Annotated in this window: 87 protein-coding genes; 45 read left to right on the forward strand and 42 right to left on the reverse strand. The window is 43.1% G+C overall.

What is annotated here, in order from left to right; translation table 11 throughout:
- From F551_RS16825 to F551_RS0115375, 3 genes are all read right to left on the reverse strand, one after another.
- The coding region (locus F551_RS16825; protein ID WP_026296878.1) for an NAD(P)-binding domain-containing protein at positions 1–350 on the reverse strand (350 nt) is incomplete at its 3' end.
- Positions 351–373: 23 nt separating this feature from the next.
- The gene (locus F551_RS0115370) at positions 374–1,498 is read right to left on the reverse strand and encodes a DegT/DnrJ/EryC1/StrS family aminotransferase (RefSeq protein ID WP_018998413.1); all 1,125 of its coding nucleotides are present in this window, start codon (positions 1,496–1,498) and stop codon (positions 374–376) included.
- Between the two features lie 12 nt (positions 1,499–1,510).
- Positions 1,511–2,452 (reverse strand): Gfo/Idh/MocA family protein, encoded by a 942-nt coding sequence (locus tag F551_RS0115375; RefSeq protein ID WP_018998414.1) that lies wholly within the window; start codon positions 2,450–2,452, stop codon positions 1,511–1,513.
- A gap of 272 nt (positions 2,453–2,724) precedes the next feature.
- On the opposite strand from F551_RS0115375, the gene F551_RS0115380 reads away from it, so the two are divergent.
- Positions 2,725–3,930, forward strand: coding sequence for a glycosyltransferase (locus tag F551_RS0115380; RefSeq protein ID WP_018998415.1), 1,206 nt, complete (start codon positions 2,725–2,727; stop codon positions 3,928–3,930).
- 1 nt (position 3,931) lies between these two features.
- Here the strand turns inward: F551_RS0115380 and F551_RS16830 are convergent, their stop codons facing one another.
- Positions 3,932–4,945 carry a glycosyltransferase family 2 protein gene (locus F551_RS16830; RefSeq protein ID WP_018998416.1) on the reverse strand — a complete coding sequence of 338 codons (1,014 nt, stop codon included), beginning with the start codon at positions 4,943–4,945 and terminating at the stop codon, positions 3,932–3,934.
- A 70-nt stretch (positions 4,946–5,015) separates the two neighbouring features.
- Positions 5,016–5,981, reverse strand: a complete 966-nt coding sequence (htpX, locus tag F551_RS0115390) for a zinc metalloprotease HtpX (protein ID WP_018998417.1) — start codon at positions 5,979–5,981, stop codon at positions 5,016–5,018.
- A 148-nt stretch (positions 5,982–6,129) separates the two neighbouring features.
- Here htpX and F551_RS17225 point away from each other — a divergent pair, with 148 nt between their 5' ends.
- Positions 6,130–8,061 (forward strand): acyltransferase family protein, encoded by a 1,932-nt coding sequence (locus tag F551_RS17225; protein ID WP_018998418.1) that lies wholly within the window; start codon positions 6,130–6,132, stop codon positions 8,059–8,061.
- Here the strand turns inward: F551_RS17225 and F551_RS0115400 are convergent.
- The 5 genes from F551_RS0115400 to F551_RS0115420 form a co-directional block, all read right to left on the reverse strand.
- Positions 8,037–8,666, reverse strand: a complete 630-nt coding sequence (locus F551_RS0115400; protein ID WP_018998419.1) for a haloacid dehalogenase-like hydrolase — start codon at positions 8,664–8,666, stop codon at positions 8,037–8,039. The two genes, F551_RS17225 and F551_RS0115400, sit on opposite strands and share 25 nt — an antisense overlap.
- A gap of 5 nt (positions 8,667–8,671) precedes the next feature.
- Positions 8,672–9,940: a replication initiator protein A gene (locus tag F551_RS0115405; protein ID WP_018998420.1), complete on the reverse strand. Its 1,269-nt coding sequence runs from the start codon at positions 9,938–9,940 to the stop codon at positions 8,672–8,674.
- Positions 9,941–11,015: 1,075 nt separating this feature from the next.
- Positions 11,016–12,020, reverse strand: a complete 1,005-nt coding sequence (locus F551_RS0115410; protein ID WP_018998421.1) for a 2-hydroxyacid dehydrogenase — start codon at positions 12,018–12,020, stop codon at positions 11,016–11,018.
- 382 nt (positions 12,021–12,402) lie between these two features.
- Complete coding sequence (locus F551_RS0115415) at positions 12,403–12,939, reverse strand: hypothetical protein (RefSeq protein ID WP_018998422.1); 537 nt, start codon at positions 12,937–12,939, stop codon at positions 12,403–12,405.
- A complete protein-coding gene (locus F551_RS0115420) occupies positions 12,936–13,601 on the reverse strand; it encodes a ParA family protein (protein ID WP_018998423.1) in 666 nt (221 codons plus the stop codon). Before F551_RS0115420 ends, F551_RS0115415 begins: the two co-directional genes overlap by 4 nt.
- Positions 13,602–13,954: 353 nt before the next feature.
- Between F551_RS0115420 and F551_RS0115425 the strand changes: the two genes are divergently transcribed.
- From F551_RS0115425 to F551_RS0115460, 8 genes are all read left to right on the forward strand, one after another.
- On the forward strand, positions 13,955–15,235 hold the full coding sequence (locus F551_RS0115425; protein ID WP_018998424.1) for a hypothetical protein: 1,281 nt from the start codon (positions 13,955–13,957) through the stop codon (positions 15,233–15,235).
- A 112-nt stretch (positions 15,236–15,347) separates the two neighbouring features.
- A complete protein-coding gene (rfbA, locus tag F551_RS0115430; RefSeq protein ID WP_018998425.1) occupies positions 15,348–16,220 on the forward strand; it encodes a glucose-1-phosphate thymidylyltransferase RfbA in 873 nt (290 codons plus the stop codon).
- A 30-nt stretch (positions 16,221–16,250) separates the two neighbouring features.
- Complete coding sequence (gene rfbC, locus F551_RS0115435) at positions 16,251–16,826, forward strand: dTDP-4-dehydrorhamnose 3,5-epimerase (protein ID WP_033405259.1); 576 nt, start codon at positions 16,251–16,253, stop codon at positions 16,824–16,826.
- Positions 16,823–17,866, forward strand: a complete 1,044-nt coding sequence (gene rfbB / locus F551_RS0115440; protein ID WP_018998427.1) for a dTDP-glucose 4,6-dehydratase — start codon at positions 16,823–16,825, stop codon at positions 17,864–17,866. Before rfbC ends, rfbB begins: the two co-directional genes overlap by 4 nt.
- A 191-nt stretch (positions 17,867–18,057) precedes the next feature.
- Positions 18,058–19,746, forward strand: a complete 1,689-nt coding sequence (locus F551_RS0115445) for a type I secretion system permease/ATPase (protein WP_018998428.1) — start codon at positions 18,058–18,060, stop codon at positions 19,744–19,746.
- Complete coding sequence (locus F551_RS0115450; RefSeq protein WP_018998429.1) at positions 19,743–21,044, forward strand: HlyD family type I secretion periplasmic adaptor subunit; 1,302 nt, start codon at positions 19,743–19,745, stop codon at positions 21,042–21,044. The genes F551_RS0115445 and F551_RS0115450 overlap by 4 nt, the downstream gene beginning before the upstream one ends.
- Before the next feature lie 46 nt (positions 21,045–21,090).
- Positions 21,091–21,675 (forward strand): DUF805 domain-containing protein, encoded by a 585-nt coding sequence (locus F551_RS17230; protein ID WP_018998430.1) that lies wholly within the window; start codon positions 21,091–21,093, stop codon positions 21,673–21,675.
- A gap of 2 nt (positions 21,676–21,677) precedes the next feature.
- Positions 21,678–23,261, forward strand: a complete 1,584-nt coding sequence (locus tag F551_RS0115460; RefSeq protein WP_018998431.1) for a tetratricopeptide repeat-containing sulfotransferase family protein — start codon at positions 21,678–21,680, stop codon at positions 23,259–23,261.
- Positions 23,262–23,295: 34 nt separating this feature from the next.
- Here the strand turns inward: F551_RS0115460 and F551_RS0115465 are convergent, their stop codons facing one another.
- Positions 23,296–24,267, reverse strand: a complete 972-nt coding sequence (locus tag F551_RS0115465; protein WP_018998432.1) for a hypothetical protein — start codon at positions 24,265–24,267, stop codon at positions 23,296–23,298.
- A gap of 204 nt (positions 24,268–24,471) precedes the next feature.
- On the opposite strand from F551_RS0115465, the gene F551_RS0115470 reads away from it, so the two are divergent.
- The 6 genes from F551_RS0115470 (at position 24,472) to F551_RS0115495 (ending at position 30,574) form a co-directional block, all read left to right on the forward strand.
- Complete coding sequence (locus F551_RS0115470; protein WP_018998433.1) at positions 24,472–25,488, forward strand: nucleotidyltransferase family protein; 1,017 nt, start codon at positions 24,472–24,474, stop codon at positions 25,486–25,488.
- A 107-nt stretch (positions 25,489–25,595) separates the two neighbouring features.
- Entirely contained in the window at positions 25,596–26,603 is a 1,008-nt protein-coding gene (locus F551_RS0115475) for an SDR family oxidoreductase (protein WP_018998434.1), read from the forward strand.
- 102 nt (positions 26,604–26,705) lie between these two features.
- A complete protein-coding gene (locus F551_RS0115480; protein WP_018998435.1) occupies positions 26,706–27,812 on the forward strand; it encodes a glycosyltransferase family 4 protein in 1,107 nt (368 codons plus the stop codon).
- Positions 27,813–27,973: 161 nt separating this feature from the next.
- Positions 27,974–29,140, forward strand: coding sequence for a nucleotide sugar dehydrogenase (locus F551_RS0115485; protein WP_018998436.1), 1,167 nt, complete (start codon positions 27,974–27,976; stop codon positions 29,138–29,140).
- A gap of 83 nt (positions 29,141–29,223) precedes the next feature.
- Positions 29,224–29,466 carry a hypothetical protein gene (locus F551_RS0115490; protein ID WP_018998437.1) on the forward strand — a complete coding sequence of 81 codons (243 nt, stop codon included), beginning with the start codon at positions 29,224–29,226 and terminating at the stop codon, positions 29,464–29,466.
- 133 nt (positions 29,467–29,599) lie between these two features.
- On the forward strand, positions 29,600–30,574 hold the full coding sequence (locus F551_RS0115495) for a KpsF/GutQ family sugar-phosphate isomerase (RefSeq protein WP_018998438.1): 975 nt from the start codon (positions 29,600–29,602) through the stop codon (positions 30,572–30,574).
- Between the two features lie 25 nt (positions 30,575–30,599).
- On the opposite strand, the gene F551_RS16845 is transcribed toward F551_RS0115495, so the two are convergent.
- Both F551_RS16845 and F551_RS0115505 read right to left on the reverse strand, forming a co-directional pair.
- A complete protein-coding gene (locus tag F551_RS16845) occupies positions 30,600–31,493 on the reverse strand; it encodes a sterol desaturase family protein (protein WP_018998439.1) in 894 nt (297 codons plus the stop codon).
- Positions 31,493–32,050, reverse strand: coding sequence for a TetR/AcrR family transcriptional regulator (locus F551_RS0115505; RefSeq protein ID WP_018998440.1), 558 nt, complete (start codon positions 32,048–32,050; stop codon positions 31,493–31,495). The genes F551_RS16845 and F551_RS0115505 overlap by 1 nt, the downstream gene beginning before the upstream one ends.
- Positions 32,051–32,209: 159 nt before the next feature.
- Here F551_RS0115505 and F551_RS17235 point away from each other — a divergent pair, with 159 nt between their 5' ends.
- Positions 32,210–33,694, forward strand: a complete 1,485-nt coding sequence (locus F551_RS17235) for a DUF2793 domain-containing protein (protein WP_018998441.1) — start codon at positions 32,210–32,212, stop codon at positions 33,692–33,694.
- Between the two features lie 82 nt (positions 33,695–33,776).
- Complete coding sequence (locus F551_RS0115515; RefSeq protein ID WP_018998442.1) at positions 33,777–34,355, forward strand: acyltransferase; 579 nt, start codon at positions 33,777–33,779, stop codon at positions 34,353–34,355.
- Between the two features lie 70 nt (positions 34,356–34,425).
- On the opposite strand, the gene F551_RS0115520 is transcribed toward F551_RS0115515, so the two are convergent.
- The 4 genes from F551_RS0115520 to F551_RS0115535 form a co-directional block, all read right to left on the reverse strand.
- Positions 34,426–36,114, reverse strand: a complete 1,689-nt coding sequence (locus tag F551_RS0115520; RefSeq protein ID WP_018998443.1) for a flotillin family protein — start codon at positions 36,112–36,114, stop codon at positions 34,426–34,428.
- An 18-nt stretch (positions 36,115–36,132) separates the two neighbouring features.
- A complete protein-coding gene (locus tag F551_RS0115525) occupies positions 36,133–36,852 on the reverse strand; it encodes a YqiJ family protein (protein WP_018998444.1) in 720 nt (239 codons plus the stop codon).
- A gap of 67 nt (positions 36,853–36,919) precedes the next feature.
- Positions 36,920–37,363 carry a PspA/IM30 family protein gene (locus F551_RS0115530; protein WP_018998445.1) on the reverse strand — a complete coding sequence of 148 codons (444 nt, stop codon included), beginning with the start codon at positions 37,361–37,363 and terminating at the stop codon, positions 36,920–36,922.
- Positions 37,364–37,485: 122 nt separating this feature from the next.
- Complete coding sequence (locus tag F551_RS0115535; protein ID WP_233355273.1) at positions 37,486–38,916, reverse strand: NAD-dependent succinate-semialdehyde dehydrogenase; 1,431 nt, start codon at positions 38,914–38,916, stop codon at positions 37,486–37,488.
- 385 nt (positions 38,917–39,301) lie between these two features.
- Here F551_RS0115535 and F551_RS0115540 point away from each other — a divergent pair, with 385 nt between their 5' ends.
- The 9 genes from F551_RS0115540 (at position 39,302) to F551_RS0115580 (ending at position 53,034) form a co-directional block, all read left to right on the forward strand.
- On the forward strand, positions 39,302–42,598 hold the full coding sequence (locus F551_RS0115540) for a DUF1592 domain-containing protein (protein ID WP_018998447.1): 3,297 nt from the start codon (positions 39,302–39,304) through the stop codon (positions 42,596–42,598).
- Complete coding sequence (locus F551_RS0115545) at positions 42,591–43,943, forward strand: DUF1552 domain-containing protein (protein ID WP_018998448.1); 1,353 nt, start codon at positions 42,591–42,593, stop codon at positions 43,941–43,943. The genes F551_RS0115540 and F551_RS0115545 overlap by 8 nt, the downstream gene beginning before the upstream one ends.
- An 87-nt stretch (positions 43,944–44,030) precedes the next feature.
- Positions 44,031–45,326: an MFS transporter gene (locus F551_RS0115550; protein ID WP_018998449.1), complete on the forward strand. Its 1,296-nt coding sequence runs from the start codon at positions 44,031–44,033 to the stop codon at positions 45,324–45,326.
- A complete protein-coding gene (locus F551_RS0115555; RefSeq protein WP_018998450.1) occupies positions 45,311–46,090 on the forward strand; it encodes an NAD-dependent epimerase/dehydratase family protein in 780 nt (259 codons plus the stop codon). Before F551_RS0115550 ends, F551_RS0115555 begins: the two co-directional genes overlap by 16 nt.
- A 297-nt stretch (positions 46,091–46,387) precedes the next feature.
- A complete protein-coding gene (locus tag F551_RS0115560) occupies positions 46,388–46,990 on the forward strand; it encodes an RNA polymerase sigma factor (protein ID WP_018998451.1) in 603 nt (200 codons plus the stop codon).
- On the forward strand, positions 46,983–47,903 hold the full coding sequence (locus tag F551_RS0115565; protein WP_018998452.1) for a FecR family protein: 921 nt from the start codon (positions 46,983–46,985) through the stop codon (positions 47,901–47,903). The genes F551_RS0115560 and F551_RS0115565 overlap by 8 nt, the downstream gene beginning before the upstream one ends.
- Positions 47,863–48,045 carry a hypothetical protein gene (locus tag F551_RS0115570; RefSeq protein WP_018998453.1) on the forward strand — a complete coding sequence of 61 codons (183 nt, stop codon included), beginning with the start codon at positions 47,863–47,865 and terminating at the stop codon, positions 48,043–48,045. Before F551_RS0115565 ends, F551_RS0115570 begins: the two co-directional genes overlap by 41 nt.
- A gap of 216 nt (positions 48,046–48,261) precedes the next feature.
- The gene (locus F551_RS0115575; RefSeq protein ID WP_233355274.1) at positions 48,262–51,420 is read left to right on the forward strand and encodes a TonB-dependent receptor; all 3,159 of its coding nucleotides are present in this window, start codon (positions 48,262–48,264) and stop codon (positions 51,418–51,420) included.
- A gap of 93 nt (positions 51,421–51,513) precedes the next feature.
- Positions 51,514–53,034 (forward strand): tryptophan halogenase family protein, encoded by a 1,521-nt coding sequence (locus tag F551_RS0115580; protein WP_018998455.1) that lies wholly within the window; start codon positions 51,514–51,516, stop codon positions 53,032–53,034.
- Between the two features lie 44 nt (positions 53,035–53,078).
- Here the strand turns inward: F551_RS0115580 and F551_RS0115585 are convergent, their stop codons facing one another.
- A complete protein-coding gene (locus F551_RS0115585) occupies positions 53,079–53,780 on the reverse strand; it encodes a pirin family protein (RefSeq protein ID WP_018998456.1) in 702 nt (233 codons plus the stop codon).
- 108 nt (positions 53,781–53,888) lie between these two features.
- Between F551_RS0115585 and F551_RS0115590 the strand changes: the two genes are divergently transcribed.
- From F551_RS0115590 to F551_RS0115610, 5 genes are all read left to right on the forward strand, one after another.
- A complete protein-coding gene (locus F551_RS0115590) occupies positions 53,889–54,797 on the forward strand; it encodes a LysR family transcriptional regulator (protein ID WP_018998457.1) in 909 nt (302 codons plus the stop codon).
- Between the two features lie 195 nt (positions 54,798–54,992).
- A complete protein-coding gene (locus F551_RS0115595) occupies positions 54,993–55,640 on the forward strand; it encodes a PepSY-associated TM helix domain-containing protein (protein ID WP_026296874.1) in 648 nt (215 codons plus the stop codon).
- Positions 55,641–55,644: 4 nt separating this feature from the next.
- On the forward strand, positions 55,645–56,166 hold the full coding sequence (locus F551_RS0115600) for a DUF2271 domain-containing protein (protein ID WP_081621211.1): 522 nt from the start codon (positions 55,645–55,647) through the stop codon (positions 56,164–56,166).
- A 14-nt stretch (positions 56,167–56,180) separates the two neighbouring features.
- Positions 56,181–56,996 carry a DUF4198 domain-containing protein gene (locus F551_RS0115605; RefSeq protein ID WP_018998460.1) on the forward strand — a complete coding sequence of 272 codons (816 nt, stop codon included), beginning with the start codon at positions 56,181–56,183 and terminating at the stop codon, positions 56,994–56,996.
- A 247-nt stretch (positions 56,997–57,243) separates the two neighbouring features.
- Positions 57,244–59,268 (forward strand): TonB-dependent receptor domain-containing protein, encoded by a 2,025-nt coding sequence (locus F551_RS0115610; protein ID WP_018998461.1) that lies wholly within the window; start codon positions 57,244–57,246, stop codon positions 59,266–59,268.
- A 53-nt stretch (positions 59,269–59,321) separates the two neighbouring features.
- Here the strand turns inward: F551_RS0115610 and F551_RS0115615 are convergent, their stop codons facing one another.
- The 6 genes from F551_RS0115615 to F551_RS0115640 all read right to left on the reverse strand — a co-directional run bounded on the left by F551_RS0115615 (position 59,322) and on the right by F551_RS0115640 (position 66,373).
- A complete protein-coding gene (locus tag F551_RS0115615; RefSeq protein WP_018998462.1) occupies positions 59,322–61,373 on the reverse strand; it encodes a 2Fe-2S iron-sulfur cluster-binding protein in 2,052 nt (683 codons plus the stop codon).
- 47 nt (positions 61,374–61,420) lie between these two features.
- Entirely contained in the window at positions 61,421–62,062 is a 642-nt protein-coding gene (locus tag F551_RS0115620; protein ID WP_018998463.1) for a glutathione S-transferase family protein, read from the reverse strand.
- A gap of 43 nt (positions 62,063–62,105) precedes the next feature.
- A complete protein-coding gene (locus F551_RS0115625; RefSeq protein WP_018998464.1) occupies positions 62,106–62,567 on the reverse strand; it encodes a nuclear transport factor 2 family protein in 462 nt (153 codons plus the stop codon).
- Between the two features lie 59 nt (positions 62,568–62,626).
- On the reverse strand, positions 62,627–63,175 hold the full coding sequence (locus F551_RS0115630) for a carboxymuconolactone decarboxylase family protein (protein ID WP_018998465.1): 549 nt from the start codon (positions 63,173–63,175) through the stop codon (positions 62,627–62,629).
- 123 nt (positions 63,176–63,298) lie between these two features.
- Positions 63,299–64,189 (reverse strand): LysR family transcriptional regulator, encoded by an 891-nt coding sequence (locus F551_RS0115635; protein WP_018998466.1) that lies wholly within the window; start codon positions 64,187–64,189, stop codon positions 63,299–63,301.
- Between the two features lie 180 nt (positions 64,190–64,369).
- Entirely contained in the window at positions 64,370–66,373 is a 2,004-nt protein-coding gene (locus tag F551_RS0115640; protein WP_018998467.1) for an alpha/beta hydrolase family protein, read from the reverse strand.
- A gap of 413 nt (positions 66,374–66,786) precedes the next feature.
- Here F551_RS0115640 and F551_RS0115645 point away from each other — a divergent pair, with 413 nt between their 5' ends.
- Entirely contained in the window at positions 66,787–69,717 is a 2,931-nt protein-coding gene (locus F551_RS0115645) for a TonB-dependent receptor plug domain-containing protein (protein ID WP_018998468.1), read from the forward strand.
- 511 nt (positions 69,718–70,228) lie between these two features.
- On the opposite strand, the gene F551_RS0115650 is transcribed toward F551_RS0115645, so the two are convergent.
- On the reverse strand, positions 70,229–70,675 hold the full coding sequence (locus F551_RS0115650; RefSeq protein ID WP_018998469.1) for a DUF4396 domain-containing protein: 447 nt from the start codon (positions 70,673–70,675) through the stop codon (positions 70,229–70,231).
- 76 nt (positions 70,676–70,751) lie between these two features.
- Here F551_RS0115650 and cueR point away from each other — a divergent pair, with 76 nt between their 5' ends.
- A complete protein-coding gene (gene cueR, locus F551_RS0115655) occupies positions 70,752–71,138 on the forward strand; it encodes a Cu(I)-responsive transcriptional regulator (protein ID WP_018998470.1) in 387 nt (128 codons plus the stop codon).
- 14 nt (positions 71,139–71,152) lie between these two features.
- Here the strand turns inward: cueR and F551_RS0115660 are convergent, their stop codons facing one another.
- The 5 genes from F551_RS0115660 to F551_RS0115685 all read right to left on the reverse strand — a co-directional run bounded on the left by F551_RS0115660 (position 71,153) and on the right by F551_RS0115685 (position 77,431).
- The gene (locus F551_RS0115660; RefSeq protein WP_018998471.1) at positions 71,153–71,968 is read right to left on the reverse strand and encodes a copper resistance protein B; all 816 of its coding nucleotides are present in this window, start codon (positions 71,966–71,968) and stop codon (positions 71,153–71,155) included.
- 2 nt (positions 71,969–71,970) lie between these two features.
- Positions 71,971–73,902: a copper resistance system multicopper oxidase gene (locus tag F551_RS0115665; RefSeq protein WP_018998472.1), complete on the reverse strand. Its 1,932-nt coding sequence runs from the start codon at positions 73,900–73,902 to the stop codon at positions 71,971–71,973.
- A 71-nt stretch (positions 73,903–73,973) separates the two neighbouring features.
- Positions 73,974–74,288 carry a hypothetical protein gene (locus tag F551_RS16855; protein ID WP_155826110.1) on the reverse strand — a complete coding sequence of 105 codons (315 nt, stop codon included), beginning with the start codon at positions 74,286–74,288 and terminating at the stop codon, positions 73,974–73,976.
- Between the two features lie 189 nt (positions 74,289–74,477).
- Complete coding sequence (locus F551_RS0115675; RefSeq protein ID WP_018998474.1) at positions 74,478–76,514, reverse strand: TonB-dependent receptor plug domain-containing protein; 2,037 nt, start codon at positions 76,512–76,514, stop codon at positions 74,478–74,480.
- 476 nt (positions 76,515–76,990) lie between these two features.
- The gene (locus F551_RS0115685; RefSeq protein ID WP_018998476.1) at positions 76,991–77,431 is read right to left on the reverse strand and encodes a MerR family transcriptional regulator; all 441 of its coding nucleotides are present in this window, start codon (positions 77,429–77,431) and stop codon (positions 76,991–76,993) included.
- A gap of 88 nt (positions 77,432–77,519) precedes the next feature.
- Between F551_RS0115685 and F551_RS0115690 the strand changes: the two genes are divergently transcribed.
- Both F551_RS0115690 and F551_RS16860 read left to right on the forward strand, forming a co-directional pair.
- Positions 77,520–78,164 (forward strand): cation transporter, encoded by a 645-nt coding sequence (locus tag F551_RS0115690; RefSeq protein WP_018998477.1) that lies wholly within the window; start codon positions 77,520–77,522, stop codon positions 78,162–78,164.
- Positions 78,161–78,709, forward strand: a complete 549-nt coding sequence (locus F551_RS16860) for a methyltransferase family protein (RefSeq protein WP_018998478.1) — start codon at positions 78,161–78,163, stop codon at positions 78,707–78,709. Before F551_RS0115690 ends, F551_RS16860 begins: the two co-directional genes overlap by 4 nt.
- Before the next feature lie 437 nt (positions 78,710–79,146).
- Here the strand turns inward: F551_RS16860 and F551_RS0115700 are convergent, their stop codons facing one another.
- Positions 79,147–79,791 (reverse strand): ChrR family anti-sigma-E factor, encoded by a 645-nt coding sequence (locus tag F551_RS0115700; protein WP_018998479.1) that lies wholly within the window; start codon positions 79,789–79,791, stop codon positions 79,147–79,149.
- On the reverse strand, positions 79,788–80,360 hold the full coding sequence (locus tag F551_RS16865) for a sigma-70 family RNA polymerase sigma factor (protein WP_233355277.1): 573 nt from the start codon (positions 80,358–80,360) through the stop codon (positions 79,788–79,790). The genes F551_RS0115700 and F551_RS16865 overlap by 4 nt, the downstream gene beginning before the upstream one ends.
- A gap of 332 nt (positions 80,361–80,692) precedes the next feature.
- Between F551_RS16865 and F551_RS0115710 the strand changes: the two genes are divergently transcribed.
- Genes F551_RS0115710 through F551_RS0115735 form a run of 6 tightly spaced genes read left to right on the forward strand, consistent with a single transcriptional unit; the run spans position 80,693 to position 85,799 of the window.
- Positions 80,693–81,997, forward strand: coding sequence for an NAD(P)/FAD-dependent oxidoreductase (locus F551_RS0115710; RefSeq protein ID WP_018998481.1), 1,305 nt, complete (start codon positions 80,693–80,695; stop codon positions 81,995–81,997).
- Positions 81,994–82,764 carry a DUF1365 domain-containing protein gene (locus F551_RS0115715; protein WP_018998482.1) on the forward strand — a complete coding sequence of 257 codons (771 nt, stop codon included), beginning with the start codon at positions 81,994–81,996 and terminating at the stop codon, positions 82,762–82,764. The genes F551_RS0115710 and F551_RS0115715 overlap by 4 nt, the downstream gene beginning before the upstream one ends.
- Positions 82,761–83,939 carry an SAM-dependent methyltransferase gene (locus tag F551_RS0115720; protein WP_018998483.1) on the forward strand — a complete coding sequence of 393 codons (1,179 nt, stop codon included), beginning with the start codon at positions 82,761–82,763 and terminating at the stop codon, positions 83,937–83,939. The genes F551_RS0115715 and F551_RS0115720 overlap by 4 nt, the downstream gene beginning before the upstream one ends.
- The gene (locus F551_RS0115725; RefSeq protein ID WP_018998484.1) at positions 83,932–84,435 is read left to right on the forward strand and encodes a chalcone isomerase family protein; all 504 of its coding nucleotides are present in this window, start codon (positions 83,932–83,934) and stop codon (positions 84,433–84,435) included. The genes F551_RS0115720 and F551_RS0115725 overlap by 8 nt, the downstream gene beginning before the upstream one ends.
- Positions 84,436–84,456: 21 nt before the next feature.
- A complete protein-coding gene (locus F551_RS0115730; protein ID WP_033405280.1) occupies positions 84,457–85,053 on the forward strand; it encodes a DUF3833 domain-containing protein in 597 nt (198 codons plus the stop codon).
- Complete coding sequence (locus F551_RS0115735; protein ID WP_018998486.1) at positions 85,050–85,799, forward strand: SDR family NAD(P)-dependent oxidoreductase; 750 nt, start codon at positions 85,050–85,052, stop codon at positions 85,797–85,799. The genes F551_RS0115730 and F551_RS0115735 overlap by 4 nt, the downstream gene beginning before the upstream one ends.
- Positions 85,800–86,778: 979 nt before the next feature.
- Here F551_RS0115735 and F551_RS0115750 read toward each other — a convergent pair.
- The 3 genes from F551_RS0115750 to wecB are packed head-to-tail and all read right to left on the reverse strand — an operon-like array spanning position 86,779 to position 90,553.
- The gene (locus tag F551_RS0115750) at positions 86,779–88,527 is read right to left on the reverse strand and encodes a glycosyltransferase family protein (RefSeq protein WP_018998489.1); all 1,749 of its coding nucleotides are present in this window, start codon (positions 88,525–88,527) and stop codon (positions 86,779–86,781) included.
- A 53-nt stretch (positions 88,528–88,580) separates the two neighbouring features.
- Positions 88,581–89,447, reverse strand: coding sequence for an FkbM family methyltransferase (locus tag F551_RS0115755; protein ID WP_018998490.1), 867 nt, complete (start codon positions 89,445–89,447; stop codon positions 88,581–88,583).
- Between the two features lie 41 nt (positions 89,448–89,488).
- Positions 89,489–90,553, reverse strand: coding sequence for a non-hydrolyzing UDP-N-acetylglucosamine 2-epimerase (gene wecB, locus F551_RS0115760; protein ID WP_233355278.1), 1,065 nt, complete (start codon positions 90,551–90,553; stop codon positions 89,489–89,491).
- 259 nt (positions 90,554–90,812) lie between these two features.
- Between wecB and F551_RS0115765 the strand changes: the two genes are divergently transcribed.
- Entirely contained in the window at positions 90,813–92,381 is a 1,569-nt protein-coding gene (locus tag F551_RS0115765; RefSeq protein WP_018998492.1) for a glycosyltransferase family 4 protein, read from the forward strand.
- Here F551_RS0115765 and F551_RS16875 read toward each other — a convergent pair.
- From F551_RS16875 to F551_RS16885, 5 genes are all read right to left on the reverse strand, one after another.
- Positions 92,378–93,133, reverse strand: coding sequence for an ABC transporter ATP-binding protein (locus F551_RS16875; protein ID WP_018998493.1), 756 nt, complete (start codon positions 93,131–93,133; stop codon positions 92,378–92,380). The genes F551_RS0115765 and F551_RS16875 overlap by 4 nt on opposite strands.
- A 2-nt stretch (positions 93,134–93,135) precedes the next feature.
- Positions 93,136–94,017, reverse strand: a complete 882-nt coding sequence (locus tag F551_RS0115775) for an ABC transporter permease (RefSeq protein WP_018998494.1) — start codon at positions 94,015–94,017, stop codon at positions 93,136–93,138.
- 119 nt (positions 94,018–94,136) lie between these two features.
- The gene (locus tag F551_RS16880) at positions 94,137–94,508 is read right to left on the reverse strand and encodes a DMT family transporter (RefSeq protein ID WP_018998495.1); all 372 of its coding nucleotides are present in this window, start codon (positions 94,506–94,508) and stop codon (positions 94,137–94,139) included.
- Positions 94,509–96,053, reverse strand: a complete 1,545-nt coding sequence (locus F551_RS0115785; RefSeq protein WP_018998496.1) for a hypothetical protein — start codon at positions 96,051–96,053, stop codon at positions 94,509–94,511. It abuts the gene before it with no gap.
- Positions 96,043–97,143 carry a glycosyltransferase family 2 protein gene (locus F551_RS16885; RefSeq protein WP_018998497.1) on the reverse strand — a complete coding sequence of 367 codons (1,101 nt, stop codon included), beginning with the start codon at positions 97,141–97,143 and terminating at the stop codon, positions 96,043–96,045. Before F551_RS16885 ends, F551_RS0115785 begins: the two co-directional genes overlap by 11 nt.
- Before the next feature lie 233 nt (positions 97,144–97,376).
- Here F551_RS16885 and F551_RS0115795 point away from each other — a divergent pair, with 233 nt between their 5' ends.
- Positions 97,377–99,203: an acyltransferase family protein gene (locus F551_RS0115795; RefSeq protein WP_018998498.1), complete on the forward strand. Its 1,827-nt coding sequence runs from the start codon at positions 97,377–97,379 to the stop codon at positions 99,201–99,203.
- A gap of 26 nt (positions 99,204–99,229) precedes the next feature.
- On the opposite strand, the gene F551_RS0115800 is transcribed toward F551_RS0115795, so the two are convergent.
- Entirely contained in the window at positions 99,230–100,699 is a 1,470-nt protein-coding gene (locus tag F551_RS0115800) for a glycosyltransferase family 4 protein (protein WP_018998499.1), read from the reverse strand.
- A gap of 131 nt (positions 100,700–100,830) precedes the next feature.
- Between F551_RS0115800 and F551_RS17420 the strand changes: the two genes are divergently transcribed.
- On the forward strand, positions 100,831–102,192 hold the full coding sequence (locus F551_RS17420; RefSeq protein WP_155826112.1) for a glycosyltransferase: 1,362 nt from the start codon (positions 100,831–100,833) through the stop codon (positions 102,190–102,192).
- Between the two features lie 12 nt (positions 102,193–102,204).
- On the opposite strand, the gene F551_RS16890 is transcribed toward F551_RS17420, so the two are convergent.
- Positions 102,205–103,086, reverse strand: an 882-nt coding sequence (locus tag F551_RS16890; protein WP_018996451.1) for a nucleotide sugar dehydrogenase, incomplete at its 5' end; no start/stop codon positions are given.

The following is a 103,086-nucleotide window of genomic DNA, read 5'->3' on the forward strand; positions in this document are numbered from 1 at the left end:
GTGCTTTCTACATATGACAAATCTGGTTCGTGGTGTGCATCAAGAGGGGTTGGCACACAAATCAAAATCGCATCCGCATCTGAAAGGTCTAATGCACTTGATGTTGCTCGAAACAACTTCTTGTCCAACATCACCTGAACACGCTCATCTGCGATATGTTTCATGCCAGATTTACCAGCATTTAATTCGGCAGCTCGCGTCTCATTGATATCATAACCAATGATCGACACCCCCTGCCTGACATAAGCTTCAGCTAGAGGCAGACCAACATATCCAAGCCCAACAATCCCAACGACTAAACCTTTATTTGCAGCTTTGTCTTGAAAGCTTTTAACCACTGTATCCAACATTACTTTACACCCTAACTAGGCCCCTAATTTACAGCTTCAATAACCGCTTCAATGATTTGATTTTGTACATCCTCTTCCAGATAAGGATGCATTGGCAGACTTATAATTTTATCCAAACACGCTTCAGTTTGCGGAAGTCCCGAACTCACAACTGGAAAATGTTTATAAGCAGATTGGCCATGCACTGGATTTGGATAATAGCGCGCCGTTGGAATGCCTTTTTCCTTCAATTGCGTCGCTAATCTCAGCCAATCCGAAACCTCAATCGTATACTGTGCCCAAGTCGAAATTCCGCCTTCCAAAACAGTTGGAACGCGCTCAACCTGATTGTGCAGAGCATTGTGATATTTTTGAGCTACGGCATTTCGTTTCTCAATTTCATCTGCAAAGACAGACAATTTGGGTAACAGTATTGCAGCCTGCATTGTATCTAAACGTGAATTCATTCCTATACGAACATTGTCGTACTTGTGTTCACCTTTGCCGTGAATACGTAATGAATCGACTGTCTCGCAGATCTGATCATCATTTGTCAGCACCGCGCCGCCATCTCCATAACAACCAAGCGGTTTCGCAGGAAAGAAGCTTGTCGTTGTGATATCAGCCCAGTTTAACGGATGGTTTCCATCTATAGTGCTTCCAAACCCCTGCGCGGAATCTGCAATAAGCTTTAGACCTTCAGCCTGAGCCACTTGCGATAGCAAACGATAGTCCGCAGCTTGCCCGAAAATATCGACAGCCATGATCGCTTTGGGAGACAGGCCTGCGGTCTCATTGATATCAATGATTGCCTGCTTAAGGCTCTCCACATCCATATTGTATGTGTCTGCACACACATCAACGAAAACAGGAGTAGCGCCAACATTTGCAATGCCTTCTGCAGAGGCACAATAGGTAAATGATGGACAGAAAACCGCGTCGCCTTCACCTACCCCAAGAGCCATGAGGCTCAAGACAAGCGCATCTGTACCATTTGCACACCCAAGAGCATGCTTAGCTTGCCCGAATTCAGCGAGTTGTTTCTCAAATTCTCGGACTTCCGGCCCCATTATAAACGCACCATGCTCCATAACAGCCTGAATTCCGGCATCAATTTGGGACTTAAGCCGCTTTCGTTGCGCTTTAAGGTCTATAAACTGGATGCCCATAACCCAAAATTCCTATTTTCGAAGGAATGGATGCATGTCACCCATAGCTATATTCACCGGTGCGGAACGAATTTTCTCTACAGTTTCAATACAGTGACGTGCTTCTTTAAGTCCAAAACCTCTACCGGCTAAAATTTCACGGTAAGAGATGTTGTGCAGCTCAGTAAATCCTTCAGAAAACTCTAATTCTTCGCCATCAATAGTGATCGAGCGATATGTGGTTTTCTTACCCTTCACGTCCTCAGGAAGATTGTTTGCATCAACAGACAAAAACCAACGTACTCGCGCATTTTCATATTCTAAAAATCCAGCTGCGCTTTCTTCTTCACTTAAATGAACGTGACTGTCCTGAAGACTTCCAAATATGAAGTTCAGCATATCAAAGAAGTGAACACCAATATTAGTCGCTACTCCGAATGATTTACGTGGATCACCCTTCCAACTCTCAGCATACCAGCGACCGCGCGAAGTGATGTATGTTAAGTCCACATCAAACTTCGTGTTTCTTTCTCCAGCGGACTTAACTTTCTCTTGAAGCTTCAAAATAGAGTCATGGTGGCGCAATTGAAGAATATTGCGAACCTGTTTGCCTGTTTGTTCTTCGAGCAATTCTAGAGCGTCTAAATCTTTCACGCTTGGAACAAGCGGCTTTTCACAGATGACATCACACCCAAGACGCAACCCCGCAGCAATATGCGCTCTGTGTAAGTAGTTTGGGCTACATACAGCGACATAATCCAACGCTGTTTTTGGGTCTAATTGCAAATTATTGGCGTAATCATAAAAGCGCTCAAACTCTGTGAAAAATTCACTTGCAGGTGAGATGCTATCGATTATCCCAACACTATCATTTACATCATATGCGACAGATAAATGATTACCTGTCTCTTTTATAGCTTTCATGTGACGCGGTGCTATGTATCCCGAAGCACCGATCAATGCAAAATTCTTCATTCATACCCCGTTATATGAAAAAACTTCCAATAAATATTGCCAAACCAGCATTTTGAAGCGATTGAAAGGCTTCAAGCTTTATAACTAACAGCCCTTTCTCTCGGAGGATGTCACAAAAAACCCTCTGGAGGTCAAGAACATTCTATTTTTGCGGACAACTATTTTCTTGATACAGAAAATTTACGCATTATGGACGCACAAATTGAAACATTTATTTTGGTGAATAATGCCAAAGTAACGCTTTGTACTGTATACTGTAAATCGAGTTTGACATGCATTTTTTTCTAATCGTTAGGCACTTCCCACCAGAAATATCTGGAGGTGCAAGACGTCCCTATCTGTTGAGTAAAGCGCTAACGCAATTAGGGCATAAAGTAACTATCGTTTCACCATTCAAATTATCCGAAGAAGAAAGCTCAATTCAAATTCCTCATCCAGCAATACCAAACGCTTCCTCTCAAAATTCCATGCATGTCGCCGAGAAAAAAAGTTCAAATTCGATTATTCAAGTTGTACAACGTGTAAAATCTTTTTTAAGGCAGTGGTTTCTTTGGCCAGAACCCAATATCCGATGGGCAAAGAAGGCCGAAGTCCACCTGCTCAAGACTCTCCCGAACATTAGCCCTAAACCAGATGTGATTATAACAACCAGTCCACCTGAATCTCTTCACATTGTAGGTGCAAACCTAAAAAGAAAAACTGGTATCCCTTGGGTGGCAGAAATGCGTGATACTTGGGTTGAAACCCCACATCGAAAGATATTAGAACGATCTAAAATTCGCGCTGTAATTGAAAAAAAAATAGCCAGAAACTATTTGGTAAAAGCCGACGGGCTAACAACCGTCTCAGATGCTGTCTTAGTTGAAGCCAAGAAATACATCCATCACGACACTCCAGTATGTCTCATAGATCATTTTAGTATCCCCAGCGAAGGCGATTTCCACCTTCCCAACGAAGACCTTAATATTGTGCACACTGGTGGATTTGAACTTTCTGATCGAAACCGCATCCTCTCTAATCTTTTATTCAATATCGAAAAATGTCAAAGAGTTCGAGATGAATCACTACCTATAATTCATCTGCATTTAGCAGGAAGGTTATCCTCTTCAGAATTAGATCAGATTTCAAAAAAATATGAATTCAAAATCACCTTCCACGGGCAACTCAGTTTACAATTATCTCGTGATATACAAAATGCAAGTGATGCACTGGTTCTTCATACACCGCCAGACAGTCACGCTTTGCCAGGAAAATATGCTGAATATTGTTTTGCCAAAAAACCCATCCTTTATTTGGGGGGAGGCAATTGGCTTAATCTTGCAGACGCGGACAAATTACTACACCTTCTAAAACACTTGCCGACCCTCAAAAAAGGCACCACTGTCTCAAGTGGCTCGGGGTTCACCTCGAATGAAGCTGCGTTGAAACTATCGAAATTTATACAGGAAGAAATACTGACAAAAAGCTCCATCAAATAATTTACCTCTGGATACTCTTTACATCCGTCTTCCTCAAAAACAATCGGAAAATATTCCAACCCATCTGCCCCAGAACGTCAAAACTTCCCTTTGTTTTTGTTGTTTGTACGTCTTTTCGTTTACTCATTAGTAAGGAAAGTGAACTCCAACTTGCCAACCACGCTTTGCGTACCGCCTTTGCCCTCCCAGTTTGCATTCCCCTCAAGTAAATCAGAAATGTCATTCCAAAATGGGGGATAATCATCAGCCAAAATGCAAAGAATGGCATATTCTTAACGAAGACCCATAAGCGATTCCTAGTACCGTGATAAACGGCGAAATCACCTACTTTGTTAGACAATGCACTACCCGCATGATGAATCATTGCTTGTGGCAGAAAAATGCACCGATGTCCCATTAATCGAAGGCGAAAACCTAAATCGACATCTTCGCAGTAACAGAAAAAGCTCTCATCGAACCCTTCTGCATCAAGAAAAGTCTGCCGATGAAAAGCGGCACTCGCTCCACACGGGCTGAAACACTCTCCTTCATCTGGCATCTCTTCCACCGGGCGGCCATACCCCCCCCGCCAAGGAATGCCGAAAACATGATAGCAATCACCCGCTCCATCCATCAATGATGGTTCATCAAGACTATACTGAGCACTAGCGAACATTTTGGTGTCCGGAAATCGATCTATACCGTCTTTAATTTTTTCTAACCAACTTTCATCGGCCACGGCATCAGGATTGAGCATGACCAGCCAATCCCCCTTGGCCTTTGCAGCAGCTAAATTATTTCCTTTGGCAAAACCATGGTTTTCTGTTTCTGGCATGAGTTGGACATTTGACAATCCGGAGATGTCCAACTTTTCCATCGAACCATCGGTAGAAGCATTATCAACCACAAATAGTTCAAAATCTTGGAAGGTCTGCTTTTTGAGTGAATCCACTGCCCCTTGCAGATAATCACCGCCATTAAAGTTCACAATAATGACAGAGAATACGGGATCGCTCGACAATTTTGCATTATCCATTGGCAATGCCCTTCCTCGACTAAACAAGAAATGTGCTTAGCGAGGAAGAATCTACATGTCTATGGATAGTCTACCCCCAAGGGTCATCTTTCTTTTCAATTGGCTTGGCAAAAGCTGGAAGGTCCACTTTTCGCTTCGGGCCCGTGCTTGTTTCTGATCTTGGCTTGGAAGCTCTTCCGTATTGCTGTCTTAATTTCATCAAAGCAGCAATCCTATTTTGCGTTGCTGGATGAGTTGAAAATAGATTATCAGCCCCCTTCCCGTTTAGCGGATTGATGATGAACATATGCGCTGTGGCAGGGTTTCGTTCCGCATCCACATTCACCTCGCCACGCGCAAAGCTTTCTATCTTCTGCAACGCTGATGCAAGCGCTTCAGGGTCACCAGCTATCTCCGCGCCTGTTTTATCCGCTTCATATTCACGGCCACGACTAATCGCCATTTGTACTAAACTAGCGGCCATCGGGGCCAAAAACATAATTGCCAATGTACCAATTAAACCACCTGAGCGCTCACGGTCATTGCCTCCAAAAAAAAGTGCAAAGTTCGCAAGCGCAGAAATCGCACCCGCTATCGTTGCCGTCAGCGTCATAGTCAACGTGTCACGATTTTTCACATGCGCTAATTCATGACCCATTACACCGCGAATTTCTCTGCGATCCAACATTCGCAACAATCCAGTCGTCGCAGCTACAGCCGCATTTTCGGGATTCCGCCCCGTCGCAAAAGCATTTGGTTGAGGATTATCTATAATTGTAATTTTCGGTATAGGCATGCCCGCTTCGCGCGCCATATCTTTCACATCCCGTGCATATTCAGCTATCTGACGGTTTGAGTGATGTTCATCCACTTCTTTGGCTTTATACATAGACAAGACGATCTTATCGGCGTTCCAATAACTGATAAAATTTCCCACTCCGGCAAATAATAGCGCGACGATCATTCCGACCTGACCACCCAGCATAAATCCAATGCCCATAAACAATGCTGTCAGTCCCGCAATCAGCATAAAAGTACGAATGTGGTTGTTTCCCATTGATCCTATTCAATCTCATTTTTATCCAATACCCGACTGAGATAATGCACATTTGAGGCTTTTCTAGGGTTATTGAAGAATGATACCGCTGAAAGGCATGCAACTTGCTTTCTCAAACAAATTGAGATTCTTCTAGGAACAACACATAATGAATTACAGACCCGAAATCGACGGACTGCGGACGATCGCAGTTATACCCGTTCTATTCTTTCATTTCGGGATCAATTCATTCTCAGGAGGTTTCACTGGTGTAGACATTTTCTTTGTCATATCCGGTTTTTTAATTACCTCCATCATTACGCATGAGATGGACAATCAAAAATTTTCGTTTGCAAACTTCTATAGACGCCGCGCGCTACGTATTCTGCCACCTCTAGCGCTTGTTGTTGTTGCAACTTTTATTGCTGCTTGGTTCTTAATGTTGCCTGCAGAAGTGGAAGAGCTTGGGCGAACTACAATTGCTACAACGCTCTTTGGTAGCAATATATATTTCTTCAAGGCGTATAACTATTTCTCTATATTGGCAGAATCTAATCCACTGCTTCACACTTGGTCATTGGCGGTAGAAGAACAATTTTACTTCGTCACCCCTATCCTATTGTGGCTCATTTGCTTCATAAAACCACTCGCAAAATTTCGCGCCCACATCATTGCGTTTTGTGTCGCAGTATCCTTCATGCTGAGCCTTTGGCTAATCAATTGGTCTTCTGAAGCAGCTTTTTACCTATTGCCCGCACGTTTTTGGGAATTGGGTATTGGTTCCCTCATAGCGCTATATGCATGGGACAAAAATTTTCCAGGAAAACTTAAAAACACAGCGGGAATTATTGGTGTCGGTTTGCTCGCATACTCCATATTTATGCTCGACAAAACTGATATGTTTCCAGGACTAAATGCCATCTACGCTATTGTAGGAACTGCTCTAATAATTGTCGCAGGTTTGAAATCTTGGACTGGACTAGTTCTAAGCCAAAAACCGATGGTTTTCATCGGGAAAATCTCCTACTCACTTTACCTTTGGCACTGGCCGGTACTTATTTTCTATAAGCTATTTTTCTTGAAAACAGAATTGAATACTCTTGATGCTGTTATTCTCACTGCCGTTTCAATCGTCCTTGCCTACCTTTCTTGGAAATACTGGGAACAACCCTTCCGCAATCTACGCAAGTTATCTTCATTCAGAATATTATCATTCACGTCAGCAGGTCTTATCGCTTCTGTTGTAGTTGGTATGGGAGTGCTAACAATCGACGGACGTTGGCGCACATTTGATGCGCGAGTTCATGAACTCACTGAACTTTCGCTCAACTATACAGGTTCTCAGGTTTACACAAACCAGTTCCGCCCTCGCCACCAAAGCTGCTTTGTAACCGATTCATCCAAAGCTGAATTCAACAAAACAAGCTTGGAAGAATGTCTGACAAGTAAAACAGATAATCCATCACTCGTACTTATCGGTGATAGTCACAGCGCTCACCTCACCGGACCGCTTCAACAACACCTTCCTGAGTATGAAATACTTCCGCTCCAAGCATCAGGATGTAAACCGTTATGGCCGCTGCAAGGTGATACGCGTTGTAATGACATTATTCGAAAAGGCGTTGTTGAATACCTTCCGACCATTGATAACCCTACAGTTATGATTTCAGCGCAGTGGGCTGCGTTTGCTCATGGTACTGACACAAATTTCGAGCGTGACCTTCTGGCCTTTATACAAAAGCTTTATGATGCCGGCGCAAATGAAGTGATCGTGCTAGGGCCAAGTCTTGAATACACAATGAACCTGCCCCTATTGATGGCGCGCGCGAAAATTGTTGGCCGCACGGATACATCTTCTTTTGTGGATCATAAAATCTACGAGTTTGATCAACGAATGAATGATTTACTTTCTAAACAAGACAGCCCTGCGCACTACATCTCACTCATTGATTTCATTTGTGAACAAGGCAGTTGTGAAGATGACGAGCCGGTATTGTTTGATGCTAATCATTTCACGATGGAATCTGCTCTATCAGTTGCTCAAAGTATTCGCGAAAATTTGGTTGCTCATGGAAATCATTTCCTTGGAACAACTTCCTGAACATCAACCTCTGACCCATCTTCACGGGCCAATTTATAAGACTCTGGAGGTGCATTGAATCCAAAGCCTTTAAGAGCAGCTTTCCAGACGGCGTAGTCTTGAGTGCTATTGCCGGCATAATAAAATCCATTCGGGCAATTCTTTACAAGAAAATCAGCCTTATTTTGGGAAGTCAGATTGATTGCATCTTTTACACTGGCGCTTTCAGGTCCTTCAGTTCCCTGAACACGATCAAACTTCCCAATATAGCGCCCCAATTCTCTGGCCATTTCATCAACCATGAGCTGATCTGAACCGGAAACGAGCCAAACCTGCCCCCCCTTCTTCTTATGCTCTTGCATAAGGCGAATTGCCTTGGGTTCAGTATCAATTCTGCGAGGATCAAAATAATCGCCTACTTGCCGCACGAGCCATCTTTTCGCATGAGGACGATTGGTCAACATTTTAATCCCGGCCAATGGCAACAAAAATGGCTTCACGCGCGCGCAAAGCTTGAACAACTCCAACGTTGTATCCGTGTATATCAACGTACCGTCCAAATCCATTGCCAAAACTGGCAAATCCGGATCCGGTGCTGTTCCTAGAAGTAACTCATCTTGTGTCATTGAAATTAACTCGGCTTACCGCGAGTTTTGAACCAGTTTTTACAAAACCCTATAAAAGCTGCATCTGGATTGCGCGGCACAAGGTCAGCAGCGGAAGACGGATCTGCGCCAGTTAATGCACTTTGAACACGTTTGCTAATCCAAGCACGCCACTCATCTTCGATGAAGTAGATATCCCATCCAGGTACTTCCTCTTTGGCTGCTTCCAAACCATCTGAACTGATTTTCATCCGTCGTAATTGGCTGGCAACTTCACGACCTAACTCACGCGATGGATTATCCTCTGATTTATCAGCTAATTTGGCTTTTTTACCTTTCTGGCGATTAGACACGTTATAGCTTTCAAGGAATTCAGAACGCGATGTTGCATGCAAAATATCATTTTCTATAAACACATCATAATCTGGGAGATGATTATCATTTACTACTTCATGAAGCTTGCGCCGAAACTCACGGCGAGTTGCCTGAGAGCCGGATTTTGTGTGCAATTTATCAACACCAATTGACCACCCCTCCTGCTGTCCACAGTGTTTACGAATAATCTCGTACACACGGCGCTCAATCGGTCGACGCAATCGCCAATAATCTCGGTGCAGCGTCAAGACTTCATCTGCGCGAATTGCTTCCATTGTCCAGTCCGAAATGGTTACTTCCAAGCGCTCTGGTCTCAAGCCACCTTTGGGCGTTTTACGCGTTTTCATTTTTACGCGCTCAAAAAGGCCAAACCATTCATCATGCTCAAAGCCACCCGTTTTCACATTCGTGCGATAACGCGTTCCTTCAAGGCGTTCGATGGAATCCACCAGCGCTTCATAATCCCTCCCCCCTGTTGGGCGGTTTGTATAGGATAAGAAATGATACGGATCGATAACAATCGTCTTAGGTGTTTTACCTGAGCGCTGTTTTTCACGCATAATATGAGAGATCGCATAGATAAGAAGGTCTTTATCATAAATCGTCGGAAGACCTTTGATCGAAGGCCTAAACTCAATCCAACGGCCATCATGCTCAAAACGCCTAGGATTGCGGTCTGGCTTTTTGGTGAGTGAATAAAATGGATACTCCAAACTCGCCATATCACTCTTTAAAACGATATCGACCAACTCACACACAAACAAATCCCCCATTGGATATCGCTCGGGCAATAGAGGTGAATGTTTGGGATTGGGATCCAACACTTCATCAAACAACGGCCCCGGATCTTGAGGAGAAATTACCTCCCCCGTCACGGCCTCTTCTTCTATCTTATTTTGTGCCGATGTGGATTTAGCCATTATTTCGCATGGACCTTATCAAACAGAGTTATGGGCTCAGAATCATAAAAACGTGTGTATTACCTCGGGAATTAGACACGTTTGGAATATAAATGTCCACTGAATTATCAGTGATAAAGCAATTCCTTAGCCAAATTCATCTATAAACGGGCGTAATTTCAATAAGTTCGGATCTATTTTAAGAGTAAATCAAATAATAGAATCGTTATCCAACCGATTCTCGGGAATTAGACACGTTATATTGTAGGATAAGTCAATGGATTCGGGTTTTAGACACGTTGAGAACCAAGTGAGCTCCAAAATTTTGCCCAGAATTGGCCATTTCTGGCGATTAGACACACTGGATATGGCGATTAGACACGCTTTAGATCAATTCTGGGGAATAGACACGCATGTTCAGAGTGAAAATGCGGTAAAATGGCGATTAAACACGCCCTCTAAAATTAACGAATTACGATCCCGATACTTAACGGCGAATAGACACGTTTTGATGGGGATCGAACACACAAAAGTGGGGAATAGACACATAGTGTCTGATAGCCTGCTTTAGATTCAATGAGTTATAGGCGAATTTTAGGCTTTAACACTATATATAACACCATATTAAACACCTTATCTCCATCGCCAGGGCATTCGACATCGTCAATTTTCTATAAAAATTAATAGAAGCTGAAAAGGATTTAGACATTCCAGCCCAATTCCTACTTCCAAAACGTGGCTGTTTCCCTTTGAAAATGAAATCCGGAATCAAATTTAAATTCGTTGTAAGGAGAGTTCAATTATTTCTGACTTAAGTGCTCTTTTGAAATATCAGTAAATCTGCATTAAAGGTAATAGTGCTTTTGGCGGTCCTCAGAGCCACACTCAGAGCCATTTCACTTTTTTATAAATCAGGCCTAAAAAACTGAAAATGTCGCCGCAAAGCCGCCCTACGGCCCGCAAAAACCAATTTTTTTCTTAAGGATAATTCAGAGTTAATCAATTAGTACAAATATTTGAATATACGCTCTTTTCCTGGTGAAAGTTGAAAACGTTTAAAGTGTATCTATTCGCCAGGCTGGGGATTAGACACGCTTCAAGCAAGACGATCAATGGACACTTCATGTATTGCTGAACCACTTTTGGAAAAAGCGTTGATATTTTCAATCGTCGTTTCTGCAATGGCGGAGAGCGCTTCCTGTGTGAAAAAAGCCTGATGACCAGTTACCAATACATTTGGGAATGTCATTAATCGAGCAAATTGATCATCGCGAATAACGTGCGTTGATAGATCTTCAAAAAAGAGATCTGCTTCTTCTTCATAGACATCTAATCCTAGGCTGCCCAACCTACCCGCTTTTAAAGCTTCAATTACATCCTGCGTATTAATCAGGGCGCCACGACCTGTATTGATGAGCATCAGCCCCTGCTTGGCTTTGGAAAGTAGATTTGCGTCCACCATGTTATGGGTTGCTGGATTAAGTGGACAATGAAGGGATACAATATCGCTTTGCTTAAACATTGTATCCAAATCAACATAATTCGCTCCCATGTTAAGACAGTCAGTATTCTTCGCAACATCATAAGCAAGGAGTTTGCAGCCGAAACCCTTAAAAAGGCCCATTGTGACAGTGCCGATTTTTCCAGTACCGACTATACCCACGGTTTTCCCATGTAGATCAAAGCCAATAAAACCGTTTAAAGAAAAGTTTCCATCACGAACACGGTTATATGCACGATGTAAGTGACGATTTAACCCCAGAACAAGCGCAAGAGTGTGCTCAGCAACTGAATAAGGCGAGTAAGCGGGGACGCGGCAGACCTTTATATTGAACTCATCTGCTGCTTTTAGGTCGACATTGTTAAAACCAGCACAGCGCATGGCTATTAATTTAACACCCTGCTTTTTAAGTATTTTAAGTGTATCCCTATCAATGATATCATTGACGAAAACACAAACAATTTCCGCACCTTTCGCTAGACTAGCGGTGCTGGAATTCAAATGCGGTTCTTGATAAAATATCTCATGTGATTGATCTGCATTGGCTGCGTCGAGAAAAAGTTGGTCATACGCTTTGGAAGAAAACACCGTGATCCGCATAATGAGTTTCCATAAATCAATTATGCAAGATGATCTCGCATAGCTAGCAACTAACTACAATTGGAACTTTCGCCGCAATTCAATGAAACAATAGCATATTGGAATATTGGCTTAGCTTTGCCTGTTTATTGGACACTACTAATTCGTCATGTTATAATATATCAAAACGACCTGCTTGGTTGCTTTTTTCATTAACCCTATTAGGGTATTTTTAAAAATGATGTTGCTTATTTTTTGTTCGGATGTATAAATCTGAAATTGAGATACAACAAGCTTCCCGCTGGGTTGGGGAGACGCTGGCGATTAGACACACTCCTACCTCTAAGTGTCTGATCGCCAGATCTTTTTGGAGAGAGGTTATCCCCTCTCCTCTGTTGGAAAACTACCTTACAAACCGGGTTCTGCCTTCAGCATGAAGGCGCGCATTGATAGCACCGAATACGTAAGTCGTTACATCTACATGATTTTCTAATGCAACAAGTTTTAGGAAGTGGCGCGAAGTTTCACTAATACGGAAGTTAAGCTGAACCTGCTTCCCCTTCCCTTTAATGCTTGAACGCGCATTGTCGTGCTCGTCGATAAAGCCTTTGATCCGGCGTTGATATTCGCCAAATGGTGTTGCTTTTTCTTGGCCCATTTCTTGAGCAATACCGTCTCTAGCTTCAGCCAGACTTTTATATTCACGCTGTTCTGGGTTTTGAACATCAAATGCAGCTTGAAGGTCAGCTGGTGAAACGCTCGGACCCATGCTGGTGTTTTCATCAACTTGAGGTGCGGCCGGTGGCGGTGTGGGAATGCCACGTGGAGCAGTTGCCTCCCCTGTTGCTTGCTGGTTGGCTTGTGGTTGAGGTGTATCTGCCTGCGGATTGTCCAAGTCTTTTCCGCGAATGTTTGGTTCTAGGCCTTTAAGGAAACTCATGCAGCATTCCCCCGCAAGCTTTTCATTTGCTCAAGGCGACTGCTCACCCACCCCCAAAGCTCTTTCACTTCTTTTGCAGCTTGTGTGCGCGGGTGCATTATTAAAGGTGAAGACCCAGCAGCTGCAGCTTCCATAAATTGGCTGCGGTCATGAATGATGTTTGGAGCTACAGGATATGAACATTTCACCTCAACAAACTGGCGTGCATCTTCGGCCAGATCTTTCATATCTTTTGGCACGCGATTTATCACAACTGCACCGGGCGTGTTAACTGTTGAAGCAATAGCAATCGTCGCTTCAATGGCCTCTAGATCGTAAGCTTGAGGCTGTGTTGGGATCAGAACAAGGTCCACCTCATTACAAATAAGGAAACTTTCTTGTCCAATATTTGGTGGCATGTCGTAAATAATGAGGTCCCTTCCCTCATTTTTTGCCGCCCTTAACAGCTGAGGAAGCCGATTTAGGGTCGCTGCGATGGTCATTGGCTCACCATCTAGACCCTGTTGTGTGCGTTTATCGAACTGATTTAGACTCGTCATTTGCGGGTCTAAGTCGAAAATAGCGACTTTTCTTCCCGCTTCATGGGCCGCAAATGCCAGATTTTGCGCCAACATTGTCTTGCCTGCGCCGCCTTTTTGGCTCGCCATCGCTATCAATTGCATGGGCTTTCCCTTTGGAACTCAAATATTTCCTTTAAACTACAGTGGATAGGTTTCTAGTTTGCTAACTAGCGAGAATTCTAGTTTTATAGTTGTTAGGATATCTAGATCTCTATATGTATGGATGTAGAGATAGATAGATGTCTGCACATATAGAGATACAGATGTATAGTGGTCTATACGTATATACAGCTACACATATATCACTATAGCTAGACAGATATATAGAAAACTATCATCCCGATTTAATAGGCATGCTTAACCGGACCTTAAGCAGACGGCGCTAATTATGGTGCTCAAATTCGCAAAAGAGGGCGACCTTGGGCTGCGATATAAGAGTATAGAGAGCCGGTGAGATGGGGATTTTCCCAAACAATAAGAGCGATAAGCATTCAGAACTTGCTCAAGTTGAAGCAGGTGATGCGCCTGAACATGGTCTACCAGGGCAAGTGATCCGCATTACAATCATCATGCTGGTGCTAACTTGCATGCTTCTTTCTGGCTATGGAAACATTATCACTTGGACAGAAGGGGTAGAGGGGGTCGATTATTGGATCGCCTTTGGAACTGGTATTATTTCCGAAATTATCGGAGCTGTTCTTCTTGTTGTCATTATATGGTGTTTTGCACGACCTAGCGTGCCACGTCTTTTAATGGCGCTCTTATTCTTTCCTGTTTGGTCAATGGCGACATTCCAAAATGCGAGTGCAAGTTGGTCTTACTATGTAGATGCTTCAAATGCGGAAGAAGAGGCGACTGCCCAGCGCCGTGCTTTAGAAAAAAAGAGTGCGCTAAAAACACAATCGACTTTGGCTGCTGAACGCATTGATGAGATAAAAGAAGAACTTTCCTTCATAGGAATGACGCGCACGCCAGATGAAATTAAATCTCAACGTGATCGTTTGCCTGATAATTATGTGACGAAACGTGCGCAATTGTCTGCCGAGCTCACAAAAGCTGAAAGACGAATTGAGCTTGATAAAGAATTGATCGAGCAACGAGGCATCCTTGCCACAACAACAGGGGCAGGGGCCAGTATTGAAGTATCATCTTCACTCGCGGGCTCTAAAGGTGTTGCTCCTCTAGCGGTTTCTGAAGATGGAGAATTAGAAGGTCCAAAATTCAATTCTTTCTGGAGCTTCTTGCAATTTGTGCAATCAAACCGTCTGGGTAGCCTTGTTCTCGTAATGGAGATCATGAAATCATTTGGTTTGTTGCTTGTTAATGTTGTCTTTGTGCGTGAAGCACAGAGCAGATCCATTCGGGAAACACACGCGCAGCAATCAAATATATATACCACGCCCATGGCTGCAAATGATGCTCGCTATGCTCAACAATCATCACAACCAGCTGCGCCAATCGCGCCCAAAGCTCAGCCATTGGGGCCAAAGCGGGCAAAAATTGTGAACATGGAGACGCCTGCGCCTAAGCCAACTGGTAAAGCAAAGCCAACTCCAGCGCCGCAACCACAAAATTCTACTGGACAAGTAGGGGCGGGCTTCGCCTTTGATTTTGCAGGTGAAGAGGGACGCGCACAATCTTCATCAGCACCGGAAGTGAAAAAGGCAGAAGAACCAGCTGAAGAAACTCAATCGGATGAGCCGCAAATCATCGGCATCGCCGGTAAGTTTGTTTGATTATCTCTGTCAGCGCTTTCTAAATATTTTGATATATCCCGACAGGTTCGTTGACCTTAAATCGGCTCATTGCTAGGCGAATATTCCAATTGGTTTATTTGTGAGGTGATTTGTGAAGGGTATTATCTTGGCTGGGGGCACAGGATCACGTCTTTTTCCAGTTACACTTGGTGTATCTAAGCAATTAGTGCCGGTTTTCGATAAGCCGATGATTTATTATCCGCTCAGTGTTCTCATGTTGTCCGGCATTAAGGATATTCTGATTATCACGACTCCAGTCGACGCGCCGGCTTTTCAAAGATTGCTGGGAGACGGATCACGTTTTGGCGTCAATCTTCAGTATGCTGAACAAGATGAGCCAAATGGGTTGGCAGAAGCATTTTTGATCGGTGAAAAGTTTATTGATGGACAACCTTGCGCTCTGATTTTGGGCGATAATATTTTTTACGGAGCAGGACTTCGAGATATTTGCCAAACAGCATCTCGACGTGAAAGCGGTGCCAGTGTTTTTGCGTACAAAGTTGCCGACCCTGAACGTTATGGGGTCGTGGATTTTGATGATAGCTTTAAAGCTTTAAGTATTGAAGAAAAGCCAACAACTCCGAAATCTAATTGGGCCGTCACCGGTTTGTATTATTACGATAAACAAGTTGTCGATATTGCCAAATCCATTACTCCATCTGAACGTGGTGAATTAGAGATTACCGACGTCAATCAAGCCTATTTAGACGCTGGAACTTTAGAGGTCCAAAAACTGGGTAGGGGATATGCGTGGTTGGATACTGGAACGCATGATAGCTTGCATGAAGCATCATCATTTGTACGCACGATCGAAAAACGTCAGGGGATTAAAATAGCCTGTCCTGAAGAAATTGGATTTCAAGCTGGTTATTTATCTTCTGAACAATTGCTTCAATCGGCAAATGAGTTGGGCAGGACGGCATATGCTGATTATCTGCGTAGAATTGTAGAAGACGCTAATTAATTCAGTTTATTTATGCCGAAGGCAATTGATATGAAAATCAGAGAGTTAGGACTTAAAGGGGTAAAAGAGATTATTCCACAGCGCTTTGGTGATGAACGAGGCTTTTTTTCTGAAACATACAATCAAGCAGCGTTTCAAGAAGCGGGTCTGCCTGCCAATTGGGTTCAAGATAATCACTCATTATCCTCTCAAAAGAATGTTTTAAGAGGGTTGCATTTTCAAACAGAACCTTTTGCGCAGGATAAATTAGTGCGGGTTGTGTCAGGTGAAATTTATGATGTGGCCGTTGATATTCGCAAAGGCTCACCTGACTATGGAAAATGGGTGGGGCTGACAGTTTCTGCTAAACTAGGAAATCAAATTCTAATTCCCAAAGGGTTTGCGCATGGATTTCTGACTTTGGCCGAAAATGTAGAAGTAGAATACAAGGTAAGTGCACCATATTCTCCTCCAAACGATTGCACCATATTATGGAATGACCCAGCCATAGGGATAGATTGGCCTTTCAGTGGAGACCCAATTTTGTCCAAAAAGGATAAAGAGGCCGCTCTATTGGGAGACGTCGAAAACAACTTTTTCTTTGAGAATGTAAGGCCATCAACATGAAAATAATGGTTACTGGTGGTGCGGGATTTATTGGATCGGCCGTATGTCGTTATTTGGTTGGTCAAAGGAATGTATCAGTCGTCAATGTTGATAAACTTACTTATGCTGCCAACCTGCAGTCTCTAAAAGATATTGAAAATAGTTCTAATTATACTTTTGAAAAGATTGATATTTGTGACGGAGAAGCAGTTTTATCTGCGATGAAAAAGCATCGAATTGATGCAATCATGCATTTAGCCGCTGAAAGTCATGTGGATCGCTCAATAGATGGACCAGCTGCATTCATACAGACCAATATTATTGGGACGTATTCTATGCTGGAAGCTGCCCGAACGTATTGGAGAGATGAACTAAAAGAAATTGAAAATTTCCGTTTTCACCATGTTTCAACTGATGAAGTGTTTGGTGATTTGCCGTTTGACGGAAGTTTGTTTTCTGAAACGACAAGTTATGCGCCGTCGTCACCTTATTCGGCTTCCAAAGCGTCTTCAGACCATTTAGTGCAAGCATGGCACCGCACTTATGGATTGCCTATTGTGGTGAGTAATTGCTCCAATAATTACGGCCCGTATCATTTCCCTGAAAAACTTATTCCACTTGTTGTTCTAAACGCTTTGGAAGAAAAAACTCTACCAGTCTACGGGAAAGGGGATAATGTGCGTGATTGGTTATACGTGGAAGATCACGCGGTGGCGCTTACGAATGTGCTTGAAAAGGGCAAAGTTGGGCAAAGCTATAATATTGGTGGCAATGCAGAACGGACAAATCTGGAAGTTGTTCATACCATTTGTGATATTTTGGATGAATTACGTCCAACAGCAACTTCTCGCCGCGAGTTGGTCCAATTTGTGTCTGACCGGCCCGGCCATGACAGAAGATATGCAATAGATGCGAGCAAGATAAAGAAAAATTTGGGTTGGAGCCCATCTGTTTCTTTTGAGCAAGGCCTTGAAAATACTGTGAAATGGTACCTCGATAATGAATGGTGGTGGAAACCTATTCGGGAAGGGCGCTACGCAGGCCAGCGTTTAGGTAAGTAGTTACTCCTAACTCAACCCAAACTTTCAACCTTCTTTTACCTCCCAAGCAATAAAAGCACATGGTTGTGGAAAAGCTGTCTTTTGGCAGCTTTTGTGCATTAGTGTGTGGGTTGTTTCACCTTGATGCAATATATGCTGATAGGGGAATCTAATTTATCGGGCTGAAATGCTCAAAACGGTTGGGGTCATCATTGATTTATTCAAACTCTCTTTCGCGCGAAACGTTGAAGAAACTACGCCGCGAATTCTGGATGTTGTGCATATTTAGTTGTGCGATCGGTTTGTTATTTCTAACTGGCCCTTTGTATATGATGCAGGTCTATGACCGCGTTTTGAACAGCCAATCTATTCCAACGCTCTTTGGTTTGACCATGCTTATTGTTGTTTTGTATGCAGCGATGGGTGTGCTCGATTGGGCGCGCAACGGTCTATTTTCTATGATCGCTTCCAAAGTGGAAGAGGATTTGTCCGATCCCGTTTTAGATGCGACATTGGACGAACGGATTCGATCTGCGGGTAGGGGACAAAACCCTGCGCTTTCTCATTTGCAGACTGTGCGCCGTTTTCTATCAAGCCCAACAATGTCAGCTGCCTTTGATGCGCCTTGGTCATTTGTGTTCCTGCTCGTCTTATTCATGTTGCACTGGGCCTATGGTGTGATGGCAATGATCGGTGGATTGGTGCTCGTGACGATCTCCATCCTCAATCAAGTGTTTATGTCACGTCCTCTAAGTGAAGCAGAAGGGCAAAGCCGTGTGGCGCAATCACATGCGAGCGAAACAACTAATGAAATTGCCACCGCCCAAGCTTTGGGAATGAGAGATGTAAGATCTAAGGGATGGCGTCAGCGTTTGGATGTTGCAGATCAAACCATGCGCGAAGCATCAGGTACTTTGGGCATTTTTACAGCCAGCGCGAAGACATTCCGCATGATGTTGCAATCTGGTATTTTGGGACTGGGTGCTTGGTTGGTGATTGAAGGTTATTCAACACCGGGGACAATGATTGCTGCATCAATATTGATGGGCAGGGTGATTGCACCTGTAGAGCAGATTACATCTCAATGGCGTTCTGTTTCTGGAGCTAAGTCTGCATGGCAGGCGCTTACACAGCTTGTTCCTTCTAGAGAAGAAGAGGTGGAGCAGCCAATGAGCTTGCCGCCTATCACTGGAAAACTATCAGTGGAAAATATCGTGGCGGGGCCGGAGGGCCAAGAGAAGCCAGTCCTCAGAGGTTTAAACTTTGATCTGGAGCCTGGTGATTGTGTTGCAATCATAGGGAAAAGTGCATCAGGGAAAACAACGCTCGCCAAAACAATCACAGGCACATTGAAACCAAGATCGGGTGTTGTGCGTTTTGATAATGCAAGCCGTGAAAACTATAATCCAGATGAATTAGGTAAGCAGATAGGGTATTTGCCCCAAGTTGTTGGGTTGTTTGAGGGAAGCATTCAAGAAAATATTTCGCGTTTTCAACCTGATGCGACACCAGAAACTGTTATTGAAGCGGCCCGCGCTGCAGATTGTCATGAATTCATTCTTGAAATGCCAAATGGGTATGACACGCAAATCGGGATGGGTGGGGCATATCTATCAGGTGGTCAAAAGCAGCGCATAGGGCTAGCACGTGCAATGTATAATGACCCTAAGCTCGTTATTTTGGATGAACCTAATTCAAACCTCGATAGCGAGGGGGAAATCGCGATGCAGCGTTCCATCGCCAAAATGCGGGAGAGGGGCACAACAGTCGTTTTAATCGTGCATCGTCAATCTGCTTTGAAGCATTGTAACAAGCTTTTGGTGATTGAAGATGGCCGCGTTCAGCACTTTGGAGAAAAAGAAGCTGTACTGGCGCAATTGCGTGGAGGGACAAGCTCATGATGATGATGACGCAAGGTCCACAGGGACGCGACAATAGCCCAAAGCGATTTCACTTTATCGGATTAGCGACAATCCTGACAATTTTTGGTGGTCTGTTTTTATGGTCGGTCATCGCGCCATTTGAGGGGGCGATCATTTCTCAAGGCACGATTACGGTTGAATCAGAACATAAAGCAATTCAACACCTTGAAGGTGGTATCGTGGCTGAAATCCACGCACGGGAAGGCCAATCTGTTGCCAAAGGTGATTTGTTGATCCGGTTGGATGGCACTTCAATTCAAGCGCGATTGTCTAGTATTGATGCTCAACTAAATGACCTCATAGCCCGTGAAGCGCGTTTGATTGCAGAACGAGATGGCAAGAAGAAACCTGTTTTACGTGACGCATACGTTGGGAAGTCTGAAGTCCAATCTGTGTTGGACAACCAAATTGAATTGCTGGTGGCGAGACTAGATGCCCGCAATACACGCATTGCGATATTAAACCAAAAAATTGATCAGATGAATCAGGTCATTAGCGGTTCCAAAGCAGATATTGCTTCAAAGTTCGAGCAAGTTGTTTTGCTGAATGAAGAAATTACCAGTCTTCAAACTTTGGTGGATAAAGGCCTTAGCCCGAAACCAAGATTGCTGGCTTTGCAACGCGAACGCTCACAGATGAATGGCGCGATCGAAACAATCAGATCGGAGATTGCCGCCACAGAAGTGCGTATTGGTGAAACCCGTCTTGAGATGATCCAGCTAAAAGAAGGTTTCTTAGAAGAAGTATTATCTGAATTAAACGATGTGCAGACCAAATTGGCGACTTTGTTAGAGGAGAGGGCTGCTGCCTTTGACCAGATATCTCGTTTGGAGATCCGTTCACCCCGCGCTGGTATAGTGCTTGGTATCCGCACGCATACGCTTGGCGGAGTGGTTGGGGCAGGTACGCCTATCATGTTCATCGTGCCTAGAGATGACGTGTTGGTGGCGAAAGTGCGCGTATTACCGATGGACGTTGATAAGATATTTGCATCCCAAACAGCGCGTGTTCGCTTCAGTGCATTTAATCAGAAAAATACACCTGAAACTGATGGTGAAGTGCTCAAAGTATCTCCTGATATCATTCAAGATGAAAACACTGGTCAGTCTTATTATGAGGCAATCATCAATTTGAACGATACCGCTGATTTAAAAGGTGAGTTTCAATTGGTGCCGGGAATGCCGGTTGAGGTGATATTGCGCACAGACTCTCGAAACGCTTTCTCATATCTGACCAAACCATTGTTTGACTCTGTTGAACGCACCTTTAGAGAATAGATTGGAATTCTTCTTAGGAAGTAAGGTGCGATAATTGAAGTCTTTGATGGAATATCTGTTCAGTTTCGAGGGACGCATAAGCCGTTCTGGTTGGTGGATAAGAACAGTGTTCATCTTGCCTCTGCTGTTGGCTTTGATGTCGGCTATGATCCTGTCATTTGCCTTTGCAATGGAAGGCCGTGAATTTTCGGTTGGGTTGAACTTGGTTGCTATATGGGTAGCTATCGTCATGGGTGTTACCATGCATGTGTCGACTTCCGTGCGCCGCCATCATGATTTGGGCAATTCCGGTTGGAATGTCTTGTGGGTATTGTTCCCCGTTATTGGTGCTCTAATCGATATCATAATGAGTGGCTTTGTGCCGGGGCAGGAGGGGCCTAATAAATATGGACCGTCACCAAAAGCTCGTTCCAGTAAAACGCGGTCAGATTTAGAAATAAGAGCGACCTCTGAGAAGCTAAATTCTGTTGAAGAGCCTGCGCAATCCTATTCAGAAAGACCAGTAAAGAAGGCGCACCCCATAGTCTCAACCAAAAGATCGTCTTTTGCGAAGTCAGATTCCTTTGGGAAACAGACACAATTGGTGACAAGGCATGTGAGCATTTGGGAAAGAGTGCTTGGTAAAAAGTAGCGATGAGTATTTTTGGTGTAGATAGCAAAAACCTTAGTAAGCAACAGAAAATAAAGAGATTACGTGAGGTTTCTCAAAAAGCTGAAGCGGATTTAGAGCATGTTGATGTTGTTGTTTCAGCTGCTGCCAACTTTACGGTTGGAAGTGCGCTATTAGAACAAGGCAAGGTTTTAAAGGCGCTTGAATATCTTCAAATTGCGGCAAACAAACAAAGCCAAAACCCTCAATATTTAGCGGTTTTGGCGAAAGCCAACCTGATGCTTCGCAATGAGGCAAAAGCACGTGCGTTTGCAGAAAGCGCAATGAGTTTAGATCAAGAGTTGTCTCCTGAAATTGCGTATACGCTGGGGTATGTGTTTACGCGATTGGGAAATCATGGCGTTGCGCTGGGCCTGTTTGAGAAGGCCGTTGAGCTTGAGCTGGAGAACAAGGACTATCTAGATAACCTTGCTCAATCCTATGTATTCTTGGGGAAGAATGAGGCGGCTATAAATCTCTATGACACGGTTTTGAGATTGGATGCTGGTTCCGGAAAGGCATTTCTAGGCCTTGCAGACCTTGAAAAACCGACACTTGAGAAAAACCGTTTGGGACAATTGAAAGATGCAATGTCTCAATCCACCAGCTTGAGAGAAAAAATCCGTATTGGGTTTGCTCTTGGCAAAACTTATGAAGCTTTAGGGCAGTGGGACAACGCTTTTAAGAGCTTTGATCAGGCCAATTCTGATTTCATGGCCAAGCTTAAGTTTAACGTGGCTGATGATGAGCGCCTGATAGACACCTTCAAAAGCGTTTATTTGAATGACCTGAAACAACAAAATTCCAATATCAAAGATGAAGTGTTGTTTGTTGTGGGTATTCCCCGAACAGGCACCACATTGGTGGACCGCATATTATCTGCGCATTCAAAAGTGGTGTCGGCTGGAGAACTTCAATCCATGCCGCTTGCTGTTAAATTAGCATCGGCGACAAATTCCAAAATTGTGTTGGATGAGGATACCATTATCAAGGCAGGCAGGGCAGATATTGAAGCAGTGGGCCGGGCATATCTAGATAATGCGCGTATCCACGAAGGGGCTAATCATGGTATTGTTTTTACAGATAAATTGCCACTTAACTTCATGTATGCTGGCTTCATTTTAAAAGCTTTGCCGAATGCAAAAATAGTTTGTCTACGTCGTGAACCCATGGATACTGTTTGGAGCAATTACAAACACTTATTCGGGGGCGGGGCGCGCTATCATACTTATTCCTATGACCTGATTAGCATTGCGCGTTTTTATATAGCTTACAAACAGATTACTGATTTCTGGGCGCAGGAATTTCCTGAGCGTTTCATGGTATTGGATTATGAAAACCTGGTTGCAGATCAAAGATTATACACCCAACAGCTACTATCTCATTGCGGATTGGATTGGGAAGAGGGGTGCCTTGATTTTCATTCCTCAACCAAAGCCGTGGCGACTCCCTCAGCATCGCAGGTCAGGAAGCCTCTCTATTCTGGTTCCATCGGCAAATGGACGAATTACGCCGAGCAATTGGAAGAGGTGAGGGCGTTTTTTGAGGCTGATGACGTGATTGGATAAGAGACGGCTTTTCGCCAAAAGAAGTCATTCCTGTTTATCTGTCGGTCAATTCAAATTCATCAAGAAAATCATCGTTGTTATTTGCTTTAAGGAAATTTATGTATTCCTCAAACTGAACATAATGTCCTTGAGTTACGCATACATTTAACAGTATCCGAGTAAGGTAACGTTGCAAATATATCCGATCGTTATCACGCAACACTTCATGCTGAGTAAGCATTATATTTTCAAAAAATTTTGATTGATGGCATAGTGGCTCTAGCTTAGCTCGGCGTTCAAATACATTAGTATTTAATAAACCCACATATTCTGAAATATTGTCGATGTAGGAAAGACAATTCCGACTGGCTATAATCATTTGATCCTTAGATGACGCAATTGAATTCTCGCGCCGACTTCTAGAAAATTTATGCTTATCTGTAAGGCAATCGTTTTTTATCTTATTCATTGTCCAAAAATATAATTCAAATTTTTCATCATTGCTAGAAGCTGAAATTGGTCGATTCAGATCATCGCGCCATCTGCTTAAAGAATTTAATTCTTGGCGGCTCTCTATACCTAAGGCCTTGTCTTGAGACACTAGTTCATAGTTGATCACAATGTTTTCAATTTTCGAAAACAGCTCGTATTCACCTTGAAGAACGCATATTTCGAAGAAGACATTCATGTAGTCATCTAAATCAAAAAGCAATTCACCTAGAGCGCCGCTTTTCAAAACTACTTCAGTGGAAATGAGTTCCTTGTCAGAACACATAGGTTTGAGAATGCGCAGCCGCTCCAGCTGATTGACGTTAAATTCTTCATAAAACATATCTGGGTCAAATAACAATTCTCTAAAATGAGAACATTCATTGTTTGAAGAAAGTGCTAGTTTGCTACAATGTTCTTTGAATCCGCTCACGATATTGGAAGACTGCGCATCAACAGTCAGTTCGGCCGAGCCGTTAGAGACGCAACTCACCAAAAAGTGTATATAACACACGCCTATTAAATGAAGTAATTTCATTGCCCCCCCTAATTAGTTCTACTTCAAAGATACATCTGAAAAAAAACGGTCGGCAAGATTTTATCTAATACCGTTAAGTATCCTCGGTCGTTTTGGTATTCGAGAATACATTAAATTTCGTTTTGTTCATCAGTCCGTTTAGGGCCATTTATTGCCTCATTCGTCGAATTTGCACTACATGAATAATTCGTGTAGTGTAATGTTATGAGAGATTTACCAGCAACCACTCAAACTGTTTATGCCAATCTTCTACAGATGCACCTAAATAGGCCTGTAGGGGAGTTTGTTGGTTCGCCGTTTAAACGGGAAAAAGAAGGTAAACATTATTGGTACGCGACACAACGCATAGGAAATAGTTCGCCGCGTCAAATATATATTGGCCCTGATACCGACGAGATTAAACAACGCATTCGCTCAATGCAGGAGCGGGGAGTGGCTGATAAGGAATTTAAATTAACAGCTTCCAAAGCAATTGCGCAATTAAGAGCTGCGGGGTTAACGGGATTGGATCGGCAAACGGGATCGGTGTTGAGGGCGCTGACGAATAGCGGTGTGTTCCGTCTTGGCGGAACTTTAGTTGGGACGCATGCCTTCAATCACTATTCGCAAGCATTGGGCGTGGAGTTTACGTCTGAAAATAGAGAATGGGTCGCTCAGACCGAAGATGTCGATATTGCGAGCTTTGAGAAACTTTCTATGGCGATCGAGGATGTTGCATCCCCAGAATTATCTTTGACATTGGAGCATTTAGGTTTTCAACCCGCCAATTCTTTATATCCAAAGAAACCAACGAGTTGGACATTGCCGGGGTCGACTTATGCAATAGATTTTTTGGCACCGTCATTCAGCGATAAACCCGAACCCGTTAAATTGGCGGCATTGGATGTTTGGGCGCAAGGGCTGCATTATCTGAACTTTTTGATCAAAGAACCAATTCCCGTGATTGCCATATATATGGAAGGTTTATTGGTTCAAATTCCTTCGCCAGAGCGTTATGCAATTCATAAATTGATTGTATCTCAATTGCGGAATGCGGCTATGCAGACCAAAGCAAAGAAAGACCTTGAGCAGGCAAAATTGCTCATTGAATATCTTCTTGAAACCCGTCCGTATGAATTGAAAGAAGTTTTGGAAGAAGCATATGGAAATGGTCCTAAATGGAGACAAATTCTAGATCGCGATCCCTTGAAAGTAATCGAGAGAATACGAGATGGAGTTTAGCGATTGCAGTAGTTTAATGACGGCAAAGCAGTATTGTGCTTGCCATGCGTGACGTAAGCGTTACGAACCATTCATGGACATAAACAGTTTAGATTGACGAGTTGAGCATGAAGATATTTGTAACGGGTGAGACGGGGCAGGTTGTCAAAGCGTTGATCAAGCTGGCTGATAAAGACACGCTGGATGTTTATACAGCCGGTCGCCCATGGCTCGATCTGGCGAAACTCACAGATGATGACAAATGCGAACACCTTCAAAAGATGATTGAAGATATTGGGCCGGATGTTGTGATCAATGCCGCTGCATACACGAATGTCGATAAAGCGCAGGAAGAGCCAGATGAAGCTGCTGCGGTGAATGAAACTGGGGCAGGGGCTGTGGCGATGGCTGCGCACAAGTTTGGCCTACCTGTTGTTCAAATTTCTACTGATTATGTTTTTTCTGGTGACAAACAGGCAGAAATATTTGATCCAAATAATCCAGATTATGAAGATTACGATGAAGAAGACCTTGAAGATGCACGCGCCAATCTCAGCGATGGATCTTATGTAGAAACCGATCCAATAGGGCCAAAGTCTATTTATGGACAGACCAAGCTGGATGGTGAAAAGCTGGTTGCGTATTCTAATCCCAAACATGTGATTTTACGGACGAGTTGGGTGTTTTCAGAAACAGGAAATAACTTTTTAAAAACAATGTTGCGCGTAGGAGCACAACGCGATGAGCTACGTGTTGTAAGTGATCAACTTGGTGCGCCAACGCATGCAGATGATATTGCGGCGACTATTGTTGAAGTTTCTAAAAAATTGATCGCTGAACCAGATAATAATGATCTCTACGGTGTGTTCCATATGACAAGTGCTGGGCACACATCTTGGCATGGTTTTGCTGAAGCGATTTTTGAGGCGTCTGAAGTGGCTGATGGTCCAAAACCGAATGTTTTGCCAATTTCGACAGAAGAATACCCATTGCCGGCACCACGTCCGAGCAATTCCCGTTTAGACTGTTCCAAACTTGAAAAAGTGTATGGCATCCAAATGCCAAGCTGGAAAAATAGAATAATGAAAACAGTTGTTAAAGTGCTTGGTCAAACGGGAGAGGCTGGGGCTTCATAATTTCAATTATGAATTGAAGGGCTTGATTTACTGCGAAATCTGCTAGAATTTTCTCTATGTCGAATGTATCCCAATGGGCTGTAGCGTACTGGGGAGTTGGTTGTGCATAAAAGTTCTGGTTTAGCGATAAATGGCGCGTTTTTACATAGAGACGCCTATCCAGAAGGTCGGGTTGCATCCGAATATCTGCGCGCATTTCAATCGCTCAAGAAACAACAGCGTTATTATGAAATATTGGCTGACCTGGAAGTATTGCTGACGGAAGATTCTTACACAGATGTTCCCGGGTTGACTGCGCGCTATGAACAAAAGGGAAAACTACCGAGACCTGTTTGGCAGCAAACTCAACTACCCATGATGGCTAAGAATAGATTGTTGCTGAATTTTTGTAACATCGGACCAATTTTCAGGTCGCATGCGGTTGGGTTTATTCATGATGTAAATGTGTATGAGAGCCCGCAATCATATTCAAAACCGTATGTATTATATACCAAATTTCTCAACGCGATGATGGGGAAACACTACAAGCGTATCTATACTGTATCCCAATATTCTGCTGATGCGCTTGTTGAAAAAGGCGTTGTAAAAAGAGAAAATATTCGTGTGATTCATAATGGAGTTGATCACGCGGATAGAACGCCCACTGATGAACGCATTTTATCTGAGCATGGCCTGAAGAAGAATGGTTATGTGTTAGGGTTATCCAATTCCTATAAACATAAAAATATGGGCGTGGTGATGGATTGCTTCAGCAAAATGGCGCGTCCACAACATCATGTATCCATGCCGCTTGTCTTGTTTGGACCTGATATGAAAGAGACATTTCAGGATGAGGGTATTGAGCCTTCCAATCAGGTTGTTTTCACTGGACGGGTGAGTGAAGGAGAGCGCCGCGCATTATATGAGAATGCGTTGTGTTTTGTGTTCCCGTCCAAGCATGAAGGGTTTGGTTTGCCACCTGTGGAAGCCATGCGGTTGGGGTGTCCTGTCATTGCTTCACGTTGTGCTTCTATTCCAGAAGTTTGCGGAGAGGCGGCCATGTATGCGGATGCAGATGATGTGTCCAGCTGGTCAGCCGCCATATTAGAGCACGCTGAAAATAGTGTGTTAAGATCCAAAAATAGTGCGCTAGGAATTGCTCAGGCAGCTCAATACACTTGGGAAACCGCGGCGCGACATTTGTTGGATGATTTATTGGAAATTCGGTAGCATTAAATTTGCATTTGGTGTGAGTGGAATTAAATAAAGCTATAATTGTTCGGAAAAGGCACATTCCAGAACTGAAAGCGTATTGGGGGTTGCATAGTTCCTTATTCGCTGTATCGGTGCCACCATTGTATTAGATTACTGTATTGAAACGGACTAGACTTATGAAGATCGGTATTGCTGGACTGGGTTATGTAGGGCTATCGAATGCAATCTTGCTTGCACAAAACCATGAAGTTGTGGCTTTTGATGTGGTGCAGGAAAAAGTTGACCTAATCAATTCAGGTAAGTCGCCCATCATTGATGCAGAATGTGAAGAATACTTAGCAAAAGGCACTTTGAATTTGAAAGCGACGACAGATCCTGTCGAAGCTTATGCCGATGCCGATTTTGTGGTGATTGCGACCCCAACTAATTATGATGTGGACACAAACGCTTTTGATACATCCACGGTGGAAGCCGTTGTTGATACCGTCCGTCAGATTAATCCAGATGCAGTGATGGTTATTAAATCGACTATCCCTGTTGGTTTTACAGCTGGTTTGACCCAATCCACTGGTTGCAACAGCATTATGTTTAGCCCTGAATTTTTGAGGGAAGGGCGCGCTCTTTATGACAACCTTCACCCAAGCAGAATTGTTGTGGGTGAGAAATCAGAACGCGCAAAGACATTTGCCAATTTGTTAGTTGAAGGTGCGCAAACAGAAGACATTCCTGTCTTGTTTACTGATCCGTCAGAGGCTGAATCTATCAAGCTGTTTGCAAACACTTACCTGGCAATGCGTGTGGCATATTTTAATGAGCTAGATTCGTATGCGATGGCTCTAGGCTTAGATACACGTCAGATAGTTGATGGTGTTGGATTGGATCCACGCATTGGGACACATTACAACAATCCTTCTTTTGGGTATGGCGGCTATTGTTTGCCGAAAGATACAAAACAATTGCTCGCAAACTATGATTCAGTGCCTCAAAATTTGGTGCGCGCGATCGTAGAAGCAAACTCAACGCGTAAAGATTTCATCGCAGATGCGATCATTGCGCGTCAGCCCAAAATGGTGGGAGTGCATCGCCTTGTGATGAAAGCTGGATCTGACAATTTCCGTGCTTCCTCTATTCAAGGCATTATGAAACGCGTCAAAGCTAAAGGTATCGAAGTTATGGTGTATGAGCCAAGCTTTGAAGGTGAAAGCTTCTTTGGTTCTGAAGTGACGTCTGATTTATCTCGTCTGAAATCTGAGTGTGATGTGATTATCGCTAATCGTCACAGCGAAGATTTGGCAGATGTGAAAGAAAAGATCTTTACTCGCGATCTATTTGGTACGGATTAAGCATCTTTATAGAAATCCTGTTTAATAGTAGTCTTAAGGGAAGATAATTCCCATCAGCATTGTTACGGGGATGTTTATAGCCAATGGCAGTTCATGATTTAAATGAGCATCGTAAGCGCAAAGAAGCGGAACAGGCTGAATTTGATAAGCAAGCTCGTGCTCAACAACGCAAAGATGTTTTTCGCCACTCAAATATGAAATTTGTTTATATCGGTGCAATTGCGTTGTTGGTTGTAGCTGCTGGGTTGTATTTCAAACCTGCTGATAAGAAAGCGGGCGAGATTGCCGTGCGCAATCAAATGCTTCAATCACAGACTGCTGAGTAAAGAAGAAATAGCCTAAATTCACTAGATATATTGACGGCTAATTCCATTAAGGATAGTCGCGAAAGAAAGAATTTTTCTTCGAAGTCTGAATGTGTTCAGGGTTTGAAGAACTGAATTTAGAGTAGGGCGCTTCATGGATTATTTGGCTAACGCACGCGAAGTTTTGCAATGCGAATTGAAGGGCATAGAAGCTCTTATCGAAGCGCTGGGATCAAACAGTTCGGCCGTAGTAGCTGAAGCCTTTCCGCGCGCAATCAAACTGATGCAAAATGTAGAAGGTCGCATCATTGTTTCGGGAATGGGGAAATCTGGACATATCGGTGCTAAGATTGCCGCCACTTTAGCCTCCACAGGGGCACCAGCGAGTTTTGTGCACCCAGGTGAGGCCAGCCATGGTGATCTGGGAATGATTAGCCAGAAAGATGTTGTTTTAGCTCTTTCTAATTCCGGTGAGACCAAAGAACTGGCAGATATGATCGCTTATACGCGCCGGTTCAAAATTCCGCTTATCGCAATTACATCAGGTCAGAATTCTAGCCTTGGTAAGGCTGCGGATTGTTTGTTGCTTTTGCCACCAGCAACCGAAGCATGTGGCGCGACACGGGCACCAACCACAAGTACAACAATGACGCTAGCATTGGGCGATGCACTTGCTGTGACATTGCTGACTGAGAAGGGATTTGGAGAGACTGACTTTAAAGTTTATCACCCAGGTGGAAAACTAGGAGCGGCATTCCGTCGTGTTTCCGATCTTGTGAAAGATCATGACGTGCTACCTCTTGTGGAATCAGGTTCTGTTGCAGCTAAAGCGGTGCCTACCATTTCAGAAGGTGGTTTTGGATGTGTTGGCATTGTTGATGAAGCTGGTGAACTTATCGGAATGATCACGGATGGAGACTTACGGCGTCACTTTGGCAAAGATTTCTCAGCGCATACGGTCGATGAAATCATGACAGCCTCTCCGTTGACCATTACAAATGATATGTTGGCAGCTCGGGCATTAGAACTACTTAGTTCCAACCGAATTACAGCGTTGTTTGTGGTTGATGGTACCAAGCCTGTAGGCATATTGCACGTTCACGATTGTCTATCTGATGGTGTGATGTGAAAATTGGTTAGAGACAGTCCTCAATTTAACTAGAGGACTGTTTTGTATCAATTTTGTTGTGCTCCATTTTGTTTCTTTTGGGTTCCCATTCAGGTGTTCCAAAGAGGCGCATCCAGAGTTCACCCAATGATTTTGAATGTTTGACGTCGCTAAAGACGCCAGGCCATTCCGAAAACCATACTGATAATGGATTGATGCTGTCATAGTCTCGCTTTAGGCCGTATTCTGGGGTTTCTTCTTCTGCTTGATAGGTACCAAACAACCTGTCCCAGATGATGAGGATCCCGCCGTAATTCTTGTCTATGTATTTGTCATTGCAACCATGATGCACGCGGTGATTGGCTGGTGTGTTCAAAATGCCATCTAGTGGCCCGAGTTTGCCAATGAGTTCGGTGTGTATCCATGTTTGATAGGCCAGCACAACTAGAATTCCAAAGAATACGAGTACTGGTGGGAAACCCATCAGGATGAGTGGGAAGTGCAAAATTGCGGATATAAATCCTTCGAATGGACCAAATCTCACACCCACGAGAATGTTCATATGGCGCGATGAATGATGCACGGCATGTTGTGTCCATAATATACGAATGCGATGAGCTAGTCGGTGCTCCCAATAATAGGCGATATCTGCTGCCAACACCGCAAGAAACAGCGTTGTGAGCGTAAGAGGCATGGTCCAGCTTATGTATGTGTCGGCAACCCATACAAAACCCAAATACACAAAGGAAAGCAGGAAGGTTTCAACCAATAAAAATGGGATCTGTGTCGAGACACTGGCAATCATATCTAGAAGGCTGCGCCCCATAAATGGTTTGGTGAACAATGTTTTTAGGATCTCTATCCCAAGGATAGCTGCGCCAATGAGAAAGAATACTTCATCGAAGTTTTGCGCTAATTTGTCGATATATTCAGGCGTCATTACGTAGGCTTTCCTAATCCGTTGATGAATGTCCGCCATGCCAGGTCGGAGGCTTGAGATACGGTCGTTTCACCGTTTTTCACACTTTCCCAAGCTGCGAAAAGTATGTGATCATAGACTTGGATGATCCATGAAGTTGGTATGGAGATATCAAGAAGACCTTCTTCTTTCAGGCCTTCCATGAGATCTGAGGTTTCTTGCTTTTGGCGTTTGAATTCAGTTTTTAACTCTTCATCATGCTCGAAAGCTTCTAGTGCAAGAAAACCGTGGCGATCGCCAAGCGGGATCAATACTTTCAATATTATCTTGGCAACCTCCGTATAAGAATCAATGTCTTGAATGGCATTCTCAACGACATCGTCCATTTCCCTGATTGCGGTTTGAGCTAAGGTTTTGATTAAATCTTCCCGGCTCGAAAAATATCGATGAAGCGTAGCGCGGCCAACACCTGCTAAACTTGCGATTTGAGATAAAGACGCACTTGGATCTTTATTGAGGAGCGTGAAAGCAGCTTCGATAATTGCGTCTTCGGAGGAGGGGCGTATGGAATTTTTCATGAGACAATAGTGTCTCATTTGAACATATAATGTCAATACCCGAGAAAATCTTTGAAGAATACGTGTGTAAGGTCGTCCTAAAACATGGATAAATAAAACTTACTCATTCTGCTTCTTGTTTGGGATAAATTCTTTGCTCCATAGACATTGGAGCGAAACATGGAACACACCACACGATTATCTCTGCCTTACATTCACAACGGGCAAGCCCAGAAACATGTGACGCACAATGAAGCAATTCGCATGTTAGATTTGCTTGTGCAGGCTAGTGTAGAAACTAATTTATTGTCCAATCCACCTTCAGAGTTGGTGGATGGACAAGCGTGGCTTGTTGCTGAAAATGCAGAGGGAGATTGGCAGGACCATAGCGCTGACATTGCATATTGGGTCGATAATAGTTGGATGTTCTTTACGCCTCAAGCAGGGTGGAAATTGTGGAATAAAGCAAGTCAGCATCTTCTTGTTTTTGATGGGACTGATTGGCAAAATCTATCTTCTTCTTCAGGAGTGATCGATTTTCAAAATTTGGACGGTATTGGAATCAAAACAGGCTTTGATAGTCAGGGGCGATTGCAGGTGAAGTCTGAGAAAATTCTATTCTCTCATGAAGATAGTGGTGGCGGGGATGTGAGACAGTTTCTCAATAAACAAGCGACTTCTGATACCGCGAGTATCGTTTGGCAAAACAATTACAGCACTAGAGTGGAGATAGGCCTGACTGGAGACGATGCGTTTCGACTGAAAATTAGCCCTGACGGAAATGAATTCAATACAGCAATGTTGGTTGATAATGTGAGTGGTAGAGCACATTTCCCATTCGGCGTGGACTTTTCAGGGCAGGGCGCATTGGGAGGAATGAGAAACCTGCTGATCAATCCAAATTGTGTTGTCAATCAGCGTGAGTTCTCAGGTGGTCAATTGCCGGCTAACACATTTGGATATGATCGTTGGAAGGCTGGCGCAACAGGTTGTTTTCACAGTGTAACAGCAGGTGTTTGGACGTTAAACGGCCAAATATCGCAAAATGTTGAGTTACCACAAGGATGGCCTTATGCGTTCACTTCCGACACTGATATTTCAGCAACGTTTTCCATTAAAGATGTAACTGGAAGCGTGACTGTGACCATTGAGGGACAGAGTTTTGTGTTGACCGCTCAATCTGGTGGGCAATCAGTGGAATTTACTTTGCCAGCGTCGCTAAACAATTCGATCTCTATCGAGATCGGTACCACAGAGAGTATTGAATTTTCACAGCCTCAATTGGAACTTTCATCCGTCCCCACGCCATTTGAAATGCGGTCGTATGGAACCGAGCTCGCAATGTGTCAAAGATATTTCTATTCTTTTCAAGCGGGTGTGAATGGGGGGGTGTTGCCTTGCATGAAGCAGACGACACAGAAATGGCGAGGTGTATTTTTCTTACCAGAACAAATGCGCGCTGATCCAGATATAGCATTTTCTGGTCGAGCGCGGATCTATTCTTACAATGGTGTGAATACAGAAATTTTGTCCATAGATGCTCTAGGATTGAAGGACCGAGTGATGCAAGTGGAGTTTAACACTGAGACAAATGATCCGCCTCCTGGGCTCGCGACATTCTTTGCATTTGATGATGTCAGGGTAGATTTTTCGGCAGAGATGTAGATGTAAAAATTTGGTGGTGGTGTTGAAGAATTGAAAATTACGTATATTCCGTAACTTACAGCCAAACCTAGGGGAAATAGCTATGTCTAATGGTTCAAATTCGCAAAATTACACATGCCATGAAAGTAGCTATGTTGATGAAGGTGTTGAGGTGGGTGATGGCACAAAGATTTGGCATTTCTGTCATATCCTTACTGGCACCAAAATCGGCAAAAACTGTTCCTTGGGCCAAAATGTCATGGCTGGTCCGGATGTTTCTATCGGTGATGGCTGCAAGATCCAAAACAATGTGGCGATCTACAAAGGGGTCACGTTGGAAGATGGTGTATTTTGTGGTCCCTCATGCGTGTTTACCAATGTAACTACACCGCGTTCTGAAGTTAGTCGTCGCGAAGAATATGCTGAAACTATGGTTCGCAAAGGCGTGACGATTGGCGCGAACGCGACAATTGTTTGTGGCCATGAATTGGGAGAGTATTCATTTATTGCTGCAGGCGCTGTTGTGACTCAAAATGTGAAACCTCATGCGCTAATGGCGGGAGTTCCAGCTAAGCAATTAGGATGGGTTGCTCACAGTGGTGAGATATTGCGGGATGACATGACTTGCCCACGTACTGGAGAAAAATACGAATTGGTTGAAGGCCAATTGAAGAAGATTTGATTTAAAACTGGAAAAACCTTCCCGATGTGATCAGGAAGGTTTGTTGTTCGGAGTTTAACGGAATAAAACGTTATTCTTTCAAAGGTTTAGTCAAGCCATCCAGATCGGAACCATCCATTCCCAATTCATTCATGAGAGAGTCTAGGATAGGGGCCTGTGTACGGTATTTCAGGGCCGCGTTCACTGCTTGATCAGCTAATCCACCATTGGTGCCAGATGCGTTTTCATCACCAGCGGAGGTGACAGCGCCGTTTAATCCATCGACTTGAAGGATTTTGATATCGTCAATCTGCTCCATTGGTTTTACAGCTTGCTCGATGATACCTGGCAGTGCTGCAATGAGAGATTGCTTGATCTGCATTGCTACCTGTTCAGTTGATAGCAAGTTGGCAGCTTCGTTGACTTTACGCTTACCTTCAGCTTCTGCGTCATACACTTCACGTAGAGCTTCCGCGCGTAATTTTTCAGCAGTCGCTTCACCTTCAGCCGTAATACGTTGTTTGCTGGCTTCGGCATCGGCAGCGATGCGAATAGCTTCGGCATTATCCGCAGCTGCAAGTTTTTCAGCTTCTGCAGCAACTTGAACCGCGATGGCTTGCTGTTCGGCTGCTTTACGCGCTTCAATCAACTCAATCGCTTTTTCACGGTTTGCGATCTCAGTATCTCTTGCTGTTGCAACCTCTTCCAAAGCCTTTGCTGCAATTGCGCGAGCTTCATCAGCTTGTGCGTCTGCTTCTGACTTTGCACGGGATTTTTCGGCAACAGCTATATCGCGGTCTTGTTGTGCCAGCTCAATCTGTTTTTCTTTCTCTACTTGTGCAGATTCAACCGCTTGCGCTTTTTCGATATCACGTTCTTGAACGACACGTTCAGCTTGAATACCTGCTTCACGTACCTGACGTTCAGCCATAATTTTTGCTTCTTCAGCTTCACGTTGACGGTCTGCCTGCTCTTGAGCAATTTGAGCAGTTTGGGAAGCGCGGCGAATTTCGATTTCACGTTGTTGCTCAAGGTTTGCATATTCACTGTCCCGTGAAATTTGCAAACGTTGTTGTTCAGCATCAAGGTTCTTGCGTTTAATCTCAACTTCAGTTTCTTGCTCAATATCGTTTCGTTTTTTACGACGAGCTTCGATTTCCTCAGTCAGTTTCGTCAGACCCTCAGCATCAAATGCGTTGTCTGGGTTGAAGAATTCTTTCGAAGTCTGGTCGAGGCCTGTAAGAGATACAGATTCTAACTCTAAACCGTTTTTCAAAATATCTTCAGAAACAGCTGCTTGCACCTTTTGAACGAAAGATACGCGTTGCTCATGCATTTCTTCCATAGACATTTCAGCAGCAACTGCACGTAAAGCATCAACAAACTTACCTTCTACCAATTCTTTAAGGTGCTGTGGCTGCATTGTGCGTTGACCCAAAGTTTGGGCTGCATTTGCAATAGATTCTACAGTCGGTTGAACGCGAACATAAAACTCTGCCTGCACATCCACACGCATGCGATCTTTGGTGATCAATGCTTGTTCTGCGGTACGGCGCACTTCTAGACGAAGCGTGTTCATATTGACTGGTATGACTTCGTGAAAAACTGGGAAGACGAGGGCACCACCATTCATGATTACCTTCTGTCCACCAAAACCTGTTCTTACGAAAGATACTTCCTTTGATGAACGTCGATAGAGGCGTGAAAAAATTAAACCAAGTGCCAAAAGGGCGACTAGTATAATCCCAGCGATTGTAAGATATTGCGTTATATAACCCATGTATTCCCAACCTTTCGATTAATTCAATGTCTTGTGATTGTTTGCAATCACTTTGAAAATCGGTCCTTTTTGCTCAACCAAGAGAACTTCATCTCCTGCTTCGAAAGAAGAATCTGCTTCATCGGGTTCAACCAATAAATAGTGAACCTGACCTGTGTGATCTTCCAGCTTGGCTTCAGCAGGTTGCCCAAGGCTGGCTTTGCCTCGAAATATTGTAGCAACTTTACCGATAAAGCTGGTTTTAGACACAGCATCTGTTTCTTCTTTGGGCATGACACGAGCAAGAAATAAGCCAATATGGCGTGTCAGCGGCAGTGAGATCACGAGTGCAATTAGGACCGGTATAAATACTGGCAAGTACATGCCAGTTATGCTGTGAACAGTGTTTTGAGTTACAATTCCGGCCAGCCCAAAACTGGTTAAAAATGCCACGAACAAGACCAATACAGGTACTTTTCCCACACATAACCATGCGAGGAATGACCCAAAAAGACCCAAGCTTGGAACGTCTGGGCCAGCAGCCGGGTCAACATCCAATGGGCTTGCTGAGGGTGTTTCTAGTCCTGCATCAGCATCAATATCCAAGTCCGCGTCTAACTCAATGTCCGGTAAAAAACCATCGACAAATTCGGAAAAGCCAAATCCCATCAATAGGCCAATGACTTCTAACACAGCAATGAAAAGCATAATTAGAAGCGCGATGGTGAAAGGCGCTAAAGCAGCGTCAAAAAAAATCACGGATTGTCCCCATATGTTAAATGTGTTGCTAGATTTGATTGAGTCCAGCTAAAGCTAAATTGAGACTTTAATTGTGGTCAGATGCGAGAGCATCTAATTCTGCCAATAGGCTCTCAAATTGCTTAGTCTGTTCCGAGTGCATAGGTGATTTCTGTGCATCGGTTTCGAGAAATAAATTCAATTTTTCAATGTCTTGTGTGATTTCTTTAACACGGTTTTCTAATTGAGCTTTTTCTTTTTCCAGACTGTGCTTTTGTTTCAATCCAGCGCGAGCCAAATCATCTCGATTTAACTCTACTGCTGTTGAGCTTTTGCTCTCTAGGCTTGCGATAGTCGCAGAAAGTGTGGAAAGCTTTTTCTGTGTTTGGTGTTTTTCTACGGCTAGATTGCCGATCACAGCTTTCACAGCTTCAACACCTTTGGGCTTGTTTTCGTTTTCAGGAAAATCCAGGAAATTGGACATTTCCTGTTTTAAAACCCCAGCAATGCGATCCAGAAAAGTATTGTTCATTCTGTTCATCCCCCATTCATCACATTAAATAATGTTTAAATATGGACGGAAGTAAGTCAAAATAATTTTAAGTTGAAAAACAGCTATTCTTTGATCATGGATTAGTATGGGGGATATGAATTTTACCTCAAATTCCCAAATAGGCGATATTTGATTTCTAGGTAATCGTCCAATCCGTATTTTGAACCTTCGCGGCCAAACCCTGATTGGTTGATACCTCCAAAAGGTGCTGCTGCATCAGATATTTGAGTTTCATTTATGCCAACCATACCAAATTCTAGTGCGTCACTGACACGCCAAGCTTGGCTAAGCTGTTCGGTATAGATGTATGCGGCCAATCCATAATCAGTAGCATTTGCAGCAATTGTTGCTTCTTGCTCGGCATCGAACTCAAATATTGGGATTATAGGACCGAAAATTTCTTCTCTGGCGATTTCCATGTCGCTATTTAAGTTGGAAATAATCGTTGGTGAAAAGAATAGATCGCCAGCGGGTGATTTTTGACCACCAGTAATGATATTCGCGTTTTTTGAGACGGCATCTTCTAAAAGTGAACTTACTTTCTTCATCGCTGCGGAATTGATGAGGGGGCCAATCATTGTTTCCTCAGAAAAGCCGTTGCCGACTTTTAGTTTGGAAACTTTTTCAGAAAGTTTTGAAACAAATTTGTCGCGTACATTTTTGTGTACAAAAATCCTGTTTGCACAAATACAGGTTTGTCCGGCATTGCGGAATTTAGCTTGCATCAATCCTTTGACCGCGAGGTCAATGTCGGCAGATTCAAAAACGATAAAAGGGGCATTGCCACCCAATTCTAACGATAATTTTTTGAGTGATGGTGCTGATTGAGTGTATAATATTCGGCCAACATCTGTTGAGCCAGTGAAGCTTACTTTTTTGATTTTGGGGTGGGTTGTTAGGACCTTTCCAATTTCAACAGGAGAGCTGGCAGGTAAAACGTTGAAAACCCCATTGGTGAGATCTGCCTCTTCAAATATTTTGGCAAGTGTTAGGGCGGAGAGGGGAGTATCTTCTGCTGGTTTTGCGACCAGTGTGCATCCTGCAGCTAAAGCCGCTCCGGCTTTTCTTGCCAGCATAGCCAGAGGAAAGTTCCAAGGCGTAATCGCTGCACAAACACCGATAGGATGTTTGGTTGCTGTTGCTTTACTTGAAGCAGAGCGCGTTGGGATAGTGTCGCCATAGATACGCACGGCTTCTTCAGCAAACCACTTGAAATATGAGGCACTATAAAGGACTTCGCCAAACGCTTCTTTATATGGTTTTCCATTTTCCAGCGTTATTATAGGGGCAATTTTATCTGCATTTTTTGTCAATAAATCAGCGATTTTAGAGAGAAAGTTCGATCGTTCATAAGGGCTTTTTCTTGACCAAGCTGGAAACGCGTTGTGTGCAGCGTCAATCGCCATTTCAGTTTCATGAATGCCGCAATCAGAAAGAAGTGTTATCTCGTTTCCTGTTGCGGGGTCAGATACGCTAAATTGGTCGCCAGATTTAGGTGCAAGCCATTGTCCATCCACAAAAGCTTTGGTCATTAAATATTCTGTGTTCATAGCACGCCTTGTCGAATGATTTGCGATTTTACTTTGGTATATCCGTATAATGCGCCAGTGTCATTTCATGGCCCTGCATCATTTGTTTAACCAGGTCATTCTCTATGGTTTAAATCGATTTATGACCTGATGTGATTGTCTCACACTGAAATTTGTGACTGCTGGAATTTTTTTCTTCCTGAAAAGATATTCTGTTCCGATAGAGGAAAAGCCTCTCTGATCTGTCTTACAATATGAGACCTGAGTAAAAGTGTAAGCAGCTAATTTTCAAAAAACAGAAATGCGATTTTTTTTTGCTTGCATCTTTCGGGGATTGTGAAATTCTTGTAATATTGTAAACAATTAACATTATTGTCCGAGGGAATGTATGCGTCGTCCACTTTTGTATGTATGGATTTTTACGTTGGTGCTGGTGCTGGGCGTGCAAATTTTCGCGCTGTTAAACCCCCTGGACGGCGTGTCTGGTTCTGGCTTTGGAAGATTCTTAGGTCGTTTCCATCCACTCATACTTCATTTTCCAGTTGCTTTTTTGGTGCTTGCGGGATTGCTTGAGGTTTCAAAGTTTCATCCGCGCACAGTTCAATTCTCGAAATTCACAGGTCCTGTACTTGTGCTTGCAGCATTATCTGCATGTGCAACTGTGGTGCTGGGTTTGTTGTTGGCTGCAAATGAAGGGCATGCAGGTGCGCTTGTCGAGCGACATCGTAGCAGAGGAATTGGCGTCGCTGTTTTGGCTTGTATTGCGGCAGCGGTGTATTATTCGGCGAGCCTTTTAAAAGATGAAAGATTTCAAAAAAAGCTAACTTTGGGATATCAAGTCAGCTTAGGGGCCGCATTGGCTTTGATGGGCTTGGCGGCGCACGATGGTGGTTCTCTCGTGCATGGACCAAGCTATTTAGCCGATTATGCACCAAAGTTTCTAAAACCTATCTTGATCACGCATACTGCTGAAAAGAGTTCAAAATCTTCAGAGGTTGTTTCTGAGCATTCTACTGTGTCTCCTGAACTTATCAGCCGGTTTCAGACTGATGTGGGCGGTTTCTTTGGAAGTTATTGCTCGCGTTGTCATGGTGACGGGAAGCAGGAAGCAAATGTAAATCTAGCTATTTTTGATCCGACATTTCAGGAACATGATAGTGCGCACCATTGGAACCGCGTTTTAGGTGTTTTGGGTTCACATCGTATGCCGCCAGCGAAGGCAAAACAGCCTGAAGATCACACTCGTGCAAAGGCAATTACTTGGATTCAGGATGCTCTGCAGGAACATGCTGTGGCGCGCAGAGCTGATCAAGCAAATGCTCCTTTACGCCGATTAAGCAAACGCGAACTCAATCATGTTTATCAAGATTTGTTCAATGTAGATTCCAACTTTGCAGCGGCTCTTCCTGAAGACCCAAAATCCTTGCATGGCTATGATACTGATGCAGACCTATTAATGGTCGCAATGTCAGATCTGAGATTCTATCATCAGATCGCGCGTGAAGCTGTTGATGCATATGTGAAGATAGGTGAGCGCACGATAGACGTAGAGTTCTTTTTCGCTGAAATGGAAGACATATATCATTACGGGCGCCAAGATGGTGATGATCTTTCATACGAGCGTGCACCAATCCCTATTTCTGCGGAAGATTTAGCGAGAATTAAAGAAGAACGCTCAAATAAGCCACCGGAATATCGGTACAGAAAGTATGGTCCGTTACCTTATGGGGTGATCCCGGTTGGAGATGTACGCGGGCTTGGTGAAGGACGGGGGTTCGCGCGTCTTCACGAACAGATGATGTTGCTAAGAACAGATCAAACCCATGGTGAGGTGACGATTAAAGTAACAGCAGCACGCATGCAAGGAAGCAATCCAGACGATGCAAGCTTACCTCGATTAAAACTGGAAGCCGGTTGGCGCAATGTGCAGAGCTTGAGAACATCTGTCATTGGAGAGAAAGACGTTAGCGCGCCAATGGAAGCGCCGGAAACTATTGAATTCAAGTTCCGGCTAGAAGATGTGATAGTGCCCGAAAAAGGGCGCCGCGCACCTGAGACGGATCATCGTTGGTTATTGCTTGTTTTGTCAAATTTTGCTCGCCATGAAAATGGTGCGCTTGCTGGGTCGGTCTATGGACAAGTCGATCCCAATCATCCTGCTTTTGCAAGTTATGCTGACAATAATCCTTATAAAGAGCAGGCTCTTGCGGCAATAGAATATCAAAAAGTTGGATATCAAAAATGGGAAGAGGGAGGGGTTCCTTATCTGCGTCTTGATGCAATAGAGGCGAGCATTACGCCAATCACCGCAGATGAGAATGCAAGATGGATTATTTCTCCTTCAGTTGATGGTTCTCGTGAGGCTGAAACTGCGGTTGTTCAGGAAACTTTTGAGCGCTTTCTTCCGGAAGTTTTCCGGCGTACAGTACATGCTTCTGAAGTTAAGGAATACACAAACCTGTTTACCAAACTTCGGGATGGCGGTGATGATTTTGAGACAGCTTTAAAAGAGACATTAGCTGCTGCACTCATATCGCCTGAGTTCTTGTACATAGGTTTTCCATCCTATGCGATGGATGGTGATGCAGAGCAGTTAGAGAAAATTCGTCGGAATTACTATCTAGCGTCTCGTTTATCGTTCTTTCTTTGGTCATCCATGCCAGATGAACGTCTTAGAACGCTGGCGCATGAATTAGAATTGCTTGATCCAGCTGTGATGGCGCGTGAAGTTGAACGCATGCTCGCCGATCCGAAATCCAAACGTATGAGCCGGGCTTTCGCAGATCAATGGCTTCAATTGGCCAAAGTAAAAAATACAGGTGTATCTCCCGAAATATATCCAGACTATAGCGTTGAATTTGCAGAATTGATTGCTGAAGAATCCCGCGCGACGTTTGAAGATGTGGTTCTTAACAATCGAGATGCTCGCACTTTGTTTAAATCTGAACACATGATGTTGAACGAAGAGTTGGCACGCCACTACGGAATAGAAGGCGTAATTGGCGGTGATCTAAGGCGTGTCGAAGTTGGTGATCCTGGAACGCGTGCGGGTATCGTGACCCAAGCAAGTATTCTCACCATGAATTCAGATGGAATGGATTCTCATCCGATTAAGCGCGGCGTATGGATGTTGGAACGTGTGCTGGGTGATCCTCCTCCGCCACCTCCTCCAGCAGTGCCCGACCTAGACACGAATAACCCACTTCTTGCGGATATGACGCTCAAAGAAAAAATTGAGCATCACAGACAGCTAAGTGCCTGTTCTGGGTGTCATGAGCAGATTGACCCATGGGGCGTGGCTATGGAGAATTTTGACGCCACTGGACGTTGGCGCGATATGGTTAAAGTCAACGAAAACGCTGATCCGCGGCCTGTGGATGCAAGTAGCGTTCTTCCAGATGGAACGGAAATACCAAACTTTGAAGCTATGAAAGCTTATCTCTTTTCCAACAGGGAAGAAGATCTGATGCACAACATTGTGCACCATTTGATGATGTACGCATTGGGACGCGAATTAGATATTTTGGATGAAGCAGAAGCGGAAGGCATATACGCGAGCTTCAGGGCATCAGGATACAAAATGCCCACGCTCATTCAAGCGATCGTTCTGAGTGACGGCTTTACAAACAGAGATCAAGAAACAGCCAAAGCTGAGCTGACTAGAGGAGGAAGCGCCCATGAGTAGGAGATTAATTGCAGATCGCCGAAACTTTTTGCGAGCAGGGGGGGCGTCATTGCTCCTTCCATCATTGGCGTCAATGCCGCTCACTGCTTTTGCAAATGATGCAGAAAAGATAGCCTCTCCACCTAAACGGCTATGCTTTTTATTTTTTGGTATGGGAGTGGCGCTTCCACCTGAGGGTCATGCGGCTCATAATGATTGGCATTGGTTCCCGCATGAGCTTGGTGAAAATTATAAATTCAATAAATCCCTTTCTTCATTAGAACCGTATCGTAAAAAACTGAGCGTACTTTCAGGACTTTCTCATCCTCGAACACGTCAAATGTATTCGCACTCCACGGGTGGATATTTCTTGAGTGCGGCAGATCCAGAATCTACCGTCGGTTATTCAATTTCAGTAGATCAGGTTTATGCAAACCATTTTGGAAGTGAAACGCGGTATCCATTTATAACAATGTCCACCGAGGGCGGCGTTGGAGATATAAGAGAACCTCACACTTTATCCTATTCGGGATCAGGTCAGCCAATTCCAGCAGTGGGTGGGCCGCGAGCTTTGTTTGACGAATTATTCAGTGTTCAGATGGCAGGGCGCGGCGCGATTGAAAGACAATATGGTCGTGAACGCTCGATCATGGATGCACTTGTGCCTGATTTGAAAAAGTTAAATGCATCCTTGCCTGCAGAAGACAGAAATCGTCTGGGGCAATATACAACTGCCGTGCGTTCACTTGAGAATCGTATTGCTCGTGCACAGGCTTGGTTGGATGTACCAAAACCTTCTGTTCCTGAGAGTCAATTTGAGTTGGATATCGACCCAATCAATGATGGACCAGAGAAATTCATCGATTCAATGTATCAGCTCATCCATACATCATTTGTTACGGATAGTACGCGCGTCGCATCTTATGCGATTGTAGAAGAGTCACCTGGAGCACTTGCTTGCCGTTTCCCGACAACAATGGGGTTACCACATCATCATTCCATATCACATGATTTCAACACTGAAGGCGGATATGAGCGTTGGGGAAAATACGATAAGTTTTTGGCAGACCGTTTCGCGGGTTTCTTGAAGCAATTGGATGAAACAGATGATCCATTTGCGGAAGGGTCTTTGCTAGATAACACGATCGTTCTCTATGGTTCAGGAACAAGCACCGAGCACAATCCGCGCAATTTCCCACTCATTGTTGCTGGGGGAGATAATTTGGGATTGAAGCATGGAGCACATCACGGGTTTGAGGAAGATATTCCGATGTCGAACCTGCTGCTTACATTGCTTCAACAGCTTGGTACACCAACCGAAAAGTTTGCTGATAGTACAGGGACCATCCCTGAAATACTGATCTAATTAAAATCTAGATCATCGAAAAAAGAATTTGGGGCTCGAAATTTATTTCGAGTTCTTCCGGGGAGGAAGGACATATTTGTTTCGGATATGTCTATAAAAGTTGGAACTTACAACGTGTTAAAGACAAACAAAGAGCGCTATTTGCTGTTAGCGCTGCTATTTTTTACGGTCGTTATTAATTATATGGACCGTATCAATATTTCTGTTGCAGCTTCGGCTGTACGTGGAGATTTAGGGCTTTCCAAAGAAGCAATGGGACTCATATTTTCTGCTTGGGCTTGGACATATACGGCCTTCCAAATTCCAGGTGGTTTGGTGGCAGATCGCTTTCATGCGCGGATTTTGTATCCGATAATTTTAGTCGGCTGGTCCATCGCAACGGTCGTTCAAGGACTTATAAACTCCTTGGGCGCGCTTATTGGGTGTCGAATTTTTGTTGGGGCTTTTGAAGCGCCGTCATATCCCATCAATAATAAAGTAGTGACGGAATGGTTTCCGCCAGAGCAGAGAGCATCTGCCATCAGTGTTTATGTTTCTGGGCAATATGTAGGTTTGGCTTTCCTAGCTCCAATTTTGACGATTTTGTTGGTCGAAATAGGTTGGCGCAATTTCATGATTGCGACAGGAGTATTGGGGGTTGTTTGGGCTGCGATATGGTATCTTTCTTATCCCAAAGGAGAGGGAAGCGAGAAGAACAAAACAGAAAATGGGGACATGAATCCAGTTGGTTCTCCTGAAGCAGACAAAACTCAGAGCAAACCAGATTTTGGTTTGGCGCTTGGGCACACAAAATTATGGGGTGTGTATATAGGTCAGTTTGCAATTGGGTCAGTCTTTATATTCTTCTTAACATGGTTCCCAACTTATTTGACCGAATACAGGGGGATAGAAATTGTTAAATCAGGGTTTATGGCTGCCGTACCGTATTTAGGCGCGTTTTGCGGGGTTCTTCTCGCTGGATTTTCTTCAGATTGGATGACGCGTAAAGGCATTTCTGCTGAGATTTCCCGTAAAGCGCCTGTGATGATTGGATTATTGTTCTCTACAGCGATTGTGGGAGCCAATTATACGAACGACAATAATATCGCAATTGCTTTCCTAACCGTGTCATTCTTCGGTGTTGGTTTGGCCTCGATCACTTGGGTGTTTGTATCTTTGATAGCGCCTGACGATCAGGTGGGGCTAGTGGGTGGTTTCTTCAATTTCTTTGGAGGTTCTTCCGCGATTGTTACACCTCTTTTGATCGGAATGTTGATCTCTGATGATAACTTTGCGCCCGCGTTTATATACATTGGTGCAGTGGCAATTATGGGCTTTCTTTCATACCTATTTCTTGTTGGAAAAGTGGAAAAAATCGAAAATAAATCATGTCTCGACAACTAAAGGTTCTTGTCACTGGCCTCAACGGTGTTGTGGGGCAAGCACTATATCCAGCATTGAAGGATCGTTATGAGATTAGTGCTTTATCCCGCAGTGGTGTAAATGGGGTGCCTCCAGAGCGTGTATTTAAAGCTGATATAGGAGATATCGATACACTATATCCAGCGATGAAAGGCATCGATGTTGTTTTGAACCTTGCTGCTGGTGGCGGGCAAAGTAGCGCTGAAGGAATGGATGCCGGTTGGGATGTTATGCTTCGGGATAACATTGTCGGTGCATATAATGTTCTGGAAGCTGCGAAACAGTCAGGTGTGAAACGTGTTATCCTGGCAAGTTCAGGCGCCGTAGCCAATGGATATGAGCTCGAAGAACCATACAAAAGTCTTGTATCTACTGAAGATGTGCCGCTTCCGACTTCTTGGGATATGGTGAATGAGTTTTCAGAACCCAAGCCGGTGTCATTGTATGGTGTAACTAAGCTATTTGGTGAAGACCTTGGCCGATATTACGCTGCGACGACTGATATGTCAGTGATAAATTTGCGGATCAGTTATTGTCTTAAAGAAGATGTTGCTGGAGCGGGGCGAGGGCAGGCCAACTGGTCTAGCCATCGCGATCTGCAGCAATTGACGACACTGTGTATAGATGCTCCGTCAGAGATTAAATTCGATATATTTTGGGCAACCTCTGATAACAAAAAACTGTTCCGAGATAATGCGCATGCAAAAAAGGTTTTGGGCTATAAACCGCAAGATGGGGTCAAATGACCATGATCGTATTTGGAAATTTGAAAATGGTCATTTCAAATTAGTGCTTGTTTCGTCGATTACATCCGCAATTTAGACTCGATTATTGAGAATTAAATCTAGTGTTAGGAAGGGTTCGAGAGTGATGAAATGACGCTGTATAACAATGTCCATTTATATATAGACTTCCATCTTAGCAAAAGACGTAAAAGAAAATCGAATAATAAAAATATTTTTGCTAAAATCCTGCAATGACTTGTAATTAAAGTACATTTACTGTTCAGTTTAAGTGGTTGTTCCAATTTTAAACGTGTTTCTATGTCTAAAATATTTGAAGCATTCGTAGAAAACGAGAAAGCAATACGACGTGTTATTGCTAAGTATTGTTTTCGTGTAGAAGACATAGATGAGTTGGCACAAGAGACGTTTTTGAAATGCTATGTGGCGGAGTTAAAATCCGACATAAAAGAACCAAAGCATTTTCTCTTAAGAGCCGCGAAAAATACGGCTCTGAGTGAAATAAAGAAAAAACGAAATACAATTACTGATTTTTTTGAAGATTCTGCCGACAAAGACGTCTTTATAGATGAAGGAGAGGTATCTCCCGAAATAAGGTATGATGGACGTCGGAAATTGGCGATTTTAGCTATGGCGATTGGAAGTCTCCCCAAAGACGATCAACAAATGCTTTTAATGAAGAAAATGGAAAACCTAAAATTCAAACAGATAGCTGTAAGAATGGATGTATCTGTGAGTACAGTTCAAAAGCGTGTTGCCGCAGCTCTTTTGCACTGTAATGCTTTTTTTCGGTCACGTGGTTATGACCCCATTGAGTTCGGAGGAAAAAGTACTGAGCCGAAATCAGGCCAAATTTCTAATTTAATGTTGCATTCAAAAAAACGGGACAAAGACAATGACTGACCCGCGCAATGTAATTGATTTTCCAGATATCCAAAACGCTGAGGCAGAAGCGGCTGAATGGATTATGAAATTTGAAGAAGGTGAGAAGTCCGCTACCGATATTGTGGAATTTCAAGCTTGGTTGGCCAAAGGAGAGCATTACCGCGAAGCTTATCAGAGGCTTGCAGCTTTATGGGGAGCGTTGGATCAACTCGAAGAATTTGAAGATATATCTCACTCCGCTGAACGAACCTCGAAAAACACAGGATCAAATAGTCCATTTTTGATGTCTCGACGGGCGGGAGTGTTGGGAATGGCTGCTTCGGTCGCATTTGCCGTTGTGGCGGGAACATACTGGTTTTCTAAAGAGCAGACCGACCCAAATTACTACGTCTCTTATGCAACGCAAATTGGAGAGAGGCAAACAATTGAACTCCCAGATGGTTCGAATATTGAACTGAACACAGATACCAAAGTTGATGTTGAATTCACCAAACAAGATAGATTGGTACATCTTGTCAAAGGTGAGGCCTTCTTTGAGGTTGAATCTAATCCTGAAAAGCCTTTCACCGTTTTGGCCAATGGTGGAGCAGTAAAGGCTGTGGGAACAGCTTTTACCGTGAGATTGAAGGAAGAAAAAATAAACGTCACAGTCACTGAAGGGCGGGTGGCCCTATTTGGTGCGGAAGATAATTTATCAGGTATTCATCCAAATTCTTACAAACCAAAAATGGATGAAAATTCCATTCTTCAAGTTACGGCTGGCCAACAGGTTGTTTTTAGGAAGAACATAGAAAAACTAGAACATATTCAGCCTGCCGTGCTAAAGCGCAAATTGTCTTGGAGGGAAGGTGTTCTAGCTTTTTCAGGCGACCCTTTGAAAGAAATGGTGGATGAAGTTTCCCGCTATACAGATAGATATCGAAGGAGATGAACTCCAGTCTTTCCCAGTAGCCGGTTATTTTGAGGCTGGTGAGGTCGAGTCGATGTTAGAGGCTCTAACATTGATGGCGGATATTGATGTTCAGTATATCCACTCAAAACACATTGTATTGAAAGCAAAGGAACCACGTTAATTAGGGGGGGATTCAATATAAAAATTCAGCAAAAATAGCTGATTGAATAAAAAAGGGAGGAATTTTTATGTCTTTTGAAAGTTGGGAAGTCTTCAATTGTAAGACCGGTGTGAAAATCACATCCGCGTGCTGACCAAAAAGATAACAGGTGAGGAAACAGTAAGGTTATTGCGTGGTTTATCGTGTAGTTGCTTCGCAGCTGTAACGATGAGTTGCTTGTCTATCACTGAAGCTCAAGTCTTAGATGATCGATATGAATTTCATATCGAAACGGGGACGCTCGGCTCAGCGTTAGAGGAAATTGTCGATACGACAAACGTCCAATTGCTTTACCCTCATGATTTGTCAAATGCTGAAGGGTTTAACCCTGTCATTGGGCAGTACACAATTGAAGAAGCTTTGGAGGTTCTTCTAGGCGGAACCAACTTTTCCGGCGGTCTGACAACGAGGGGAGTGATCGTGATCGCTCTCAATAGTAGCGGACAACCGCAGGAAGAGGAGGCGAATATGCCAATCGGGGAAAAAAGCAAGCGCAACGCGTTGTATGCTGGAGCAGCAGCGGCTGCTTTGGTTTTGGGTAACCAACAGGCTTTAGCACAAGATGAGGCTGAGGTCGTTCAGCAGGATGAAAGCCGGACAATGGACACCATCGTGGTGACGGGTATCCGCAAATCATTGACAGATGCTGCAGCTATTAAACGCAATTCAGATGGTGTTGTAGATGCCATTTCTGCTGAAGATATCGGTAAATTTCCAGATACTAATCTGGCTGAATCACTCCAGCGTATCACAGGTGTGTCTATAGATCGTTCAAACGGAGAAGGAAATCAGATCACTGTTCGCGGTCTAGGGCCGAGTTTCAATTTAGTGACGCTAAATGGGCGCCAAATGCCTAAAGCATCGACACAAGCTGATGTGAACATTAACCGAGGTTTCAATTTTCGAGATGTTTCATCAGAGATGGTGTCCGGTGTTCATGTGATGAAAACAGGGCGCGCTGACATTGTTTCTGGTGGAATGGGTGCGACCGTTGATGTTGTTACGGCCAAACCGCTTGAGCTTGGTGAGCGTAAAATTTCACTTAGTGCGAAAGGCGTCATGGATACAACGAATGAAGTGGGTGACGATGTAACGCCTGAATTGTTTGGGCTGTATAATGATGTCTTTTTAAACGGCAAACTTGGCGTTTTGTTATCTGCATCTCACGCGGAACGAAATAGCCGTGTTGAAATTGTAAAAACTGATGGCTGGGTTACCGATAATGGCACGGCGTATACTGGGATAGATGCATCTAATATAGATCGTACGCGCAATCCAGATGGGATATTCTTTGTTCCTAGAAATTGGGTGCTGAATGTTGGGGATCACAAACGCGAGCGTCAAAATTATCAAGCAGTTGTTCAATTTGAACCGGTAGATAATTTTCGTGCAACTGTGGATTATGCTGGAACACGGTTTGAAGATTCCTACGATGAATTGGAAGCAAGTTTCTGGTTTGACTCTGACGCGGGCACGACTGGCGTTGCTGATGTGAATGGAACAGTGACTAGCCCTCAACACAATGATCACCGCTTGAATTTTGCGGGAATTAACAAGGTTACTGAAGTTCAAAATGACTCTTACGGAGTGAATTTTGAATGGGAGCCAACGGACAATTTGTCTTTGGCTTTTGATTATCACAACTCAACGTCTGAATCTCAACCAGATGGTACGATCGGTGAAGTCTTGACTGTGTTGAGCGGAAACACATTTGACGTTGACATTGGTATAGATCTTACAGGTGCTGAAGTACCCACAACGATTGCTGATGACAGTGATGTTCCAAATGGAAATGCTTATTCTAAGGAATCTATCCAGGCTGATGTGTCCGTTGGGCGTGGCCGTCAGATTAAAAACGAAGTTGAACAATTTCAATTTGATGCTGAATGGAAAAACTCATCAGATAGTGCAATCCGTTCTGTAAAGACTGGTCTGGCCTATACTGAGTTTGGTTTTGACCAAATTGATCGCTTTTTCTTTGCGGTTGTAGATTCTGTCGATATTTCCAGTTTGCCCGTGGATTTTGTGCCGAGAGGAAGCATTGCGTCTGACTTTTCAGGTACAGAAACTCTCTTTCCGTTCCGTGCAATTTACGACCCAGCACAACTGAACCAATTAGTAGATGATGCTGGATTACTTTTCGATGTGGAGGGGACATTACAGCCTACAGTGAGCGGGGTAACTGAAAAGACTCTGTCAGGTTATGTTTCAGTTGATATTGAAGAAGAGTTCAATGGGTTTCCAGTTGATATTAATGCGGGTGTGCGTTTTGAAAAAACTGAGGTCACAGGTGGGTCCTCGCTACCGTTTGATCGCTTTGCATTCTTGAGCAATGAAGCTCTTGAACCAGTTGCGGCAGCATCGGCGTCAAGCAGTAATTTGACCGGTGAGTATACCGAGTTTTTGCCAAACCTAGATGTTAAAGTCGATTTGATGGATGATCTCATTCTGCGTGCATCATATAGCAGGACAATTTCTAGAAGTGATTTGGGGCTATTGGCAGCCGGTGTTCGTCTAGTGGATGCACGTCCAGGAGGACCATTCACTGCTGAAACGGGTGACCCAGGGCTGCTTCCATTCTCGTCCAATAATGTCGACTTGTCTGTTGAATGGTATTATGGCGACCGCGGATTGCTTGGGGCAGGAGAAGGAAGTTATTTCTCAACCGGTTTCTTCAAAAAATACGTGGATAACTTTATAGGCGTGACAGCTGTTGAAAGACCTGTGCTTGGCGCTGGCGGTCAACCGTTTACAGACCCATCAGTAGACGGTGGGCGGCCAGGATGTCCGGATAGCACAGGTCAAAATGATGCTTGTCTGTCTCAACCAACTGACCCGCAAATCATTTTTGACGTGCTAACGCCCCAAAATCTTGAATCTGCAGAGATCAATGGTTTTGAAATCGCACTTCAGCACATTATCGGTGAGTCTGGTTTTGGGTTCATTGCGAATGCTACATTTGTGGATAGTGACGCAAAATATGATATTTTCTCGTTTAATCAGTCCGTTGCTCTTGAAGGGCTTAGTGATTCAGCAAATTTGGTTGCCTTCTATGACAAATACGGTTTCCAAGCGAGAGTGGCATACAATTGGAGAGACGAATTCCTTCTCCAACAAAACCAATTTCACAGCGCTGCAGAACCTGTTTTTGTGAAGGCGTATGGGCAAGTTGATGTCAGCGCGAGTTACGACATCAATGAAAACTTCTCGGTTTTCCTTGAAGGGCTAAACCTAACGGATGAAAACATATTCCAGCACGGGCGTTTTGAGAATCAATTCTTAAAAGCTGAAAGATCTGGTCCACGCTATAATTTCGGTGTGCGAGCAACATTTTGATCCCTAATTTCTCCCAGAATGTTGTTTAACTGAAATACTGGGGCAAGGCTGGAATATTGCTTTGCCCCTTTTTTTCGAAAGTAAAATTGAGGCATGGAAAAGCCAATTGAAAAGATTGTGATTGTTGGTGGTGGTACAGCTGGTTGGTTGTGCGCTGCGATACTCGCCTCAAAACATTTGCTCGATCCTGGAAGCAATAAAAAAATAGTGTTGGTAGAATCTCCAGATATCCAATCGGTAGGAGTTGGGGAGGGGACGTGGCCTACTATGCGACGTACTCTCAATCAAATAGGAATTTCAGAACAAGAATTTCTCTCCAAATGTAATGCGAGCTTTAAACAGGGCACACGCTTTTTAGGGTGGAGAGATGGCAGTCAAGGAGATGATTTTTTTCATCCTTTTTCACTTCCCGTAGGTTTTCCCAAAATTAATCCAGGGACAGCTTGGCTTGAGAATTCAATGGGAACTGACTTTGCAAAAGTTTTTAGTGTTCAACCTCATTTGTGCGAATTGAATTTGGCGCCAAAGCATTTCAAAACACCTGAATATAACGGCATGCAGAATTATGGATATCATCTTGATGCCGGAAAATTTGCCGACCTTCTTCGCCGACACAGTGTTCAAAAATTAAACGTGCAACACATTCAAGCGAATGTGGAGCAAGTTCATAGAAATGAGAGCGGGAATATCTTTGCTCTTACAACGGATTCTGCGGCCGATATCACAGGTGATTTTTTTGTGGATTGCACCGGATTTCATGCCAAATTGATTAGTCAAACAATGGGAGCTGAGTTTAATTCAACTGGTAGGACCCTTTTTGCGGATCGCGCTTTGGTGGTGTCAAAAGAATACGAACGTCCAGATAGCCCAGTCGCTTCACAGACAAATTCCGTTGCACTATCTGCAGGTTGGGTTTGGGACATTGGTTTGAAAGATAGGAGAGGTCTTGGGTATGTTTATTCAAGTTCTCATATTAGTGAAGAAGTCGCTTTAAATGAATTTGTTTCTCACCTTTGTGCCAGTGAAGGTGATTTTGATGAGGGTACGGTTCGTTCTCTTAAGTTTGAATCCGGCTATAGACCAACTCCGTGGATAAATAATTGTATCGCAATAGGTTTGTCCGCGGGATTTGTTGAACCATTGGAAGCTTCTTCTATAATGATGACGGAGTTAGCTTCAAATTTCTTAGCTGATAGATGGCCAGTTTCAGATTCTATAATTCCCATATTGTCCAAGCAATTCAATGATATCTTTAGCAGTCGGTGGCTGAGAATCGTTGATTTTTTAAAGCTTCACTATTGTCTCAGTAAGCGTCAAACTGACTTCTGGATGGACAATACTTCCTCTTCTTCAATTCCAGATAGTCTCGCGGAAAAGTTAGAGCTATGGAAATTTCATACACCATGGCGAGATGACTTTACATACGCACAAGAAATGTTTCCAACAGCGAGCTATCAATACATTTTGTACGGAATGAAAAATCTCAATCCAATAACGGAAAGTAGTTGTGTTGTTTCCCAAAATACTCATGCGGCTGTCCTCTCTAAAGTAAATCAGTTGAAAGGCGTTCTTCCGTCAAACAGAGATCTGATAGGATCATGTTCAATCCTGTAAATATTCCAATTTCCTTGGTTTGAGAATTGAACATTCGATCCTTCTTAAAGTGGTAGATCAAAAAGTATGATTTCAGATTCAGTTTGGGATTCTATTTTTATCTTTGTTTCTTCAGAAATAGCGAACCCATCTCCTGCGCGGCCTTCTTCATTGTTTACATTGACGATGCCCTGAGCAATTTGAACCCAGTATTTTCTGGAGGAATCTGCCTCAAACTCAGTTGCACCATCTTCACTGAACTTACCTACAAACATGCGGGCATCTTGTTTAATTTCTAAACTGCCATTCTGACCATTTGGAGAAATTACATTGTGAAATTGGTTTTTGATGTCCAAGCAATCGAATGATTTTTGCTGATAGCTTGGCTCGGTGTTATTTGTATCTGGCATTATCCAGATTTGTAAAAAGTGAACTTCTTGGTCTTTTAGGCCGTTAAACTCACTATGAGCCACGCCTGTTCCAGCGCTCATCAACTGGATGTCACCTGGTTTAATTGTAGAACCATTTCCCATACTATCTTTGTGAGCAAGCTCACCTTTGAGCACGTAGGAAATAATCTCCATATTGCTGTGTGGGTGCGTGCCAAAGCCTGCGCCTGGTATAACTCGGTCTTCATTGATCACGCGCAAAGGACCAAATCCCATGTGATCTGGATCTTGGTAAGCACCAAAAGAAAAAGTGTGCATGCTTTTTAGCCATCCAGCGTCGGTAGGGCCTCTATCATCTCTATATCTTTTAACCTGCATTTTTAGACCTTTCTAATTGAAATAAATGTCCTGAAAAAACATCTACATAATTTCAAAACATATGATAATAATGGTTTTGGGAATTATACTGTTCGAAAATTTGGAATAATGGATAGATTGGCAAACATGCAGGCTTTTGAAGCCGTTGGACAAACTGGCAGCTTCGCTGAAGCTGCTCGAAGGTTGAATATTACAAACTCTGTCGTGTCTAAGCGGATCAAAGATCTCGAGGAATTTTTGAATGCTCAATTGTTCATTCGTACGACCCGTAAAGTGACTTTGACGGACACCGGATATAGTTATCTTGAATATGTAAGAAAATTTTTGGATGAACTTGAAGAGGTAGAAACGCGTATCAGAGATAATACTGAGACGCCGATTGGAACTATCAGACTGGCAGCCCCATTGAGTTTTGGAATGCAATTTCTAGGGCCGGCAATATCGTCTTATCTAGCGCAATATCCCGAGGTGAAAATCAAAACATATTTGTCAGATAGGCAAGTTAATCTAGTTGATGAAGGGTATGATTTGGCAATCCGAACAGGGCAACTTACCGATTCAAGTTTGATAGCCAAAAAGATGGTGAGTTGTCGGCGCGTTGTTTGTGCGAGCCCTCGATACTTCAATGAATTTGGTAAACCAGAAAACCCAAATGATCTGAAAAGCCACAATTGTATGAGTTATTTGAACCTCGCAGAAGGAAAAGCATGGCCATTCTGGGAGGGTGGACGAAAAAAATGGCAGACTGTTTCAGGTAGTTTTGCTTCAGACAATGGCGATCTTCTCCATGAAGCTGCAGTGGCTGGATGCGGTGTTACCTTTCTTCCAACATTTATCATGGGAGAATCGTTGAAAGCTGGGAAGTTGGAAACTGCATTGGAGGATTTTGAAGAAGACCAATTCAATGTCTATGCAGTTTATCAACACACACGTCATTTGTCCTCGAAAGTTAGAACGCTGATTGATCACCTAACGGCCCATTTAAGAAGCGCCATGGATGATAATTCAACGGTTTGATCTCTCTCTTGTTGGAAAGCTTAATACCATCTCCGGTCGAATCCTTTACTCTCAAATTTTCCCGCATGTTTTTCACAATAGTTAGCAATATGTAATTGCAATTGAGAATTGGTTGCAAATATTTCTGTGTATGTTAATCAGGCTGGAAATTATCTCAGAATTGTAAAAAAGCTAAGTCAGAACGAAGCCTTGAATATTTCGATACCTTCAAAAAAGACAACCTCCTCGAAGAAGGTCGCGAATTTCTGGAAGAAACAAGCGCGTATCTGGCATTGGATTTCAGGAGCTGTGTGTTTAATCGGAATGCTATTATTTGCTGTGACAGGCATAACCTTGAATCATGCAGCAGATATCAAAACTAAACCTCAGATAAACTCCGCAGAAATTACTCTTTCACGAGACGCTTTGCGACACCTAACTACTCTACCATTGGAGGGGGAAATAGATGCTCTCCCTCGCGAAATTGTTCATTTGTTGCGGCGAGAGCTAGGTATAAACACTGCTGGCCGCGAGGCCGAATTAACGGATATCGATGTTTACGTTGGGCTTCGACGGCCTGGCGGAGATGCGTGGTTGGCTATCGATCGCGAGACAGGTTTAGTTGAATACGAAACAACATCTCGTGGGACTATTTCGTACCTTAATGATTTGCATAAAGGGCGAGACACGGGATTGGCATGGGCCATTTTTCTGGATGTTTTTTCTGTCGCAACAATTTTCTTTTGCCTCACCGGATTGTGGCTGTTGCAAATTCACTCCGCTAAACGCGCCATTACGTGGCCACTAACAATAGGTGGACTGGCGCTGCCAGTTCTTCTTCTTTTCTTTTTTGTACATGGGTAGTTCTATGAAGTTAAAGACAGTAATTCCCACCATGATGTTAGCCATGTGTTGTTTTGCAGCTCAAGCCGAGACCTTGAGTGTAGATATTGAGCTTCCACGGATAGATGTCGCTGAATATCACCGACCTTACGTGGCGATTTGGATTGCAAATCAAGATCGGACGGTCGCGGCGAATTTAAATGTTTGGTATCAGCAGGAAGATGGCCCGGAAGGTGAGGGCGAAACATGGCTTAAAGATATGCGTCAATGGTGGCGGCGTTCTGGGCGGAGCTTAGAATTGCCTATTGATGGTGTATCAGGGGCAACAAAAGTTCCGGGCACGCACACTTTAGTTTTTTCAGAAACCTCTGATCAACTCTCCAGCCTAGTAGCTGGTGAGTATGTTTTGTGTGTAGAGGCTGCCCGGGAAGTTGGTGGCCGTGAAATTCTTAGGCTGCCTTTTAAATGGAAGTCCGGACAGGCGCAAACTACGTCAGTAACCGGAGAAACCGAATTAGGCGAAATTACTCTCAAAATTGAATCATAAAAGGATCTTGAATCATGAAGTTCGGATTAAGACCATTATTGTTGGCTGCTGTATTGGGTGCCGTTGCGGTTCCCTCTGCTCAAGCTCACCGCATGTGGATTTTGCCTTCAACTTTCACTTTGTCGGGTGATGAGCAAACCATCACAGTAGATGGTGCAATTTCAAATGATTTGTTTTTTCCAAATCATGTTGCCATGAATTTAGAGAATATCACTATTAGTGCACCAGACGGTACGACATCAAAACCTCAAAATGGTTGGGAAGGTGAGATTAGGTCGACATTTGACCTGAAGCTGGATGAGCAGGGAACATATAAGATTGCAGAAGAGGGTGGCTTCTATTTTGCGCGTTGGGAAGAAGAAGGTGAAGAAAAGCGTACTCGAGGGAATTGGGAACGCTTGGAAAAACTAGGACTGCTAGAAAAACCTGATGTTAAACTCATGTATGCAGGGCGTCGCGCTGAAACCTTTGTGACCCTCGGTGCTCCCACGCAGCATGTATTTAAGCCCACTGGCGAAGGGGTTGAGATGGTGCCGGTAACTCACCCCAATGATTTGTATCAAGGTGAAGAAGCCTCTTTTAAATTCCTAATCGATGGTGCTCCAGTAATTGATCAAGCAATCACGATTGTGAAGGGTAATGACCGATATCGAGATATTGTTGGTGAATTTAAAGTAAAAACTGATGCAGAAGGCATTGTGAGTTTTACACCTGAAGAGCCTGGGCGCTATTGGTTGCAAACGCGTGCACAGAAACCCGGTGAAGCACAAGGTCGTAAAATGATGCTCATGAGCACATATTCTGCAACGTTTGAAGTATTAACTCCATAATTGATTGAAGTTCAGCATTGCGGATTTATCGAAAAAATTGGTTTGAGTGGAGTTTTAACATGGCTCCACTCATGCTCTAACTTCTATTCTAATAACTTATAAATAATTGTATTATAAGTCTTTTATTAGTGCTCACAAAATCACATTGAGCACCATTTTATTTAACATATGCAATTGACATTCATTCGCAACAGTGCTTCCTCGCTCCTTATTGAAAGTGAGAATTATTCTTATTAAGGGGTTTGTGATGAAAAAGAATGTTTCAATGAGATCCATGAGTTTTTTGGGGCTTTGTGTCATACTCACTGGGCAGGCGTTTGCTCAAAATGCTGACGTTACGAATGACGAGACTGTGCAAGATACAATTACAGTCTGGGGAACAGAGGTTATTTCTAACTCTTTATTCCTAGGTGAACAGGAATTAGAACTGAAACAGGCCGATCACTTATCTGACCTACTTAGAACTCTTCCCGGAATAGATATAGGTGGCACGCATTCACTTAATTCTCGTATCAATATTCGCGGTCTCGATGATAGAAACTTGAGTGTGTATATCGATGGCGCACTTCAGACGAATTATCTATATCACCATGTTGGAAATTTGCTCATTAACCCAGATATTCTGAAATCAGCTGATGTTCAATTGGGTGCAAATACAGTTACGCATGGTGGCATAGGTGGTGCCACGCGCTTTGAAACAAAGGATGCCTCGGAGCTTCTAGAAGCATCAGTTCGAAATTTTGGGGCAAGGTTGATGGCGGGCTATAACAGCAATGCTCAACACTCTTTCTCTGGAGTAGGGTATGGTCAGTTGGGAGATAAAGTAGATGCTATGATCTACTTTAACCATGTAGATCGTGATAATTTCGAAGATGGTGATGGCCGTGCCACTATTGGTTCCGATGGAACAACCAATAACTACCTTGGAAAAATAGGCTTTGATATTACATCAAACCAACGTGTTGAGCTAAGTTATGATCGCCTAGAAGATAAAGGCGATTATACCCAGCGTCCGGATATGGGTGTACTCACAAATGAAGCGATTACGGGCGACATTTTGCTTCCAACAGAATATACGCGCGAAACCTTGAATTTGTCATATGGACTAGACCTTGGTGATGCTCTTCAGCTCGATGCGACTTACTATATGAATGATCTTTCTTTCTGGAGAGATGAAACCAATCCGAATATTCGTTCTCGTACCCCACCTGCTTTGAAGGAAGCCAATTCAGATAATCAGGGTCTAAACCTATTGGCTCGTTCTGGTTTTGATTTTGGAACTGTCTCCAATCAATTCACATATGGTGTGGAGTATTTTGAACAGAAGCTATTTTATGATGGCGATTTAGAAGTAGCTGATGCAGCATTTGAAACAGAAAATGAGGCGACTACGTTCGCATTTTTCGTTGAGGATGAAATTGGGTTTTCTGATAAATTCTTCTTGCGCCCGGGCGTACGTTTCACAGATTATGAAGTGTCATACTTAGATCAGGGTGAGACATCTTCCTTTGATGATGTCACATTTGGTCTCGCGGGTGAGGCGGTCATTGTCGACGGTCTAAGCGTAGTTGCTAGTTACACCGAGTTGTTTAAAGGGCCGGAACTTCCAGAAGCGTTTGGGGGGAGTGGTGAAGCAAAGGTGGTCAATCCAGATCTTAAGCCTCAAACAGGTGATAATGTTGAGTTTGGTGTTAGATATGCCGGAGACCTTGCTGGCGCAGATTTAACTTTTGGGATGAATGTCTTCACAACCACTTTGGAAGATTTCATTGCCGATCAGGGAACAATTGATGCCAACATAGGTGATGTTGGGATTGACGGTTACGAGGTTAGTGCGGGATTTGGTATCGAAAACCTCAACCTTTTGGCCACTGTTTCAGAAGCCGATTATGATTTCAAAAACCTTGATACTGGTGTGAGTACAGAAAGTGTTCGTGAAGTTGGCCAAACCATCGGATTGGAAGTTGGTTATGAAATTCCACAGCACAATGTAACACTTAACTGGAACGGCCAAGTGATCGCCGATGTCAATACTGCCTCTGGCGAAATGAAAGAAGGATATTCAATCCACAATATTTCGGCTCGTTGGGATGATGCGATAGGTGTGTCAGGATTATCCGTGACAGCAGGGATAGATAATCTGTTTGACGAAACATACACGTCTCAGGCTTCGCGGACAGGGGCGACTTTTCACCCGTTGTTTGGTGCTCTAATTTTGAATGATGTTGAGCCTGGCCGAAATGCTAAAGTTACGCTCGCAAAGACGTTTTAAGCTACGCTAAATGATCTTACAGGTACTGCACGAGCCCTGATGGGGCTCGTGTTTTATAGTTCTAATGACAGGGGTGTTTGTCGCTTATCTTCTGCTGGTTCGGCGCAACAAATTAGGACTTCGTCTTCCCCGACCGGATGAGTTGGTGGTGAATTGTATACGACGCGGCCGTCTAACAATTTGACTTTACATGCGCCGCAGCTACCCATTCGACAACTGTGATTAGGGGAGAGGCCATTTTCTTCGGCGAGTTCCAGTAAAGTTCCAGATTCTGGCTTCCACACTGCAGATTTTTTTGACTTTGAAAAAGTCACGCCCACCGATGTTGTGGAGGATTTTGGGGGCGTCTCTTTTGGATTGTCGGGCCGACGTGTGATGGATGATGGGCCAAATGCTTCGAAGAAAATTCTATTGTCGGAAATATTCATGTCGCGAAGTTCTTCATATAATGAAGTCATAAAAGAAGTTGGTCCACATAGATAAAAATCATAGTCATCAAACGGTAGAACGGCTTTTAGGAGATCTGTTGAGAGCCTAGCCTCAATGCCTTTTTTTCCATTTTGTGGATCATCAGTTTCGCTCAGTGTTCTGACGAGGCGGAATTGCCCTTCAGCGGCTGCGAGCATATCTTCAATTTCATTGTCAAAGGCGCGCTCTTCAAATTTTCTGGCAGCTTGGAACAGCCAGGCTGGTCTGTGCCCGCGTGTGCGTTTTCCTTCATAAGTTAAATGACGCAACATGGAGATGAAAGGCGTTATACCCACTCCAGCCGCTAGCATGACAACAGGGCGCTTCTCTTTAGCATCAATTACGAAACCACCTTGCGGTGCTCTCGCTTTGATGACGTCTCCAGTTTGTAATGAATCATGTAGATACTGTGAAACTATGCCATCACGTTTGACGCTAATTCTATAAGTGGAATCCGAAGGTGCAGTTGAGAGCGTGTATGTTCGTAACTCTGGCTGCACTTTACCGGGTAGGTTTATTTGAATGGGAAGATGTTGGCCGGCCTTGTGGCGAACGATGCCATTTCCATCAATTGGTTCTAGCCAAAATGATTTGATGACTGAGCTTTCATTCACAATTTTCGTGATTTGAAAATCGCGCCATTCCAAAGATTTCCGCTGTGCATCAAGTCTCTGGTGAGCTTCATCCCATGAGCCGGCCATAAGTGAGTTTGGCGAGTATGTCTTGAAATCCCAACGCAGAGGTAGTGCATTTTTCCGAAGAATGATTTTTCGAGGCATAAAAGTCCATAGACGCTCAGCGCCTTCATAGGCATCGATTTCAGGTGCATCGAGAATGACCTCAGTATCGCCTGTCATTTGCAATACATCACCAGTTTCAAAGTCAGGAAAGATCAATCCTGCTTTGGGATTTTTTAGAAAATTCCCTAACGTATTGAAAATCAAGTTACCTGCAAAATCGGGGATGGTGAATTTGCCTGTCTCGTCGATATGCACAAAACCCGGTTTGCCACCGCGATGAGATACATCGACCTGACGCTCATTTTCTAAATCTACATATGACGCAACAAAAAAAGTGTCAGCACTGGTGATCAATTTCCGAATTTCAGGTGTGATTGCATCATAAGCTTTGACAGTACGGGTTGTGTATATTTCGGGATCGCTGACAAAATTGTAATCGCGCAACTGTATGTATTGAGGACAATTACCAAAGGAATGCCCCACATGCACGCTTAGCTTATTTTTAGAAGCTTGCCCTATTATTCCATTCATGCGGTTGCGACGCCGCGTGTGCAGTTCAATACCTAACAAACCAACAGCATCGCCATTTTGTAAGCCGGTTATGGCGGGATCGGATTTAGCTAGATTGGCGGTGATGTCCAATTGCTGGTTATTAGGCGAATTCATAAATCCGGGTCTTCCGGTAAGCAGGGTTGCCCAAGCATCTCCCTGATTATCGACTGACCCAGCGACTATGAATGGTAGATTTTGGAAAAAATCTCTGTGTTGGTCCGGCATGAAAGAGCGTATCATGCGGCCACCAACATCTTCCATTTGCTGGGTAATACCCAAATGATCATGAAGAGCTTTTTCGCCTTCATGTAACACAGAACGCTTAGTTTCAATTTTATCAGTCATAATGTGTTCCGTCTAAATGTTAGATGTTGGTGACTTGATTTACTGCTTTATGCTGGGATTGCAGATTCAGGCATTGCAACAAACCCCTGACGTGCCTCAATGCGTTCGAGCCAATTTTGAATTGCTGGATAGGGAGTAAGAGACACGCCGCCTTCAGGTGCATGCGCGACGTAACTATAAGCTGAAACATCTGCGATAGTTATGTCATCACCAATAAGATAGTCACTGTTAGAAAGGTGTGCGTCCATGACCTTAAACAGATCGTTTGCTATGGCTTTTGCCTTATCCCAGTCGAGCTGTGCGCCAAATACGGGTACAAGACGCGCGGCTGCAGGGCCGGATGCGATTTGACCTGCTGAAACAGATAGCCATTGTTGAACTTTGGCGGCCTTGACAGGATCGTTTGGCAACCATTGATGTTCATCACTATAAGCATGGATAAGATAGGTAAGAATGGCGTTGCTGTCCGCCAGTTTTGTACCATTGTCATCAATTACAGGGACTTGGCCAAAAGGGCTGTTTGCAACGAATTCGGGTTTTTTGTGAGCGCCATTCGCCATGTCTACTTCTATCGCTTCGTATGGAAGACCAAGAAATGACATAAGAAGTTCTACGCGATGACAATGGCCAGATTTCACATTGCGATAAAGCTTGATAGGCGTTGCGTTGGTCGGAAATTTCGTGTTCATGGGTATACCTTGTATGGTTGGGGATTTCAGGAAAGAGGGTGTATTAAAGGCCAAGTTCGCTGAGCGATTTGTGTTCATCTGGTCTACGGCCTAGGGGCCAATGATAGAGACGATCGTCTTCTGAAATTTCTAGGTCATTAATGCTGGCATGACGTTCCTGCATCAGTCCGTTTTCATCAAATACCCAGTTTTCATTGCCATAAGCGCGATACCATTGTCCTTGTTGGTTTTTATATTCGTAGGCATATCGAACGCTGATGCGGTTTTCATCAAATGCGAAAAGCTCTTTGATCAACCTGTATTCGAGCTCAGTATTCCATTTTGTCGTTAGAAACTGAACGATTTCATCACGACCTTGCACGAATTGATTTCTGTTTCGCCACTTGCTGTCTTGCGTGTAAGCGAGTGATACTTTTTCGGCATTTCTGCCATTCCATCCGTCTTCTGCTAGTCGCACTTTTTCAGCTGCTGTTTCGCGCGTGAATGGGGGAAGTGGTGGGCGCATCTTCCTCTCCTAATAATCTATTGGGGGCAATGTTTCAAAAAGAACCGCCTAATGGGCGCTTACTCTGCAAGTGCTGAAACCGCAGGAAAGTCGACTTCAGTATCCAGTGCGGAATTGACGTAATTGGTTAGAGTGTTGAGAGCGACATGCGCAATTATCTCGACGATTTCACCATCAGTAAAACCCGCATCTTTGACGTTTTTAACAGCAAGTTCCGACACATGGCCGCGCTCTTTTGCCAACTCAACTGCAAAGCGGACGGCTGCATTCGCTTTGACGTCGGTTGAAGTACCTCTACGGTTTGCTTCAATCTCAGCACTCGTAAGTTTCGCAACATTCGTTCCCAAGTAAGTGTGTGCTGCGAGACAGTAATCACATCCATTGATCTGAGCTATTGCAAGGGCAATGCGTTCGCGAGTCGCGGGGTTAAGGTTACCTTTAGACAGGGCAGTATTGAGTCCAACATAGCCTTCCAAAGCAGCTGGGCTAGTCGCTGTAATTCGAAACAAATTTGGAACCGTGCCTAATTGTGCATTGACTGCATTTAAGATGTCTTGAGATGCAGCTGGCGTGTCGGCAATTGTAGGGGGAGTAGGGATTCTGGACATTGCATTTTCCTTTCAAATACGCTGGGGGAGCGCGTCGTTCTTGATGAAAGGAATATGCTGATGATGCACTGAAAACAGAACCGTGCTTTTATGAAAGTGTGCCTTCCATAATCTGGAACAGTCTCAATTCAGAAAGGGATTAGCCCGGAGAGTTTTGGCTGCTGCGTCAACAAATGTTCGGATCTTTGCAGAGGCTTGGCGGCCATGCCCATGGACAACATGAATGGGTATGGGTGGTTGCGCGAAATCCTGCAACACAGTTTGGAGACTGCCTTCTTTTAGCTGAGGACCGATTTGATAAGATAATACTCTAACTAAACCCCATCCAGACTGTGCAGCTTGGATTGCAGCTGGGATAGAATTAAAAGATAGGCGATGGTTTAGTTTTATCGTTGCATTGTCTGCAAATTTCCATTGATCCTGAATTGAACCTAGTTTCAAGCCGATCGTTTGATGTGACGTTAAATCACTCGGCGTTTGAGGGATGGAATGTTCTTTTATATAAGAAGGGCTGCCGCAAATCTGGACTTGAACAGATCCTACACGCGTTGCCATTAGAGATGAATCGTTTAATTCGCCAATTCTGACAGCAACATCAATTCCCTCATCAATCATATTTACAACTCGATCAAGAAATACAGCTTCGATCGACATTTTGTTATGAGTGTTGAGGTACTCGGTGATTATAGGTGCAATATATATCTGGCCAAACATATTGGATGATGTGACGCGCAGACTACCTGTTGGCGTTTCGTTTGCCCCTCTAGCGCTTTCTTCAGCATATTGCATGTCTGACAGTAAATCTTGGATATCTCTTAGATAGTTTTTTCCGATGTCTGTAAGAACAACATGGCGAGTTGTTCTGTTGAGAAGTAAAACGCCGAGTTCTGCTTCTAATTCGTTTACCAATCGAGTTACAGAAGGGGCGCTTATATTGAGATTACGCGCGGCTTCGGCAAAATTTCCGCTCTCAGCTACTGCAATAAAAGTTTGCATTGCGCGAAATTTATCCACGGTGGCCTCCAAATAATATATGCTCGAAATGGATTAAAGCAATTTTCTGAAAAGCAAAGCCTGCAGGTTTTCTTATTCTAAGTTAGTTTGGTCTACTAACATACGAGGAGAGCAAACGAGTTTTTAGACGCCGTTTGCTCTCTTTAATTTAGGTTAGTTCACTGTATTTATGTGTGAAAACTAAAGTTGGCAGTCATCACGCAGAAATTCTTCAATAGCCGACAAAGAAATTCGGTGATGTTCTGGTTCCCAAAGCATTGAGTGTTTCATATCGTCAATAACAACTAGCTTTGAGTTGACTTTATCTTTGATTTTATTGTGAAAACTAGTGGCGTGATGCAATGGCACGCGCACATCTCTATCACCATGATAGATCAATATTGGAATGTTTGCTTTATCTGTGTTTTTCAGGGGATCCATACCTTTCACAGTTCTCCCTTGATAAGCACGCTGAATGCGATTGTCGCTCCAGTTGTTTCCAATGCGTGTCAAATTGGATACTCCAGCTCCCGCGATTGCACACTTAAATGGTCCATTCTCACGTACTGTAGCTGCCATCGCGGCAAACCCACCATATGAATATCCAAAAATAGCAATTCTTTCAGGGGCGGCAATTCCTTCTGACACCAACCAAGCAGCGCCATCATCTTTGTCGTCTTGCATCGCTTGTCCCCATTCAGCATCCCCAGCTGTCCAAAGCTCATAACCCCAGCCCTGACTACCGCGATATTGAGGTTGCAAAACAGCATACCCTCTAGAAGCCAAAAATTGTGGCCAACCAGACATATCCCAAGCATCACTATCTCGGGCCCAAGGTCCACCGTGTGGCAGGACGACTGTTGGTAAAGGACCGTCTTCTTTTTTCCAATCTTTAGGAAGTGTCAAAAATCCGGGAATTTTTAGACCATCGCGAGCAGTGTAATAGATAAGTTCAGTTTCTTTTAATTGAGAAGAGTCAAACCAAGGGCGCTCTTTTCCAATAGGGAGCATCACTTTTTTATCTTTTAGAATAAAGTAAGAAGGAGGCGTCGTTGAACTGGATACGGTATAGAGTATTTTAGATAGATCTTTTGTATAATCCTGTACATCAATATCCATTCCTGGATTTGCCGAGCTCAAAGCATCTAAGATTGCTTTCCACTCGGGGTCTATGATGTATGACTTGCCTTGTGATGCGGCATAAGTCACACCGATTAAGTTGTTGAAAGTATCTGGCCTGTCATCCAACCAAACTCCGGTCACGTTAAATTCTGGATGAGCAAATAAAGGCTCATCTGAAAATTTTTCTTTCTCAGCATCGTAGAAATATAGAGCTGCTTTGTCAGAAAATTTATCTGTAACAACATAGTAATGCCCCGATTTTTCATCGCGGCCCGCGATTGACATGGTTTGGCGTTTAACGGCTGTAACGGTCAAAGGTTCTTGAAGTTCAAATTCACCGTTTTTTTGTTTGATCAGAATCTGAAAATCGTAATCATTACCTGATTTTTTTTCCGATTGCGTTTTTGCCAGAATCTCACCGTCGCGGGGGTTCATGTAGGCTACAGTGGTAGATTCAGTCTCTCTATAAATAAGTTTCTCCGTGTCATTTTCTAGATTTACACGGTAAAATTCATTCACGAGTTTTGCAGTGTCCGTACGCCGAATTATGACATCAGTCTCACTAAATGGCAGATTTTGAGCAATGCCTGCTTCTCCACTGAGCTCAAAGCATTTTTCAAGAGCGTCATCACGTATGTTAGAACGTTTCGTAAATGGTTCTTCAAACTTTTTAGCTTTAGTGTCAGTGAGGTATGCCTTTATTAGAAAGGTCTTTACCGAACCAGCACCTGTCATGCCTTCCAAGCATTCATAACTGCCGGCATTCCCTGTCCAAGTTTGCTGCCCAATTACAAATACTTTGTCTGCTTTTAAGGCATTCGTCCCAATGAATTTCATTCTATCATTGGCTGGGGTGACAACTGGAGGTTTAGAAAGATTTTCTGCATCCCAGACCGCGAGAGACATATCTTTCTCGCCTTCCAGGGTAACCAAGCCAGAAATATAAGTACCGTCTTCTGAAAGACTCATAGAATAAAAAGCAGGATTTTTTGCTATATGTTCAATCGGAATTTGCGCGTGAGCTGCACTTGCGGTACAAAGCCCAACCCCTAAAACCGTAGCTAACGATTTGATTTTTATCATTTTTATAGATCTCCGGCAAACTTTTCCAATCGGGAAGATTCTTACCGATTTATGAATGGAAACTCGAATTTGGTAAAATGCTATCCCCAAATTTGAAATGCACAAGGCATAAGCTGTAAAGTTTTACATAATTCTGTTTTTTGAGGACATCTGTGTCATATAGTTGAATTGTGAGCCATATCCTTGCTGTCCGTTACCTTCCCTAAGGGGATATGGTCTCTTTTTTGACACAGTGAGAACAAAAATTTAGCAAAATCGTTGTTTCAGGCATTTTTTTCTAATTTACCTCTTGTAACATTTTTGTGACTGGATCCATGTTTCTAGACAATTGGTAAATTACCGGAAGATCAGCGCACAGTAGATCTCGATAGTTTTCCTTTTAAACTCAAGAGAATTTAACAGGGGTACTTTGTATGGCTAGTAATAAAAATAAGATGTTCACGAATTTACTTACGGGGGCGGCTGCATGTGCTTTGTTAACAGCTCCGGCCTTGGCGCAAGAAGCTGAAACGGTTCCAGCCCCAGAGGCACCTGCCGCTGCAGAAGAAGAAAAAACACTAGAGAAAATTGTTGTAACTGGTTCTTTGTTGAGACGTGATGATTTCTCTTCAGCATCTCCTATGCAAGTTCTTACAGCAGATACAGCTACTCTTGAGGGGCTTGTAACCGCAGCAGATATCCTACAGGGATCATCTATTGCTGCAGGTTCTGTTCAATTGAACAACCAGTTTGGTGGTTTTGTTGTTGATGGTGGTCTTGGTGTAAATACTATTTCTCTTCGAGGATTAGGTGATCAACGTACACTAGTTCTACTAAACGGTCGTCGCCCTGGACCATCAGGTACGAGGGGTGCTGTTGGGGCATTCGACCTTAACGTAATCCCTAATGCCGCTGTAACACGTTTTGAAATCTTGAAAGATGGTGCTTCAACTATCTATGGTTCAGATGCTGTTGGTGGTGTTGTAAACGTCATTACGCGTACTTCAATCGATAAACCTGAGCTAACTGTGCAAGCAAATGCTCCTTTCGAAGGTGGTGGTGAATCTCTACAGATTGATGGTGGATTTGGTCTGAATTTTGACACCGGTAACTTCACGTTTACTGGTCAGTATACTTCACGCGAAGACCTATCAATTGGTGACCGAGACTTCTTAAAGTGTGATGATGATTACGTCTTTGATGCACCGGGTGGCAACAGAATAGACCGCGAAGACAGATCAATAAATGCTGGTACAGCAAATGCAGGCTGTAGTAACATTTATGCAAACACAATTTTGAATGCTTTCAACTTTGGTCAACGGTGGGTACCAACAGCAGATGGATCTTCTGATGGCATTCTTGACGGTTATGCTTTGCGTACGAATGGCCGTTATGATGATGGTGAAGGTGCTGTTGCATATTACGACGACGATTTATACGACGAGCGTGTAAACTCTTCTGATGCAATCAATAAACAAGAATTGTTAAGCCTGTTCGCAACATCAGATTTCAGTTTCGATATCTTGGGTGGATTGAACTGGAAAGGTGAAGCTCTTTACACAAAACGTGAAACTACTGGTGAGCAATGGCGCCAATTCTTCCCTTACATTGGTGGTGATGCTGGATTTGGTTTTTATCCGTATGATGAGCCTTACGCTGACAACATTATTCCCTCAGGGCTTGCGCTTCCAATTACCGCTTTCCCATCAAACGACAAAATTGAGTTAGAATACACATCATTTGCGTCAACATTTGAAGGTGGATTTAGCGCTACAGGTGCAGAATATCTTAAAGATTGGGTCTGGTCAGCAGACTTTTCTTACTCGAAATCTGATGGTGATTACACCGGAAATGAAATATTAAAGTCTGCGTCTGGGGATGTATTTGAAACTGGTACACCACCGGCATTTAACCCCTTTGATCCTTCATGGTTAGATGGAACAGACACATCTTGGTATGATATTGTTCAGTCATTTGAAACAGGAAACACAATTTACGAACAACAGATCGCGCGCTTTATTGTGAATGGTCCTGTATTCTCGCTTCCTGCAGGTGAAGTTCTCATGGGGGCAGGGATCGAAGGTCGTAAATATGAGATTGATGACGAGCCTAGTGAGAATTCTCAAAACGCACTTCTCTGGGGTACTTCAACAGCTCTTCCAACCAAAGGTGAAGAAGATGTCTTCGAATACTTTGGTGAAATTGATATTCCTATCTTCAAAGGCCAACCTTTTGCTGAAGAGTTGACTGTGAACCTTTCTGGTCGCGGCTTCAACTACTCAACATATGGTACAGGTGATGTGTGGAAAGCCCAGGTTAATTGGCAGGTAACTCCTTCATTCCGTGTTCGTGGTACTCAAGGAACATCTTTCCGTGCACCAGGACTATTTGAGACTTATCAAGGTGCGACAACGAGTTTCCTAAGTCAGTTTGCTATTGACCCTTGTGTTGATTGGGGTGATTCAACTAATACTAACTTGCGTACAAACTGTGCCGCTGAAGGTATTCCTGAAGACTACTCACCTGTAGGTGCATCAGCGACTATCGTTTCAGGTGGAGGTGGAGGGCTTCTCACACCGGAAACTTCTGAAGCTAAAACTTTTGGAGTGATTTTCACACCGAGCTTTACAAACCTATCTTTGGCGATTGATTACTTCAGCATTGAAGTTGATAACCAAATTGCTCAGCTAGGAAGCAGCACTATATTGGGTGCATGTTATGTTGCTGATAACTTCCCGAATTCATTCTGTGATCTATTCGATCGGAATTCAGCTACGGATGCTACTTCTCCGCTTTCTATTACCCAAGTTCGTGATTTCTACATCAATGTAAATAGTCAAGAAACTGAAGGTATAGACATCACGGCTCGTTATGAGAAAGAGTTCAATTTCGGTACTCTTGAAATTGAAGCGCAAGCTACTCGTACGTTCTCTGACGTTAGAAACCTCTTTAGTACAACAGAGGAAAGCGGTTTTGAAACCGATGACTTTAACGGTACTATTGGTGAGCCTAAATGGGTTGGTAATTCACGTGTATCTCTAGATCATGGTGACTTTAAATTCTCATGGTTTATGGATTACATCGGAATGGGTGATAACACTGAATTTGAAGATGCGAACGCGACATATTTTGGAGCTGATGCATTTTACGTATTCAAGACTGATGCAGTTTTATACCATGACTTCTCAGTACAGTGGACATCAGATGACATCAGTGTAACTGCTGGTATTCAGAATGCATTTGATGAAGACCCACCAAGCATTTCGAACGCAAGCTTCACCAGCCGTCGAGGAACTGTTCCTCTATCAGCTGGATATGATCTTCGCGGTAGAACTGGGTTCGTTCGCGTAACTAAAAAGTTCTAAACTTTCTAGTTGAACCTTAAAGCAAAGAAGAGGCGGTTGATTGTATAGATCAACCGTCTTTTTTGTTTATCAACAATATTGAAAGATTAGGTCCAAATTAACGAAAAGTCTTCGCTACACTCTCTCTTATTCGCCTGTTTTATAATGCTATTAGCTATAAAGAGTGTGAAGTCCGAGACACTACGAAAACAGCGATCAAACTACTAAAATCTAACATGCAAACATTACAAGCCGGAGCAATTGTGGTTTGGGCTGATCAGGTTAGTTACAAGTGGTCGTCAATTGTGCTCTCGCGCAGTTCAAAATGGTAAGAATCACTAACGGAGAGAATCAGATTCTCATTATTAATGGTTCATTTTTATCAGCCCATTTAGCCTGTTTACCTTAATAGTGATTCCGGTCTGTATTCAAACGAGAGCAGGGGATACCGTCAGGCAGGTTTTCGCCAATACGGACATTTCCCTCCTAGCGATTACATGACCAGTTGGATCAGATTTCAACCGTTCACTTTTCAATGACATGATTTCTTCAATGCAACCAACCTCCAATAGTTGTAAGGTAGTGGTGCTAAGAAGCCGGCCAGAAGCATAAGCGGGATCACATACCATGTGAGCTTAGCTCCGCCTGTGACCCAGACGTCGACTAAATTCATTGCTGCTTCCATGGCGATCATGGATATAAACGACATGCCAATAGCGGTCTGAAATGCAAGTTTGAACGCCATCTGCCTTGAGAGAATAATGGTTTCAAGGATGATTGAAGTCAGCAATCCGTTTATGATGGCTAAAGTCATAATGGCCCATACAGGCCAAGGAATACCCGTGAATTGAAAGAACGCGATTGTTCCCAAATCACCAATAGAACACCCCAGTAGACACCATAGCGTATTTTGGGAAGCTTTCTTCCAGCTTTTCCATTCAGTCCAATTTAAATTCAGAGCATTTGCAAGTGATGTCATTTATGTCTCTCAGTCATGTATTCTATAATATGAAGACATGCTAAGGTTTCCAGTAACTGGAAGGTCAACGTTTAAAATGAATATCAGTAAAGTCGCTAAAATCGCACAATTACCTACCAAAACTGTGCGTTATTATTCTGAAATCGGTCTTGTGGCTGCTAGTGGTCGTACTGAAGCGGGGTATCGTGATTACAGTGAGCAAGATGCCCGTAAACTTTGCTTTGTTCGCAGGGCGCGTGAATTTGGTTTTTCGATAGAAGAATGTCGCTCACTATTGAGCCTTTATGAAGACAGAGAGCGTAGCAGCTCTGAGGTAAAGGCGTTGGCTCAAACCCGTCTAGATGAGATTGAGCAAAAGCAAAGAGAGTTACAATCCCTGCACACAGCGATTTCTCATTTGATTAAAAACTGTAGTGGAGATCATCGTCCTGATTGTCCAATTATAGACTATCTGGAACAATGATCTCCTAATCTAGCTTAGAACCAGCCACGCACACCTAACACAAAGAATGTGCTATTGGCCTCTTCACCATGAGCTTCAGCTATATTTGCTGTTTCTCCGATGAGCGCTTTGTGCTCTATGCCGATGTAAGGCGCAATTTCACGTTTAAATTCATAGCGCAGGCGTAATCCAGCTTCGATATCTGTAATACCGGAAGCTACCTCTAGTTCTGGTATATCTTGGGCGGATATGCCGACCTCAAGGCGTGGTTGAAGAATAAGCCGCTGAGTGAGAAGAAGCTCATATTCTGCTTCAAAGTCCGCTGTTACATCACCTTTTTCGCTCAAATAAGCCGCCCCATCAACTTCAAACCAATATGGCGCTAATCCCTGAAAACCAAAGACAGCATGGGCAAGTCCATCGGGCTCAAAATCATATCGCACACCTGTTTGCACATCGAAAAAGCGAGAGACTGCATGTGACCAAAGAGCTTGCATTTCAACCTCTTCAAATTCATCATGTTCAAGCGAGTATTCTCCTTCGGTGGTAATATAAAGTTTGTCGATATCGCCGCCATAACGGTAGCTCGCGTCCCAAACGCCAACATCTTCATCTTCGCCTGATTGCACCTCAAGACGATCAACCATCAGCATTCCAAAGGATTGCCCGCCATTATGATGGAGAACATGCGTGCGAGTATGTGCCATTTCCTCAGGATCAAAATATTCATCCGCCATAGACCACGGCTTTTCATCATTAGCCGGATGGGAATGCTCTTGCGCATTGGCTAACGGTGTAAATGCTAAACATGACAAGACACCGGTTGTGAGGAATAGAGAAAAACGTTTCATGATTACTTCTCCTTTCCATGCTGGTGGTGGTTCATAGAGCCATGATCCATTTGCGAGTGATCCATTGTTGAATGGTCCATCACTTTTTCTGGTTCATGCTGCATATGTTCATGATGGCTTTTATGTTTCTCATGTTTATGAGCCGGCTTGTCTGAAGGTAAAACCGAGACAACCTGCATCATGCCTGCGTGCATGTGATAGAGGAGATGGCAGTGAAACGCCCAATCGCCGATATGTTCAGCTGATACATCGAATGACAGCTTTTCAGCGGGTTTGACAATCACTGTATGCTTGCGTGGCTTATGATCATCTGCGCCGTTTACAAGATCAAAGAACATGCCGTGTAAATGGATAGGGTGTGGCATCATCGTATTATTGATGAGGGTCACTCGTACACGTTCGCCTTCGTGGAATTTAATGGCTTCTTTGACTTCAGAAAACTTCACCCCATCAAAGGACCACATATAGCGCTCCATGTTTGAGGTCAGATGGATTTCAATTTCTCGCTCTGGCTGCCGTGTATCGGGGTTTTTTTCCAAGCTTCTCAATTGCGTATAGCGCAACACACGGTGAGACACGTTTTCCAGTCCGATACCCGGTTCATCTAAACGGTTTAAGGGGCTTTTATTTACATTGACGACGCCCACACCTTGTTTGATGTCTTTCTTTTCAACAGGCCATGCGCTGCCATCATGCTTGTTGTGCATGCTGTGATCCATTCCGCCCATATTATGGCCTGCGTGTGGGTTATCAGGCATATTGTGTTGGGAATGATCCATTGTGTCGTGGTGCATGTTTCCATGCCCCATAGCGCTATGATCCATCCCCATATCTTTCATAGTCAGAGTTGGTACAGCGCGCATTTTAGGTTCTTGCGCACGCATACCCGCGCGCGGCCCAAGCGTGGCAACAACTTGCCCGGAGCGATCAATGCTTTCAGCAACAAAGGCATAGGCTTTATCTTCTGTAGGCTGAACGATCACATCATATGTTTCTGCCACGCCCATTTGAAATTCATCCACTTCGACAGGTTGAACATTAAGCCCGTCTGAATTGACAATGGTCATTGGCAGTCCAGGAATGCGGACATTGAACATTGTCATTGATGATGCATTGATGATGCGTAAGCGAACGCGCTCCCCCACATTGAACACCCCATTCCAGTTATCGGCTGTCCCATGCCCGTTAATGAGATAGTGGAAGGTTGCACCTGTTACGTCCGATATATCCCTAGGAGACATACGCATTTGCCCCCACATTTCGCGTTCAGACCACGCTGCGCCAAGACCGCGCTCTTTAGCATCTTGGAGAAAGTCAGGGATTGTCCTTTGCTGGAAGTTATAAGTATGGCTGACCTTCTTAAGTTTTGAGAAAATTCGATACGGGCTTTCAAAACTCCAATCTGATAAAACCAATACATATTCGCGGTCATATTCCACCGGATCATGATGTTTTGGATCAATGATTAGAGGCCCATAATGCCCTAAAGGTTCCTGCAAGCCTGAATGAGAGTGATACCAGTATGTGCCTGATTGCGGCACAGAGAATTTATAAGTGAAGGTCTCTTTGGGACGAATACCGGGAAATGTTACACCCGGTACACCGTCCATTTGGAATGGCACAAGCAAGCCATGCCAGTGAATGCTGGTATCTTCATCTAAAGTATTGGTGACATTTATCGTAATGTCGTCACCCTCGCGAAAGCGAATAAGCGGTGCTGGCATGGTGCCATTTACACCAATAGCTTGCCCTTGCTTTCCGTTGATAGACACTGGGAATTTACCAACTTTGAGATCAAAACGTGTGCCTGTAAGCTGTGGCAACCCCATATTGCCATGGCTAGCCCCAAGCGCCCAACTGGGCAGTAAAGTGGACAACCCAGCAAGGGCAGCGCCTTGAGCAGTTGTTTGAATAAATTGTCTTCGAGAAATCATCATTCATCCTAATAAATTGAGTTAATTGCAGGTGAGACAACACGCGCAAACAAGCGCATGTTCGGTGCAACTCAATTCAAAAGACGAATTTTTAAGGTAACAGGCGTTGGAGTAGGTGGACCTTGCGCAAGGTGTTGGAAACGCGGTTCCTTAATAGGTTTTACAATGGGAGCAGCGGGAAGTGACGAAACCGCGGTCAAAGCTACGGTCTTACCCATTGAAGGCAATAGGGAAGCTTCAAAGGAAGTATCTGATTTTAGTACATGATTGTATTCACAGTGCGGACAGTCTTCGTCATGATTAGTTGGGGTTTCATCACCATCGCAATCCATAGAATGGTGTATGTCCGAGGATGCGTGGCGCTCTGATTGAACTTGGATACTCAAGTGAGACACACACGCACAAACGCTCTGCTGCGCAAATAGCACCAGTATGCTCAAAAAAATGAAAACTGTTCGAAGCGTTTGGATCATGAAACAATAGTGCTTGATTAAGTGAAGTTAAGTCAATCAAATTAGCAACATGGAAGCGCCGCAGATAATTTTTAAATTATCTGCGACTCATTTTTTGCATGATTAAAACTTAAGTCGCACACCACCATTTACAATGAAACCATCATTGCGAGACCAAATGTCTGTTGTCCATTGGCCATCGGGGGCGCGAACAGTCCTAATCAGTGGTTCTTCCTTTGTTTGACGAACATTGAGAATGTTCTCTGCATTGATAAACCAGCTTGCTGGACCAATCGTGATTTCTCCCAATATTCCAATATCAAGATAGGGGTCACTTCTTGTTCTATAGGGGCTGTTTTCAACCCGCTGTTCGCCTGTGTAATACATCTCCATACCCAGCCTGAACTCACCATGTCTTTCCCACATTGCGACTAAACCAGCTGAATGTTTGGGAGTTAATGCAACTTCCTCACGTGCAGTCCCCAATTCATTTGGTTCACTCGAGTCTATGTACAGATAGCTACCTGTCAGTTTGAAATCATTCCAAAGGTAACGGAGTAATAGTTCTGAACCTCTCAACTCAGTTTTGCCCGGCGAATTAACGAGACGCACGCGATCTAAATCTCCTCCAGCAACACTGGAGAACTCTTCAAGGCGAGTCACACCATCTACATCAGATGCAAAGAAAGTCGCGTTGGCTTCAATACCGCCTTGTTTATAGCCAATATCAATGGACACTGTTTGCGCGGTCTCTTCAACGATATCGGAAAGAGGTTCTAATCGTGACAATCCTGATGCTTCTATTTCTTCTACAAAAGGCGTAGGCGCGTAAAAACCGTCTGCAACAGACCCTCTAAAAGTCCAGTTTTCCGGTCGGTACAAAATAGAAAATCGTGGGCTAAATTGGGTTCCATATTCGCTGTGCTCATCCAACCGACCACTTACAGATACAGATAGCTTGTCTGTATAATCATGATCTAATTGCCCAAATAATCCAGGAACATCATAAGTGTAATCAAAACCCGGAAATGTAATCGAACTATAACTTTCAGTCTGCCATGCTAAACCTGCTGCCCAGTTTGTTCCTTCATGACCACCAGACGCAGATGCTTCAATTAGGTAACTTTCATGTTTATCGTCTTCAATTACATCTCCAAAACGATGTTCATGGTCTTGAGCCATAACTGAAGAGCGAATTTGCCCCTTGATGTCATTCGACAAAGGAAAATCTATAATTAAACCACCGTCAACACGTGTGGTATCCTGATTTTGAGCAAAGAATGTTCCATCAGGTACAGTTCGGCCTTCTAATGTTCCACCATTTCTTTGTTCCGTCATGAAGCCAAGAGTTGCGTAGACTTCCGCACCATTCGCGCCCTCCCAAAATAGGCGAGGCCTAGCTGTCCATCTCTCTGAACTAGGTATATCAATCCAACCATCATCATCAAAATCTTTAACTCCCTGACGATGTGCTCCAGCTGTGAAGGAAACACCCAAGTTATCCGATAAAGGAATTGCGCTGTAGGTTGTTAAATCTTGGCCGTCCAATGAGGTAATGTTGAAGAGTATTTCATTCTCTATTTCTTCATCAGGCCGCCTTGATACCAGATTTACCACCCCACCAATTGCTGATGCTCCGTAAAGGGAAGTTGCAGAGCCTTTAATGACTTCGACTTGACGCAAGTCTGTTGGTGGAATTTGTAAAAGTCCTAGAGAAGAAGCCTGACCTCCATAGAGAGGCAGACCATCAGCGAGCAATTGAGTATATCGTCCATATAGCCCTTGAATCCGGATATTGGATGACCCTAAAGCTGGCGAGGTGACTTGAACACGAATTCCTCCAGTCTCATTTACCATTGTTGCGATATTTCCCGGGCGCATAATGGCTTTTTCTTCTATCTCTTCTCTTGGGATAACTTCTACCCGCATAGGCTCATCTTGGAGCAAGCGACCTGATCGAGTTGCTTGAACGATGATTTTGTCCATCTTTTTTTCATGGTCATGCTCAGCATGTTCATCATCTTTATGATCGTCATGCATTTCATGAGATTCTTCCTCATGATGCTCATCGTGATGGTCGGCTTCTTGTCCGTAGACAGGGAATGTAAATGCGGTCGTGGCTAAAAGTGCCAATAGAGGCATTCTACTTGGTGTATACATTTTGAGTTCCTGAATTTTTATTGAATTTGTTGGCGCTAAAAGCGCTCAAAAAAGCAAAATTCAGGCTTTAGGAGGCCTATCGATTTGAATAGGCATCAACTCAAATGGTCCCTCACTATTTGGAAGACCATGTGTTTGCTTAGGAGTTGTCCGTTTGATTTGGGGAACCAAATCTTGTTCTAGCAAATGTATGTGACAAGAGCCGCAACTGTGAACATGATGATCGTGATGATGATGCTCTTGTTCATTTTCATCAGAGTGATGTTTGGCATGATCGATTTCGCAGCTGATTAATTTTTCTTCAATTGTGTGTTGAGCCTCGGCAACAGGTGCCGACAGAAAAGCAAAGGCAAATAAGCTAAATACAATATGCTTTAGGATATCGAGCAATTCTATTTGTCCTGTATTTTGCTGTCTAAAATCTCAAGAAATACTTTTAGCCTCTATAGCGGCTAGAGGGTCAAGTATGTTTTGTCTTACATTGGCTTTATGCGATCATGTGCCTCACTCAAGCAAGCCGAATGGTCATTGAGGGATTTCATGATTTGGCAAGTTCCAATATCGTTTCCTTTGCAATTAGAGACCATTCTTTCCAATTCAGTTTCAAGTGAGCCTAATTGTCGAATTCGTTGCCGGACAGATGATAAATGCGAACGTGCAATTTCATCGACAGCTTTGCAATTGCTCCCCGATTGCGTCTGCAACTCTATCAATTCTCTAATGTCATCTACAGCAAATCCTAAGTCTCTAGCGTGACGAATAAAAGATAAACGTTGAATTGAGCTGTCATCATATAAACGTTGTCCACTTTCACTACGTTCAGCTTTTCCCATAAGTTCGATAGATTCGTAATATCTTATCGTTGTCACTTTTACATTTGCTGCTTTAGACAATCGGCCAATCGTAATCTTCTTCATCTATTTAACTCCAACCCGCTTGCTTCTACAGTCGCTGTAGACTGTAGGCTTGAAAATATTGGAAAATCTAGATGGATAAGAGAAAAGAATGTCCGGTTGTTGCGAAAACAAACATTTTGATGGCCTGTCGGAGAGTTATCGACGTGCTCTTTGGGCAGTCATAATTATCAATGGATTGATGTTCATTGTGGAGATGTATGCAGGTGCTACTTCTGGCTCACAATCTCTGAAAGCAGATGCCTTGGATTTTGCGGGCGATACGGCAACTTACGCACTTAGTTTGGCGGTAATAGGTTCCACAATCAGAACACGCGCTTATGCTTCATTATTTAAAGGGATATCCTTAGCGTTAATAGCTTTTAGCGTACTCACAATGACTGCATTGCGGATAATGGGAGGCGTACTTCCTGAAGCCAATACCATGGGAATTATTGGGTTCGTGGCTTTGTCTGCAAATTTGGCAAGTGTTTTTATCCTGCTTAAATGGCGGGACGGTGACAGCAATGTTCGCTCAGTTTGGTTGTGCTCTCGTAATGATGCAATTGGTAATGTTGCAGTAATAGCGGCGAGTGGTGCGGTCGCATATACGCTAAGCCCGTGGCCCGACCTCATTGTCGCTTTTGTGTTGGCAGGCCTATTTCTGAAGTCAGCAACATCAATTTCTCTTCAAGCCATGAAGGAATTAAAAGACGATATTCATTCTTCAAGTGTATCTACTGGGAGGACTCAATGAAATTGAAAATTCCACCAATACTTCAATTTTTAATCTGCGGAATTTTGGAGCTCTTAACACCTTCATTCGGTAGTATCTTTAACACCAATTGGTTGGGTATCAGCTATCTTGGATGGGTTATAATTGGATTTGGCTGTTTGATATTATCATGGGCAGTGGTCGAATTCATAAAAGCTAAAACTACAGTAAATCCGATTGCTCCCGAACAAGCACAGTCACTCGTGACCACAGGTCTTTATCGAATAAGTAGAAACCCCATGTATCTAGGCATGACCCTAGTGCTCACTGGATTGGCCTTATTACTTGGCAATATACTCGCACTATTAATGCCAATCACTTTTATGGGCAGCATCACTTACACGCAGATAATTCCCGAGGAGGAAATACTCACACAAAAATTTGGTGGAGATTATCTTGAATATAAAAGGTCAACGCCAAGGTTCATATTCTGTGTTTATATGAAACATATCCGGCGTATTTGTGTTACTAAACAGCAGGATGATAAAAGCTGTTCACGGGGCAGAAAAGGGCCAGATTTTGACTGATAAATGCAAAATATCAAAACTGAAGCGTTTATTTCTTCTGTGATTAAAGACTTCTAATTTACTCATTTAAGACGCCCCCAACCTTCCTAGGGCTAGGGTTAACAGGCATAAATTTTTATTTTCTGGCTTAAACATCAAATTGCACATAACCTTTGTTATCCGCACCGAATGAAAAATTGCCCTCGCCCGGATTCTCATGGGGAGTGACGGATTCTCACGCCTATGACGTAAAACGTGGTTAATGATTGAGAATCCTCAAAACGAATGAAGATCACCATACGCACCAGAAATGAAACTTCCGGATAGGCGGATAATATATCTTATGTGAAATGGGTGCGATTGCACCATTCAGTTTGACTTGATGCACCGACAATGTTGGATGCTCTCTCCGCCAACTTGATGCAAACTCCCATGATATCAACGTGCATACTTTTATGCTAAATTCGGAAAGCGCGTTGAAAAAGCTTTGGTAAAAGGTTTTGAAACTGTAGTGGCGCATCTGTGACGGCTAGGCATATGCATGGACCATCACTCATAGCCAAAGGTTGATGCGGACTTTCATGCCCAACAATCTGCATATCGCCGCAGTTAAAAGCTTGGTCTCCATCATAAAAACCACCCACAACAACCTGAGTTAGTTCCAAGCCATTATGTCCGTGAGAGGATGCGGCTTTGTTTGCAGGAATATAAAGCAATCGAGAAATAACACCGTCTTGTTCATGAATGATTTTTTGTTTGATACCTCCCCCCATGGCTGACCATTTAATATCTTTCAGGTCACCGGCAACATCTCTCAATGGTTTAGGAAATACAGGCTTTTCAATAACCTCGACATCTGGTGTATTTTCAAGACTTGGAAGCCCCTGAACCATGCCAAGTATGTCATCAACAGATGTGTGAACCTCAGCTATTTCCTCATCTTCCAGTGACGCCGCTAAAACATCTTCAAACATAGCATTACGGTGTCTACACTGCGGACACATTGCAAGATGCGTGGCGATGGCAAGGCTCCAGCCAAAGTCGAGTTCGCCAGCAGCGTATAAATACAACAAATCATCTGTAATGTGGTGAGAAACAGTCATATTGACCCCTCTCCTATGTCTTCATCTATAAGGGTTCTCAGTTTAGAAAGGGCCAATCGCAACCGAGATTTTACCGTGCCAAGCGGTGTTTTTAAATTCTTTGCTATTTCACGATGTGTTTCTTCTGAGAAATAGGATCTATGAAGCACTTCGCGTTGATCTTCAGGCAATTTAGCGATAGCGCGTTGGACCGCTAAAGCACGCTCTTTTCCGCTTACAAATTCTTCTGAATTGGGGATTGGATCTTGTGCCATTGCAGGATCATTCATGTCCGGCTCAGGACGATTTTGTCTTCTCAAAACATCAATACGCTTGTTTCGCGCAATGGTAAAAATCCAGGTTGAAGCAGCCGCTTTATCGGCATCAAACAATGCAGCTTTTCGCCATACAATGACGAATGTTTCCTGGACAATTTCTTCGGCTAACTCATTATTAGAACCATATTTTAGCATCAACGATTTAACGCGTGGTCCAAAATGATGAAAAACCTTGGCAAACGCATCTTTGTCCTGCGAATGTCCAACGCTTGCTAAAATCAAAGACCAATCTTCTGGCGATAGTTCAGGCACGATTTTGTTCCTGTGGTCTTCTATACTGCCATCTCGTGATGAGGTGTGCGAATGCCGTGGATTTCGCATCCTCAAACTCGGAGAGACACTCTCTCGATTGAAGCTATTAAACGCTTCACGTTTTGACGCTTCACCAGAGGATTTTATGTTGTTTAAAGCATTCATACCATTTCATACGAATGCAGGGCGAATGTAGATCACCTTCATTCATAAAAAAAATCAATTCAAGGTAAAAGTGATCCAATCCAAGCGCCATCACGTAAGCATTCACATACATCCACATCGCTCAGCCGCTGAATTCTTTCGGCTAACGCTCAAATTTGGTGTTTTTAATGGCTTACGACAACACGACGGAAATCAATAACGAAAAACCGATGAACATAGCTGTTATTGGTGGTGGAATATCGGGAATGGGAGCGGCTTGGAAGTTAATCCAAACTCACAATGTGACTTTATTTGAAAGTGAAGCAGACATTGGCGGACACGCGCGTACGCGCTTTGCCGGCCCCAATAGAGATGTACCCGTTGATACCGGATTTATGGTCTTTAACAATGCCACATATCCGTTGATGATCGAATTGTTTAAGGAACTCCAAGTCCCGAGCACACCGACAAGTATGTCGTTTTCCGTTTCTTTGGATGACGGCAAATTTGAATACGGCCTGAGTGATTTACAACGCATTCTCGCCGATCCTTCAAATGCAGCTAACCCCAAGTTTTGGGGGATGATTTTCGACATTCTTAAATTCAATAAGCAATCCGTATTACGAACACAGCTAAATGCGCTAACCCTAAAAGAATTGCTCGATGAGATAGGTGTCGGCGAATATTTCAGGCAACGTTACTTATATCCCCTTGCCGGCGCTATTTGGAGCACGGCGCGTTCCGATATGGAGGCGTTTCCAGCAGAAAGTTTTGTGCGTTTCTTTGAAAACCACGGGTTACTTTCAGCAACCAATGGGCCTAAATGGCGCACAGTTGTCGGGGGTAGCAAAGTATATGTTTCAAAGCTTAAGACCGCTCTATTGGCCCGAAACGTAAGTATTCGGACAAATTGTAAAATCATCGCATCGGGACGTGCTCCAAAGCCTTGGATACAAGCCGATGGTCAAGAAAAACAGACTTTCGATAAGATCATTTATGCATGCCACTCAAATCAAACGATGAGTATACTGACTGATGCGTCGCCAGAAGAGACCCGCATACTTGGTGCACTTAGATATCGTCCGAATAAAGTCTATTTACACGGTGATGTTTCTCATATGCCGAAACGAAAATCAGCGTGGTCGAGTTGGGTCTATAAAGGCTATTCCAATGAAAACGAGACGAACGGTTCTTTTACGTATTGGATGAATTCTCTTCAGCATATTCCCAATGAAACGCCGGTCTTTGTGACGCTAAATCCAAAACAAAAAATAAATGAAGATCTAATCTATGATGAAACAGAGCTGTGGCATCCCCAATTTGATGTTGAGGCATTGGCCGCTCAAAAGGATATAGGAAATATTCAAGGCATACAAAATTCTTGGTTTTGCGGTGCTTACACCCGGTATGGCTTTCACGAAGACGGACTTTTAAGCGGATTTACCGTTGCAGATAAAATTATTGCGAATCAAAACTCTATGGTGCCAGCGTGAGTATTGGTCCCGAGATTCAACGTTTGCATGCCACCGTGTTTCATGGCCGCAAAGGAAAAACAGATAACCGTTTCACTTATCGTGCCGATTATGTCCTGTGCCCTATTGGTGAAAAAGCTCCCAGACCTGTATCTGGTCTAGCCTTCAATAAATTGGGATTGTGGGCCCTACATGATCGTGATTTTGGAACTGGACGCAAAAGCCTTTATGCCCACGCCCAACACCTCATAAAGGTGTGCAATATTCCATCATTCGCACATCATTCAGTTTCGCTTTTGACGATGCCAAGTTTACTTGGTTACAGCTTTAATCCGATTAGTTTTTGGCTATTCCTGGATGAAAGACAGCAATTGAGAGCCTGTGTCGCAGAGGTCACGAACGTCGGTCGGGATCGTCATTCATATCTTTGTAAAATAGACGATTTTGTACCAATCAAACCAGCCAACAAAATCGTCACATCCAAGCGTCTGCACGTCTCACCATTTCAAAACCTCGATGGCGAATACACTTTTCAATTTGATCTCAACGCCAGTTATTTCAATGCGAAAATCAAGTATGTAAGTCCCACTGAAGATGGAATGACCGCTTCACTCAGTGGAGCGCTATCTCCTCTTTCAACGCGAGATCTCTTCATATCTGCAGTGAGATATCCCTTCGGTGCATTACGCGTCATGGCGTTGATCCACTGGCAAGCACTCAAATTGAAAATCAAAGGGGCTGAATTTCGCAGCCGACCTCTTCCTCCAGAACAGGAATTGTCTCAATGATCCTATCCCAATCTATCACTGAAAAAAACTTCTTCAATTTGCTCAGTCGCATTCATACAGGCACTTTAACGCTTACAACGCCGGATCGTATTACACGTAATTTCGGGCAAGGAGCGCCGGTTGTGTATTGGGAGATCTATGATTGGTCCGTACTATCAGCGCTCGCCTTACGAGGTGATGTCGGCTTGGGTGAAACATATTCGCAAGGCATGTGGGACACACCCGACCTAGAAGCACTCTCAACTCTTGCGCTTCTCAATCATGACGTCATTAAAAAGCCCTTTGGAGGAGCCACTTTTCAAAGACTACTGTTTATGGCCACAGACAAATGGATGCGGGCCAATTCCAAATCTGGTTCCCGTAAGAACATCTCAGCACACTACGATATTTCCAACGATTTTTATGCCCGCTGGCTTGACCCTAGCATGACATATTCAGCCGCTGTTTATCAAAGCGAAGACCAATCGCTGGAAAGCGCGCAACACACTAAATATGATCGCCTTATCAATGCAGCAGCTGGCGGTGAAACAACATTAGAAATCGGTTGCGGTTGGGGTGGTTTTGCAGAACGCGCCCTACAAACAACAGACACGAAACTAACGGCTGTTACTATTTCAAAAGCCCAGCATAAATTTGCCCAAGACCGTGTCGCTAATCACGGCTATGACCAACGGGCCGATATTCGACTTGAAGATTATAGGGACATTAAAGGCAAATTTGATTCAATCGTTTCAATTGAAATGGTGGAAGCCGTTGGACAACGCTATTGGCCAACTTATTTCAAAACCATCAAAGACAAGCTTTCAAATGAAGGTCGAGCTGCCCTTCAAGCAATCATTGTCGAAGATGATACCTTTGAAACCTACCGCAGCCGCACAGACTTTATTCGTCAATATACCTTCCCCGGTGGGATGTTAATTTCACCAGGAGAGATTTCTCGTCAGGCCGAACGTGTTGGATTGAAAGCCGAAAATTTTTTCCGGTTTGGAAAAGATTATGCCCGCACTCTCAGAGAATGGCGCAGTAAATTTGAAGCTTGTGTGCCAACTCTAAAAGAAGAAGGATACAAACCCGAATTCCTTCGAGGATGGAAATATTATCTCGATACCTGCGCTGCTGCTTTTGAACACGGTGGCCGCACAAATGTTGTCCATGTTGAGCTAAGTCATGTTTAGTTCACAGATCATATTTGCAATATCGTTTTTACTGCTTAGTCCTGAAGCCGCAGCCGCATCAGAGATGACGCTGCAACCAGTTGGGAAAGTCAAATATTCGCTTGGCCCATTCAAGCTCTACACAGCAACATTATTGGCTCCCAATGGGGTATTTTCTTCAGATGACACATTTGATTTAGAACTCACTTACGCACGGAATATATCCGCGAAGAAATTGGCAAACGCGTCCATTATTGAGATGGCACGTTTGAACCAAAAACCTGAATCTACATTTGAACCACTCAGGCAACCTCTCGTAATTTGCTTTGGCGATGTCAACAAAGGTGACCAAATCACCGGCCGAAAACAGGATAAGAACAGAGCTGAATTTTATCGCAATGGAGCTCTAAATTGCGAAATTGATCACCCAAACTTTAGTGAAAATTTCTTCTCTATTTGGCTCTCACCTGAAGGGCGTTACCCCAAGAAGACTGCCCGTCTTCTGGGATTGAATTAGGAAGCAAGGAAAATGTCGAAAATGACTTATTTAACAATGGCACTCCTCATCCTTTTTGCAATGATGGTCCTGTCTGGATGTGTCTGGGGCTTTTCAAAACAATCACCGAATGACTATGCAGATGCCACTCCCATTTTTGATGCAAAAACGACTCTCAAAGGTGATTACCTCTCCGAAGGCATAATCTATGACTACACCGGAAAGGTTGTTTCAACTTTCAAAGCCAGAATGTCAGGAGATTTTGATGAATCTGGCGGCAAATTGAGAGAACATTTTATATATGCTTCGGGCCGTGAGGACCACCGAGAATGGACCCTTAAGTTTAACGGCGACGGTACATTTACAGCAACAGCACCAGATCTTGTTGGCGAAGGTGTGGGTGTCCAGTCGGGAAATACGCTTCAGATGAAATACAAATTGAAGCTAAATGAAGATGCTGGTGGACATGTTCTCACGGTGACGGATTGGATGTATCTTACCGATGAAGGCACGATCATTAATCGCTCACAAATGAAGAAATTTGGTGTTAAAGTCGCGGAGCTTGTGGCCGTGTTCAAACACCGTAAAATCAACGAAAATTCTGTATTCAACACGTCGAATTTAGAGGCAGCTGAATGACATGGAACGGCAAACATTACTGGCTGATCGGTGCAAGTTCGGGTTTAGGCGAAGAACTCGCTAGACAATTATCTGATAAAGGTGCCCGCCTTTCACTGTCTGCCAGAAACCATGAAGCGCTTGAAGCACTTGCCTTAGAACTACCAAGCCCCGCTTTCGTTGCACCGTGTGACATAACCCAAAAAAAGAGCGTAAAACTAGCGTTCGATTCAGTAACCCAACAGGGTGACTTGGATGGTATTATTTTTTGCGCCGGACAATACGCGCCTATGACAGCTGCAAATTGGGACGCTGAAAAAGCAGAACAGATTTGCGAAGTCAATTTTAATGGTTGCGCACGGGTTTTAGGCCAATACCTCCCCTACATGATACCAAAAGATATAGGGCATATCGCTCTAATTGGGTCTTTGTCTGGCTTTAAGGGCATTCCTGGTGGCGCAGCTTATGCTGCCAGCAAAGCTGGTATGATGCACCTTGCGGAGGGATTGCACGCTGACCTTGATCCTAAAAAGTTTAAAGTCCAGCTCATCAATCCTGGTTTTATTAGAACTAGACTAACCGACCAAAACACCTTCAAAATGCCGTTCATTATGAGTCCTGATCAAGCGGCTCAACGTACAATAAAAGCTATGGAGTCCAAACGTTTTCAAACGAATTTTCCAAAACGGTTTTCTATAATGTTCAGCGTTTTTGGTACACTTCCAAACTTCCTATATTTTTCCTTGGCTAGAGCGCTTCTCAAATAATGACGGAAACAATATTTAGCAACGAAAAATCATTGGACAAACTTATGAATTTTCAAGAACAAACAAAAAACATATCCATTGTATTTGATGCACCCGATGGAATTCGTTGAGCTCTCGTGGAACAATTTGCAAACCTACCTAACATGGACAATGTACACGCAATTGCTCGCTTTCTACTGCCCAGCAGCAAAAATGTAAAAACCTTCAAATATCAGTTTTGCGGCAGAAAATCAGTAATCGAATTTGGTCACCCAACTAAAAGCATCAGGTATGCCTATTCTCGTTGTTATTGCGATGGCAGTTTTATCCAATTCAGTAAGTTTAAGGCCTGAAAAGGGTCATAGGAACCCAAATCCACATACTTTTATGCAAGTGTTTCAAGCCAACACATTTATGCCTGCGCTGATCGTCAAACATATCTTGCCAATAATGCCCCGAAAACAACAGGCCATATTTGCTGTTTTATCAGCGCACGTCGGTTCAATATCTGAAACCGAAAGATACTAGAAAAACTATTGATTGGGCCGGAATAGAAATCCATGCTTAAGCGAGAAAATGGAAACGTGAACTTTTCTAACTGGGGTGAACCTCCGATACTACGACACCGTGAACTGTCGCCTTTAGACAAAAAACAGCCCCTTGCCTTACCACTGTTTTCAGATAGTTTTTGACTAAAATTTCCAATAAAGAAACGTATCAATGTTCAACAAAAGCGGATACTACCTCGCGCTGTTTATTTTGATACTTTTGGTGCTCTTGTAGAGATAGACAGAAAAACGACATACTTATAGACGGGTTTTGAATTCCTTATCTGAACCGTTGAGAGCACAATTGGTTTCCAAATTGAGGAAATTTAGGAGATCGCAAACATTGTCCGTCTTCCTAAATCCACTGTGATCAAAGAAGGATAACTGCTAGAAAATCTCGTAAATCCCGCCGTTGGATTTTGGTCTAAATTGCTGAAAATATCAAATTGTTACTAAAGAACATTGCTCAATTCCTCCAATTGCTCACCAGTTTTTTCTGTTAAAAGAACGTTCAGCAATTTTTTAGTTTGATGCCGTCGAGAATATAATTGCCTATCAGCGCGAGAGTTTTTAGAAGGTTTGTAGGTCTCTAAAAATGCTTTGATTTCAGCTTGGTTGTTTTTAACCCAGTGTATACCCGACATATCTTTGGTTAGACGGTGGAGTTCACCTGTCTCTACTTGGCCATCTGTCACAATAATAATGTCGATATCGGCAGCGATGTAGTCAAAAATCTTTGTTGTCTGTTCGAAAGCAGCACCGCTAGTGAAAATGACACCAGCAGACATCGACTTACAATATCCAACAACTTCAGAATAAGACATCAAACCATATCGATGCATTGTAGAGTATTGGTCTAATTCCTCATCAGCAGCAGATATACGACCGATATGAACTAATTCATGCTTTGTATTGTCGAGGCTCTTCAAAAACGGTTTTGGATCTCGATCTGCATAAAAAGAACCAGTATATATAAACGATATATCTGCATCTGTAGGTTGTTTTTCGATTGGCAAAACTTCATCTACGACACCTTCTTCATACCCGTTGGCAACGACTAAGCCCCGAGATTTATCTTTCAAGCAAAGAAGATCTACACAAAAGTGATTTACTGAGAGAGCATAATCGGCATTCTCAATATATTGATTTTCCAAGTCTGTGACTATTTTTTTATGAGCGTCGGAATATACAAAACGCGGGTTGTTGGCGAATGGATCTCTAAAGTCCAAAACAATTTTTGCTCCCCACTGCTCTTTGAAAAATTCACCTAATTCGAAATAATAAAATGGGTTCCCCGATATAATGACACTATCGAATTGAATATCCGGCCGGTTTAAGAACCATTGACGAACATGTTCCGCCCAATAGACAGAAAAGTAATTGATTTTATTCTTCTTAAGATAATCCGCTAACTTGAGGGTGTCTTCATTCAGACAATTGTGTTCACCCAAATCAGGAATGCAAATGACACGCTGGCGATCTTTGTATGTGTTATTCGCTGTCAGCAAGTGAACTGTAAGGTCTTCTCCGTTCTCTTTTGCGAGCTTTGGTAGGTTTTCATGCCAATATTTAATGCGATGCGCTGCCACTGTTTGCGAAGGCTCAGTGTAATATGAAATGAGCAGAGTACGCTGCGCATTTTGAACTTTTGCCGCGTTTATTATTTCTGATTTGTGCCTTGTCTGGGTTGAGGTAGATAGAACATTCTCAAGAGTGTCTTCTGTCAGCATGTCACAATCAAAAACCTTCTTTGATTGCCAGGACTTTTTAATGTCTTCTGAAAAACAGAAACGAGCGGCTGCATTAGAAACAAAATGTTGTATTCCCCAGTGAAAGGTCGTTTCTTCAGCCTTTGTCAGCCATATAGCGTATGGTATTTCACTTTGTACGATTGTATTGTGAACGTTTTCAAAAAGTGATTTTGAATGTCCATATATTATAAGCCCCTTATCGGCGATCAGCCTATATATAGAAAAAATATAAGCTGATATTCCTGCACTGAATGCAGGAGAAAATTCATGGGTTTTAGATGTCAATCGTACCCCATCCTCATACTCTATTTGTTCGAATTTTATGGAAAAGCCGCTATCTTTGACAGAGAGATGAATAAACGGGCCTTTTAATGATAGAAAATGGCTGTCTAATTTTGTTTCATCGTCGGAAATTACTACAAATTTGATTTCTTTATTTTGATCAAACATTTAAATAATCCATTTTATCTTCAAAGAAATTGAGCCATCCTACAGTCGATATCCTAATCTTGTATTTTGGGAGCATCATTTTCATCTGCAGAATTTAAAACCAGCTTTTCTTCAGCATCTTTCAATTTTCTTCGTGTTTCCCGCATCTCAACGCTCGCTGAGTTATACGCAGCAGCAGACCTCACTCCGTATTGGAATAAGTGTAGAATTTTATCTTCCAGAGGAGCTCCAGTTTTATATACCCAAATAATGGTTGGAGTTGCATTGTGAATACTAACCGGCTGATATCCAATTGGCACTAAGATTTCAAAAATCTTGTTGAATTCAAATTCATTAAAAACTTCTGTTACTAAAACTGGTTTATGTTTTTTGATAACGCCAATTGCGCCTTGCAAAACACGGGCTTCTGCACCTTCAACATCCATTTTAATAAGAGCTGGAGGGTGAGTATCAAAGTAAGTTGAGTAAGTGCCGTCAAGTGTTACCGTTTTACATCGAAAGCTTTTACCCTCTTCTTCAGCATCTCGCATAATCGAGAATGTCCCAATATCCTCAGACTTCAATGATGTAAGCACCATAATGCCATCATTTTGATCACTGACAGCTATATTTAGTGCATTCACACGATCACCAACTCCGTTGAGTTCTGCATTTTCCTTTAAGACTAAAAATGCTTCTGGGTTTGCTTCCAAAGCGACAACCCTTGCACCAAGTACTTTTGAAAAAAATAAAGTGTGATTTCCTATATGCGCGCCGATGTCGACAACGTAATCTTCAGCAGATATGTATTCAGTTAAAGCTTCGAGGAGTGGCTCTTCGTAAAATTTGTGTTGTTCAGAGATAAAGTGGCTAATCGAACAAAAGTCCAAAATCTTTACATTTAAGGATATATCTTTGTATTTAATATTGGGATTTTGCATTTTACAACTCTTTTAATACCAAATTTTGGGAAAGTGTATTTTTAATTTTTTATATATTCTTTTATATATTTAACGATCTTTTCACCAGTATCGCCACTGCCATATTCTTCCACTAGAAGTCGAGGTTGGGCAAATTCTTCAGATGTCCATAATCTGTTCCAACCTGCATCTACTAGTTCAACCCATTCTGTTTCCCCTCTCAAAGTTACACAAGGCACTTTATGAAAGTAAGCCTCTTTTTGAAGGCCACCAGAGTCCGTAAATGCTATTTTGGATGCAGCAAGCAAAGCTTGCATTTGAGGATATCCAACCGGAGAAATAATTCGGATATTTCCGACGTCGACTGAATGCTCTTTTAAAGCTTTCTCAGTTCTCGGGTGGAGCGGTAAAATAATTTCGTATAAATGCGTTTGTTCATTCAAATAATCAAATATGCTTTTCAGGATATTTGGAGCATCTGTATTTTCAGCGCGGTGTATCGTGCAGATTGCAAGATTATCTTTAGATAAATCTACCCCCGGCACGACAACGTTAGATCCGAAATCTCGTATCGCTTTAAGTGTCGCGTCATACATTATATCTCCGACATGAAAGATATTTTTGCTTATGTTTTCATTTTGAAGATTGGTCACACCCGTTTCGGTAGAGCAGAATAAATAATCACTTACATGGTCAGTCATTATTCGGTTTATTTCTTCGGGCATTCGTTTGTTGAAAGACCTTAAGCCCGCCTCAACGTGGATAACGGGGATGTGTAGTTTTACCGCTGAGAGTGCGCCTGCTAGCGTTGAATTCGTGTCACCGTAAACCAGCATTGCATCAGGTTTTTCAATTTGGAGAACTTTTTCAATCTCCTCCATCATCCTCCCTGTTGTCTGTCCCGGCCCGCCTGTATTTATACCAAGCTTATACTCAGCTGGCTTGATATTCAAATCGGAGAAAAATATATCTGACATCGACACATCATAATGCTGTCCCGTGTGAATCAATATCTCTTTTATATCCGGTGATGATTCAAAAAGCTCTCTTAAAACCGCTGCCTTTATAAATTGGGGTCTTGCTCCAACGACGGTCACGATCTTTAGCATTACTACAGCCCTCTCCAAGCAGCATTTTCAAATCTAATAGATCTCCTATAAACGAAAATGAAACTAAAAAAATGACCATACTGATTAATTTGTACAATTAGATGAAATTAGCTGTGAGATAGCGGTTTTTCTTACAAAACTAAGCACGCGCAAATTCTTAAATAGATTGACAGTAATTCCCAATTATCTCAATAACAAGCAATGGTTGGGTGTGCCGATTACTCTATAGGGTGATTGGCCAGATACTTGATAAACAGTAGTCATCGGGCAAACAGAAATGAAGTCAGATTCAGATAAAGAAGCTAAACACCTTGACCGACTAATTCAAGAAAGCCTGTTTGCGCAATTACAACAAATTGATCAACGGCTCTATCAAATAGAGCATGGTGAAAGCGCGTTCAAAGGGAGCGCACCGGCTCAAGGCAGCTCTTCACTACAGCAAGTGCGTACAGAGTTAACTGAGTTAGCAAAAACAGTAAACTTGGTAAATCAGCGTGCAGCGAATATGCGTCTTGATAGGCAAATATTATTAACTTTCAAAAGATTAATTACTCTTTCGCCCGTCAAATCATTGATAAAAGATATTACGAAGAAAAACCAACTAGACGCACTGGCAAAAGAACGCCGCGATTTGGCTCTTGAAATCACCAAGAAAATGACAATTGAAAGTGACGTTATCGTCGTCTGTCCTGCCTATCCGGGGGGCGACAGAGCGTATGGCGGAGAATTTGTTCAGAAACGGATAGAAGCTTATCATGCTGCGGGTATCAAAGTTGCCGTTATTGAAGTCTCTAACAGCCGAAAAGAATTGTCGTCTTCTATCTTTGGAGGCGTTCGTGTCGTCCGAGTCAACCCAGCTGGCTTGAACAAAATTTTGAGACTATCGACTTTTAAAATTCTTGCTGCTCATTCAGTTGAGAAACCTATTTGGGCAGAATTGAAAATTTATGCAGATAAAAAACCTATAGTTATTTGGGTTCATGGATTTGAAGCTAGAAATTGGAAAGAACTAGCCTTTAATTTCTCCGCCAAAGAATTAGAGACATTGGAACCTCGCTTGGAGCTGGCTAACAAAGACCGCAAACAGACGATGAGTGAAGTGTTTGCTCATGAAAATGTTGAGACTATTTTTGTTTCCAACTTTATGAAGAATATCGCGGAAACCTTTGCTGATCAAAAAGCCCAAAGCTCGCATATTATTCACAATAGTATCAATCAGGACGATTTTCCCTATGTTCCGAAATTGGCGAAACACCGTAAAAAAATTCTCTGGGTAAGAACATTTGCAGCGCACAATTATAGCAATGATATTTCGAGAGATGTCATACTTGAATTGAGTAAAAAGCCATATTTCAATGAATTAGAGTTTTCTATATTTGGAGATGGACGGTTCTTTGACGAATCTGTCGACCCACTTCGCAATTTTTCAAATGTACGAATAGAGCGTCGTTTTCTGAGCATTGAAGAACTGCGAGAGCAGCATGAAAAACACGGCCTAATGCTCGTGCCTTCAAGATGGGATAGTCAGGGGTTAACCTGTGGTGAAGCAATGTCAAGCGGTCTGGTTGTTTTGACAAATGAAGTCGCCGGTATACCTGAATTTGTTGACAAAAAATGCGGGATAGTTGCACCATTTGAAGATGTGAATACAATCGTTGAAGGTGTTGACCGCCTTTACAATGATGACCGCAAGTTTCTTAAGATGTCGAAGGCAGCGGCTAGACGTTCTGCCAAACAGTGCGGGGTACACTCCACATTGGACGTAGAAATTTCTTTATTAAGCAATAAATTAGATGAAAACAAAAACTTCCTAACAGATAAAGATGATGATGATGAAATGAACTAAGCTTCTAATTCCAGAAGCTTATGCAGGTAGGTAATACCCCCGGCAATATCATCACTAAAATATTTAATTTCACCTTGATCCAGTACAATAACTTTATTGCACCATTTACGCACGAGTGCAGCTGAGTGAGATGCTAGGAATACGATTTTGTCGTCCCCTAGGTATTCCGCCATACGTTTTTCTGCCCTGTCTATAAATCGAGCATCACCAGCTGAAATCCATTCATCCATTAAAACAATATCGGCAGATACTGCTGTCGCTATCCCAAAGGACAGACGCGCTAGCATTCCTGATGAATATGAGCGGATAGGCTCATTGATGAATTCATTTAATTCAGAAAACTGACTTACATCCTCGATCAGTTTTTCGATTTCTGCTTTATCGGAAATACCATAAAGTATTGCGCGTCGACGTATATTTTCGACACCGCTGGCATACATGTCCATTCCCATAGACAGATTGATCAAAGAGACTGTGTGACCATAGCGCGTTATTTTGCCCTGATCGGGTTCAAAAACGCCAGCTATTGTTCTTAGCAAGGTTGTTTTACCCGCTCCGTTTCGCCCGATGATTCCGATGCGATCCCCGGGGCGAGCGAGAAGGTTAATGCGATGCAGGCCAAAGTTATAGCGTCGTCGCTCTTCTTTTCTGACAAAATGACTCGCCAGCCAATACCGAAATGAACGGCTTCGCTCATCCAAATGCATTGGGTAATATACTGTTACATTCTGAAGAGATACACGAGCAGTCATGATTAAATCCAAAATGGAATACGCTGACGAAAACGAGCGTAAATACCTAGGCCAAAAGAAAGCGAACAACACATTAAGAATACAGCTCCCGCCCAGACCTGCCACTCAACGGGTTTACCCATTAAAGGAAGACGCAAAATAGAAAGTAAGTAATAGAAAGGATTGAGGTAGACTAGCAAAAGTCCCACACCTTTACCCAGCATTTCGACTTTCCACAAAATCGGCGTCATATAGAAACTGAACTGCACAAGCATGGTTGTAAGTTGCTCTAAGTCACGGTAGCGCGCTGTTAATGTCCCTAATCCCGTTATTAGACCAAACATTGTCAAGCTTAGAATAACAACTCCAGGGAAAATCATTAAGGAATACAATGTGAAAGAGTCGGTAAAGAATACAACCAGAAAAACAATTGGCAGGCTGTGCAGCATCGCAATCAATCCACGCAATATCTGCTTAAACGGTAGGCTCAGCAAGTTCACACTGATAGATGTAATTTCATGTGCGTTAGAAATGAATACGCGTGACCCCTCGCCCAACGAGCCTGAAATAAATTGCCATGTCACCACGCCACATGCGATGTAGCCAAGAAATTCAGATAATGGCCTGCGAAATAGCAAACCCGCCAATATAGAATACCCAATGACGAACGTAAGTGTCCCAATACTGAGCCAATAAGGTCCCAACACGGAGCGCTTGTAGCGTGCTTTAGTGTCAGCCCAGGCGCGCCATAAAATTAATTTAAAATCTTTGCTAAGACGCCCGAGATCATTGAAGAAACGTTGCTGTTTTTTGGCAGAATCGGCGACATATAACCTGCCGTCTCGTAATGCTCGTTTTCTATCTAGACCATTATTTTTGTTTGCGTTGGATAGTATATCATGCATTTGATTACTCGGAGTCTCTCATTTGATCTTCTCTATAGACGCCCTAAAACACGAACTAATGAGGCGTTGGAAGATCAATTTAGTTTTTTGTTCACGTGGTTTAAAGGTAAAGAACAATCCTATTTTGCAAGTTGAGACATACCGGCTAATCCAACGCCCGCGCAAATCAAAAAAAATCCAGCCCACTGGATAGGCGTTACAGTCTCTCGCAGTATAAATATTGAAGCCACAGGCACTATAACGAACGCCAATGCAACAAAGACATAAGCGGTTGAGAGAGGCATTGTTCTTAAAACCAATATCCATGTAATCGTGGCAATTGCATATACAATTAATGCCGGAACCATAATAATTAAAAAATTGGTATTCAGAAATGAAGACACTCCGACACCCTGCAACCGGCCGGATGCGACTTTAAACAATATTTGTCCAGCAGCTAACGACAATACAGTAAAAACAAGCAAGCCATAATCTGATAAAAACTTGAGCATTTAACACGATTCACCTTTAACTGGCAGGATATTTCGCAATGCAGGTAACCTTGCTTTTGCAAGGTCGACAAATTTGCCGATAAACACCAAATTAGTGGATACTTTCTTCGTTAGTCTGCGGTCAAAACTCACACAATAAATGAACACTGCAGCGACTGTGCAGAAAATCATATAGGTCGAATACCTAAAATCAGGAGATGGTGTAACAAAGAAAAGTGAGACTTCATATCCGAGGCCAGATAACAGCAAAATCATGGTAGCCCATTGCGCAATGGATAACTGTTTTTGAATAATCCAATGGAATATCAATGCAACTATTAAAGCTAGCGTGATGAGCAGATACACATATGGTTCAAACAATAATGGCTCTTCTCTAACAATCTTATTCGAGAGATCTTTTCGCCATGGCTGTTGGAACGCAGCGACCTCAAACTGAACTAAATGAGCTCTTATCTGCGGAATAGGTTCTCTAATGATAGGTGCCCACGGATGTATTTCACCAGCTCCTATTGCGCCTAAAAAACAATTCCATCTGTGTTTCAAATAGGCACCAGGCTCTTCCAATATTGATGTCTTCCATGCCTCAGCCAAGCGCTCCAGCTCGGGGTCAGTTCTTAAGTATCGGAAAACGCCAGAATTACGCGTTAGCGGCAAAACGCTATAAGATACGTAATGCTCTTCAAGTGTTTCCAACTTCATGCCTTCATAAAGCTTGGTCGGAAATCTATCTTCTTCTGTTTGTACAGATATTGCTGCGATATCGTGAAAAGCTAGCACTTGCCAGAAATGCTGTTCATTTGTGACGAAGCGATCAAAAGTAAACTTTGCCATTCCAAACGTTAGAACAGTTAGCGCTATGCCTCCTGCGACAGTTGCCATGAAAGCCGAACTGCGCACACGCATGGAACTGCGCATCGCCGGAAGAGTGTTTTCCAATCTACAGTCATTCCACTTAAATCGCATCAGTATGTAAAAAACGACCAGACACAAAGTTGCCAATGCACCAGCAGGAGCATTGTGCCGGAAAGATATCGCAAAGAAACCCGATACTATACTTAATAGTATGTACGCGTCTGTAATCTTCGAATTTCTTCGCCTTGCGACACCAACAAAAGCGGCAATTGCGGCACCAGCCGACAGCAGCAACCCCCCATTCATCAAGGTATCTTTCCAAATCATCCCAATGGTCAAGAAAGTAGGCGGAAAGAAATACACCACACACAGAAAAACAGATCTGGTAGTCAGCGACTTAAACAAAGAGGAGATCAACCAAATACTGGATAAATGAACTAAAATATTCAGTATCAGCATCAGGAAAGGCCCAGGGACAATTTTATCTAAAAAGGACCAAATAATTGCTAAACTGGGAGGATGTCCGTCGTTCAATATAAAAGACCGAGCCTGTTGCAACTGAGATGTCGAATCCAATGTCATCCAGCCAGGGAAATGAAATGCGAGTGAGACGACAAATATAGATAAAAATAGCCAAACGGGCGCAGCGACCGTGCGCTCAGGCTTTGAAAGGTGCGTACTATCATTTGCCATCGTCTTGCCCCACCACTTTAGGTTGATCTGCATCTAAAGCACTTTCTTTGGATCCGGCTTCCTGTCCAAAAATATCTTTTGGATCGGTATTTTTATCAATCTCCACCAGCGACTTCCATAGCGTCACGGTAGGTTTGTTTCCGATATCGTATGTTAGAAAAGCAATTAAAAACTGCCCTCCCATGAACAATGGAAGTGCTGACATCATTACTTGTCCTGAAGTCGCTGCAACTCCAGTAGTCAATGAAATACCAAAATAGCTAATGCCTAATATTGAGCCTATCAATATACTCAATAGACCAAAAATAAGATAAAGAGACGCTGCGCTGAAGTCGCGTAAAAAATAGTTATAGAAAATACGTTTGAAGAAATTGACTATGTGTAATCCACCAAATTCAAATAGTACTTTTCCTATTTTCAGATTACTTTCTTCATCGGCATAAATCGCTCTCATCGGCATGTCTTGAATGCGAGCCCGAACAAGTCCAGCACGAAACAACAGATCCGACTCAAAGAAAAAACGTTTACTCAATTTTTTGGCATTCAACCGGCGCAGTATGCTGGTGTGTATCGCCAAAAAACCATTTGTCGGATCAAATATATCCCAATATCCAGAACTAAGTTTGGTCAAAAAAGACAAACCGGCGTTTCCAACCAAACGTAAAACTGGCATTTCGCTTACGTCTTCAGGATTAAAGAAACGGTTTCCTTTGGTAAAATCAGCCTGGCCTGCAATTATGGGTTGGATCAGAGCAGGTATCAGTTTCGGATCCATTTGTCCGTCACTGTCAACTTTAACAACAATGTCCGCATTCTGAAGCGAAGCGTACTGCATTCCTGAGAGCGTCGCGGCCCCTACTCCACCATTTTCTTTCTGAAAAATGACATGAACACGTGGGTCTTTGGAGTATTTTTGAATATATAAACCAGTTTCAACAGGGCACTTGTCATCAACACAGACTATAAGGTCTATTTCATCACCAAAGCGTTCTATGACGTCCAAAACCTGGTCTTTGGACTTGTAGCACGGAAGAACTGCAGCAACGATCATGTCGTTCTTAAACGTATTTTGAAGAACTTCCTTAGTCATGGCCCACCTCTACACAACGTCTCGCATTTATTAAGCCCGCGTTAACATGCGATAATACTTAAGACAAGCAGTTCCTTTGCTCCATTTCACATGATAGAGACGTCATAAATAGTGAAAATGTATGGCTTTTTGCGACGGTAATTACAGTACGATCATAAAACGATTTGGAATTTTCGTTTTTTCGTCGTGCAAAATCGCTTACTCACATAGCCTATACTTTACAGGGTTGTCACATGCATAATGTTTTAGTTGAGAAAGCAACCAAGAACCTGAAATCTTGGTTAATATGTATTCTCGTGCTTTTCTTGCTGGGTGCTATCACCACACCTACTGCCAATGTAAATTCTATTTTCATAGAAGATGCCGATATCGAAAAAAGTGGCGATTGGCGCGTCGTCAATTTATTTGGACGCTACACAGAAGGACGCGCCTCTTTTACCGGCAATGTTAATTCGACCGGTAGCGTTAACTTCGACAAAGAGAAAACCGCCGAACGAGTTGTTTTCCGTATTTATGACTACGGAAAAAATCAGGTGAACATTGCAAATATCTCTCTTGGAGATCAAAAATCCGTTCTTAAATATGGGGCTGAAAAAGCTGGTGTAACGGAACACACGGTTACTTTTCCTGAAAAAGCCATTGGTAACAAGTTAGATATTCAAATTGATACGCTAGAACAGCCATCGTTTTTAATCGACTCGATTGTATTGGAAGCCGAGACCAATTCATTTGACTATTCCAGAATATTTACACGCGGTCTTCTTTTTGCCTTTTTAGGTTTTGTATTGTGGGCAGCAACTATATTTACTACAACGCCAACGGTTAGTACTGGCCGAATTTACAGCTCGATAGATCTTTTCAGAGGTATAGGTGTACTTCTCGTCGTGGCCTTACACGCGACAGGTTTTTCAGGGCTCCCAAATTTAACCGATCAGCCAATGCTCGATAACTTGTCTAAACATGGACATTTCGGCGTAGAGATTTTTTATGTCGTGAGTGCCTATACACTTACTTTTAGCCTTTATTCTGCTTCTCAGAACAAAAGCACCTCGATAGTCAGTCAATTTTGGAGCAGACGCGTTGTTCGAATTATACCTGCTTTTGCAGCAGTATTTTTCCTGGCGGTTGTTTTAAAAGATTTCCTACCCAGCAAGTTAGAAACGAACAATATTCTGACGACTGCCGCTCAATTTGCATCAATGTCCTATATTTTTGAACGAGACGTATTATTAGCGCCTATTGGACATTCCGTTTGGTGGTCTATTTCAACTGAATTCCAATTTTACATCGTCATGCCGCTTTTGTTTCTGCCAATCTTTGCCAGTCTAAAAATGCAAACCATTAATCTACCATATGTTCGATATATCTTGGCAGGTAGCTTGGCACTCATCGGAATTCTGATATCAGCATATTCGCGCAGTGAATTGGTTGGTAAACCTTGGCTGCCCTACACGCTCTTTTACCACATAGATGCCTTTTTAATTGGAATAGCACTTGGTATCCTCTCACTAAAAACTAAGTCGAGCAGCGAAAATGAAAAACTTCCGTTTAAGCAATTAAGCCTTTGGGGAGGACTTGGAATAGCGTCTTATGTTCTAGTCCTTGGCGCAGTTGGGTTTAGTACGCAATTAGGAGAGCTACTTTCACTACCCCGAAATTTTGTGCCGGCTCGTTTGGGAGTCATAATTATTTGTGCCGGAGGGATATATCTGGCTCGCAGAGCCGAAGATAAGGGATTTAATTTTTCAGGTTTTGCTGGCCTCAGAACAGTCGGTTTATTGTCGTTCTTAATATACTTAATTCATGTCCCTGCAATGGAGTTGGCAGCCCGTATACCTGTTCCCTCTTCGGTGGGAAATCACGAAGGATATTATCACTGGGTGCTGTTAATTGGCTTAGGGCTTTCCGTTATTGCTTCTGTTATATTGCACCAGCTTGTTGAACGTCCATCATTGAAACTTAACGTAATAGCGAAAACACGTTCTTGGTTTCCGACGACTGTTGGTATATTCATTGGGTGGATTATATTTTGTTTTCTTATTAATCTTGCAACGCACTAAGAAACAATCATACCCTATGATGAACACTATTTCGATTGAATAATGTTGTCAGGGCCAAAGAGATGCATCTCCATTTCAACAGTGTTTGCGTATGACAATTGCGATCTTATAATTTCCGATTGCTTACGTCGTCGAGCGTCAAATTCTTCTCTAGGTAGATTACATAAATAATCCAAAGCGTTCACAAGCTCTTCTATTGATTCAGGTTTGCATAAAACTGATAAGTTTCGATCCATAAACTCAGGTACTGCGCATATAGAAGTACTGATGATTGCAAGGCCCGCCCCAGCGGCCTCACACACCGACATGCCTTGGGTTTCATGACGTGTTGGAGACAAGTATATGTGATGTTCCTCAAATAACTTCTGCATTGCAGAGCTCGATATAGGGCCTTCAATCGTCGAAACTTTTAGGGCCAAAGGTAAAGGCCTCAACACTTCAGGAAAATACCGACCAAAGCCAACAATGGTGAATTCTACGCGATCAGAATCAGTTCTCTTATTCAATGCATCTATCGTTTTAACAATCTGATCTCCAGCATAATTAAGGCGGTCAAAGTTTTTAACGACTAGAACGCGGAGAACAGACACATCACTGTTGGCAGTTTGGTCGAGTTGAAAAATTTCAGAGATAATATTCGGTATGACATAACTTTTAGAAAAGTCTGCGCCTGTATCTTCAGTGGCCATTTGACGCAAAAACTCAGAAACAAAGACTAGCCTATCAGGGCAAGATTGAGCAGCTAAAAGCAATGCCGCAAAGCGTTTCGATTGAAGTATCTCCAATGACGTTACATCCTGTTTTAACTCATCAATGGAAAAGTTGAAATGTAGTCGAAAATAGTCTCGACAATCATAGCCATGAAACACACAAATAAATCTTTCATGAGGCACGAATTTCACAAAAGAAACTAATAAATCCGGTACAGGTGAATGCAGCATAAAACGGGACAGCTCGAATGCGTTTGCTGCAGAAACTATTTGATGATCGGTCCAGACCTCAACATCGACGTCTTCATATTTCCAGGATAGCCGTCCATGTGTGCTAGGAGACCTACTAATAACCTGAACTTTGTATCCCATTTGTTTTAGAACAATGGCTCGCCTATGCACAAATGCACTTGGAAAATGATTTACATCGTCTGGGTAGTGGTTTGAAACAATATATATAGTGTCCCGTTCATTGTCAGGCAATATGTCTTTTGCAGGTTCAACTAAATCAAAGCGCGGCGCAGGACCTTGGATAATAATAGCACGTGCGTTTTCAACAATCTCTCGTTTTGATGTGTATTCAGTTGCGCTTAGGTCCGCAAACCAGTCTTCAGTAGAGCGAATGTCCCGCTTAGCTGAAGTTTTTAAGATTGCTTCCCCGCGTTTTTTTGCTGCAACAAATTTTTGATTTAATTTGTCAAACCAAGATTTATTCTCTTCAATTGAACGTAAAGTCAGGACATAATTTTTCAGCCATGTGACGTATCGTTGGGATAAATCGGTCACACAATTTCCTTCGAGTCGTTTCTGCTGATACTGCTCAGCTCATTATGCAGCTTGAGTCGAACTATATCGTTTGATTTATAAGCAGTCGAGTTGTAGATACAAAATAGTACATCCTATGTTGAGTGAATTAATTGCAACCTATCCCAGATACCAAACGAAGCAGAGAATTTTTCATTCTCTCTAGGTCGGCCATTATATCTGATCCACGCGTATTACGATGCATACAATCCCTAAGCTCAACCAACGCAAAAGTTCTTGCCTTTGGCATTGAACAACCAAATTCTACTGCATCGCCCCCTGGTGATGCCGAGAAAATTTCTCCAAATGTGCTGCTATACAATGCCAAGATTATTCCAGATAGAAACAGGCAGCAGAATACATCCACAGAAGAAAAAACACACTCACGTATAGGCAAATGCACCAATGTTCTAATCAGATTTCTTTCGCAGAAAAAACGGATCAGGCGGCTGATTTACTATTTCAATCTATTAATTGCGTTGAGATTTTTTAAGTGCTGCAATCCTGATGACATCTATTGGCAGTACAACCCTATCTTTAGAGCGATTCATCTGCAGGTAACTAATTGCCTCTCAATAAAGAAAGACTTCACTACATCCCAAATGACCGATTTAATATGGGTTGCAAATGACTGGGATATGTTGCCCATTGCGTATTTATTGCAGAAAGAATTCGGTGGTAAAATTCTATATGATTCACATGAATTTGCAGTTGATCAATTTAGCCATAACCTTCAATGGAAGATCTGGATAAGACCGCTCACCAGAGCTATAGAGCGCAAGTACATTTCTCAAGTCGATGCAATAATTTCGGTGTCTCCAGGAATATGTACAGCACTGAAGAATAGATATAAATTACCCAAAACACCTGTCTGTGTCCGCAATATTCCTGCTTATAAGGCATGCGAATTTCGCCCTATTTCCGAAAATTCTAAAATCAGAATCTTGTATCAAGGAGTCGTGGCGAAAGGCCGTGGTCTTGAGGCGCTTATTGAAAGTACACCTTTATGGAAGAGAGATTTTAAACTCGTTATTAGAGGCCCTGGACAACCAGATTATATCAATGCGCTTGACCAATTAATTGTTCAAACAGCTTCTAAAATCGAAATTGAAATCGCCCCGCCCGTCCCTTTTAGCGAATTGATAGAAACGGCACAAAAATCCGACATCGGACTTATGCTGTTAAATAACAGGTCCGTTCACAATAAATATGCCCTGCCAAATAAATTATTCGAATACATGATGGCTGGCCTGGCCGTCATCGTGTCCGATGTTCCTGATATGGCAGAAATTGTAACAAATTATAATACCGGAAAAGTTATCAAAAGCCTTGATCCACATGTTATTGCGACACAAATTAATTCACTTACAGCTGATCAAATAAACCATATGAAAAAGGCCTCGTTAAAAACCTCTAAATCACTCAATTGGGAAAAAGAGGAACACAAATTCCTCACCACAATTGGGTCGCTTTAACGTTTTCCAACCTTACACTTTAACAATTTTAGTGCCGAATTCTTCGAACAATTCATCCGTGGCATTGCGCGTATCGACGACGAGTTCGACATTTTCACACAGCGCCCTGTAATCCACATTTGAGTGTTTTGTGGCAATAAGCACTGCATCATAGGATTTTAGATTCTCTGGTGAAATTTCGACAGATTTCATCCCTGCAAATTCAGGATGCTCACGCGTTTGCGGCACAACTGGAATGTAAGGATCGTGAAAATCCACATTCGCTCCATATTCCTTGAGTATATTGATCAGCTCAAGTGATGGACTCTCGCGCATGTCATCAATATCTGCTTTGTAGGCCAATCCACACAACAATACATTTGCGCCATTGAGCGCCTTCTTACAACGTGTCGATAGCTCTTCCAGCAAACGACGCACAACATGCTTAGGCATGCGCGTGTTTATTTCACCAGCTAGATTGATGAAGCGGGTCGAAGAACCAAACTCTTTCGCCTTCCAGCTTAGATAGAATGGGTCAATACGAATACAGTGACCACCTACTCCTGGGCCTGGGTAAAAGGCTTGGAAACCAAATGGTTTTGTCTTGGCTGCATCAATAACTTCCCAAACATCGATATCCATGTGATCGAAAATGATTTTCAACTCATTGACCATCGCGATATTGACCCATCGATAGATGTTCTCAACAAGCTTTGTGGCTTCGGCTGTCTTCGTGTTAGATACGAGAACCGTCTGAACGATAATATCATATAGCGCTTTGGCAATTTGGCGCTCAGCTTCGCTATCCGCACCAACGACTTTAGGAATGGTCGATGTCTCAAAATCAGGGTTACCCGGGTCTTCTCGCTCTGGCGAATACGCCATAGCAAAATCTTCACCCGCTTTAAGACCGCT

It is taken from the genome of Hirschia maritima DSM 19733, from assembly GCF_000378345.1.
Taxonomy (GTDB): domain Bacteria; phylum Pseudomonadota; class Alphaproteobacteria; order Caulobacterales; family Hyphomonadaceae; genus Hirschia; species Hirschia maritima.

What these genes read in the sequence shown, in the direction of transcription:
- F551_RS0115370 (WP_018998413.1), bottom strand. Translation starts at nt 1,498, where the DNA reads ATGGGCATCCAGTTTATAGACCTTAAAGCGCAACGAAAGCGGCTTAAG.
- F551_RS0115375 (WP_018998414.1), bottom strand. Translation starts at nt 2,452, where the DNA reads ATGAAGAATTTTGCATTGATCGGTGCTTCGGGATACATAGCACCGCGT.
- F551_RS0115380 (WP_018998415.1), top strand. Translation starts at nt 2,725, where the DNA reads ATGCATTTTTTTCTAATCGTTAGGCACTTCCCACCAGAAATATCTGGA.
- F551_RS16830 (WP_018998416.1), bottom strand. Translation starts at nt 4,945, where the DNA reads ATGGATAATGCAAAATTGTCGAGCGATCCCGTATTCTCTGTCATTATT.
- htpX (WP_018998417.1), bottom strand. Translation starts at nt 5,981, where the DNA reads ATGGGAAACAACCACATTCGTACTTTTATGCTGATTGCGGGACTGACA.
- F551_RS17225 (WP_018998418.1), top strand. Translation starts at nt 6,130, where the DNA reads ATGAATTACAGACCCGAAATCGACGGACTGCGGACGATCGCAGTTATA.
- F551_RS0115400 (WP_018998419.1), bottom strand. Translation starts at nt 8,666, where the DNA reads ATGACACAAGATGAGTTACTTCTAGGAACAGCACCGGATCCGGATTTG.
- F551_RS0115405 (WP_018998420.1), bottom strand. Translation starts at nt 9,940, where the DNA reads ATGGCTAAATCCACATCGGCACAAAATAAGATAGAAGAAGAGGCCGTG.
- F551_RS0115410 (WP_018998421.1), bottom strand. Translation starts at nt 12,020, where the DNA reads ATGCGGATCACGGTGTTTTCTTCCAAAGCGTATGACCAACTTTTTCTC.
- F551_RS0115415 (WP_018998422.1), bottom strand. Translation starts at nt 12,939, where the DNA reads ATGAGTTTCCTTAAAGGCCTAGAACCAAACATTCGCGGAAAAGACTTG.
- F551_RS0115420 (WP_018998423.1), bottom strand. Translation starts at nt 13,601, where the DNA reads ATGCAATTGATAGCGATGGCGAGCCAAAAAGGCGGCGCAGGCAAGACA.
- F551_RS0115425 (WP_018998424.1), top strand. Translation starts at nt 13,955, where the DNA reads ATGGGGATTTTCCCAAACAATAAGAGCGATAAGCATTCAGAACTTGCT.
- rfbC (WP_033405259.1), top strand. Translation starts at nt 16,251, where the DNA reads ATGAAAATCAGAGAGTTAGGACTTAAAGGGGTAAAAGAGATTATTCCA.
- rfbB (WP_018998427.1), top strand. Translation starts at nt 16,823, where the DNA reads ATGAAAATAATGGTTACTGGTGGTGCGGGATTTATTGGATCGGCCGTA.
- F551_RS0115450 (WP_018998429.1), top strand. Translation starts at nt 19,743, where the DNA reads ATGATGATGATGACGCAAGGTCCACAGGGACGCGACAATAGCCCAAAG.
- F551_RS17230 (WP_018998430.1), top strand. Translation starts at nt 21,091, where the DNA reads ATGGAATATCTGTTCAGTTTCGAGGGACGCATAAGCCGTTCTGGTTGG.
- F551_RS0115460 (WP_018998431.1), top strand. Translation starts at nt 21,678, where the DNA reads ATGAGTATTTTTGGTGTAGATAGCAAAAACCTTAGTAAGCAACAGAAA.
- F551_RS0115465 (WP_018998432.1), bottom strand. Translation starts at nt 24,267, where the DNA reads ATGAAATTACTTCATTTAATAGGCGTGTGTTATATACACTTTTTGGTG.
- F551_RS0115470 (WP_018998433.1), top strand. Translation starts at nt 24,472, where the DNA reads ATGAGAGATTTACCAGCAACCACTCAAACTGTTTATGCCAATCTTCTA.
- F551_RS0115475 (WP_018998434.1), top strand. Translation starts at nt 25,596, where the DNA reads ATGAAGATATTTGTAACGGGTGAGACGGGGCAGGTTGTCAAAGCGTTG.
- F551_RS0115485 (WP_018998436.1), top strand. Translation starts at nt 27,974, where the DNA reads ATGAAGATCGGTATTGCTGGACTGGGTTATGTAGGGCTATCGAATGCA.
- F551_RS0115490 (WP_018998437.1), top strand. Translation starts at nt 29,224, where the DNA reads ATGGCAGTTCATGATTTAAATGAGCATCGTAAGCGCAAAGAAGCGGAA.
- F551_RS0115495 (WP_018998438.1), top strand. Translation starts at nt 29,600, where the DNA reads ATGGATTATTTGGCTAACGCACGCGAAGTTTTGCAATGCGAATTGAAG.
- F551_RS16845 (WP_018998439.1), bottom strand. Translation starts at nt 31,493, where the DNA reads ATGACGCCTGAATATATCGACAAATTAGCGCAAAACTTCGATGAAGTA.
- F551_RS0115505 (WP_018998440.1), bottom strand. Translation starts at nt 32,050, where the DNA reads ATGAAAAATTCCATACGCCCCTCCTCCGAAGACGCAATTATCGAAGCT.
- F551_RS17235 (WP_018998441.1), top strand. Translation starts at nt 32,210, where the DNA reads ATGGAACACACCACACGATTATCTCTGCCTTACATTCACAACGGGCAA.
- F551_RS0115515 (WP_018998442.1), top strand. Translation starts at nt 33,777, where the DNA reads ATGTCTAATGGTTCAAATTCGCAAAATTACACATGCCATGAAAGTAGC.
- F551_RS0115520 (WP_018998443.1), bottom strand. Translation starts at nt 36,114, where the DNA reads ATGGGTTATATAACGCAATATCTTACAATCGCTGGGATTATACTAGTC.
- F551_RS0115530 (WP_018998445.1), bottom strand. Translation starts at nt 37,363, where the DNA reads ATGAACAATACTTTTCTGGATCGCATTGCTGGGGTTTTAAAACAGGAA.
- F551_RS0115535 (WP_233355273.1), bottom strand. Translation starts at nt 38,916, where the DNA reads ATGACCAAAGCTTTTGTGGATGGACAATGGCTTGCACCTAAATCTGGC.
- F551_RS0115540 (WP_018998447.1), top strand. Translation starts at nt 39,302, where the DNA reads ATGCGTCGTCCACTTTTGTATGTATGGATTTTTACGTTGGTGCTGGTG.
- F551_RS0115545 (WP_018998448.1), top strand. Translation starts at nt 42,591, where the DNA reads ATGAGTAGGAGATTAATTGCAGATCGCCGAAACTTTTTGCGAGCAGGG.
- F551_RS0115550 (WP_018998449.1), top strand. Translation starts at nt 44,031, where the DNA reads ATGTCTATAAAAGTTGGAACTTACAACGTGTTAAAGACAAACAAAGAG.
- F551_RS0115555 (WP_018998450.1), top strand. Translation starts at nt 45,311, where the DNA reads ATGTCTCGACAACTAAAGGTTCTTGTCACTGGCCTCAACGGTGTTGTG.
- F551_RS0115560 (WP_018998451.1), top strand. Translation starts at nt 46,388, where the DNA reads ATGTCTAAAATATTTGAAGCATTCGTAGAAAACGAGAAAGCAATACGA.
- F551_RS0115565 (WP_018998452.1), top strand. Translation starts at nt 46,983, where the DNA reads ATGACTGACCCGCGCAATGTAATTGATTTTCCAGATATCCAAAACGCT.
- F551_RS0115570 (WP_018998453.1), top strand. Translation starts at nt 47,863, where the DNA reads ATGAAGTTTCCCGCTATACAGATAGATATCGAAGGAGATGAACTCCAG.
- F551_RS0115580 (WP_018998455.1), top strand. Translation starts at nt 51,514, where the DNA reads ATGGAAAAGCCAATTGAAAAGATTGTGATTGTTGGTGGTGGTACAGCT.
- F551_RS0115585 (WP_018998456.1), bottom strand. Translation starts at nt 53,780, where the DNA reads ATGCAGGTTAAAAGATATAGAGATGATAGAGGCCCTACCGACGCTGGA.
- F551_RS0115590 (WP_018998457.1), top strand. Translation starts at nt 53,889, where the DNA reads ATGGATAGATTGGCAAACATGCAGGCTTTTGAAGCCGTTGGACAAACT.
- F551_RS0115600 (WP_081621211.1), top strand. Translation starts at nt 55,645, where the DNA reads ATGAAGTTAAAGACAGTAATTCCCACCATGATGTTAGCCATGTGTTGT.
- F551_RS0115605 (WP_018998460.1), top strand. Translation starts at nt 56,181, where the DNA reads ATGAAGTTCGGATTAAGACCATTATTGTTGGCTGCTGTATTGGGTGCC.
- F551_RS0115610 (WP_018998461.1), top strand. Translation starts at nt 57,244, where the DNA reads ATGAAAAAGAATGTTTCAATGAGATCCATGAGTTTTTTGGGGCTTTGT.
- F551_RS0115615 (WP_018998462.1), bottom strand. Translation starts at nt 61,373, where the DNA reads ATGACTGATAAAATTGAAACTAAGCGTTCTGTGTTACATGAAGGCGAA.
- F551_RS0115620 (WP_018998463.1), bottom strand. Translation starts at nt 62,062, where the DNA reads ATGAACACGAAATTTCCGACCAACGCAACGCCTATCAAGCTTTATCGC.
- F551_RS0115625 (WP_018998464.1), bottom strand. Translation starts at nt 62,567, where the DNA reads ATGCGCCCACCACTTCCCCCATTCACGCGCGAAACAGCAGCTGAAAAA.
- F551_RS0115630 (WP_018998465.1), bottom strand. Translation starts at nt 63,175, where the DNA reads ATGTCCAGAATCCCTACTCCCCCTACAATTGCCGACACGCCAGCTGCA.
- F551_RS0115640 (WP_018998467.1), bottom strand. Translation starts at nt 66,373, where the DNA reads ATGATAAAAATCAAATCGTTAGCTACGGTTTTAGGGGTTGGGCTTTGT.
- F551_RS0115645 (WP_018998468.1), top strand. Translation starts at nt 66,787, where the DNA reads ATGGCTAGTAATAAAAATAAGATGTTCACGAATTTACTTACGGGGGCG.
- F551_RS0115650 (WP_018998469.1), bottom strand. Translation starts at nt 70,675, where the DNA reads ATGACATCACTTGCAAATGCTCTGAATTTAAATTGGACTGAATGGAAA.
- cueR (WP_018998470.1), top strand. Translation starts at nt 70,752, where the DNA reads ATGAATATCAGTAAAGTCGCTAAAATCGCACAATTACCTACCAAAACT.
- F551_RS0115660 (WP_018998471.1), bottom strand. Translation starts at nt 71,968, where the DNA reads ATGAAACGTTTTTCTCTATTCCTCACAACCGGTGTCTTGTCATGTTTA.
- F551_RS0115665 (WP_018998472.1), bottom strand. Translation starts at nt 73,902, where the DNA reads ATGATTTCTCGAAGACAATTTATTCAAACAACTGCTCAAGGCGCTGCC.
- F551_RS0115675 (WP_018998474.1), bottom strand. Translation starts at nt 76,514, where the DNA reads ATGTATACACCAAGTAGAATGCCTCTATTGGCACTTTTAGCCACGACC.
- F551_RS0115685 (WP_018998476.1), bottom strand. Translation starts at nt 77,431, where the DNA reads ATGAAGAAGATTACGATTGGCCGATTGTCTAAAGCAGCAAATGTAAAA.
- F551_RS0115690 (WP_018998477.1), top strand. Translation starts at nt 77,520, where the DNA reads ATGTCCGGTTGTTGCGAAAACAAACATTTTGATGGCCTGTCGGAGAGT.
- F551_RS16860 (WP_018998478.1), top strand. Translation starts at nt 78,161, where the DNA reads ATGAAATTGAAAATTCCACCAATACTTCAATTTTTAATCTGCGGAATT.
- F551_RS0115700 (WP_018998479.1), bottom strand. Translation starts at nt 79,791, where the DNA reads ATGACTGTTTCTCACCACATTACAGATGATTTGTTGTATTTATACGCT.
- F551_RS0115710 (WP_018998481.1), top strand. Translation starts at nt 80,693, where the DNA reads ATGGCTTACGACAACACGACGGAAATCAATAACGAAAAACCGATGAAC.
- F551_RS0115720 (WP_018998483.1), top strand. Translation starts at nt 82,761, where the DNA reads ATGATCCTATCCCAATCTATCACTGAAAAAAACTTCTTCAATTTGCTC.
- F551_RS0115725 (WP_018998484.1), top strand. Translation starts at nt 83,932, where the DNA reads ATGTTTAGTTCACAGATCATATTTGCAATATCGTTTTTACTGCTTAGT.
- F551_RS0115730 (WP_033405280.1), top strand. Translation starts at nt 84,457, where the DNA reads ATGACTTATTTAACAATGGCACTCCTCATCCTTTTTGCAATGATGGTC.
- F551_RS0115735 (WP_018998486.1), top strand. Translation starts at nt 85,050, where the DNA reads ATGACATGGAACGGCAAACATTACTGGCTGATCGGTGCAAGTTCGGGT.
- F551_RS0115750 (WP_018998489.1), bottom strand. Translation starts at nt 88,527, where the DNA reads ATGTTTGATCAAAATAAAGAAATCAAATTTGTAGTAATTTCCGACGAT.
- F551_RS0115755 (WP_018998490.1), bottom strand. Translation starts at nt 89,447, where the DNA reads ATGCAAAATCCCAATATTAAATACAAAGATATATCCTTAAATGTAAAG.
- F551_RS0115765 (WP_018998492.1), top strand. Translation starts at nt 90,813, where the DNA reads ATGAAGTCAGATTCAGATAAAGAAGCTAAACACCTTGACCGACTAATT.
- F551_RS16875 (WP_018998493.1), bottom strand. Translation starts at nt 93,133, where the DNA reads ATGACTGCTCGTGTATCTCTTCAGAATGTAACAGTATATTACCCAATG.
- F551_RS0115775 (WP_018998494.1), bottom strand. Translation starts at nt 94,017, where the DNA reads ATGCATGATATACTATCCAACGCAAACAAAAATAATGGTCTAGATAGA.
- F551_RS16880 (WP_018998495.1), bottom strand. Translation starts at nt 94,508, where the DNA reads ATGCTCAAGTTTTTATCAGATTATGGCTTGCTTGTTTTTACTGTATTG.
- F551_RS0115785 (WP_018998496.1), bottom strand. Translation starts at nt 96,053, where the DNA reads ATGGCAAATGATAGTACGCACCTTTCAAAGCCTGAGCGCACGGTCGCT.
- F551_RS16885 (WP_018998497.1), bottom strand. Translation starts at nt 97,143, where the DNA reads ATGACTAAGGAAGTTCTTCAAAATACGTTTAAGAACGACATGATCGTT.
- F551_RS0115795 (WP_018998498.1), top strand. Translation starts at nt 97,377, where the DNA reads ATGCATAATGTTTTAGTTGAGAAAGCAACCAAGAACCTGAAATCTTGG.